Origin of the sequence: Rhodococcus sp. 05-2254-2, assembly GCF_002259095.1 — a bacterium.
Taxonomy (GTDB): Bacteria; Actinomycetota; Actinomycetes; order Mycobacteriales; family Mycobacteriaceae; genus Rhodococcoides.
This window is the reverse complement of record NZ_NOZJ01000008.1, coordinates 565231-680573: the sequence shown is the minus strand read 5'-3', so window position 1 is coordinate 680573 and position 115343 is coordinate 565231. Positions and strand designations below refer to the sequence as shown.

The 115343-nt window shown below is 65.0% G+C and carries 95 protein-coding genes, 3 tRNA genes and 2 pseudogenes (2 of these 100 only partly in view); 55 read left to right on the top strand and 45 right to left on the bottom strand.

All coding sequences use genetic code 11. The annotated features are described in order from the left end of the window. From CH283_RS13355 to CH283_RS13345, 3 genes are all read left to right on the top strand, one after another. Positions 1–398 carry the 3' end of a LysR family transcriptional regulator gene (locus CH283_RS13355; protein ID WP_094638367.1) on the top strand. Its footprint begins 490 nt before the window's first position, so the window shows 398 of its 888 coding nt (coding positions 491–888); the start codon falls outside the window, past its left edge; the stop codon is at positions 396–398. An 88-nt stretch (positions 399–486) separates the two neighbouring features. Then, complete coding sequence (locus tag CH283_RS13350; RefSeq protein ID WP_094638368.1) at positions 487–855, top strand: DUF5313 family protein; 369 nt, start codon at positions 487–489, stop codon at positions 853–855. A gap of 47 nt (positions 856–902) precedes the next feature. Beyond that, entirely contained in the window at positions 903–1628 is a 726-nt protein-coding gene (locus CH283_RS13345; RefSeq protein ID WP_094638542.1) for a peroxiredoxin, read from the top strand. Positions 1629–1631: 3 nt separating this feature from the next. On the opposite strand, the gene CH283_RS28280 is transcribed toward CH283_RS13345, so the two are convergent. From CH283_RS28280 to CH283_RS13330, 4 genes are read right to left on the bottom strand one after another with little or no spacing between them, the layout of a single operon-like run. Then, a complete protein-coding gene (locus CH283_RS28280; protein ID WP_176460445.1) occupies positions 1632–1805 on the bottom strand; it encodes a hypothetical protein in 174 nt (57 codons plus the stop codon). Further along, positions 1802–2623, bottom strand: coding sequence for a carbohydrate ABC transporter permease (locus CH283_RS13340; RefSeq protein ID WP_068047507.1), 822 nt, complete (start codon positions 2621–2623; stop codon positions 1802–1804). Before CH283_RS13340 ends, CH283_RS28280 begins: the two co-directional genes overlap by 4 nt. Beyond that, complete coding sequence (locus CH283_RS13335) at positions 2620–3666, bottom strand: carbohydrate ABC transporter permease (protein WP_176460444.1); 1047 nt, start codon at positions 3664–3666, stop codon at positions 2620–2622. The genes CH283_RS13340 and CH283_RS13335 overlap by 4 nt, the downstream gene beginning before the upstream one ends. Before the next feature lie 14 nt (positions 3667–3680). Next, positions 3681–4961: an ABC transporter substrate-binding protein gene (locus CH283_RS13330; protein ID WP_094638369.1), complete on the bottom strand. Its 1281-nt coding sequence runs from the start codon at positions 4959–4961 to the stop codon at positions 3681–3683. 189 nt (positions 4962–5150) lie between these two features. On the opposite strand from CH283_RS13330, the gene CH283_RS13325 reads away from it, so the two are divergent. Beyond that, on the top strand, positions 5151–5969 hold the full coding sequence (locus tag CH283_RS13325) for a DUF2786 domain-containing protein (protein ID WP_094638370.1): 819 nt from the start codon (positions 5151–5153) through the stop codon (positions 5967–5969). Here the strand turns inward: CH283_RS13325 and CH283_RS13320 are convergent, their stop codons facing one another. From CH283_RS13320 to CH283_RS13295, 6 genes are all read right to left on the bottom strand, one after another. Next, the gene (locus tag CH283_RS13320) at positions 5970–6782 is read right to left on the bottom strand and encodes a MerR family transcriptional regulator (protein ID WP_094638371.1); all 813 of its coding nucleotides are present in this window, start codon (positions 6780–6782) and stop codon (positions 5970–5972) included. A 273-nt stretch (positions 6783–7055) separates the two neighbouring features. Continuing rightward, positions 7056–8321, bottom strand: a complete 1266-nt coding sequence (locus CH283_RS13315; RefSeq protein ID WP_094638372.1) for an MDR family MFS transporter — start codon at positions 8319–8321, stop codon at positions 7056–7058. After that, positions 8318–10069, bottom strand: a complete 1752-nt coding sequence (locus CH283_RS13310) for an ABC transporter permease subunit (protein WP_217901106.1) — start codon at positions 10067–10069, stop codon at positions 8318–8320. The genes CH283_RS13315 and CH283_RS13310 overlap by 4 nt, the downstream gene beginning before the upstream one ends. A 3-nt stretch (positions 10070–10072) precedes the next feature. Then, positions 10073–11587, bottom strand: a complete 1515-nt coding sequence (locus CH283_RS13305; RefSeq protein WP_094638373.1) for an ABC transporter substrate-binding protein — start codon at positions 11585–11587, stop codon at positions 10073–10075. Further along, a complete protein-coding gene (locus CH283_RS13300) occupies positions 11584–12330 on the bottom strand; it encodes an ABC transporter ATP-binding protein (RefSeq protein WP_094638374.1) in 747 nt (248 codons plus the stop codon). Before CH283_RS13300 ends, CH283_RS13305 begins: the two co-directional genes overlap by 4 nt. Next, complete coding sequence (locus tag CH283_RS13295; protein ID WP_176460244.1) at positions 12327–13052, bottom strand: ATP-binding cassette domain-containing protein; 726 nt, start codon at positions 13050–13052, stop codon at positions 12327–12329. The genes CH283_RS13300 and CH283_RS13295 overlap by 4 nt, the downstream gene beginning before the upstream one ends. Before the next feature lie 98 nt (positions 13053–13150). Here CH283_RS13295 and CH283_RS13290 point away from each other — a divergent pair, with 98 nt between their 5' ends. The 4 genes from CH283_RS13290 (at position 13151) to CH283_RS13275 (ending at position 17102) form a co-directional block, all read left to right on the top strand. Continuing rightward, entirely contained in the window at positions 13151–13660 is a 510-nt protein-coding gene (locus CH283_RS13290) for a TIGR04338 family metallohydrolase (protein WP_094638376.1), read from the top strand. A gap of 46 nt (positions 13661–13706) precedes the next feature. Beyond that, the gene (locus tag CH283_RS13285) at positions 13707–14477 is read left to right on the top strand and encodes an LLM class F420-dependent oxidoreductase (protein ID WP_176460243.1); all 771 of its coding nucleotides are present in this window, start codon (positions 13707–13709) and stop codon (positions 14475–14477) included. An 86-nt stretch (positions 14478–14563) separates the two neighbouring features. Then, the gene (locus CH283_RS13280; protein ID WP_094638377.1) at positions 14564–16372 is read left to right on the top strand and encodes an ABC transporter substrate-binding protein/permease; all 1809 of its coding nucleotides are present in this window, start codon (positions 14564–14566) and stop codon (positions 16370–16372) included. 1 nt (position 16373) lies between these two features. Then, positions 16374–17102 carry an amino acid ABC transporter ATP-binding protein gene (locus CH283_RS13275; RefSeq protein WP_094638378.1) on the top strand — a complete coding sequence of 243 codons (729 nt, stop codon included), beginning with the start codon at positions 16374–16376 and terminating at the stop codon, positions 17100–17102. 10 nt (positions 17103–17112) lie between these two features. Here CH283_RS13275 and CH283_RS13270 read toward each other — a convergent pair whose 3' ends face one another. Genes CH283_RS13270 through CH283_RS13255 form a run of 4 tightly spaced genes read right to left on the bottom strand, consistent with a single transcriptional unit; the run spans position 17113 to position 23774 of the window. Then, positions 17113–18759 carry a glycosyltransferase family 39 protein gene (locus CH283_RS13270; RefSeq protein WP_176460242.1) on the bottom strand — a complete coding sequence of 549 codons (1647 nt, stop codon included), beginning with the start codon at positions 18757–18759 and terminating at the stop codon, positions 17113–17115. Next, positions 18756–20264, bottom strand: a complete 1509-nt coding sequence (locus CH283_RS13265) for a glycosyltransferase (RefSeq protein WP_094638546.1) — start codon at positions 20262–20264, stop codon at positions 18756–18758. The genes CH283_RS13270 and CH283_RS13265 overlap by 4 nt, the downstream gene beginning before the upstream one ends. After that, positions 20261–21781, bottom strand: coding sequence for a hypothetical protein (locus CH283_RS13260; RefSeq protein ID WP_094638379.1), 1521 nt, complete (start codon positions 21779–21781; stop codon positions 20261–20263). Before CH283_RS13260 ends, CH283_RS13265 begins: the two co-directional genes overlap by 4 nt. Before the next feature lie 10 nt (positions 21782–21791). Then, on the bottom strand, positions 21792–23774 hold the full coding sequence (locus CH283_RS13255; RefSeq protein ID WP_094638380.1) for a hypothetical protein: 1983 nt from the start codon (positions 23772–23774) through the stop codon (positions 21792–21794). A 331-nt stretch (positions 23775–24105) separates the two neighbouring features. Here CH283_RS13255 and CH283_RS13250 point away from each other — a divergent pair, with 331 nt between their 5' ends. Further along, positions 24106–25173 (top strand): beta-mannosidase, encoded by a 1068-nt coding sequence (locus CH283_RS13250; protein WP_176460258.1) that lies wholly within the window; start codon positions 24106–24108, stop codon positions 25171–25173. Between the two features lie 72 nt (positions 25174–25245). After that, entirely contained in the window at positions 25246–27303 is a 2058-nt protein-coding gene (locus CH283_RS13245) for a PhoX family protein (RefSeq protein WP_094638382.1), read from the top strand. Positions 27304–27376: 73 nt separating this feature from the next. Here the strand turns inward: CH283_RS13245 and CH283_RS13240 are convergent, their stop codons facing one another. Next, positions 27377–28087, bottom strand: a complete 711-nt coding sequence (locus tag CH283_RS13240; protein ID WP_094638383.1) for a glycoside hydrolase family 25 protein — start codon at positions 28085–28087, stop codon at positions 27377–27379. A 199-nt stretch (positions 28088–28286) separates the two neighbouring features. Between CH283_RS13240 and CH283_RS13235 the strand changes: the two genes are divergently transcribed. Continuing rightward, the gene (locus CH283_RS13235) at positions 28287–28973 is read left to right on the top strand and encodes a thioesterase domain-containing protein (protein WP_094638384.1); all 687 of its coding nucleotides are present in this window, start codon (positions 28287–28289) and stop codon (positions 28971–28973) included. A gap of 7 nt (positions 28974–28980) precedes the next feature. Here CH283_RS13235 and ggh read toward each other — a convergent pair whose 3' ends face one another. Then, positions 28981–30318: a glucosylglycerate hydrolase gene (gene ggh / locus CH283_RS13230; RefSeq protein ID WP_094638385.1), complete on the bottom strand. Its 1338-nt coding sequence runs from the start codon at positions 30316–30318 to the stop codon at positions 28981–28983. Positions 30319–30424: 106 nt separating this feature from the next. Between ggh and CH283_RS13225 the strand changes: the two genes are divergently transcribed. Together CH283_RS13225 and CH283_RS13220 are read left to right on the top strand one after the other, a co-directional pair. Next, positions 30425–30940 carry a DinB family protein gene (locus CH283_RS13225; RefSeq protein ID WP_094638386.1) on the top strand — a complete coding sequence of 172 codons (516 nt, stop codon included), beginning with the start codon at positions 30425–30427 and terminating at the stop codon, positions 30938–30940. Positions 30941–30953: 13 nt separating this feature from the next. Beyond that, the gene (locus tag CH283_RS13220) at positions 30954–31625 is read left to right on the top strand and encodes an SDR family oxidoreductase (RefSeq protein WP_094638387.1); all 672 of its coding nucleotides are present in this window, start codon (positions 30954–30956) and stop codon (positions 31623–31625) included. A 173-nt stretch (positions 31626–31798) separates the two neighbouring features. On the opposite strand, the gene CH283_RS13215 is transcribed toward CH283_RS13220, so the two are convergent. After that, complete coding sequence (locus CH283_RS13215; protein WP_094638547.1) at positions 31799–32173, bottom strand: LuxR C-terminal-related transcriptional regulator; 375 nt, start codon at positions 32171–32173, stop codon at positions 31799–31801. Between the two features lie 284 nt (positions 32174–32457). Here CH283_RS13215 and CH283_RS13210 point away from each other — a divergent pair, with 284 nt between their 5' ends. Further along, positions 32458–33645 carry a TetR/AcrR family transcriptional regulator gene (locus CH283_RS13210; protein WP_141215238.1) on the top strand — a complete coding sequence of 396 codons (1188 nt, stop codon included), beginning with the start codon at positions 32458–32460 and terminating at the stop codon, positions 33643–33645. A gap of 66 nt (positions 33646–33711) precedes the next feature. Then, on the top strand, positions 33712–34137 hold the full coding sequence (locus tag CH283_RS13205) for a pyridoxamine 5'-phosphate oxidase family protein (RefSeq protein ID WP_094638389.1): 426 nt from the start codon (positions 33712–33714) through the stop codon (positions 34135–34137). A 16-nt stretch (positions 34138–34153) separates the two neighbouring features. On the opposite strand, the gene CH283_RS13200 is transcribed toward CH283_RS13205, so the two are convergent. Together CH283_RS13200 and leuS are read right to left on the bottom strand one after the other, a co-directional pair. Next, the gene (locus tag CH283_RS13200; RefSeq protein WP_094638390.1) at positions 34154–35428 is read right to left on the bottom strand and encodes a lipase family protein; all 1275 of its coding nucleotides are present in this window, start codon (positions 35426–35428) and stop codon (positions 34154–34156) included. An 80-nt stretch (positions 35429–35508) separates the two neighbouring features. After that, the gene (gene leuS / locus CH283_RS13195; RefSeq protein ID WP_094638391.1) at positions 35509–38331 is read right to left on the bottom strand and encodes a leucine--tRNA ligase; all 2823 of its coding nucleotides are present in this window, start codon (positions 38329–38331) and stop codon (positions 35509–35511) included. A gap of 68 nt (positions 38332–38399) precedes the next feature. On the opposite strand from leuS, the gene CH283_RS13190 reads away from it, so the two are divergent. The 4 genes and pseudogenes from CH283_RS13190 to CH283_RS13175 all read left to right on the top strand — a co-directional run. Next, positions 38400–38804: an SdpI family protein gene (locus CH283_RS13190; RefSeq protein WP_068047655.1), complete on the top strand. Its 405-nt coding sequence runs from the start codon at positions 38400–38402 to the stop codon at positions 38802–38804. 4 nt (positions 38805–38808) lie between these two features. Continuing rightward, positions 38809–39789, top strand: coding sequence for a DUF1648 domain-containing protein (locus CH283_RS13185; protein ID WP_094638392.1), 981 nt, complete (start codon positions 38809–38811; stop codon positions 39787–39789). A 9-nt stretch (positions 39790–39798) separates the two neighbouring features. Then, positions 39799–40137, top strand: a pseudogene (locus CH283_RS13180) (bile acid:sodium symporter); the annotation flags it as partial. A gap of 1 nt (position 40138) precedes the next feature. Continuing rightward, a pseudogene (locus CH283_RS13175) lies at positions 40139–41365 on the top strand (glutamate decarboxylase); the annotation flags it as partial. A 69-nt stretch (positions 41366–41434) separates the two neighbouring features. Here CH283_RS13175 and CH283_RS13170 read toward each other — a convergent pair. Both CH283_RS13170 and CH283_RS13165 read right to left on the bottom strand, forming a co-directional pair. Then, the gene (locus CH283_RS13170) at positions 41435–42052 is read right to left on the bottom strand and encodes a YqgE/AlgH family protein (RefSeq protein ID WP_068047637.1); all 618 of its coding nucleotides are present in this window, start codon (positions 42050–42052) and stop codon (positions 41435–41437) included. A gap of 88 nt (positions 42053–42140) precedes the next feature. Continuing rightward, positions 42141–42830: a TetR/AcrR family transcriptional regulator gene (locus CH283_RS13165; protein WP_094638394.1), complete on the bottom strand. Its 690-nt coding sequence runs from the start codon at positions 42828–42830 to the stop codon at positions 42141–42143. A gap of 118 nt (positions 42831–42948) precedes the next feature. Between CH283_RS13165 and CH283_RS13160 the strand changes: the two genes are divergently transcribed. Genes CH283_RS13160 through CH283_RS13150 form a run of 3 tightly spaced genes read left to right on the top strand, consistent with a single transcriptional unit; the run spans position 42949 to position 46751 of the window. Further along, positions 42949–43881, top strand: a complete 933-nt coding sequence (locus CH283_RS13160; protein ID WP_094638395.1) for an NAD-dependent epimerase/dehydratase family protein — start codon at positions 42949–42951, stop codon at positions 43879–43881. 24 nt (positions 43882–43905) lie between these two features. Beyond that, positions 43906–45192: an MFS transporter gene (locus CH283_RS13155; RefSeq protein ID WP_094638396.1), complete on the top strand. Its 1287-nt coding sequence runs from the start codon at positions 43906–43908 to the stop codon at positions 45190–45192. Between the two features lie 59 nt (positions 45193–45251). Continuing rightward, complete coding sequence (locus CH283_RS13150; RefSeq protein ID WP_094638397.1) at positions 45252–46751, top strand: DUF4185 domain-containing protein; 1500 nt, start codon at positions 45252–45254, stop codon at positions 46749–46751. Positions 46752–46804: 53 nt separating this feature from the next. On the opposite strand, the gene CH283_RS13145 is transcribed toward CH283_RS13150, so the two are convergent. Continuing rightward, a complete protein-coding gene (locus CH283_RS13145; protein WP_094638398.1) occupies positions 46805–48271 on the bottom strand; it encodes a CCA tRNA nucleotidyltransferase in 1467 nt (488 codons plus the stop codon). 101 nt (positions 48272–48372) lie between these two features. Here CH283_RS13145 and CH283_RS13140 point away from each other — a divergent pair, with 101 nt between their 5' ends. The 8 genes from CH283_RS13140 to CH283_RS13105 all read left to right on the top strand — a co-directional run bounded on the left by CH283_RS13140 (position 48373) and on the right by CH283_RS13105 (position 59798). Beyond that, a complete protein-coding gene (locus CH283_RS13140; protein WP_068047657.1) occupies positions 48373–48933 on the top strand; it encodes an NUDIX hydrolase in 561 nt (186 codons plus the stop codon). Next, complete coding sequence (locus CH283_RS13135) at positions 48930–51341, top strand: glycoprotein (protein WP_176460241.1); 2412 nt, start codon at positions 48930–48932, stop codon at positions 51339–51341. The genes CH283_RS13140 and CH283_RS13135 overlap by 4 nt, the downstream gene beginning before the upstream one ends. Further along, on the top strand, positions 51338–55516 hold the full coding sequence (locus tag CH283_RS13130) for a lipid II flippase MurJ (protein ID WP_176460240.1): 4179 nt from the start codon (positions 51338–51340) through the stop codon (positions 55514–55516). Before CH283_RS13135 ends, CH283_RS13130 begins: the two co-directional genes overlap by 4 nt. Positions 55517–55615: 99 nt before the next feature. Further along, positions 55616–56197: an RNA polymerase sigma factor SigM gene (sigM, locus tag CH283_RS13125; RefSeq protein WP_068047663.1), complete on the top strand. Its 582-nt coding sequence runs from the start codon at positions 55616–55618 to the stop codon at positions 56195–56197. Between the two features lie 59 nt (positions 56198–56256). Then, positions 56257–56985 (top strand): hypothetical protein, encoded by a 729-nt coding sequence (locus tag CH283_RS13120; RefSeq protein ID WP_141215237.1) that lies wholly within the window; start codon positions 56257–56259, stop codon positions 56983–56985. Positions 56986–57111: 126 nt separating this feature from the next. Next, positions 57112–58101, top strand: coding sequence for a thioredoxin-disulfide reductase (gene trxB, locus CH283_RS13115; RefSeq protein ID WP_094638551.1), 990 nt, complete (start codon positions 57112–57114; stop codon positions 58099–58101). 34 nt (positions 58102–58135) lie between these two features. Further along, entirely contained in the window at positions 58136–58468 is a 333-nt protein-coding gene (trxA, locus tag CH283_RS13110; protein WP_068047667.1) for a thioredoxin, read from the top strand. Between the two features lie 136 nt (positions 58469–58604). After that, the gene (locus CH283_RS13105) at positions 58605–59798 is read left to right on the top strand and encodes an N-acetylmuramoyl-L-alanine amidase (protein WP_068047669.1); all 1194 of its coding nucleotides are present in this window, start codon (positions 58605–58607) and stop codon (positions 59796–59798) included. Between the two features lie 34 nt (positions 59799–59832). Here the strand turns inward: CH283_RS13105 and CH283_RS13100 are convergent, their stop codons facing one another. The 9 genes from CH283_RS13100 to rpmH all read right to left on the bottom strand — a co-directional run bounded on the left by CH283_RS13100 (position 59833) and on the right by rpmH (position 68000). Beyond that, positions 59833–60513 carry a hypothetical protein gene (locus CH283_RS13100; protein WP_037195290.1) on the bottom strand — a complete coding sequence of 227 codons (681 nt, stop codon included), beginning with the start codon at positions 60511–60513 and terminating at the stop codon, positions 59833–59835. A 233-nt stretch (positions 60514–60746) separates the two neighbouring features. Beyond that, a complete protein-coding gene (locus tag CH283_RS13095) occupies positions 60747–61823 on the bottom strand; it encodes a ParB/RepB/Spo0J family partition protein (RefSeq protein ID WP_094638399.1) in 1077 nt (358 codons plus the stop codon). Positions 61824–61827: 4 nt separating this feature from the next. Next, positions 61828–62838 carry a ParA family protein gene (locus tag CH283_RS13090; protein WP_094638400.1) on the bottom strand — a complete coding sequence of 337 codons (1011 nt, stop codon included), beginning with the start codon at positions 62836–62838 and terminating at the stop codon, positions 61828–61830. Positions 62839–62919: 81 nt separating this feature from the next. Further along, positions 62920–63597, bottom strand: a complete 678-nt coding sequence (rsmG, locus tag CH283_RS13085) for a 16S rRNA (guanine(527)-N(7))-methyltransferase RsmG (protein ID WP_068047690.1) — start codon at positions 63595–63597, stop codon at positions 62920–62922. Between the two features lie 1726 nt (positions 63598–65323). Continuing rightward, complete coding sequence (locus CH283_RS13075; protein ID WP_094638402.1) at positions 65324–65998, bottom strand: Jag family protein; 675 nt, start codon at positions 65996–65998, stop codon at positions 65324–65326. Between the two features lie 25 nt (positions 65999–66023). Next, entirely contained in the window at positions 66024–67115 is a 1092-nt protein-coding gene (yidC, locus tag CH283_RS13070) for a membrane protein insertase YidC (RefSeq protein ID WP_094638403.1), read from the bottom strand. A gap of 4 nt (positions 67116–67119) precedes the next feature. Then, positions 67120–67449: a membrane protein insertion efficiency factor YidD gene (gene yidD, locus CH283_RS13065; protein WP_094638404.1), complete on the bottom strand. Its 330-nt coding sequence runs from the start codon at positions 67447–67449 to the stop codon at positions 67120–67122. Continuing rightward, entirely contained in the window at positions 67446–67826 is a 381-nt protein-coding gene (rnpA, locus tag CH283_RS13060; RefSeq protein ID WP_068047699.1) for a ribonuclease P protein component, read from the bottom strand. Before rnpA ends, yidD begins: the two co-directional genes overlap by 4 nt. A 30-nt stretch (positions 67827–67856) precedes the next feature. Further along, positions 67857–68000: a 50S ribosomal protein L34 gene (gene rpmH, locus CH283_RS13055; RefSeq protein ID WP_026347786.1), complete on the bottom strand. Its 144-nt coding sequence runs from the start codon at positions 67998–68000 to the stop codon at positions 67857–67859. A 621-nt stretch (positions 68001–68621) separates the two neighbouring features. Between rpmH and dnaA the strand changes: the two genes are divergently transcribed. The 15 genes from dnaA (at position 68622) to CH283_RS12975 (ending at position 88006) form a co-directional block, all read left to right on the top strand. Continuing rightward, positions 68622–70154, top strand: a complete 1533-nt coding sequence (dnaA, locus tag CH283_RS13045; RefSeq protein WP_068047705.1) for a chromosomal replication initiator protein DnaA — start codon at positions 68622–68624, stop codon at positions 70152–70154. A 584-nt stretch (positions 70155–70738) separates the two neighbouring features. After that, a complete protein-coding gene (dnaN, locus tag CH283_RS13040) occupies positions 70739–71923 on the top strand; it encodes a DNA polymerase III subunit beta (RefSeq protein WP_068047709.1) in 1185 nt (394 codons plus the stop codon). A 65-nt stretch (positions 71924–71988) separates the two neighbouring features. Continuing rightward, positions 71989–72915 carry a phosphogluconate dehydrogenase (NAD(+)-dependent, decarboxylating) gene (gnd, locus tag CH283_RS13035; protein WP_094638406.1) on the top strand — a complete coding sequence of 309 codons (927 nt, stop codon included), beginning with the start codon at positions 71989–71991 and terminating at the stop codon, positions 72913–72915. Next, complete coding sequence (recF, locus tag CH283_RS13030; protein WP_094638407.1) at positions 72916–74166, top strand: DNA replication/repair protein RecF; 1251 nt, start codon at positions 72916–72918, stop codon at positions 74164–74166. Further along, positions 74163–74726, top strand: coding sequence for a DUF721 family protein (locus CH283_RS13025; protein ID WP_068047719.1), 564 nt, complete (start codon positions 74163–74165; stop codon positions 74724–74726). Before recF ends, CH283_RS13025 begins: the two co-directional genes overlap by 4 nt. 169 nt (positions 74727–74895) lie before the next feature. After that, positions 74896–75813, top strand: coding sequence for a metal-dependent hydrolase (locus CH283_RS13020; RefSeq protein WP_068047722.1), 918 nt, complete (start codon positions 74896–74898; stop codon positions 75811–75813). Positions 75814–75845: 32 nt separating this feature from the next. Next, complete coding sequence (locus CH283_RS13015) at positions 75846–76943, top strand: PDR/VanB family oxidoreductase (RefSeq protein WP_094638408.1); 1098 nt, start codon at positions 75846–75848, stop codon at positions 76941–76943. Positions 76944–77200: 257 nt separating this feature from the next. Continuing rightward, the gene (gene gyrB / locus CH283_RS13010) at positions 77201–79243 is read left to right on the top strand and encodes a DNA topoisomerase (ATP-hydrolyzing) subunit B (protein ID WP_094638409.1); all 2043 of its coding nucleotides are present in this window, start codon (positions 77201–77203) and stop codon (positions 79241–79243) included. Between the two features lie 68 nt (positions 79244–79311). Continuing rightward, positions 79312–81855, top strand: a complete 2544-nt coding sequence (gene gyrA, locus CH283_RS13005; protein ID WP_068047539.1) for a DNA gyrase subunit A — start codon at positions 79312–79314, stop codon at positions 81853–81855. Next, entirely contained in the window at positions 81856–83241 is a 1386-nt protein-coding gene (locus CH283_RS28765; protein ID WP_255183199.1) for a DUF3566 domain-containing protein, read from the top strand. Positions 83242–83350: 109 nt separating this feature from the next. After that, a tRNA-Ile gene (locus CH283_RS12995) sits at positions 83351–83424 on the top strand. Between the two features lie 190 nt (positions 83425–83614). Beyond that, positions 83615–83687 (top strand) — tRNA-Ala (locus tag CH283_RS12990). 413 nt (positions 83688–84100) lie between these two features. Beyond that, positions 84101–85051 (top strand): acyl-ACP desaturase, encoded by a 951-nt coding sequence (locus CH283_RS12985; RefSeq protein ID WP_068047542.1) that lies wholly within the window; start codon positions 84101–84103, stop codon positions 85049–85051. 205 nt (positions 85052–85256) lie between these two features. Continuing rightward, entirely contained in the window at positions 85257–86255 is a 999-nt protein-coding gene (locus tag CH283_RS12980) for a GGDEF domain-containing protein (RefSeq protein WP_231893643.1), read from the top strand. Positions 86256–86374: 119 nt separating this feature from the next. After that, on the top strand, positions 86375–88006 hold the full coding sequence (locus CH283_RS12975; protein ID WP_094638411.1) for an alpha/beta hydrolase: 1632 nt from the start codon (positions 86375–86377) through the stop codon (positions 88004–88006). Here the strand turns inward: CH283_RS12975 and CH283_RS12970 are convergent. After that, positions 88001–88381, bottom strand: a complete 381-nt coding sequence (locus tag CH283_RS12970; protein WP_141215236.1) for a hypothetical protein — start codon at positions 88379–88381, stop codon at positions 88001–88003. The two genes, CH283_RS12975 and CH283_RS12970, sit on opposite strands and share 6 nt — an antisense overlap. 94 nt (positions 88382–88475) lie before the next feature. On the opposite strand from CH283_RS12970, the gene CH283_RS12965 reads away from it, so the two are divergent. Further along, a complete protein-coding gene (locus tag CH283_RS12965; protein ID WP_094638413.1) occupies positions 88476–89012 on the top strand; it encodes a peptidylprolyl isomerase in 537 nt (178 codons plus the stop codon). 24 nt (positions 89013–89036) lie between these two features. Then, positions 89037–89966, top strand: coding sequence for a rhomboid family intramembrane serine protease (locus tag CH283_RS12960; protein WP_094638414.1), 930 nt, complete (start codon positions 89037–89039; stop codon positions 89964–89966). A gap of 78 nt (positions 89967–90044) precedes the next feature. Here CH283_RS12960 and CH283_RS12955 read toward each other — a convergent pair whose 3' ends face one another. Continuing rightward, positions 90045–90530 carry a PH domain-containing protein gene (locus CH283_RS12955; protein ID WP_094638415.1) on the bottom strand — a complete coding sequence of 162 codons (486 nt, stop codon included), beginning with the start codon at positions 90528–90530 and terminating at the stop codon, positions 90045–90047. Between the two features lie 36 nt (positions 90531–90566). Further along, a complete protein-coding gene (crgA, locus tag CH283_RS12950) occupies positions 90567–90830 on the bottom strand; it encodes a cell division protein CrgA (protein ID WP_032396997.1) in 264 nt (87 codons plus the stop codon). A gap of 203 nt (positions 90831–91033) precedes the next feature. Between crgA and CH283_RS12945 the strand changes: the two genes are divergently transcribed. Beyond that, positions 91034–91780 carry a DUF881 domain-containing protein gene (locus CH283_RS12945; protein WP_094638416.1) on the top strand — a complete coding sequence of 249 codons (747 nt, stop codon included), beginning with the start codon at positions 91034–91036 and terminating at the stop codon, positions 91778–91780. 13 nt (positions 91781–91793) lie between these two features. Next, a complete protein-coding gene (locus CH283_RS12940; RefSeq protein ID WP_068045567.1) occupies positions 91794–92435 on the top strand; it encodes an aminodeoxychorismate/anthranilate synthase component II in 642 nt (213 codons plus the stop codon). 16 nt (positions 92436–92451) lie between these two features. Here the strand turns inward: CH283_RS12940 and pknB are convergent, their stop codons facing one another. The 7 genes from pknB to CH283_RS12905 all read right to left on the bottom strand — a co-directional run bounded on the left by pknB (position 92452) and on the right by CH283_RS12905 (position 102195). After that, entirely contained in the window at positions 92452–94392 is a 1941-nt protein-coding gene (pknB, locus tag CH283_RS12935) for a Stk1 family PASTA domain-containing Ser/Thr kinase (RefSeq protein ID WP_094638417.1), read from the bottom strand. Next, positions 94389–95756, bottom strand: a complete 1368-nt coding sequence (locus tag CH283_RS12930; protein ID WP_094638418.1) for a serine/threonine-protein kinase — start codon at positions 95754–95756, stop codon at positions 94389–94391. Before CH283_RS12930 ends, pknB begins: the two co-directional genes overlap by 4 nt. Before the next feature lie 6 nt (positions 95757–95762). After that, positions 95763–97247: a peptidoglycan D,D-transpeptidase FtsI family protein gene (locus tag CH283_RS12925; protein ID WP_068045550.1), complete on the bottom strand. Its 1485-nt coding sequence runs from the start codon at positions 97245–97247 to the stop codon at positions 95763–95765. Further along, the gene (locus tag CH283_RS12920; protein WP_094638419.1) at positions 97244–98701 is read right to left on the bottom strand and encodes an FtsW/RodA/SpoVE family cell cycle protein; all 1458 of its coding nucleotides are present in this window, start codon (positions 98699–98701) and stop codon (positions 97244–97246) included. Before CH283_RS12920 ends, CH283_RS12925 begins: the two co-directional genes overlap by 4 nt. Then, positions 98698–100137, bottom strand: coding sequence for a PP2C family protein-serine/threonine phosphatase (locus tag CH283_RS12915; protein ID WP_094638420.1), 1440 nt, complete (start codon positions 100135–100137; stop codon positions 98698–98700). The genes CH283_RS12920 and CH283_RS12915 overlap by 4 nt, the downstream gene beginning before the upstream one ends. After that, positions 100134–100598: an FHA domain-containing protein FhaB/FipA gene (locus CH283_RS12910; RefSeq protein WP_037195344.1), complete on the bottom strand. Its 465-nt coding sequence runs from the start codon at positions 100596–100598 to the stop codon at positions 100134–100136. Before CH283_RS12910 ends, CH283_RS12915 begins: the two co-directional genes overlap by 4 nt. A gap of 169 nt (positions 100599–100767) precedes the next feature. Then, positions 100768–102195, bottom strand: coding sequence for a DUF3662 and FHA domain-containing protein (locus CH283_RS12905; protein ID WP_094638421.1), 1428 nt, complete (start codon positions 102193–102195; stop codon positions 100768–100770). Positions 102196–102402: 207 nt separating this feature from the next. On the opposite strand from CH283_RS12905, the gene CH283_RS12900 reads away from it, so the two are divergent. The 4 genes from CH283_RS12900 to CH283_RS12885 all read left to right on the top strand — a co-directional run bounded on the left by CH283_RS12900 (position 102403) and on the right by CH283_RS12885 (position 110053). After that, positions 102403–102488: transfer RNA gene (locus CH283_RS12900), tRNA-Leu, on the top strand. Positions 102489–102898: 410 nt separating this feature from the next. Beyond that, positions 102899–107488, top strand: a complete 4590-nt coding sequence (gltB, locus tag CH283_RS12895) for a glutamate synthase large subunit (protein WP_094638422.1) — start codon at positions 102899–102901, stop codon at positions 107486–107488. Beyond that, positions 107481–108932: a glutamate synthase subunit beta gene (locus CH283_RS12890; protein WP_094616198.1), complete on the top strand. Its 1452-nt coding sequence runs from the start codon at positions 107481–107483 to the stop codon at positions 108930–108932. The genes gltB and CH283_RS12890 overlap by 8 nt, the downstream gene beginning before the upstream one ends. A 215-nt stretch (positions 108933–109147) precedes the next feature. Continuing rightward, positions 109148–110053, top strand: a complete 906-nt coding sequence (locus CH283_RS12885; RefSeq protein ID WP_094638423.1) for a cutinase family protein — start codon at positions 109148–109150, stop codon at positions 110051–110053. Here CH283_RS12885 and CH283_RS12880 read toward each other — a convergent pair. After that, on the bottom strand, positions 110032–111558 hold the full coding sequence (locus CH283_RS12880; protein ID WP_094638424.1) for an MFS transporter: 1527 nt from the start codon (positions 111556–111558) through the stop codon (positions 110032–110034). The two genes, CH283_RS12885 and CH283_RS12880, sit on opposite strands and share 22 nt — an antisense overlap. A 98-nt stretch (positions 111559–111656) precedes the next feature. Between CH283_RS12880 and CH283_RS12875 the strand changes: the two genes are divergently transcribed. Beyond that, positions 111657–111953, top strand: a complete 297-nt coding sequence (locus CH283_RS12875) for a putative quinol monooxygenase (RefSeq protein WP_068045525.1) — start codon at positions 111657–111659, stop codon at positions 111951–111953. Here CH283_RS12875 and CH283_RS12870 read toward each other — a convergent pair. The 3 genes from CH283_RS12870 to CH283_RS12860 form a co-directional block, all read right to left on the bottom strand. Then, positions 111888–113396 carry a phage infection protein gene (locus CH283_RS12870; protein ID WP_094638425.1) on the bottom strand — a complete coding sequence of 503 codons (1509 nt, stop codon included), beginning with the start codon at positions 113394–113396 and terminating at the stop codon, positions 111888–111890. The genes CH283_RS12875 and CH283_RS12870 overlap by 66 nt on opposite strands. 87 nt (positions 113397–113483) lie before the next feature. After that, complete coding sequence (locus CH283_RS12865; protein ID WP_094638426.1) at positions 113484–114098, bottom strand: histidine phosphatase family protein; 615 nt, start codon at positions 114096–114098, stop codon at positions 113484–113486. A 4-nt stretch (positions 114099–114102) separates the two neighbouring features. Next, a complete protein-coding gene (locus CH283_RS12860) occupies positions 114103–115014 on the bottom strand; it encodes a LysR family transcriptional regulator (RefSeq protein ID WP_231893654.1) in 912 nt (303 codons plus the stop codon). 82 nt (positions 115015–115096) lie between these two features. Here CH283_RS12860 and CH283_RS12855 point away from each other — a divergent pair, with 82 nt between their 5' ends. Then, on the top strand, positions 115097–115343 hold the 5' portion of the coding sequence (locus CH283_RS12855; protein WP_094638427.1) for an MFS transporter. It continues 980 nt past the right edge of the window; the window shows 247 of its 1227 coding nt (coding positions 1–247); it begins with the start codon at positions 115097–115099; the stop codon falls past the right edge of the window.

Here is a 115343-nt window from a genome sequence, read left to right as displayed (position 1 = left end):
AACGAATCTGCGCGGCCGTGGCACCGAACCATCCGTTGGCATCGCTCGAGCGGGCGACGTTGGCTCAGGTGAATCACTACCCGGTCGTCTCGCTTCCCGTGGGTACCGGAGTGCGGGCGGTGTTCGACCGTGACTGCGCCGGAGCGGGGCTGCCGCCGTCGATCCCGTTGCAGGCCAGCGCTCCCGACACAGTCGCCGACCTCGCTGCACGCGGCCTAGGGGTGGCAATTCTGAGCGCATCGATGCTCGATACCTACGGCGATCGACTGACTGTGGTGGAGCTGGCGGACTCGACCACAGCAGCGCTGTTGGCTCTCGTCTGGACCCCGAAACCGAACGCCGCGTCGGCGAGGTTGGTCTCGATGACGCTGGATGCCTTCGGTTCCACCGCGATCTGAACCGGATCGATAACCGGAGTCGTTCGGCGCACAGGTCGGGACTTCCTACCCCAGTGCCGGGCGCACCTGCGAACCTACGGTCGAAGACATGAAAACTCCCACCTTCGGTCAGCGTCTTCGCTTCGACGTCGGCGGCGTCCTCCCGGACGACCTACGGGATTGGGTCCTCCACGACCTGACCGGACGTGGATCCATTCCGCGCTATCTGGCCCGATTCCTCGTTCCACTGGCCGCCGTGCTCTTGCTGTTCCTCCTGTTTCCAGGGCCGAACTGGATTGCGGGTCTGATGATGATGCTGATCTTCGTCCCGGTCGTCTACTTCGCCTCCGCACTGCATCTGATCTATCGCGCGTTCCGGCTCGGGCAACACGGGATCGACGCAGCCTCGATTCCACGCGCTACGCCCAGTGCGGAACGCGACCGCAGAACCTACGAGGCCAACTACAGGCACCCGTGACCACCACACCCGATATTCGAACGAAAACAGCACAGGACGAGGCAACCATGACCAGCACCCCGACAGAGCCCGCGACCGATGTCGGAAAGCCACGAATCGGAGACCGCGCGCCGTCGTTCACTGCACTCACCACGCAAGGGCCCATCGATTTTCCCGCCGACTACCGCGGAAAATGGGTAATTTTCTTCTCGCACCCCGCAGATTTCACACCCGTCTGCACCAGTGAGTTCATCACCTTTGCCTCGATGGCAAACGAATTGCGTGACTACAACACCGAATTGGTCGGCCTGTCGATCGATGGTCTGTACAGCCATATAGCGTGGTTGCGCACGATCAAGGACAAGATCAGTTTCAACGGGATGTCCGGTGTTGAGGTCGAATTCCCTCTGGTCGAGGACATCTCGATGGACATCGCCCGGGCGTACGGCATGATCATGCCCGGCGAGAGCTCGTCGAAGGCAGTGCGGGCGGTGTTCGTCGTGGACCCGAAGAGTGTGGTGCGCGCAGTCATCTACTACCCGCTGAGCACCGGTCGGAACTTCGACGAGATCCTGCGTCTGATCAAGGCACTGCAGACCGCAGACGCATTCGACGTTGCGACGCCGGCAGATTGGCGCCCGGGCGACCCGGTCATCGTGCCACCGGCCGGTTCGTGCGGTACTGCCGCGGACCGAATGGACGGTGCCGATTCCGACGTGGAATGCCAGGATTGGTTCTTCTGCACACGGTCGATCAGTGCAGAAGACATCGAAGGTGCCATCCGCGCACGCTGAGAGTCAGCGAATCTTCTTGACGGTGAACCACAGTGCGACAAGCAGACCCAGCAGCGCCAGCGACGGCAGTACGCCGGGATCACCTCCGATGATCCCGGCGACAGCGAACCCGAGCGCCACCAGCGCGAAGAATCCCAGAATGCCCGCCAGCAGCTGCAGATGATCCTGTGCCGTCACGACTTGACGCCGCCTGCGGTCAAGCCCGAGATGATGCGGCGTTGGAACAGCAGCACCATGATCACCAGCGGGATGGCCACGATGGTCCCGGCGGCCATGATTGCCGCATACGGCACCACGAGCGGATCGTTGCCGGTGAACCGCGCGATGGCCACGGTCACCGGCTCGGTGCTGTCACTCGAGAGCTGACTCGCCAGCAGGTACTCGTTCACCGCTGCGATGAACGCGAGGATGGCGGTGGTGAACAGGGCAGGTGCGGCAAGTGGAAGCATCACCAATCGGAAGGCCTGGAAGCGTCCGGCGCCGTCGATCCGGGCGGCTTCTTCTAGCTCCCAGGGCAATTCGGCGAAGAACGCCGCCAGCGTGTAGATCGTCAATGGCAGTACGAACGAGATGTTCGGGATGATCATGGCCTGATAGCTGCCGATCCATCCGATGTTGGTGAAGAACTGGAACAGCGGGGTGACCAGCGCGACGACCGGGAACATCGAGGCTCCCAGAATGATGCCCGTCACCACGTACTTGAAGCGAAAGTCGATGCGCGAGAGTGCATACGCAGTGAAGATACCGATGGTCAGCGCGATCAGCGTGGTCGCTCCGCCGACGATGAGGCTGTTGCCCACCGCCCGCAGAAAGTTGTTGCCGTTCGCGGTCGACAGGGCATTTTCGAAATTTTCCCACGTGACATGCGTCGGCCACGGCGTCGTGTCGAAGGTGTAGCGCGGGTCGCGGAACGCGGTGACGACCATCCAGTAGAACGGTGCCAGCCCCCAGACGAGAATGACGACGACGCCGAGATAGATGCGGGCCTGCTTCATCGGCCGGCCCCCTTACGCTGAGTGTCCTGCGTGGCAACGGCATTGGCACCGAGGAACTTGACCAAAATGAACGCCACTACGAAGATCATGACGAACGAGATGGTCGACAGTGCCGCAGCGCTGTTGAATCCCTGCCGGATCTGCTCCACCACCAGGATCGAGATGGTTCGCGTGGCGGGATTGCCTTCGGTGAGGATGGCGGGAAGGTCGTACATCCGCAGCGCGTCCATGGTGCGGAACAGAATTGCGACCATCAGCGCGGGCTTGACCAGTGGCAGCGTGATCTTGGTGAAACGCTGCCACGCCGACGCGCCGTCGACGCGAGCTGCCTCGTAGACGTCCGCCGGGATCATCTGTAGCCCGGCCAGGATCAGCAGAGCCATGAACGGCGTCGTCTTCCAGACATCGGCGATGATGACCGCGAAACGCGCCGGCCACGCGTCACCGGTCCACAGAATGTTCGTTCCCAGAATGCGATTGGCGATACCGTCGTACGCGAAGATGAAGTACCAGAGCTTGGCCGTCACCGCCGTCGGGATGGCCCACGGGATCAGGATCGCGGCGCGCAGCAGGGCCCGTCCGGCGAAGGTCTTGCCCATGATCACGGCCATGGCGAAGCCGATGACAACCTCGATGGACACCGTCACGACGGTGAAGAACGCGGTGTTGCCGACCGCGCCCCAGAACTGAGAACCGAGAGTTCCCGGCGGGCAGGGCACCAGCGTGCCCGACGCCGACGTGCATTGCTGCAGTATCCAATGCGTGTAATTGGCGAAACCCGCAGAGCCACCGGAGACGAACATGCCGGTGGCCGGATCGAGACCGGGATCCTTCGAGAACGACATCACCAGAGCTCGAACGACCGGGTAGACGATGACGATCGCGAGGATCACCAGCGTCGGTGCGATCAGCAGCCACGCCCGACCAGGCGTCAGGCCGAAACGCTTGTTCTTGGACCGCACATGCCGACCGCGGCCGGGGGACGAGCCCCCGGCCGCGGTGGTTGCGCCGGCCCCACTGGTCACACCAGCAGGTACAGCCATTGGTTCTCCCGAAATCAGTTGGCGCCGGCGGTTTCGATGCCGGCCTGCATGTCCGTGATCGCCTGGTCGACGTTCTTCTCACCCTTGATCGCGGCAGACACGTTGTCCTGCACGGCCTTCGACACGGCCGGGTAGAACGGGGTCACGGGACGCGGAACTGCATTCTCGATGGATTCCTTCAGTGCGGGAAGGTACGGCATCGCGGCGATCAGGGCGGGGTCGTCGTACAGCGATGCGAGCACGGGCGGCAGTGCACCCTCGGCGATGATGCGCTGAGCCTGCTCGCCCTGCAGGAATCGCAGGAAGTCGGCAGCGGTGGCCTTGTTCTCGGAGTACGCGCTGATCGCGGCGTTGTATCCGCCGAGCGTCGAGGTGCCGACTCCGGTGACTCCGGGAAGCGGTGCGACCGAGTACTTTCCGGCCACAGTCGATCCTTCCTCGGCCGCGGTGCCGTAGACGTACGGCCAGTTACGCAGGAACAAGGTCTGACCGTCCTGGAATGCCTGCTGGCTCTCGGACTCCTTGAACGTGGTGTCCTGAGCCGGGATGACGCCGGTCTCGAACGCGGTGACGAGGGTCTGCAGTCCTGCCCTCGCCTCCGGGCTGTCGACGGTGGGGGTCTTGCCGTCCTCGGCCACGATGGATCCGCCGTGCGCGTTGATGATCTCCGACGCGTTGGCCGTCAGACCTTCGTACGGGGCGAATTGCCCCGCGTAGCAGTCGATGTTGTTGTCCCGGGCGACCTGGCAGTCCTCGGTGAGCTCGGCCCAGGTCGTGGGCGCCTCGGGGAGCAGATCACTGCGGTAGTAGAGCAGTCCACCGTTGGTGTTCTTCGGTGCGGCGTACTGCGTGCCGTTGTAGGTCGCGCTGGCGACGGTCGCGGGCAGAACGCCTGCGTTGTCGAGCGCGAATTCGCCCTCGAGCGGCACGAGCCAGCCCTTGGCCGCGAACTCGGCGGTCCAGACGACGTCGAGTGCCATCACGTCGTAATCGCTCTGCTGAGCCTGCAGCTGCTGGACGAAGTCGTCGTGGGCCTGATCGGCGTCGGCGGACTGTTCCTTGAAGGTGACCTGCTCGTCGGGGTGGCTGGCGTTCCACTCCGAGATGATCTGCTGGACGACACCGGTCTCGGTGGTGTCCTGGCCCTCTACATAGGTGATAGGTCCACGGCCGTCGGCATTTTCGGATGCAGCACCCGAATCACCGCCCGAACCGCTGTCGCTCGAACATCCGGTGAGCGTCAGCAGCGTGGCTGCCGTTGCAACCACCGCCACCTTCGTGATCAAAGACGCCATTGTTCTCTCCACTTACTTCTACGCGGTGGTATGTGCCCGGAGATGGGCACGCAGAATCTCGCTGTGATGCTCCCCCCGACACATATGTCGATGGGTACTGTGGCACACATCGCACCGCGCAGTGGTCGTTATCGCGTTCCTGAATCGGTCAACCAGGACGTGTCGTAGGGGGCCGGTAGCCTTTCGCTCATGAGTTCGGACAAGATGCTGACGCGGATCGGCGGGCTGCTGCGCCAGGCCGAGTCCACCGACAATCCACACGAGGCCGAGGCCTTCATGGAGGCAGCTCAGCGTCTGGCCACGTCGGCGTCGGTCGATCTGGCAGTGGCTCGTTCGCACAGCGCGTCACGGGAACGGCGGGCGACACCCAGCCAGAAGGTGATCCCCATCGGAGAACCGGGCAAGCGTGGACTCAAGACCTACGTGCACCTGTTCGTGTCCATCGCACACGCCAACGACGTCCAATGCGATGTGTCCCGATCGTCGACGCAGGTGTTCGCCTACGGTTTCGACTCCGACATCGAGACCACCGAAGCCCTCTACTCCTCGCTGCTGATCCAGATGGTGCGAGCCTCCGACGCGTACATCAAGTCCGGTGCCTACAAATCCGAGACGGCCATCCGTACCGTCACCGAGATCAAGAATCGCCGACGCTACACCCGACGGGAGGAAGTGCCGGTCGCTGCGGTGACGGCGCGGCTCAACTTCCAGACCGCATTCGCGTCGCGCATCGGTCAACGACTCGGTGACGTGAAGAAGGACACCGAGGCGAAGGCCATCGCACAGGAGCAGCAGGGCGCTGGTACGGCGCTTGTGTTGCGCAACAAGGAGATCGAACTGCGCGACTACTATCGACAGACCTCGACCGCGCGCGGACACTGGCGCGGCCAGAGCGCGAACGCCGGCTACTCCGAGGGTGCCCGAAAGGCCGGAGATCGAGCGGGGCGAAACGCGAAGATCGGCGGTCATGCCGAAATCGACGCCGCGAGCCGGCAGTTGGGTCGCTGACTACCGAGTTCGCGGCGATGCCGCGAACACCGGCCATCCGATTTCCGTGCGCCACTGCGTCGAATCGTCCGTATCGCGCGGCCCGACGGCGTAGACCTCACGAACCGGCCCCGCGATGGCCAGGCCGTTGGTCTCCACGTAAATCCCCAGAGCGCCGTAGGTGACGTCGATATCGTCGTGGGGCCCATGATGGACCGTCACCGCGAGTTCGGTCGGCTGCAGCGTCGTCGGCCGAATTCTGTTCAGAGAGAGCGTATGTGCGGTGGGGACATAGACGGTCATGGCCCCGCGCCCCTCGGTGAACAACTCGTTGTCGTACAACCCACCCGGTGGTCCGGTGTTGTCGGAAACGGCTGCGTCGATCTCGGCCATCGCGTCGGAGTACCAGTCCAGCACCTCGGACGCGTCGACCATCTCGGAAATTGCTGCGACAGAGCACTCTTCGGTGAGGATGCGTCGAACCTCGATGGTCGGTGGCGTCGGGTCGAGGAGTCGCCGCAGGGCCGTGACCGCTGATCGGGTGTCGTCCAACTGCCGCTCGAGCCGAGTGAGGTGTTCGGTGATCAGTCGGGCTCGGGCGTCGGGGTCCGGGGTGTGCATGATCGCCCGCACCTCACGCTCGGGCATCTGCATGGTGCGGAACCGGCTGATGACCTGCGCCGTGGCAACCTGATCGGTGTCGTAGTACCGATAGCCGGAGTAGTCGTCGACGGTCGCAGGCTCGAGCAGACCCGACTCGTGATAGCGCCGCAGCGTCTTGACCGACAGGTGCGTGATCCGAGAGAACTCACCGATCGTCAACAAACCGTTCATATCGACATTCTGACCCCTCCCCCTGCGGGAGAGTTAACACTCGCCTTGGGACAGGGGTGACACTCGGTTCACGGCCGAACTTCGATGCTGGGGATTCGGGTGTAGCCGGGGCTGGTAGCAAATGCGCGCGCATTCGCCAAGTGCGCGGGGAATCGCGTCGAATCGGAGACGAATCTGCTCGCGTATGACAAACGCGCGCGCATTTGCGGGGACTCGCGGTGCGGGGACTCGGGGGCGACGGGCTCAGGGGCGGGGCTCAAAGGGCGGGGGCGGTCAGTCGAGGCGAGCGAGCACCACGCGCAGTCCGATGACACTGGCGATGGGGAACAGGGCCGCCACCAGCCATGGGACGGCTGCGCCCCAGCCGGTGTCGGGGGAGGCGTCGATCACCACACCGAGTGCGGTCGATCCGATGAGCACTCCGATGCCCCCGAGCGAGGCCATGAAGCCGTAATACGAGCCCAGGCGACGTTCGGCGGCCATGCGCGGCACCAGGTCTCGGGCCTGTGGCATGGCGATCATCTGCCCCAGCGCCAGCAGCAGCACGAACAGAGCGGCCGGGACGAGACCGACCGGACCTTCCAACTCGAAGGGACTGAATACCGCGACCAGGGCGAAAGAAACTGCCATGACGGCGAATCCGATCGGCAGCGTGATCCGCGGTGATACCCCGGCGACACGTCGGGTGATGGGCAGTTGCGCAGATACCACCAGTACTGCCGAGATCGCGAAGAACCACCCCAGCACCGTCTGCGAACCCCAGGCGCGTTCGACCTCGAGGGGCAGCAGCAGGTACAGCTGGTTGTAGGCCACCAACTGCGCGCTCATCGCCACCGCGAACAGCACGAAGGTTCGGTTGCGCACCACGTCGGTCCAGCCCGAGAGCCATGGGTCGTCGCGATGCTCGCCGCGCTCACGCGGCAGCCACCGCATGTGAGCGGCGACGACCAGAACGAAGATCGCCGCGGCCACGAGGCACGCGATCCTGAAATCGACGAGCAGCAACACCGATCCGACGAGCGGGCCGGTGAACGAGCCGATCTGGCTGCACACCGACATCAGCGCGAAGCTCTCCACGCGCGTGGGTCCGCCGTCGCGTTCGCTTTTGCCCGCCTCGATCGCCACTGCGGATTCGACTGCAGGGGAGAACAATGCGGCTGCGAATCCCACCATCACCGTCGCGATCAACACGGCAGATAGCGAATCGGCGAAGGCGAGACCGACAAATCCCAGCACCCGCAGAACACAGCCGACGAGAACGACCGGCTTGATACCCCACCGATCGGCGAGGGTGCCACCGACGAAGAACAGTCCCTGCTGCGAGAACGTTCTGATTCCGAGAACCACTCCGACGACCGCGGCACCGAGCCCGAGGTCGCTCGTCAGATGCACCGACAGATACGGCAACACCATGAAAAAGCCGATGTTGAAGGTCATCTGAGTGAGGACGAGCAAGCGGACGGTGGGGGTGGCCCGCCGCAGATCGACCAGAAACGACCACCGCCACCGCGTCGGCGATCCGTCGGTCCTCGTGCTCACGTACTGCGCCCTCCTGCGTCGACTTTCTCGATGACGCTACCGGTCTTGCGCACGCGTCCCGAGGTGGCACCGGCGAGCGAGACTGCGAGAACGGCAAGTGCGATCAACGACGCGAGCGGAGCGGCGGTGACCCACGGTGCCCGCTCGACGGCGGCGACCCCGTCGGACAGTATCAATCCCCAATCCGCAGTGGGGGGTTGCGGACCGAGGCCGAGGAATCCGAGGGCCGCGAGAGCAAGAGCGACACCGGGAAGCCGAATCATGGCGTGCCGCAGAACTACCGGAACGACGCTGGGCACGATGGATCCGAACAGGATTCGCGCATTGCCTGCCCCGAGTGTCGGCAGAATGGAGATGTACGGCCGAGCACGAGTCTCCTCGACCAGAGCGGCAGTGTGCGCGGCGAGCGGAGCCCACGTGACGATGAGAACGGCAACGGCCGCCCCGCCTGCACTCGGACCCCAGATCGCCGCGATGAGAATGCCGGTGACGACGGGCGGTGCCGCATTGGTGACCTCGACCAGACCACGCGAGGCCCGCGGAATCAGTCCCAGCAGCACGCCGACCACCAGGGCCGCGAACGTCACCGCCAGCGAGAGTCCGATGGAGCGCAGTGCGCCGTCGGCGACGCGGGCCAACAGATCTCGGCCCGACGCGTCCGTACCGAAGGGGTGGGCCGATGATGGCGCCGCGAACTTCTCCCGCGTCGTCGCCTGGCCGTCGCGTGGGAGTCCGGCCACGACCATGATCAGCAGGACCGACGCCGCCGCGATCGGCACCACCCAACGCCGGGGTGACGGGTGGAAGACGCCGGACGGGATGGGCATCGCCTTCTCGTGCAGGGCGCTGCCGAGCAGTAGCCGTCGCACGAGTTCGGCGGAAATCCCCAGAACGGCACTGACGGCCAGCAGAAGGATGATGTCGATCTGCAGGGCGGGAAGATCCTGTGATTGCGCATCACCGAGAGTGGTGCGGCCCAATCCCGGTATGGCGAAAACCTTTTCGACGGCCACTGCGCCACCGGTCATGGCGACCATGATCAGCCCGATCTGCGATGCGAGCCCGGGGAGGGCGCGTCGCAGAACCGCACCGGCGATCTGCCGCCGCGAGAATCCTGCGACCGTCCACGTGATGACCCAGCCCTCGGTGAAGGTGACGGCGATCGCATCGGCGAGAAGGCGTCCGATCAGCCCGCCGGCAGGCAACCCGAGCGCGAGTGCAGGCAACACCGCGTACTCCGGGCCGTTCCAGCCGTACGCCGGGAACGACAGCCACACGGCTCCGACGAGGACCAGCACCGAGGCGAGCAGAAACTCCGGCATCGACGTGAGCGCCGCGGCGACGCCACCCCCGGTTCGCTTCGGGGTGCCGCGCAAACCCGCCCGCACGCTGGGGAGCACGACCAGTGCGGCCGTGACGACCGCAACCAGCATCGCGAAGCCCATGAGGGTGAGCGAGACCGTCAATGCATCCAGGGCACCGGGCAGTACGGGCTTGCCGGTGTTCCACGATGTTCCGGGATTGCCCGACGCGATGCCGGTGAGCCAGTCCCAGAACATCCGCAGCGGCCCGGCATCGAGGCCGAGGTCGCGGCGAATGGCCGCCAGGGCCTCGGGGGTTGCTTCCTGTTCGGCCGAACGGGCCCGCAGAATGCTCAGTGCCGGATCGCGATTCGACAGCCACGGCAGCATGCCGACGATCAGGACGACACCGGCGACGGCAACCAGCCGCGAGGCGGTTGTTCTCACTGCTTACTCGAAGGCGGTCTGGTTGGTGATGAGCGTGCGTTCCCGCGGATCGCGGGCGACACCGGTGAGGCCTTCGGATTCACCCTGGATGACGCGTTCGTGCAGCATCGGCACGGCCGCATCCTTCTCCAGGATGAGCTTCTCGGCGGCCAGGATCGCGGCGCGGCGGTCGTCTCCGGGCTCGGTGGCCGAGGCGTCTGCCAGCGCCGCGTCGACCTGCGGGTCGCAGAACTGGGAGATGTTGAACGATCCCTCGCAGGCGAAGTCGGAGTACATGTATGCCACCGGGTCACCGGAATCGAGGACGGTGGCGCGGGAGAGGATGAAGGCATCGAATGCACCACTGAGAGCATCGGTTTCGATGAACTGGTATTCGCGCACCACCTGCTCGACCTCGAAGCCCTTCGCCTCGAGTTCCTGCTGCAACAGCACGGCGACCTCGGGAAGTTCGGCGCGGTCGGTGAACGTGGCGAGGGTGATCTTCTTGCCGGTGGCATCGCCCGCCGGGGTCTCGGTGCGCGCCGGACGGTCCGCCGCCCACGGCAGCGCGGGGCCGAGCAGTCCGTTCGCGGCGTCGGCGCGACCCTCGTAGACCTGCTCGACCAGACGATCCTTGTCCACCGACTCCCGTGCGGCGGCGCGCATGGCGGGGTCCGCGAACACGCCGGACGACGTGTTCAAGTACAGGGTGTTGGTGCGCGGCATCGGAACCTCGTGCACCAGCGACTGGTCGATGTTGGCGGCCTGCGACACCGGAATCGCCTCCACCACATCGGCGGTGCCGTTACGTAGCGCTGCTGCGCGGGCCGTACCGTCGGGCACGAAGTCGACGTCGATGCCGGCGAGCTTCGCGGGCTCACCCCAGTAGTCCTCGTTGCGGTCCAGCGTGGCACTGGACGTGCCGTTCACTGCGGTGAGCACGAAAGGTCCGGTGCCGGTTCCGACGGGGTCGCTGCCGCCTGCAGAGTAGGCCGCGGGTGCCAGGATGGCGAGCTGCGGGCTCGAGAGTCGTTGCGGCACCAGTGGATCGATGTCCGCGGTGGACACCTCCACCGTGTCGTCGTCGGTAGCGGTCACCGTCAGCTCGACCCCGTCGAGGATGCGCGGCTTCGGCGCGGCGGTAGTGGCAGCAGTCAGTGCGGTGACGACGGCAGCGGAGTCGAGTGGCGCACCGTTGTGGAATTTCACGTCGGGTCGGAGGTCGAAGCTCCAGGTCCGGTCGTCGACGCGATTCCAGGCGGTGGCCAGCTCGGGCTCGGCGTCGCCGAGATCATCGAGAGTGACGAGGGTTTCGGCGGTGGACCAGCGCGACAGCTTGAAGGCATCATCGCTGAATTGCGACAGCCCTGAGCGTGGTGGTTGCAGCATCGCCACGCGGGCTCGATCTGCGGTGTCGTCGGCGGCACCCGAAGAGAAGCAGCCGGTGAGCGTGAGGGTGCCTACCGCTGCCAGGGCACCGATACGGAACACGTTGGTAGACAACAGAGTGGTGGTCAATGGATCTCCTGTGATGGTCATGCAAGCCGGGGTACGGCGTCGATCAGGTCTCGGGTGTAGGAGTGCTGTGGTTCGGTGAGAATGTCTCGTACGCTGCCGGTTTCGACGATTCTGCCGTCGTGCATCACCGATACGTCGCTGCAGAGTCGAGCGACTGAAGACAGGTCGTGGCTCACGATCAGCAACGCGCTGGACAGTCCGGCCAGAACCGCGAGGACCTGCTCACGCAGATCCGGGTCCAGTCCGCTGACCGGCTCGTCCGCCAGCAGGTACTGCGGTTCGCATGCCACCGCGCGCGCGATGGCGACGCGTTGGTTCTGACCACCGGACAGTTCCGTCGGTCGGCGTTGCAGATAACGCTCGTCCAGCCCGACAGCGGCGAGTGCGGCACCTGCTTTGGCTCGATGATCGCCGTCGACGCCCAGAAGTCGAAGCGGCGTCGCCACCAGATCCAGCACACTGCGGCGTGGATCGAGGCTGGTGGCCGGATCCTGGGGTACGTACTGCACGAGTCTGCGAAACCACCGCAGCGAGCGCGCGGAACCCGGACGTACTGTGCGGGCGTCCAATTCGATGACCCCTTCGGAGGGCACATCCAGCGCCAACAGCATGCGCAGCAACGTCGTCTTCCCCGAACCGGATTCGCCGACCACGGCAACGCGACCGGCCGGTGGCAGCGTGAACGAGACGGCGTCCAGCGCGGTACGAGAAGAGCCGTGCCGTACGTAGGTGCGCGTGATGTCCGTGGCCACCAAGCCCGTCATCGCGCGACCAACTGACGAAACGGATCGGCGGCGCGAGCCCGCTCGAGCATGCGCACCACGAGATCGGATTCCGGGCTGTCGAGAATCGCTGCCGTGGAACCGGATTCGACGACCTTGCCCGAGTCGAGAACCATCAGGTGATCGCACAGCTGCGCGGCGACGGCGATGTCGTGCGTGATCAGCAGCAGAGACGCCACCTCACGGAGAGCGTCGAGCACCCGCGCCTGACTGATCACGTCGAGGGCCGTCGTCGGCTCGTCCGCGATCACCAGCGGACTCTCACGCGCCAATGCGGCTGCGATACAGACGCGTTGACGCTGGCCACCGGACAGCTCGAGCGGGTGCGAGGCCAGGATGCGTTCGGTGTCGCGCAGACCCACGCGCTCGAGCAGCGCGGAGGCGTCGGGCGTGCGGAGTTGCTTGCCGACGGTGACCATCGGGTTCAGTGCGGTGGCCGAATCCTGGAAGACCATCGCCGGACGGGCGGGGCGTGGCCGGCGGGGCGTCGGAACTCCGGCGACGTCGTGGCCGTCGACGACGATGCGGCCGGTGCAGGTGATGCCCGGCGGGAGCGCTCCGACCAACGCCGAGGCGATCAGCGACTTTCCCGATCCCGACGCACCCAGCAGGCCGAGGCGTCGACCCGCTGGGATCTCGAAGGAGACGTGCCGGACGATGCGCGACCGTCCGGCGTCGATGCAGAGGTCATCGACGGCGAGCACGGTTTCTCCTGAGGATAGACATGGGAACGACTTCGACAATCGTTGTCGATAGACGACTGTAGGCGAATTCGAACGACGACACAAATTAGGCTGACCGGATGAGCAGGGCGAGGGACTCGCAACGAGCGGCCGTCTACGACGCAGAACAACTGGTTCGCACCATGTTCGATCGCGCCGAGGAGCGGGACCTTCGCATGGTGCAGGTGATGGGTTCGCAGATCACGCTGCCGATCGAGCGCAAGTTCGCCTCCATCGACTCGGTGCAGGCATACGTCGATGCGGTGCTCGCTCTGGAGTGGGTTGCCGCAACGTGGCCCGACGCCGGTCGGGTGGTCACCGTCCGAGCCCGATCGGGTTCGGCTGCGGCGCACTACGAATCGGACACCGCCACCATCGCGGTGCCCCTGCACAGGGGCAACAGGGCGTGGGCGTTGCGGGAACTGGTGGTGTTGCACGAGCTCGCGCACCACTTCGCCGACGAGAACGAGGAGCAGCACGGCGGCGCATTCGTCGACCGCTACATCACTCTCGTCGGCGAGATTGTCGGCTCCGAGGCCGGGTTCGTCCTGCGCGCGATGATGGCCGAGAGCGGCGTCCGCATCGGCTAGTGGTTTTCGGGTGCATCATGGGAGACGCAGCCCACACGACGAGGAGATGTCCATGACCGTCAAGATCGGTGTTCAGCTTCAGCCCCAGCACGCTCCCGACTATCAGTTGATCCGCGACGCGGTGTTGCGCTCGGAGGATGCGGGCGTCGACATCGTCTTCAACTGGGACCACTTCTATCCGCTGTACGGCGACCTCGACGGTGCGCACTTCGAGTGCTGGACGATGCTCGGGGCCTGGGCCGAGCAGACATCGAACGTCGAGATCGGCGCACTCGTCACCGGCGGCGGCTACCGCAATCCGGACCTGTTGGCCGACATGGCGCGCACCGTCGACCACATCAGCGGCGGACGGTTGATCCTCGGCATCGGCGCCGGATGGAACGAGAAGGACTACGACAACTTCGGGTACGAGTTCGGCACGGCCGGTTCGCGACTGGCCTTGCTGAAAGAGAGCCTCGCCAGAATCCGCCGCCGCCTCGACGTCGGAAACCCGGCCCCGACCCGCGACATCCCGATCCTGATCGGCGGCGGCGGCGAGAAGAAGACGCTGAAGATGGCGGCCGAGTACGCGCACATCTGGCACAGCTTCGCCGACCTCGAGGCGCTGAAGCGCAAGTCCGAGATCCTCGCCGAGCACGGCACCACCGTCGGACGCGACGTCTCGGTCATCACCCGCTCGGTCGCGTGGCCGGGAGCGGACACCGCCCAGGACTTCGTCGACGCCGGAGCCACCCTGTTCACCGTCGGCGTCAACGGACCCGAGTACGACCTGGCCGAGCTGGGCCAGGCCATCGAGTGGCGGGACGCGCTCGAGTAGTCACACGTCACTCCAGTTCGCTGAGCGAAACCCTTGCGCGTGGCGCGTTTGGGTGAGTGGGCCCTGGTCCGCTTAGGGTTTTGTACATGGTTGCCGTACGCGCCTCACGCGCGCTCGTGGTTCTCGTTCTCGGACTGTTGATGGCCCTCACGCTCGCCGCGTGTGGCACGTCGAATTCCGATGATCAGGCGGCGGCAGGTCCGACCGACCTGTGCGCCCCTCCCGGAGTCGACAGTGCGTCGTCCACCCCGACGAACTTCGACGCTGCCGCAGCGGCCGCGACGGAGGACAGATACACGACGGACAATGTCACGCCCCTGGACCGGATCGACACCGCATCCCTCGGATTGGCGACGCCGGGAGTGCTCACCGTCGGAACCCTGTCCGACGCCCCGCCGAGCATCTGCCTGGACTCGGCCGGCCAGTACACCGGCTACGACAACGAACTGCTGAAGGCCGTCGCCGAGAAGCTCGGTCTGCAGATCAACTTCTCGGGCACCGAGTTCTCGGGTCTGCTCGCGCAGGTTGCGGGCCGCCGCTTCGACGTCGGGTCGTCCTCGATCACGACGACGGACGAGCGACGCAACACCGTCGGGTTCACCAACGGATACGACTTCGGCTACTTCTCCCTCGTTGCTCAGACCGGCGGCCCGATCACCAGGTTCGAGGACCTGAACGCGGGCAGCAGGATCGGCGTCGTGCAGGGCACCGTGCAGGACGACTACGTGGTGAACACGCTCGGCCTCGATCCGGTGAAGTTCCCGGACTACAACACCGCGTACGCGAACCTGCGCACCGGGCAGATCGACGCCTGGGTGGCCCCGTCCCAGCAGGCGGAAGGCTTGGTCAAGCCGGAAGACGGCACCGCGATCACGCAGAACACGTTCTCGCTGAACAACTTCGTCGGCTGGGCCGTCGCTCGCGACAATCAGCCGCTGATCGACGCGTTGAACTCCGGGCTCGACGCGGTGATCGCCGACGGCACCTGGGCCACCCTGTACTCAGACTGGGTTCCACGCGAGCTGCCCGACGGCTTCAAGCCCGGCAGCAAGGCCGCCCCCGAACCCGAGCTACCCGACTTCGCTGCCATCGCAGCACAGAACGATGCGGACGCTCCCGAAGCCGTTGCCGTCCAACCCAAATCGACTCTGGCGCAGCTGGGGGATACGTTCTTCGACTGGTCGCTGTACAAGTCCGCCATCCCCGACCTGTTCAAGGTGGGCCTGCCGAACACGCTCATTCTGGCGTTGGCGTCGGGCATCATCGGTACGGTCCTGGGCATGTTGCTGGCCCTGGCCGGGCTGTCTCGCACCCGATGGCTGCGCTGGCCGGCGCGTGTCTACACCGACATCTTCCGCGGATTGCCCGCCGTGGTGATCATTCTGATCATCGGACTCGGAATCGGACCGGTGGTGCAGGGGGTGACCGGCGGCAATCCGTACTGGCTCGGCGCCGCGGCACTGTCACTACTGGCCGCCGCGTACATCGGTGAAATTTTCCGGTCCGGCATACAGAGCGTCGAGGCCGGTCAGATGGAAGCTGCGCGGGCACTGGGCTTCAGCCGTCGCCGGTCGATGAACTTGGTCGTCGTCCCACAGGGTGTCCGACGCGTCCTGCCGGCGCTGATGAACCAGTTCATCTCACTGATCAAGGACTCGTCGCTGATCTACTTCCTCGGACTGCTCGCCACTCAACGCGAGCTGTTCGCCGTCGGTCGAGATCTCAACGCACAGACCGGAAATCTGTCCCCGCTCGTCGCCGCCGGATTGTTCTACCTGGTGCTGACCGTGCCGCTCACCCATCTCGTGAACTACATCGACAAGCGATTGCGCACCGGCAAGGCCGAGCAGACGCTGGACCCGGTCGAGCAGGCCGTCGTCGTGGAAAGAGGCTGACATGACTTCTGTTTCGCTCGTAGGCAAGGACATTCACCTGTCCTTCGGTACCAACAAGGTGCTGCGCGGGGTGAGCATCGACGTTCCGGCGGGCACGACGACCACGGTCATCGGACCGTCGGGCTCGGGTAAGTCGACGCTGCTGCGTGCTCTCAATCGACTGCACGAGCCCGAGCAGGGAGACATCCTGCTCGACGGCAAGTCGGTGCTGAAGGACAACCCCGACGAGCTGCGTCAGCGCATCGGCATGGTGTTCCAGCAGTTCAACCTGTTTCCGCACAAGACCGTTGCGGACAACATCGCTCTGGGCCCGCGCAAGCTGCTCGGCCTGTCCAAGGAGGCGGCTCGTGCGGCGGCGATCGATCAGCTCGAGCTGGTGGGACTGACCGACAAGGCGGATTCGCGTCCGGGCAACCTCTCCGGTGGCCAGCAGCAGCGCGTCGCCATCGCCCGGGCCCTCGCCATGAAGCCCGAGGTGATGTTCTTCGACGAGGCCACCTCCGCTCTGGACCCCGAGTTGGTGAAAGGTGTGCTGGCGCTGATGGCCGACCTCGCGAAGGGCGGAATGACGATGGTGGTGGTGACCCACGAAATGGGCTTCGCGCGATCGGTGTCCAACAGGGTGCTGTTCATGGACCACGGCAGCGCCGTCGAAACCGGAACGCCGGAGCAGTTGTTCGACGATCCGCACACCGATCGACTGAAAACGTTTCTGTCGCAGGTGCTGTAGCGAGCATCGGTCAACCCGGTACCCGGTACAGACGCCAATCCGGTTGATCTGCACCGTCGTTCGGAACTTCGAGGACGAGTGGATACAGGTCGGCTCCGTTGTCGTAGATCGTCGGATATCGCCGGTTGACCGCATCGGACACTCCGCGGCCCTCGTTGGGCACCGTCAGCAGATACTGCACGCCCGCCGATGCCGGGTCGTTGAGGATCTCGGTGAAGTCCAGGTCGGACGGAACCACGAACCGCTTCGGGTGTTCCGACGCTGCCACGACGGCGAACCCGTAGACGGTGTCGAGGAGGATCGACCCCTCCGGGAGGTTCTGGCCGTCGAGGTACGACGCCAGTCGGCGTTCGGTGGAGAAGGAATCGATGACTCGACGGGCCGCCATCGCCTGGGGATCGTCGGCCCGGGGATTTTCGTCGAGGAGACTACCGAGGGCGTACTGCTGACTCGACAACCCCGGCTGCACCATCGCCCACCCAGTTACCGGAAGAGCCAGCGCACAGACCGTCATTGCCACCGCCGCGGCGGCAGGACGCAGCGGCGCGAGCACGGGGCGGTGCCGTCGATAGGCCCCTGCGCGCCGGGTCGGCCGATCTCCGGTGGCCGGAAACAGTTGTACCACAACGACTGCCGCCAACGGAACGGCACAGATGAAGAACCGCAGGAAGCCGAATGTCGAACCCGTGATGTAGCTCGCGGCCTGAAATCCGAGCACCCCACCGAAAAGCAATGGTGCCACGACGAATTCGAGGTCTCGGCGACGCAGCGCCAGCACCACGGCCAGCGGTAGCGTCACCAGCAACGCCGGTCCCAGCACGACGACGGCACCGAGCGAGAACAGGCCGGTGCCGATCAGGTCACCGCTGGGCCCGCCGGACTGCGTCAGAATCGCGGCGTTTCCATAGCTCGAGGACAGCTGGGCGAGCGCCTCACCGGTGATCAGCCAGCTCGTGCTGATCCACACCAGAAACACTGCCGTGCCGGGCCCTGCCACGAGTACTGCGTCCAGAATTGCTCTGCGGCGCAAGCTTTTCCAATACAGCCGGCCCTGACGAAGAGCCGTCACGACCGCCACCAGTACCGCGGCCAGAGCTATCGGGACGACGCCCTCGTAGCGAGCGAGGAAGGCGAGAGCCAATGCGACGCCGGCCAACAGGAGATCGTGAACGTCGTCGGTGTTCATCCATCGAATCAACCGTCGTACAGCCCAGCAGAGGAAGAACAGGAAGCCTGCCTCGCTCATGCCGTTGGCTCCGTAGAAGACGATCATCGGGTTGATCGCGAAGACGACGGTGACCAGGAGGCTGTATCGGCCGGGGAGTCCGCGGTCTCGGCAGATCCCGTGGATCATCACCACTGCACCGGCCATGAACACCGCCGACACCGCGATGCCCGAGATGTTCCACCGGGTGATCGCCGGCCACCACGATGCGAAGGCGACCATGGGCAACTGTGCGAGGGCCGTCAACGGCGTGAAGATGAAGCCGATGGCCGACACGTGCGGATCGCGGCTGAGCAGCACCGCCTGCGCGGCCGAGGTCCGCGACAATGCGTCGCCGAGGAGATAGCCGAAACGCATGCTCAGAGTCAGCCCCACCGCCAGGTAGCCCGCCAGCGCGCTGCCGAACACGATCCAGGGGGTGCGCCGATTCACGTGTTCTGCTCTTCGCCGACCGGCGGCGGCGCGGCGGGGCCGGACAGGCCGTGGAACGTCTTCTCCCAGTACGACGGATTGCGAACCAGCTGCCAACACCCCTTGATGGCGGCCACGCTCATCATCACCCAGTACAGGGGCATCGTGAGGCTGGGAACGAGCAGGTACGCGTTGTCGCTCTCTCGGCTCGCGATGAGGTACATGTACACCGTGGCGATGTTGCCCACCACCAGAGACAGCAACGAGAAGTAGTAGATGTACGGCGGAAAGAGCTCGGCCACCAATGCCGGCTGGCCGAGAATCCATGCCGCCGTGGTGAACCAGAAGACCATGTTGATGCATGCGGTGATCGGTGTTCCCGCGAGCAACAAGGTGAAGCGGTAGGTGCCGACCGGGCCGAGGGCACGAACCGTGGCGACCGGTCTGCGCATGTGCACCAGCCACGTCTGCAGATAGCCCTTGTACCAACGAGAGCGCTGGCGAACCCAGTTGATCGGATCGCTGTTGGCCTCTTCGAGAGTGGTGGAGTCCAGCACCGCCGTCGAGTAGCCCGAGGCCGCGATGCGCACACCGAGATCCGCGTCCTCGGTGACGTTGAAGCCGTCCCAAGCCCCCACCTCGTCGATGACGTCGCGGCGCAGATGATTGGAGGTTCCGCCGAGGGGAATCGGCGAGGTGCTGGCCATCAGACCCGGCAGCAGATACCCGAACCACAGTGCGTAGTCCGCGGTGAACCACCCGGTCAGCAGATTCTGAGAACCGTTGTGGAACGCCAACTTCGCCTGCACGCACGCCACGGTGTCGGGCAGCCGCTCGAAAGCAGCGACGACGCGACGCAGTTGCAGTCTCTCGGGCAGATCCTCGGCATCGAAGATCGTCACGATCGTCCCGGTGGCGAAATGCAATCCGTAGTTGCATGCTTTCGGCTTGGTGCGAGGGTCGCCTGCGGGCACCAGGACCACGTCCACCGAATCGCTGACGCCGCTGCGCGCGGCCGCCTCGATGGTGACCTCGTCGTCCTCCTCGAGCAGCAACAGAACCTGCAGCTTGTCGGCGGGATAGTCGAGTCCGGTCATCGCCGCGATGAGGTCACCCACCACCTCCGGCTCGTCGTACGCCGGAACCAGAATGGTGTAGTAAGGCAGCCGATCATCGGGAACGGCTCTGGCTTCCTCGTCGGTCACCGTGACGATCGCCGACGCGTCCAGACCACGGGAGAACAGCAACAGGCGGTCGATCATCGCCAGCAGATACCCGATGGTGCAGACGACCGTGACCACGAGCAGCGTCCCGACCGGGGCGATCACTCCACAGGCGAGGAGCAGCAGCGCAGCCCCGATCGCCGTGTACTTCTGCCAGGGAACGAAGGCAATGGCTGCCGACGCCAACGGATTTCGATCGGCCAACCCGTTGATCGCGTCGTAAAGCGCAGCTGCTCGGAACTCTTCGGTCTCCGTTCCGACGCGCGGGGGAGTCGGCCGTTTCCCCGGGCGAGTCGTGGTCATCGCGGCGCACCGTTCGCCAGGGCCCACTGCTGGCGAACCAGCCCGGTACCGAAGGTCGTCAACAGCTCACGGTCCTTGTACTCCGGATCGTCGTCGATGGAGATGGCGTTGCCCCGCAGAAAGGTGCCGAACGCCGTCCCGAGGTTCGATGCCATCGACGGCATCGGTTGCGGGAACGCGGCATCGAGGTCGTGGTTGTCGACGCTGATGACGGTCACACGTTGGAACACGTCGCCTCGCTGCCAATGAAACACGAGCTTGGTCCAGGTGAGCAGCAACGCGTCGCTGACCGAGGTGTACAGCGCACCCGTCACCCCGCGTCCGAGATCGATGGTCAGGGGTTGGCTCGTGCGCGTGTTGGTCAAGCGATACAGGGTGCTCTCCGGATAGACGGCCAGACTGGCCCGATTGGTCGTCGACAGAACGTCGACCACCACGGTCCGTGGTCTCGACCGCAGGTCCCAGGCGGAATTGCCTTCGTCGGCGCGCATCGTCTGTCGAGTCAGAGTGGCTCGAGTTCCGAAGAACGCACGGACCCAATCGAATTGCTCGATGTCGAGCTCGCTGAAACCGACCGGCGGAATCAATGGAACCGATGCCGCACCAGGTGGTCCCGCCGGTGCCGCCACGGGGGTGCGGTCGGGTAGGGGAACGAGAGCCAGAACCACGGCCGCCACGATCGCGACGACGATCGAGCTCGGCGACCACTTCGCCGTCGGGACAGCGAGGCGCCGCGGCCGACGCTCGTCGAATCGGCCGCGACGGGCAGCGAGATAGAAGGCGATTCCGGTGACTGCTGCCGCGCCGACGGTCGGGACGAGCTGCAGCCAGACGATGTCGATCTGGGGCCACACCGTCAACATCGCTGCTGCAACTGCCAATCCGGACGCGACGGTGCAGACGAACCCGAGCCACCCGCGCCGTGTGGTTCGGCCGACGGCGATGGCACCGGCGATTCCCGCCAAGAGCACCATCACCGTCGCGTAGGCGAAACGGCCTCCGCCCAAACCGATGGCGACCAACCGGTAGCCCAGCGGACTCAACGCGAGCAGCAACAGCCAGACGGACCAGAACCGACCCACCGGACGCAGTCCGAACATCAGGATCGCGCCACCGAAGAAGAATGCAAGCGCCGCAAGGACATCCAGGTGCGCAAGCTCGTACTGATCGGCGTAGCGCGGCAGCCACAGCGCCTTGATCGCGATGGACACCAACAAGCCGATACCGCCGACGATGTTGTCGGTCTGCCGGTCGTGAATGGGCAACTCGTCTGCCCTACGCCGCGCTACCCCCTGCGCCGCAACGACAGCGAGCAGGGGCAATACGAAGATGTACGCGGTGATGGCACCGTCGGACGCCTCCTGCGCCAGCCGCACCCAGGTGGGAAGGAACGCGAGAACGACACAGGCGAGAAGAACCACCCAGCGCACGACCAGGATGCCGAGCGGACGCCGTGCTCGCCACCGAGGCGGCGCGGTCGGCTCCGCGCCCGTGTTCGGGGCGATGTCCACTGTCATGTCGAGTCGCTCATGTCGAGTCGCTGTGCCGGCTCGGCGCGGTCGTCGACCGGCGCGCTCGGAGCGCGAGCACGAGTGCGCCCACGCCTGCGACTGCAAGGACCGCAAGACCGACTCCCACGACCAGCACCGTCGTTCGGTCGGTTGTGTTCTCGGGCGCCGCTACGGTGTCGTCCGCACCGGACAGTGCCGCGCTCGACAGTGAGATCGGTTCGGTGTTCTGCGCGGCGAACACGATGTCGCCGTCGAGCGCGAACCACCGAGCCGGGTCGTCGTCGAGCCAGGACAGCATCGCGTCGAATCGGTCCGGGGCCGAGTTCCAGGATCCGACGAGGACTGCGTTGTCCTGCACCGACGTCACCTGCACCGTCGCGAAGGGCTCGTCGGTGTCGACCGTCAATTCGACGGCACCGCCGGCGGAGTCCGGATCTGCGACCCGAAATGTCGTCTCGTCGATCGACGACAGCGGCAGCGTCACCGTGTCCGGCAATTCCGAGACCGGCGCGATCACGAGCGCGGGGGCGCTACCGTCGAGCGCCTGCTCCATCGACACGACCTCCGGGAGGAGGGGCAGACTCGACAGACGCTGCAGTCCGGTTGCCATCGTGACCGCTCGGACCACTCCCGCGTAGGACTCGTCGGCCAGCGCGATCTCGAACTGCGGCATCAGCGCCTGCGGCATAGAGCGAAGTCCCAGCGGGGCCGGTGTCGTGGAATCCGACGACCGCACCAGAGTCGAACCGTCCACGGTCACACTCGTATCGGCGGCCGCGGAACAACCACCGCCACCCGTGGTCGACGGATGGTCGACGGAAATGTCGAGTGTCTCGACGCGGGACAGTGCCGAATTCGGAACGTCGATCCAACGATCGAGCCGACCGGTGTCGTCGGCCTCCCACACTGCGAGCGGTGACCCGTTCACCGTGGCCCGCACCGATCCTGCGCCCGGTGTGTAGCTGCCGATCAGGTGCACGGACAGGTTCGATGCAGATCGGCCGAGCCGGGTCTGATCGATTGTGATCGACGCGGTCGCCGTGGCACCGCCCGAACCGGTCACCGTGCCGATGCCGAGGTCGTCGAACGTGATCGATTCGGGCGGAAGTTGCGCTGTTGCCGACGATGGTCCTGCCGAAGCAGCCGTGGAGACTGCGATGTCGGCGAGATCACTGGTGATGAGGAGGGCCTGATCGGTCAGATCCGATCCGGTACCGGTGATGTACATCCGTGGTGGAGCCTGCTCGACGGGGTAGATCAATTCCACACCGGCGTCGGAGTTCTTCGCCAGGACGACCGACCTCTCGAGCGGACCGTCAGGAGCAGCGCCCTGAAGCTCGCTGTCCGGCCGCACCACCACCCGCACCGGCTGCGCCCCATAGTGGTGAACCACCGATGTTGCCACAATCGTTGCGGCTGAGATGGTTTCGCGGTCCGCGTTCGATGGGACGAACAGCGTGAGCGTTCTCAGCACTACCGGCAAAAAGTCCGCAATGGTCTCCGGCACCGCCGGTTGCCCCTGATAGTCCACGGCCGCGTCGATCAATCGGACGGCATCGGAGTCAGGATCGGGACAGTAGCGATCGTCGGGAATCAGGGACGGGATCAGATCGAGGGCGATTGCTCCGTCGACCGTCGGTGCCGCAGCCAGGGGAATGGACACCGCGGTGGTCGGTGCGGTGGTGTCGAGCGTGATGCGGGTGATCGGCCGACCGTCCGATTCGACGTCGACCCAACCCCGGTCGAGCCAGGCAGGCACCGTCAACACTGCGCTCAGCGTCGTAGGCACCGAGCCTGCAGGGGACGGCACGGTCAGCCTGGTGGGCTGTCCGGTCGAGTCGACGGTGGTGGACCGACCCAGTCCCAATTCGGCAAAGGTGAAGCGGTCCGAATAATCCTGTGGCTCTCCATCGATCGGTTGCGCCGATACGAACGGGGCCGTAAGCAGAAACGTAGTTGCGACGAGAGCTGCCGTCGATGCAACGTATGCGATTCGCATTGGGGGATTTCCAGCTTTCGATAATGAAACGGAAACCCGAACTGTACTGCGTACTCCCGATCCCCGGTACATCGGAAAGTCGTTCATTTATTCATCTGGATCGAAATTCAGCCAGAAACATACTGGGAGACATGAAAATTCGAGACAATGAGCGGATCGGATCTGTGGATTCGAACTCCGACGCGACGGTACCCGTGGAGTTGTACGAATACGGTGATATTCCCGCCGACGGCCCGTCGAATTCACACGTTTCTATTTTTGCCGACAGACATCTAGCATTACGCCGATGCGGATCGCTTCTATGTTTTCACGGTGCGCACTCGGCACAGCGATGGTGCTGTCCCTCGCGCTGAGCACCGGCGTGCCCGACGCGGCAGCAGCCCCCGAGTCCGGTGCCCGCGTCACGGCAAGCGCCGACGGTCTCGCACTCGACGGAAATCCTTGGTGGCCGACCGGATTCAATGCCTATCAGCTTGCGACCGATTGGTCGGTCAACGCAGGCTGTGGAGCGATGGTGGACCTGAACGGCTACTTCGGTGCCCTGCCTTCACATTCCCTCACGCGGTTCAACGCGTTCCAAGCGCTGGCGATCAACCGATTCACCGGCGCACTCGACTTTCGCCCGATGGACGCGGTCTTCGCGGCGGCCGAGGCGCACGGGCAACTGGTCGTCCCGGTTCTCTCGCCACAGGACGGGGCCTGTGAAGGAAACGCCTTCAAGGGCAGACAGTGGTACGTCGACGGATGGACGACGCCCCCTGCCGTCCCCGACGCGAATGCGGTGACGAGTTTCGAGCAGTGGATGCTCACTGCTGTGAACCGGTGGAAGGATTCGCCCGCACTGGCAGCCTGGGAATTGGTCGGTGAGCCGGAAACCAGCTCGTGCACCGACGCGGCGTGCTCGTGGACCACCCGAACCTGCACCGCAGACGCCGCCCAGGTTCTGCGCTCCTTCTTCGACACCGCGGGGCAACAGCTCCGCACTGTCGATCCCCGCACCCTGATCACCGCCGGTCTCACCGGCGGCGGACAGTGCGGTAGCCAGGGTGACGAGTACGAGTACCTCGCCCAGTCGCCCTTCGTCGATGTGCTGCAGTACCACGACTACGGATACGACGGTGTGCCGTTGCCCGGAGATCAGTGGAACGGGCTGCAGCGGCGGATCACCCAGAGCGCTGCGGTGGGCAAACCCCTCCTGGTCGGGGAGATCGGCCAACTCGCCGGTTCCTGTGGCGATATCGGCTCTCGCGCAACGAGTATCGCCACCAAGATCGACGGCCAACGCGCCGCAGGCACAGCCGGAGCCCTGCTGTGGGCCTTCGTACCCGACCCGCGGCCGGACGAGTGCACCTACGACATCGGACCCGGCGATCCGTTGTGGCAGACGATCGGACGTTAGGGCATCCTCGTTGTCCGCGACTTCACCTGAACGTTCCTTTACTTTCGCTTTTGGGTGACAGCGTGCCGTGACATGAAGCCACTACCCTTGTTCGCGGTTCACGACGGAAGCTCCAAGCGGTCAGCATTGACGTGCAAGTACAAGTGCGGGGATGCGTGTTTCCACGAGGTTCCCAACACGTCGAAGGGTCAGTACTTCGGCGACATCGTCAAGACCGCCATGTCGCGGCGCGGTGTGATCAAGGGCGGTGCCATGGCGGTACTCGCCGTGGGTGCCGGTAGCGCTCTCGCGGCGTGCTCGACCGACGAGCCCGCCACCACCGGAGGCGCAACCTCGAGCACGTCGGGTACCGATACCCCGCCCGTCGACGGCGTGGATTTCGTTGCGGTGGAACCGAACACCGAGGACGCAGTCGTGATACCCGAGGGCCACGAGCAGGCCGTCGTCATTCGCTGGGGCGATCCGGTGCTCGACGGCGCTCCGGCGTTCGACTTCGACAACCAGACCGGTGCGGCGCAGGCCATGCAGTTCGGCTTCAACAACGACTTCGCCGGCCTACTGCCGGTGGAGGGCACGCCCAACGCATTCCTGCTGGTGGTCAATCACGAGTACACCACCGAGCCGGCGATGTTCAAGGGCTACGACGAGGAGAACCCGACGCGTGAGCAGTTCGACGTAGCGCTCGCCGCGCACGGTCTGACGGTGGTTCAGGTTCAGGGCGAGGGCAACTCGGGCAAGCTCACCCCTGCGATGGGCCGGTACAACCGCCGTATCACCGGCACCACGGAGTTCGTCGTCACCGGCCCCGCCGCGGGCAGCGACTTCCTCAAGACGAGCGTCGACCCGACGGGCACCCGCGTGCTCGGTACGTTCAACAACTGTGCAGGCGGCCTGACGCCGTGGGGCACGGTGCTCTCCGGCGAGGAGAACTTCAACCAGTACTTCGGCAACGCGGAGTCGGTCACCGAGACCGTCGCCGCCGAGCGGCTCGCCCGCTACGGCATCGAGGGTGCCGCCAGCGATCGCAAGTGGGAGACCTTCGACAAGCGCTTCGATCTTGCCCAGGAGCCCAACGAGGCCAACCGATTCGGGTACATCGTCGAGGTGAACCCGTGGGATCCGCAGTCGGCTCCGATCAAGCACACCGCGCTGGGACGCTTCAAGCACGAGGCCGCCACCATCTACGTCACCGACGACGGCACCGTCGTCGCCTACAGCGGTGACGACGAGCGCTTCGATTACATGTACAAGTTCGTCTCGAGCCGCAAGATGATGCCCGGCACCGGCGCGGCCGCTATGCGCAACAACCTGACGCTGCTGGACGCGGGCACGCTGTACGTCGCCACGCTCACCGGCGACTCCCCGGACGAGATCGACGGCTCCGGCACCCTTCCCGCCAGCGGTGAATTCAAGGGCACCGGAACGTGGGTGCCGCTGCTGCGCACGAACGAGGACGGCCGCGGCGAATCCCTCGTCGACGGCATGACCGCCGAGGAGGTGGCGGTGTTCACCCGCCTGGCCGGCGACAAGGTGGGCGCGACCAAGATGGACCGCCCGGAGGACTTCGAGCCCAACCCGGTGACCGGCAAGGTCTACGTCGCGTTGACGAACAACGCCAACCGAGGCACCGAGGGCAAAGCCGGGGCAGACGAGGCCAACCCCCGCAACACCAACAAGAACGGCCAGGTGCTCGAGCTCGAGGACGACCACGCGGGCACGTCGTTCACCTGGAACCTGCTGCTGGTGTGCGGTGACCCGAACGAGGCCGACACGTACTTCGGCGGCTTCGACAAGAGTCAGGTAAGCCCCATCTCGTGCCCCGACAACCTCGCGTTCGACTCGAAGGGCAACCTGTGGGTCTCCACCGACGGAAACGCTCTCGACTCCAACGACGGCCTGTTCGCCGTGGTGCTCGACGGCCCACGCCGTGGTGAGACCCGCCAGTTCCTGACGGTTCCCGCGGGCGGCGAGACCTGCGGTCCCATCGTCTCCGACGAGCGGGTCGTGGTGTGCGTGCAGCACCCGGGCGAAAGCGACGATGCCACCGCCGACGCACCGATCTCGCATTGGCCCGACGGCGGCGACACTCAGCCGCGGCCGTCCGTCGTCGCAGTCTGGAAGTCGGCGTAGCAGGTATTCGTCAGCGCCGTGATCGCCGCGAGGTCGTGGACCTTCGCGGCGATCACGGCGTTGTGGGGGTCGATCACCAGCGAGCCAATGCCTTCAACGATTCCGGTGTGCCCGAGTAGTGATTGATGTCGGTTCGCCCGTCGATTCCGGGAATCGTGCCACGGTCGGTGAACTGCCAGAAAAGCCAGTCGGTCCAGCCGCCGGGCAGCGGCCCCAGCTCGTCGTCGTAGTCGGCGATCCACAGCGGATAGTTGTTGAACTCGTGGGTGTCGGCCATCGCCGTCCGCCAGAAGTTGGGATAGGTGTAGATGATCGGCTGACGTCCGGTCAGCGTCTGGACGGTATCGAGGTACCGGTGCGTCCAGTCGATCACCTCGGCCGGCGACCTGCCCTTGGCATCTTCGAGGTCGAGCACCGGCGGCAGATCGCCCGGTCCGTTGATGCCCAACACCAGTGCCGAGTAGTACGCGGCCTGCAGCTCGGGTGACAACGTCACATCGGCGTAGTGGTACGCCCCGCGCGCCACGTTCGCCGTGCGCATGACGATGGAATCCTCGACGAAGTACGGGTTGACGTAATCCAGCCCCTCGGTGGCCTTGACCATCGCGAAGCCGTGGCCCGCAGCCTTGACGGCATGCCAGTCGATCGCGGTGCCGTCGATGTGTTGCCACGACGAGACGTCCGGACCCTGCCGAACAGCGGACGCGATGCCGGGCGCAGCGCAGGCGATGACGCCGACGGAGAACAATCCGAACAGGGCACGCAGCGTGCGGGAGAAGACCACCCGGGTGAGGTTAGGGGCCCGGACCTGGGCACTCAATGGTGAACAGTCACTAATGCGTTCTGTCCACAGACGTGATTGAGTCGTCGGTGATGAGACGTGGGTAACACTCACGCTGCCGATGGCGACATACCCAGAGTCGGCACGAACAAACAAGTCCAATGGAAACACGAACTACATCTCTTGGCTCGGAGGCGCACCCATGACTGTCGTGAACGATCTCTCGCATCTGGCTCTCACGGAGCTCGACCCGTCCGACTACGCGGTGCCGACAATCGCACCGATCCGAACCACCGGACACCTCGACCCCGTGTTCTGCATCCACCCCTTGGTGGGTCTGGTCGATTGCTACGCGGGCCTGACCGCTCACGTGGACGACGACCGCCCCATCTACGGCGTCCAGGTACCCGCGTCCGGTGAGCGCGCGGAATCCCTCGCGGCACTGGCGGCGCAGTACGCCGACGACATCGTTCGCATCCAGACCGACGGCGCCATCCACCTCCTCGGCATGTCGTTCGGTGGAGTTCTCGCTCACGCCATCGCCGTCGAACTGCAGAATCGGGGCGTCACGGTCGGCGCACTGACGCTGCTCGACAGCGACCCTGTCCGGGCCCGCGCCGAGGGTGCCGATCTCCTCGCCGCCATGGGTGACGAGATCGATCGCAGCCATGTCGAAGAATTGCTCGCCGTCGCCTCGCACAACGACGAACTCGTTCAGCGCCACCTACCCGGCATATACTTCGGCGACATCCTGGCCGTCTCGTCCCTGGGGACCGACTCCGGTTCCGCATGGCATCCCTTCGTCTGCGGCACCGTCGCCAAGTACCTCGTGCCCGACGCCACCTCGTTCGACGTCGTCGGCCCGTTGGTCGACAGCTACCTCAGCTGATCTCGCGCTACCCCAGCCAGTCCAGTACGGCCGCGGCCGTCCACGATTGCTGCATGCTGCCGAGCGGCTTGCCGGTGAACGGTTCGTAGTACTCGGCGAAGCTGCCGTCGCTGGCCTGGCGCAAGCCTTCGTCGCGCAACGACAGTGACCGCTCGGACCACCCACGACGCGCGAATGCCCACGAGAACAGCCACGTCATCACCGGCCACACCGGCCCGCGCCAGTACTCACGGGCACGGAAATCCTTCGAGACGGGCGACGTGGACGGCGGAACCGCGTACCGCAGATCCGGGTGACCGCAGAATCTCGTGCCCTCGAAGATCCGAAGCAGATTGCGTTCCTGCTCGCGGGGCAGGCCGCCACACAGCAACGGCGCGAACATCGCGATGGTCTCGGTGCCGATCCACTGGCCCGTCCGCAGATCGAAGTCGCGGGCCCCGCCGGAGCGCGCGTCGGTCGTCGCAATCACTCCCTTGCGGAACTTCTCCGCCCACGACCGCAGCTCCCGAACATCGGAGTGGGGACGCGAATGATCCTCGCCGATGGTCGCGAGCACATCGCAGGCCACCGCGAAGATGGCGCTGACGAACACATCCTCGACGGCGAAGCTCATCTTCGTCTTCAATGCGTCGTCGTCGTACCCGACCTGCTTCATCTCCTCCACGAGCCAGATGTAGCGGTCGTACTCGAGATTGCTGGGCCGCTGGGAAGCGTCGCTGATGACCGCCTTGTCCTCCCGGAAGTACGGATCCATCTCTCCCGGAACCACATTCGCGTAGGCCGAATCCCACCGCGGCGAGTTGTCCATCCCCGACTCCCAGCCGTGGAAAACCGCGATTCTTCCGTTGTCGTCGACATCGCGGGCCTGGGCGAGCCACCTGTGCCACCGCACCAGATCACCCCAGCGGCGATCGAGAAACTCCTCGGCGACGGCACGCGTCGTGCGTCCGTGGCGCTTGGAGTGATCCAAGATGCGCTGCACCGCGATCGCGTGGACCGGCGGTTGGGTGATGCCCGAGGTCTGCGGGCTCATCGGTGCGTGCGACGCGAGCGTGCCGGTGGCCCACCGCGCCGGGCCGGGGAAGTAGCCGTCGACACCGTTGGCGAACACGATGTGCGGGATCATCCCGTTCTTCCACTGTGCGGAGAGCAAGGTGTCCATCTCCACCACGGCCCGCTCCACGCTCAGCGGGGCCAGTCCGACGGAGACGAACGCCGCATCCCAGCTCCACATGTGCGGATACAGCCGCGGAGCCGCACTGGTCATGGTGCCCAGGTCGTTGCCCCTGAGCAGATATGCCGCGCGCGCTGCCAGCTGCGTGGAAGTGAAACCTCGATCGCCCATGCAGACAGTTTGCGTGCACAGGCGACATTCCGCTCGTTTGAAATTGCGGACCGAACCTGTCCTCGATCGCTCCTACTGTGAACATCACCAACCACCAGGAGGAACAATGACCACCGAGAACACCGACATCGTGAAGATGCTCGACGAACAACGCGCCAATTTTCACATCACCGTCCGCGGAATCACCGAGGAGCAGGCGCGCACCCGCACCACCACGAGCGAGTTGACCCTCGGCGGGCTGCTGCATCACGTGATCAGCAACGAACGGCACTGGATGAAGGTGATCGCCGACCTGGACGAGAACGCGGAATTCGACATGGCCAGCGCCGGCGGCGAATACGTCATGGCCGAGAACGAAACCGTCGCGGGGTTGATCGCCGAATGGGACGAGGTGGCGGCCTCCACCTCGGCTGCGCTCGAGACGTTGGACCTCGACCTGTCGGTCCCGGTGCCGACGGCACCCTGGGCACCCGAACGCATTTGGCAGAGCGCACGATTCACGGTGCTGCACATTCTGCGCGAGATCTCCCAGCACGCGGGACACGCGGACATCATTCGTGAAGAACTCGACGGAGCGAACACCACCCGGACCTGGGCAGCCGAAGCCGGTATGAGCTTTTGAGTAACCTGCTTTCATGACTCGTACTGCGTTGGTGACCGGAGCAAGCCGTGGCCTCGGGGCCCACATCGCCCGACTGCTCGCCCCGGATCACCACGTCCTGCTCGGCGGACGATCGGCCGAGTCTCTCGAGCCGATCGCGTCGGAACTGGCAGGAGCTACCCCGTGGCCGGTGGAACTGACCGATCCCGACGCGGTTGCGGCGGCCGCGTCGGGCATCGATTCTCTGGATGTGTTGGTGCACAACGCCGGAGTCGCGGCGCTGGGGACGGTCGAGGAGTCGACGGCCGATGATTGGCGTCGGCAGTACGAGGTGAACGTCATCGCCGTCGTCGAGCTGACTCGATTGCTCCTTCCGGCGCTGCGAAAGGCGAACGGCCATGTGGTGCTGATCAATTCGGGTGCGGGTATTCGCGCGAACCCCGGGTGGGGCGGCTACGCGGCGAGCAAGTTCGCGCTCCGGGCCTTCGGAGATGCACTACGGCAGGAAGAACCGTCGCTACGCGTGACCTCGCTGCATCCCGGACGCATCGACACCGAAATGCAGCAGGAGATCGTCGCGCACGAGGGTGGGGAGTACGACGGCTCGAAGTTCCTGCAGCCCAGTACCGTTGCCCGTGCGGTACGCAATGCCATCGATACGCCTGCCGACGCACATCCCACAGAAGTGGTGCTGCGCACCAGGTGAGCGAAAGTCCCCTCGGTCGTTGCGCAGGCTCCACTCCGGCCTCGTAGTGGGGGTCGAGTTTCCGCTCACAACAGAGGGTTCGGCGTGAGTCTGGTAGTTCGTTGGCCAGACGACTTGCGTGGGCCCCTCGGCTACGCACGTTGCCTGCAATCAACCCCGCCGACCTTCGTCGCTCAGAGGTCGTCGAGTTTCACTATGCCGTCTTGCAGGGCCCTGGCGACGAGTGCCGCCTTGGTAGGTGCTGCCCGACCGACGCGGGAGTATTTGTCTCGAATTCGTGTCAGGTGGGTGTTGACGGTTCCCAAGGCGATGTGGAGGCGCGCACCGACTTCGACTTTGGAGTCGCAGTCCAACCAGACTTTCAGGACTGCAACTTCACGCTCGGTCAGTCCGGGTGACGCGTACGTCGGCGCTGGTCGTCGGCCCTGGACTCGCCCCGATGCAAGAGTGGAACGGGTGACGGGCGGCCTCGGGCCGAGGGGGTTGCGCACTGTCCCGGGCACTGCGACGCGCGTCTGGACTTGGGGTCGACGATCGATCAACACCATCGGGTCCTCCTCGAGATACCGGCCTTGAGGCCGATGAGTATCGGACCACGGACCGCGAACCCCCTGCAACACAAACCAATTCGAGAACAACATCGATTCGAGTGTTACGACTACACAGACATGTAGTTAGAACTAAACACTGCGAGCTCGGTCACTGGATTGCTATGGTTCGTGATCCATTCAGGTGCTGTGAAGTCCAGTGAAGGCGGTTGACGTTGAACCCTAGGCCCGTCCCGCGTGAACAATTTCTCCACGCCGGATACCGGCTCCTGAACGACGTGGACATGACCCACCTCGCCCGCTCGCTGTCCATCTCGGCGGTGGTCGACGGTGCTGGGCTGTCGCATCAAACGTTCCACAACACCTACCCAGGCAACTCTCGCAGTGGAGGTTCCGGCGGCAAAGAAGCGTTCGTGGCGGATCTTCTCGACAACCTCACCGTGAATTACATCGGCACGACGCCCATCGACCCGCCTGCCGGGCTGCGAGACGCGACCGCGCCGGTGTCCGCCCTGTTCGAGGACCTGACCTCCGGCCTGATGCGTCGGCGCCTGGTCGCCACCCTGCTCGCCAGCGACCACGACGGGGCGCGCAAAGCCGTCACCCCCGAATTCGAGCGACTCGATGCCGACCTGCGCACCATGGTGGGTCGGGCCATCCAAGCTCAGGGCGGGTCCGTGCGTCGGCCACTGACGTTGACGTCCCTGTCCACTGCCCTGGGCGCACTTCTCGACGGCTACGCTCTTCGCGAGATGCTCACGCCGGGTTCCGTTGCCACGAGCGAGGTAGCCGAGGCAGTCACCTCGATCCTGCGTTGGGCCGTCGACCCAGTGCATTCCGATCGGAACTCGACCGAACCCGACCCCGTCGACGTGCTCGACGATGCCGCGTCCCTCCGCCCCGATCTGGAGGCCGACGTCATCGCGGCCACGGAAGCGCTCTTCCTCGACAACGGATACTTCCTGGTGACGCTCGCCGACATCGCCGCAGCAGCAAAGATTCGAGTCGAGGATCTCCGACGCCTGTTTCCCAGCAAGGTAGACATCATCGTCGCCGCACTGAAACCCGAGTTCGATCGCGTCCTACGACTGCGCCGAGCCGACGAACGCCTCGGCATCGAGCCCGCAATCGCTCTGCAGCGCACGTTGATTGCGGTGGGCGAGTTCGTGATCGACAACCGCGCGATGAGCACAGGGATGCTCCTCGCGCTCAGCTTCGAGCAGTTCCAACAGCCGAGCACGATCACGACCGTGATGGAGAACCTGTACCTACCTGCCGCCGTCGTCCCCATCCTCGAACGCGGTCGCGAAACCGGCGTGTTCAGCGACGAGGCACCGACGATCGAGGCGGCAGTCATGCTGACCAACAACGTGCTGTTCCGATGCTTGACGCGGCCGACCGAATCGGCAATCGACGTTGCCGACGGCGTTCTCCGACTACTCATGCCCGGCATCTCGACCAGGACGCCCTGACGTCACCCGGCCCGAGGGTTCGTCTCAGGTCTAGAACTTGGTCTGCGAAAGTCCTACGGTTGTTTCATGGCACTGTCGAAGGCAGAACGCGAAGAATTTCTGGCCGAACCTCACATCGCCGCGCTGTCCGTCGCTGCAGGCCCTGATCGTGGTCCGTTGACTGTCCCCATCTGGTACGACTACACCCCCGGTGCCCAGGCGTGGGTCCTCACCGGGAAGACGTCCAGGAAGGCCGAATTAATCAGAGCTGCAGGTCGATTCACGCTGATGGTCGAGCAGTCGGACCCGAGGATCAGGTACGTCTCGGTCGACGGATCCGTTGCGCGGGAACAGCCGAGTACACCGGAGTTACTGCGCACCATGGCAGCGCGCTATCTGCCGCCGGAGAAGGTCGACGGCTACCTCGAGATGGCCGACAGTGAGCACGAAGCGAACGTGGTGTTCTACCTGCAGCCGGAGCATTGGCTGTCGGCCGATCTGGGCGCGATCTGACAGAACCACCCGGGTTCTACGGAGTCGGTGCCAGGCTGTTTCCGGGCGGGATGGTTCCGCAGTTGCTCCGCTTCGGCCCACCGGAGAACCGCTCGGTCAGGAATTGCAGACTCTGGGCCTCGAAAGCCGGGAAGGCTTCGCTGTGCGACAAGCCGTCGTACTGCGCGTACTGCACATCGACGCCCCGGCCGCAGTATTCGTACGCCAGTCCCTGTACGTCCGCGGTGATCATGACGGAATCGCCGATCGGATCGGCTTGCCCCACAGCCAGGAACATCGGCGTCCGCGGAGTGCCTTGGCTACCCATGATGTTGTCGTCGATCGCCGCCACCACCTCGGGTACGTCGAGCATGGAGGTGTACGGAGCCTTGACCATCGACGCGTCGGTGAGCGTCGGGTAGTCGTCGGCGAACTGGGCGATGCACTCCTGATCGACCTGATCGATCACCTGGCGACCGTAGTCGGAGATGAAATCGTCCAGGTCGAGACCGTAGGCGCGTTGGTAGGCGACGATCAGAGCCGGAATGACGCCCGCCCACTCCTTGCTTCCGCTGACGTACGGCAGGTTGTGAGCCAGGTCGACGGGCAGCCCGCCGGCCGCCGCTCCGACGAGGTTCAGCTCGGGTGCGTACTCGGGGGCAATCTCGGCACCCCACTGCGTCGGGACGGAGCCTCCGGAGTATCCGACCATGCCGACGGGGGTGTTCGACGGAAGCTGCAGAAAGGACTGTGCCGCGCGAACGCCGTCCAGAGCTGCGTACCCCGACTGCCGTCCGATCGTCCACTCGAGTTCCTCGCCCTCGTAATCCGGCACGACGACGGTGTAACCGGCAGCGAGATAACCGGCAATGACCACCTGTTCCGCACCGGCAATAGGACTCGTGGACCCGCCGCTGAGGGTGTACGAGGGATTGCACTGGGACCCGAGGGCGTCGTATGCCATGTGGTACGACACGATTCGCGTCGGTCCGGGGATCAGCGGCCGCAGCACTGTGGCGACCGTGACGACGGCGTCGCCCTGCTGGTCGGTAGTTCTGTACAGAACCTGGCTACCGGTGACCGGCGTCGGCTGGTTCGGCGTTCGGAACGTCATGGGCCTCGACCGAAGCACCGTTCCCGGGGAGACGTCCAGGCCACCGTCCCAATCGTAGAACGGATCGTCGGCCGGAATCGGTGAGCCGGGCCCCGGATCTGCTTGTGCAACAGGGACACTCACGAGCGTGACGGATCCAAGAACCAGGACGACGGAGGCCACCAGCCTCACCACGAATCCTTTACCGACCTGTGACATGGAACAAATTAAAGCCCCGAGCTCGAAGTTATGGACGGAAATCGCCAGATTTTCATCCACAACTTCGAGTTCGGCGGGGGCTACTTCAGGACGATGTTCACCATTCGACCCGGGATCACGATGACCTTGGTCGGGGCCTTGCCGTCGAGCAGGGCGACGATCTTCTCGTCGGCCAGTGCAGTCTTCTCGACGTCGTCCTTGGTCGCATCGGCGGGGACGGTGATGCGGCTGCGTACCTTGCCGTTGACCTGAATGGGGTAGTCGACGGTATCGGCGACGAGCCACTTCTTCTCCACGCGCGGGAAGGGACCGTGTGCCAGCGACTTCTCGTGGCCGAGCTTGCTCCACAGTTCCTCGGACAGGTGCGGAGCCAGCGGAGCGAGCATCAGGATCAGCGGCTCGACGACCCCACGCGGAGCACCGTCGGGGTACGCCTTGGTGATGTGGTTGGTCAGCTCGATGAGCTTGGCACCGGCCGTATTGTCGCGCAGCGCAGCGTAATCCGCGTGCACACCATCGATCACACGGTTGAGCACGCGCAGTGTGTCCTCGGTGGGCTTGTCGTCGGTGACGCGGACCTCGCCGGTCACCTCGTCGAGTACCAGTCGCCACACCCGCTGCAGGAACCGCTGCGCGCCGACGACGTCCTTGGTCGCCCACGGCCGCGACGTGTCCAGCGGGCCCATCGACATCTCGTAGAAGCGCAGGGTGTCGGCACCGTACTCGGCGAAGATCTCGTCGGGGGAGACCGAGTTCTTCAGAGACTTACCCATTTTGCCGTACTCACGGTTGACGGGCTGGTCCTGATGGAAGTAGCCGCCGTCGCGCTCGATCACCTCGGCCGCGGGTACGTAGACGCCTCGGGCATCGGTGTAGGCGAAGGCCTGGATGTAGCCCTGGTTGTACAGGCGACGGTACGGCTCGCTCGAGCTGACATGGCCGAGATCGAACAACACCTTGTGCCAGAAGCGCGAGTACAGCAGGTGCAGCACCGCATGCTCGACGCCACCGACGTAGAGATCGACCCCGCCGGGATCGTTGGGTCCGTGGATCTCCGGACGCGGCCCGACCCAGTACTTCTCGTTCTCCGGGTCCGCGAAGGCCTCGGAGTTGGTGGGGTCGATGTAGCGCAGCTGGTACCAGGAACTACCGGCCCACTGCGGCATGACGTTGGTGTCGCGGGTGTAGGTCTGCAGCCCGTCGCCCAGATCGAGCTCGACGTTGACCCACTCGCTGGCCTTCGCCAGTGGCGGGGACGGCTCGGAGCCGGCGTCGTCCGGATCGAACGAGACCGGCGCGTAGTTCTCGACCTCCGGAAGTTCCACCGGCAGAGCAGAATCCGGCAGGCCGTGCGGGTTGCCCTCGGAGTCCCAGACGATCGGGAACGGCTCGCCCCAGTAGCGCTGGCGAGCGAACAGCCAGTCGCGCAGCTTGTACTGAATGGTGCCGCGGCCGGTGCCGTCGGCTTCCAACCGCGCGATGACGGCGGCCTTGGCCTCGTCCACCGGCAGGCCGTCGAGGAAGTCGGAGTTCACCACGGCACCGTCGCCGACGTACGCGGCCTCGGTGACGTCTCCGCCCGAAATGACCTCGCGCACCGGTAGACCGAATGCCGTGGCGAACTCCCAGTCGCGGGCATCGTGTCCGGGTACGGCCATGATCGCGCCGGTGCCGTAGCCCGTCAGCACGTAGTCCGCGATGAACACCGGCACCTGCTCACCGTTGACCGGGTTGCTCACGTAGGCGCCGATGAAGACGCCGGTCTTCTCCTTGTTCTCCTGCCGCTCCAGATCTGACTTGGCGGCAATCGAAGCGCGATATGCCGCAACGGCTTCCGCGGGAGTAGCGGCTCCGCCGGTCCACTTCTCGGACACGTCGGAAGGCCACTCGGGAGCAACCAACCCGTCGACCAGTTCGTGCTCGGGGGCGAGCACCACGTAGGTGGCACCGAACAGCGTGTCCGGGCGGGTGGTGAACACCTCGATGTTCGAGAACGAGACCTGCGCACCGCGGGATCGCCCGATCCAATTGCGCTGCATGGTCTTGACCTTCTCGGGCCAATCCAGGTACTCGAGGTCGTCGACCAGGCGGTCGGAGTACGCGGTGATTCGCATCATCCACTGCCGCAGGTTCTTTCGGAACACCGGGAAGTTGCCGCGATCGCTGCGTCCGTCGGCGGTGACCTCCTCGTTGGCGAGCACCGTACCCAGACCGGGGCACCAGTTGACCATCGAGTTGGACTCGTACACCAGACGGAACCCGTCGATCACCTCACGGCGCTCACCGACGGTCAGCGATTCCCAGGAGCGGCCGTCGTCCAAAGACCGCTCACCCGAGGCGAACGCCGCCTCCAGTTCCGAGATGGGCCTGGCCTTACCGAGGTCCGCGTCGAACCACGAGTTGAAGATCTGCAGGAAGATCCACTGTGTCCAGTGGTAGAAGTCGACGTCCGTCGTCGCCAAGGACCGTCGGCGATCGTGCCCGAGACCCAGCCGACGCAACTGGCGTCGCATGTTGGTGATGTTGTTCTCGGTGGTGCTGCGCGGGTGCGTGCCCGTCTGCACGGCGTACTGCTCGGCCGGCAGACCGAACGCGTCGTAGCCCAGCGCATGCAGCACGTTGCGACCCTGCATGCGGTGATACCGCGCGAACACGTCGGTGGCGATGTAGCCGAGGGGGTGGCCGACATGCAGGCCACTGCCCGACGGATACGGGAACATGTCCTGAACGAACAGCTTGTCCTTCGGGACGTCTCCGGCGAGGGTTCCGACCGGGTTGGGAGCGTCGAAAGTGCCCTGTGTCTCCCACAGGTCCTGCCACTGCTCCTCGATGTGCCCGGCGAGATCGGCTGTGTAGCGGTACTCGGGGGCGGACTCGGTGGGTGCTTCAACGGAATCGGTCACACCTACCAGCCTAAAGTGTGATGCGGCCCGCCTGGTACCAGGACCTCGCTGCGCCGTATCCTGGCCAGGTGGTCATCGTCTCGGTTGTGTTGTTCGTGCTCGCGCTCGTCGTCGGCGCTGTCGCTGCCATGTCGCTGCTGGGTCGGCTCCCACGCAACCGCTTCGCCGGTGTCCGCACCGCCGAGGCCATGCGTGACGACGAGACGTTCACCCTCGCCAATCGCGTCGCCGGTCCCACGACAGCCGCATCGGCGCTGGTACTGGCCATCGGCGCAGTGGCCGCCCTCGCACTGAACGGCATCGCCGCCGTCGTCGGCGTCGTCGTTGCCCTCGTGGCCGCGCTGTTCATCGCCGCAGCCGGCGGATCCATCGGGGCCCGCGCAGCAGCGGCCGTTCCGCCACCCGCCGAGGCGGACGGATGCGGAAGCTCGTGCATCTCGTGCAGCCTCAAGGACGCCTGCCAGCCGAGCTGAGCGGATGAAGGCGAAGGCACTACGCACGTTCGACCCGGCCGGGGTCATGTTCGGCGTTGCCGTCCCCCTTGTCGTCGCCGCACTCGGACTCGTCCTGGCCTACCTGTGGCAAGGCCGTCTGCCCGAGCAGGTCGCCACTCACTTCAGCGGCACCGAACCGGACGACTTCTCCAATCCACTCTCCAACGCCTGGACCCTCGCGATCGTGATCGTGCTGGTCGGCGGTGGGTGCAGTGCCGTCGCGTCGTTGACTCGGGTGCTGCTGATCATGCGTCGAACCATGCTGGTCATCGGGCTGACCGTCGTCGGAACGATCGGTGTTCTGCAGATCGCGACCCTCGTCCGAGAACTGGACATGGCGTCCGAACGGAGCGTGACCATCCCCGGCTGGGCTATCGCGGTGGGAACCGTCGTCGGATTCGCGGCCGGGTTGTTCGGTGCGTCCAGGCTGCGTGACTACCGCGAACGCGTCGACGCCACATCACCGCCGCACGCAGATCTTCCGCGCTGCAGCCCGGAGTTGCCCCTGGTGGTCCACGTCGGAGCCAGCCGGGTCGCCGGCATCACCGTCGTGGCAGTCTCCCTGGCCGGAGCCGCTCTGACGTGCTGGCTGTCCGGCTCACTGTGGCCGATCTTCCTGTTCGCCCGACTGACGATTCTGATTCTGTCCCTGCTGCGCTTCACCGTGCACATCGACAGCGACGGCCTCTTCGTCTCGAGCCTGGGCATGGCGGCATTCGACTACGACATCGACGAGATCACCGGTGCCTCGGTTCGGGCGGTCGATCCCTCGAAGGAGTTCGGGGGCTGGGGACTTCGGGCCAAGGGACGCGGGAACTACGCCGTCGCCACCGACGCCGGTCCCGCGGCCTTCGTCACCTTCGCCAACGGGGATCGGCTCACCATCGGATCCGTGCACGCCGAGAAGATCGCGGGAACGCTCAACACCCTGACCGCCCGCACTCGCAACGCTACGGTGGATTAAGTTAGCCAAGTGAAGTTGTTGCGGGATACCGTGCTGGATCCCTTCCTGTTGGGCATCTTCGCGGTCGCAGCGCTGGCAAGCCTGTTCCCGGCCACCGGCACAGCGGAGGACGTCCTGGGCTGGGTGACGCGCATCGCCATTGCCCTGCTGTTCCTCATCTACGGCGCTCGACTCTCGCCGCGCGACGCCTGGAACGGCGTCAAGCACTGGCGGCTGCACTCGGTGATCCTGGCGTGCACGTATCTGCTGTTCCCGGCACTCGGGCTGGCCCTGCGGATTCTCGTCCCCGGCGTGATCAGCGACGACCTCTACACCGGAATGCTGTTCCTCTGCCTGGTCCCGTCGACCGGAACTGATGCTCGACGGCAGCTCGCGCCTGAATCTGGCGACGTTCGTCACCACGTGGATGGATCCGCAGGCCGAGAAACTCATGGCCGAGACGTTCGACAAGAACATGATCGACAAGGACGAGTACCCGTCCACCGCCGCCATCGAGGAACGCTGCGTCAACATCGTCGCCGACCTGTTCCACGCGCCCGGACTCGGCCGGGAGGACCCGTCGTCGGCCACCGGGGTCTCGACCATCGGCTCCAGCGAGGCAGTCATGCTGGCCGGCTTGGCACTCAAGTGGCGCTGGCGAGCGAGGGGAGCAGGTACCGACACTCCGAACCTGGTGCTCGGCAGCAATGTTCAGGTGGTGTGGGAGAAGTTCTGCCGCTACTTCGACGTGGAGCCCAAGTACCTGCCCGTCGAGCGCGGACGCTACGTCATCACCCCGGAACAGGTTCGAGATGCAGTGGACGAGAACACCATCGGTGTCGTCGCCATCCTCGGCACCACGTTCACCGGAGAACTCGAACCGGTACAAGAGATCTGCGCTGCACTGGACGAGATCGCGGGTAGCGGCGGGCCCGACGTACCGGTCCATGTCGACGCGGCCAGTGGCGGATTCGTCGTACCGTTCCTGTACCCGGAGCTTGTGTGGGACTTCCGGTTGCCTCGGGTCAAGTCCATCAACGCCAGCGGCCACAAGTACGGACTGACCTATCCAGGAATTGGATTCGCCGTCTGGCGAACCAAGGAAGACCTGCCCGAGGACCTCGTGTTCCGCGTCAATTACCTCGGCGGCGACATGCCCACCTTCACGCTGAACTTCTCCCGGCCGGGCAATCAGGTGATCGGGCAGTACTACAACTTCCTACGCCTCGGCAGATCCGGCTACACCGACATCATGAAAGCACTGCGCGACACCGCCGTTCGCGTCAGCCGACACCTCGCGAAACACCCCGACATCGAAGTGATCACCGACGGCTCGGCCATCCCGGTCCTGTCGTTCATGCTGAAGGATCACTGCGAGTTCACCGTCTTCGACGTCTCCCACGAACTACGCGCCCGCGGCTGGCAGGTGCCGGCATACACGATGCCCGACAACGCAACCGACGTCGCCGTGCTCAGAGTCGTAGTGCGAGAGGGTTTCAGCGCGGACCTGGGCCGAATGCTGTGCATCGCCATCGACGAGGTGCTCGCCGGCTTGAAGTCAGGTGGACACTCGAGCGCGCAGGCCTTCGCTCACTGAGCGCTGCGCGCATGTGAGCGAAAACTCGACCCCTGCTACGAGGTTTCGCTCACGTGCGGCGCAGCCGCTCTAGTTGCGGTCGACGTCGATCGGATGAGATGCCAGCAGCGCCAACGGCATCGGCTGCCTGCGCAGTACATGCGCCCACAGGTCGATCCGCGGCGGACCGATCACGTCGGATGCCAAGGCCGACAACACGATCCAGTCGTCACGGTCGAGTTCACCTTCGAGTTGCCCGAACGTCCAGCCCGAGTATCCGGCGAAGATGCGCACGCCCTCGACGAGTGGGGCGATGTCGGCAGGATCGGAATCGAGATCGACCATCACCACTCGGCCGTCAACACGGCGCAGACCGGGAACACCGTCGATCGACACACCGGTCCGCAGCGTCGCCAGGCACAGAGCCGAATCGCGCTTGACCGGGCCACCGACGTACAGCGCCTGCGGTTTGGCTGCCAGCTCGGACCAGTTGGGCAGTACGTTCTGCACCGCCGTCTCGCTGGGACGGTTGATCACGACACCGAGGCTGCCCGCATCGTTGTGTTCGATGATGTAGATGACGGTGCGCCGAAACGTGGGCTCGACGAGTTCGATGGACGACACCAACAGACTGCCGGGACGGACATCGCGCAAGGCCGATGCCGTCTGGTCCTCGGGTTCCTCCGCATGCGCTGCCACGCTAGTCATTGTGGCACCGCCCACCGCCGGATGTGGCGCAAGCGATACGGCCAGTCCTCATGGGTCGTTCCGCAGGCTCCACTCCCGCCCTTGTTACCTACTCGAGCCCGGCGACCTTCGTCAACAATCCCAACTGGTACTCGAACAACGCGTCCCTGCTGGAGAACGTCGTGGCACCGTACTGATCGAACACATCGAAGCTGATGGCCCCGAACAGCGACGCCCACACCATGACGCCCAGTGCGATCAGCCCGTCGGGCAGATCCATCTCCATCTGCGCACGGATGTCCTCGAAGCTGCCGTGCAGTGACGCCAGCTCGGGCGGGTCGGTCTCGACGTCCGGTCGACGTGTCTGCCACGCCGAATTCAGGACGGCCACCAGGGTGGTGATCACCCGGGTGCCCGGCCCGGTGGTCTGCTCCGCAGGGGCGTGATACCCGGGCACCGGGCTGCCGAACAGCAACGCGTAGCGCGCCGGCTCCCGCAGACCCCACTGCCGGACCGTCCGGCCGAGAGCCAAGAACTTCTCCTTGGGTCCGTCGGCCGCGTCCACCGCTGCGTCGACGGTGTCTCCGAGCTCGGTGTATCCGTCGACGACGAGCAGCGTCAGCAGCTCGTCGCGGCTGGCGACGTATCGGTAGACGGCCGAGGAGACCACACCGAGGTCCCGCGCGACAGCGCGCAACGACAGGGCCGCGGCGCCGTCGGCGGCCAGGTGTTCGCGTCCGATCCGCGTGATATCGGCCAGGGTCTGGGCGCGGGCTCGGGTGCGGGGAGTGCTCGCCATGGCTGCCACTGTAACTGCTGCTCTTTTCAGAGAGCAGTGCTCTTGCTTTATCGTTGCCGCGGGTGCACACTCTTCATAACAGAGAGCACCGCTCTCGTTTTCCTCGAATGGAGCGATCATGACCGAACTTCACGTCGTCACCGGAGCCGGGCCCGTCGGCTGGACAGTTGCCGAACAGCTTGCTGCACAGGGTCATTCGGTGCGAATCCTGACCCGATCAGGCAACGGGCCCGAGCACCCGATGATCGAACGCCGCGCAGTCGACATCGAATCCGACGATCTCCGTCGACACCTCGACGGCGCCACCGCCGTGTACCACTGCACCCACGTCGCCTACGAGAACACGGTGTGGCGGAACAAGCTCGTCGCCATGCAGAACCGCGTGCTCGACGCGGCCGCGCGCACCGTCGTCGCGTTTCCCGAAAGTCTGTACGCCTACGGCCGGGTCGACGGACCGATCCGCGAGGACTCACCCCGCGAGGCGACGTTCCGCAAGCTGGGTGTGCGCACCCAGCTTCTCGCCGCGCGCGACGCTCACGCGACCCCCACCGTCAGCGTCGCCGCCTCGGATTTCTACGGGCCTCGGGTGATCACCTCGCACATGGGTGAGCGGGTGATCTCGCCGATTCTCGCCGGAAAGCCGGTCCGCGTCCTCGCCTCCGCCGACCTTCCTCACTCGTTCACCTACGTCCCGGATCTGGCAGCCGCCATGCTCACGGCCGCGGCGTCCCCGTCGATGTGGAACACCGTCCTGCATGCGCCCACCGCGCCCGCGGTCTCGCAGCGCACGATGATCGAGATGTTCTCGGCTGCTGCAGATCTGCCGACTCCGAAGATCGGTGCCATTCCGACCTGGGCACTGCGACTGCTGAGCGCGGTGCCCGGTCCGATGAAAGAGCTCGGCGACACCCTCTACCAGTTCCGCTACCCCTACCTTCTCGACTCGAGCCGCAGCGAGGCGATCCTCGGGCTACAGCCCACTCCACTCGCCGACGGCACAGCCGCAACGATGGCATGGTGGACAGCCTCGACGCCCGCCGTCTCCGTATGACGGGCGGGGGCTAAAGTCCCGTCGGTGAGCGACGCTTCCTTCCGTGCCCGACTGCGTGAGTCTCCGGGGGTCGGCAAGCTGACGACCATTCGGTTCGCCGGTCAGTTCGGCGACGGGTTGTTCCAGGCCGCGCTCAGTGGTGCCATTCTCTTCAACCCCGAGCGCGCGACCAATCCGGCCGAGATCGCGGCCGGATTCGCGGTGCTGCTGGTCCCGTATTCCTTGGTGGGACCGTTCGCCGGAGCGCTTCTCGACCGCTGGGACCGCCGGTCGGTCCTGCTGTGGGCCAACATCGTTCGTATAATACTGATCGTCGCCACCGCAATCCTGCTGTGCGCCGGGGAGGACGCCACACCGTTGTTGCTGTTGGCTTTGGCCACCGTAGGGCTCAGTCGGTTCGTGCTCGCGGGAGCGTCGGCATCACTGCCGCACGTGGTTCGGCAATCGTGGCTGGTACCGATGAACTCGGTGCTGGCCACCGTCGGATCCGGTTTCGCAGCGGCAGGTGCGGGCCTCGCCGTAGCGGTGATCGGCGTGATCGGTGCCGGGGATTTCGGCTCGGGTGTCGCCGTGGGTCTCTCGGCCACCGGGTCGGTCGTCGGGGCGCTCGCCGCCGCGCGGTTCCGACCACGATCCCTCGGCCCGGGCATCGAGAGTCGCACCGACAGTCCACTGAAAGACGTTGCTGAAGGGCTGAAATCGGGTGCGCAGGCCGTCTGGCGGTCCGCCGGTGTCACGACCGCGATGCTCGGCATCGGCGCGCACCGCATCGTGTTCGGCATCAACACTCTGATCATGGTGTTGGTTCTCCGCGAAACGACGAGCAGCACCCTGCCCGGCGGCCTTGCCGGCTTCGGCATCGCCGTCGGTGCCTCGGCGGTCGGCATGTTCCTCGCCGCCCTGATCACCCCCTTCGCCGTTCCCCGGTTCGGACGCACCCGCACGATCGCTGCCGCACTTGTGCTCGCCATCGTGGCGCAGCTCGGTGCCGTCTCGGGCCTGACGCAAACCAGCTTGCTGATCGGAGCCTTCCTCCTGGGCATCGCCGGGCAGACCGTCAAACTCAGTGGCGACGCTGCCATGCAGATCGAGATCGACGACGCCCATCGCGGACGCGTCTTCACGTTGCAGGACACCGTGTTCAACGTCGCCTTCGTCGCCGCACTCGCTGCGGCGGCCTTCGCCGTCGGCCCCGACACGACCGATCTGAGCCAGGACCCCACCGCGCACATCCTGGTGTTCGTCGGGGCAGGTATCTACGCCCTCGGCCTGGCCGCAGCGGTGGTGAACACCGGGCGCACACGCCGCTGACGTGGTGTATCTTTCCGTATCGGACCGATGGGTTTCGTCGGTGAACACGGGGGCACCGCATGCACGGCCGCTCGGCGTCACTCGGCTGCATACTCGCGGTCGCCGCAGGTACGGCCGTTCTCGCTGCACCACCGGCGTTCGCGGCGCCGCCTCCGCCGGTGAACTCCTGTGGCGAAACAGGATTCGACCCCAAGGACTACCCACCCGAGCCCATCGGGCCGGGCAATCCGCCCCAGCTGCCGCCGTTGCCGGATCGTGTGGTGATTCCCGTGCCCTATCCGTCGGTGGAACTCGTACCGGTTCCCGATCCGGCCCCGAACAACACCCGCGTACAGGCCGAACCGCTGACCGACCCGTGTGCGGACCCGTGCCCCGATCTCACCGACGACACCGATGCACCGACGCCGGCAACGGGCTCTGCAGACCATCTGCCGTTCCCGCGCATCGAGATCGACCCGCAACCCGAGACCATTCCGATCCCGATTCCCGGCCCCGCTGCCCCGGGAACGCCGCCGCCCGCGTCCGCCGTCAACCCAGCGGAGCCAGGACCCACGACGGTGCCGCCCGGAGCACCTGCCGTCGGAAACGTCGAGGTCGTCTCCCAGCTGACCGGACCGGGATCGGACAACCGAACTGACAAGCGCTGGCAGGTGAACGGAACCGACCTCGGCATCATGTGGGAGAGCAAGCCCGGTGAGGTCGCCGTGGCCTTCGGCGATTCCTTCGGCAAAGGGTGGGAATTCGGCGTCGTGGGCGGCGACGACTGGCGTTCCAACGCACTCGGCCACAGCACCGACACCGACCTGTCCGACGGCATGACCCTGGACTCCATGGTGCAGGATTCCCGTTGTCATGCAGCCGAACTGCTGCCGTCGCGCAAGGTAGAGAACTGGGAGACGACGGTCATCCCCACGTCCGGTTTCGCCATCGACGACCGGCAGTACATGTCGTACATGTCCATCAGACGCTGGAGCACGATTCCCGGCGTGTGGTGGACCAACTACGGCGGCATCGCCTACTCGGACGACAACGGTTCCAACTGGGTCAAGGACGAGCATGCCAAGTGGGACAACGTCTTCGGCTTCTCCAAGTTCCAGGTGTCGACGATGGTCCCGGCGGGGGAGTACGTCTACATGTTCGGCACCGTCAACGGACGCGCCGGACAGGTCGGGCTCGCCCGCGTCTCGAAAGCAGACGTGCTGAACAAGACCGCATACCAATACTGGGTGAACGGCACCTGGGCTCCCGTCGGATCCAACGAGGCCACCCCCATCGCCGACGGTATGGCCGGGGAACTGTCGGTCCATCACGACGAGGTCCGTGGCCTCTGGCGGATGACGTATCTCGATCCGCTGCGCGGCGATATCGTTCTGCGCGAATCGAATTCACCGCAAGGTCAGTGGACCGCGCCGACCACCCTGATCGACACCGCCGAGTACCCCAAGACCTACGGCGGCTTCGTTCACCCGTGGTCGACGGCGAACGAGCTGTACTTCACGATCTCGGAGTGGGACAGCTACAACGTCTATCTGGTCAAGGCCGAGCTTCGCTCGTCGTGAGCGGAAACTCGTAGCAGGCTACGAGGTTTCGTGCACGTGCGGCGCAGCCGCTCCTACTGCGTGGGCCACCATTCGAGCAGCGCGGCCTCCGCGTCCTCGCGGGAGAGCGGTCCCCGGTCGAGACGCACTTCTTTCAGGAACTTCCATGCCTTGCCCACGTCGGGTCCGGCCGGGATGTTCAGCAACTCCATGATCGCGTTGCCGTCGAGGTCGGGCCGCACCCGCGCCAGATCCTCCTGCTCGGCGATGCGGGCGATGCGTTCTTCCAGGTCGTCGTAGGTGGCCTGCAACGCGGCGGCTCGACGCTTGTTCCTCGTGGTCGAGTCGGCCCGAACCAGCTTGTGCAGCTTGGGCAGTAGCTCGCCGGCGTCCGTGGCGTAGCGCCGCACGGCCGAATCGGTCCACTGACCCTTGCCGTAGCCGTGGAAACGCAGATGCAGGAACACCAGATGCGAGACATCCTCGATCATCTTCTTGGAATACTTCAAGGCGCGCATGCGCTTTCGCACCAACTTGGCACCGACGACCTCGTGGTGATGGAAGCTGACTCCACCACCCGGCTCGTTTCGCTTGGTATCGGGCTTACCGATGTCGTGCAGCAGTGCGGCCCAACGCAATACGAGGTCCGGATCGCCGTCCTCGAGATCGATGGCCTGCTTCAGCACGGTCAGCGAGTGGGTGTACACGTCCTTGTGCTGGTGATGCTCGTCGATCTCGAGCTTCATGTTGGGCACCTCGGGGATGATCCGCTGCGCCAGGCCCGTCTCGCACATCACGTCGATGCCGTCGATCGGGTGCTCACCGAGGATCAGCTTGTCCAGCTCCACCTGGATTCGCTCGGCGGTGATCCGGTCGATCTGCTCCGCCATGTCCTCGATGGCCCGGTGCACCCGTGGCATCAGAGTGAACCCCAGCTGGGAGACGAACCGCGCGGCCCGCAGCATGCGCAGGGGATCGTCTCCGAACGAGACCTCCGGTGCCGAGGGAGTATCGAGAACGCCCTCGAGTAACGCGTCCATACCGCCGAGCGGATCGACGAATTCCTGGGCGCCGTCCGCTCCGAGACGTACTGCCATGGCGTTGACGGTGAAATCGCGTCGAACGAGATCTTCATCGAGGCTGTTGCCGTACTGCACCTCGGGATTGCGGGAGACCTGGTCGTAAGAGTCGGTGCGATAGGTGGTGATCTCGATCGTCTGGCCGTCCTTGGCCGCGCTGATGGTCCCGAACGCGATGCCGGTGTCCCACTGATGGTCCGCCCAGCCCGACAGCAACGCCTGAACGTCCTCGGGCCTGGCGTCGGTGGTGAAATCCAGATCGGTTCCGAGTCGACCGAGAACTGCATCGCGCACCGAGCCACCGACGAGGAAGAGCTCGTGCCCCGCCGCGGCGAACAGTGCGCCCAGCGGAGTCAACACCGGAGCGAGTTCGCGCAGCGTCACAGCAGCTCCCGCCAGCAACCTCTCCCGGCGGGCATCGGTCTGCTCGGCGGAAACGGAGGACAGGGACTGATCGGCCACGGTGGGAGAGCCTACTTGCGCCGAGCCGATCGATTGTCCCGGCCTTCACCCCGCGGTGCGGCACGGTAGAAGAGTGCGCACAGGCAACTAGTATGGATCGGGTGTCTGCTGCCGAACGTGCGAACAGGAGCCGCCGCAACCCGCGGCGGCGTCAGGCACGCGCCGACACCGAAGCACCCAAGCTGCGGACCGTCCGCGAGACCTCGGCAGGCGGCCTGGTGGTCGACGGCCTCGACGGGCCGCCTGCCAAGCGCTGCGCCGCCCTCATCGGCCGCACCGACCGCCGCGGACGCCTCCTCTGGTCCCTGCCCAAGGGGCACATCGAGCAGGGCGAAACCGCCGAGCAGACGGCCATGCGCGAGGTCGCCGAGGAGACCGGCATCCGCGGTACCGTCCTGGCCTCGCTGGGCAGCATCGACTACTGGTTCGTCACCGAGGGCCGACGCGTCCACAAGACCGTCCACCACTACCTGCTCCGATTCCTGGGCGGCGAACTGTCGGACGAGGACCTCGAGGTGACCGAGGTCGCGTGGGTCCCGCTGACCGAACTGCCCTCTCGACTCGCCTACGCCGACGAACGCAAGCTCGCCGCCATCGCCACCCGTCTGATCGAGGACATGAGCAGCGGCAACTCGGGCGCACCCATCCCCGGCGGGAAGTGATCGTGCGGGCCCGGAAGGTCGCTGCCGCCGCATTGACCACGTTCGTTCTTGCGGTGGCACCGTCGGTCGGCTCCGCAGCACTGGTCCCCACGCAGCTTCCGAACGCCGCGGCCCAACCCGACTCCTCCGTCGGCGATGCGTCCGGCACCACCAGCGCCGTTCCGGACACTCCGATGACGCAGGACGGCAACCCCTTCCTGACGCTGAGCATCGAGACCGTCGCCCCCTCCACCGTCACCACCAGCAGCGACCCGTTCGTCACCGTGCGCGCCACGGTGACGAACACCGGGGACCGCCGCGTCGACGACGTCAGTGTCCGGATGCAGGCCGCTGCCGCCGTCGACACCACCGCCGGCCTGCGGACCTCCCTGACTCTCGACCAGGACCGATTCGAGCGAGTGGGCGATTTCGTCACGGTCGCCGACTCACTGGAGAAGGACGAGAGCCGCCAGTTCGACATGTCGATGCAGCTGCGCAGCACCACCGAACCTTCACTGGGAATCGAGGTGCCAGGCGTCTACCCGCTGCTGCTCAACGTCAACGGCACCCCCGAGTACGGCGGAACCGCACGACTCGACGACGCTCGCTTCCTGCTCCCGGTCGTCGGGTTGCCCCGCAACCCCGGTGAGATGGACCCCACCGCTCCCGGCGCGATGCCGCTGCCCCCCAACACCCGCAACCCCGTGGCGATGACGGTCCTGTGGCCGCTGGCCGACATCCCTCGCCTCGCTGCCGGAATCCCCGGATCCGTCGACGAGCGCGTGCGACTGATCGACGACGAACTCGCCGGCGAACTCGCCACCGGCGGGCGACTCGACACCCTGCTCAAGGCCGTCGAGTTCGCGACGCAACCCGGCCTCGATCCCGACGGCAGACTGGCGTCGAGCCTGTGTATCGGCCTGGACCCCGACCTGCTCGTCACCGTCTCGAACATGACCCGCGGCTACCTCGTCGTCGACAACCCGGCCGATCCCGCCAGCACGACGCGTGAAGGCACCGGAAGTGCAGCCGCAGCCGAGTGGCTGTCCCGACTCGAGACGATCGCGTCGAGCACCTGCGTGACGGCGATGCCGTTCGCCCAGACGGATCTGGGGGCGGTGGCCGACATCGGCGATGCCACTCTGCTGAGCAGTGCTGTCAGTGCCCCGGCCGACATCGTCGACGGCATACTCGGCATCACCTCGACGCGCGGTTTCACCTGGAGCACCACCGGTGGCGTGGACGAGGACACCGCCGATGCCCTGCGCACGGCCGGCACCGACACCGTACTGGTCGCCGATAACAGCATCAGCCCGCCGACCTCGGCCCCGACCTCGCTGCTGGTCTCGTCCGCGACCCAGCCATCGGACACCCAGCAGACCGAGACGCTGGCCGCCACCAAGTACGACGCCGCCACCGCGGCGGCGCTGGCCGGCGTCGGAGACACGCCGTCCACCCCCGCCCTGACCCCCACCGAGCAGCGTTTCGACCTCGCCACCGACTCGCGTACCGCGCGCCTGCAGGACGCGCTCGGAGCTGTGAACTTCCATGCGCTCGTCGGCACCGATCGGCCCGGGCGCACCGTCACCGTCGCGCCCCCGCAGTATTGGACCGTGGGGGGCGACGAACCGTCTGCCATTCTGTCGACGGTGTCCTCGCTGCTGCGTTCGGGGTTGGCGACGCCGCGCCCACTGGCCGAGTTGCTCGCCGAGCCCACGTCCGGACCTCCGGTGACCGGCATCGATGCAGCCACCGAACTCGATACCGGCACCATCGGCCTGGTGCAATCGCAGAGCGCCCGGGTCGACACTCTGATGCAATCACTCGTCGAGGACCCGCAGTCGGCGCTGACCCCGCGCCTGTACACCGCCCCGCTGCGCGAGGACATGCTCCGAGCGCTGTCGACGGCCGGTCGCGCCAGTGCCGCCAGTGACGACACCGGCGTGATGGCGCGCGACCGACTCGCAGCCATTCGCATCGGATTGGACACCATCTACGGGTCGGTGACCGTGCTGGCCCCTGGCGGGGTCTACACCCTCGCCTCGGAGCAGAGTCCGCTGCTCCTCGTCGCCCGCAACGACCTTCCGGTCCCGGTCAACGTGCTGCTCAGGGTCGATGCGCCGCCGGAGATGACGATCAGCGACGTCGGCGTCACCCAACTTCCGGCCCGTGGATCACGGACCATCACCGTTCCGGCCGAAGTGGACGACACGCGCAATCTGTCGGTCGACTTCTCCGTCACGACGCTCGACGGGTCCCGGCTCGGTGAGGTCTCGACGGTGTCCGTGCGATCGAACGCATACGGCCAGGCACTGGCGATAATTACCGCCTGCGCCGGTGCTCTCCTACTGTTACTTGCAGGTCGACGCCTCTGGCACCGATTCAGAGGTCAACCCGACCCGGCCGACGAAGGGTACGAGAGACCATGACAGGCAACGTCCCGTACGACGGCGACCTGCCGCGGTCACGCATGCCTGCATCGCAGGTGTTCCGACGCACGACGCCACCGCGGTCCGCCCCCTGGGAGCGGCAGTCGCGGCCGGAGCTGCGCTCCTACCCGGCACCGCCGTCGCTCGACGGTCAGCCGGCCGCCGACGACACCGTCACGCAGATGATCCCGCGATTCCGGGACGAGGACTACCCCTATCCTTCGTCGAGCACAGCACCGTCCGGAACGGTTCCGCCGACGACAACTCCACCGGGCGGGCCCGCCCCGGCACCGCAGCCCGAGCCGCGGCCGCAGAAGTCACTGCTGGCCGCGTCGGGTTCGATCGCGGTGGCGACACTGGTCAGCCGCATCACCGGATTCGCCAAGCAGGTCGCCATGACGGCCACCCTCGGCGCGGCTCTGGCCAGTGCGTTCACCGTCTCGACGATCCTGCCGAACATGATCTCCGAGCTGGTCCTCGGCGCCGTGCTCGGAGCCATCGTCGTGCCGGTGTTGGTCCGAGCCGAGCAGGAGGACGCCGACGGCGGGCGGGCATTCGTGCGACGCCTCTTCACCATCGCAGTGGCGCTCCTCGGAACCGTGGCGCTCGCGGCGACGATCGCAGCCCCGCTGCTGGCGCGGCTGATGCTCGACGGCGATCCGAAGGTCAACGAGGACCTCACCATCGCGTTCACCTACCTGGTGCTGCCCGCGCTGATGTTCTACGGACTGTCCGGCCTGCTCACGGCCGTGCTCAACACCCGGCAGAACTTCAAGCCCGGCGCCTGGGCCCCGGTGTACAACAACCTCATCGTGCTCGCGGTGTTCGCCCTGTACCCCTTCGTCCCGGGCGAGATCACCGCGAACACCATCGAGATGAGCAATCCCAAAATTCTCGTTCTCGGCCTCGGTGTGACCGCGGGTGTCGTCACCCAAGTTCTCGCTCTGATCCCGGCCCTGCGCCGCGAACGCATCGACCTGCGCCCGCTCTGGGGATTCGACGAGCGACTCAAGAAGTTCGGCGCGATGGCCGCCGCGATCGTGCTCTACGTCGTCATCAGCCAGATCGGGCTGATCGTCGCCACCAGGATCGCGTCGGGCACCGACGATGCCAGCAACGTGATCTACTCGCAGGCCTGGATCGTGCTGCAGCTGCCCTACGGCATCCTCGGCGTGACGGTGCTGACGGCGATCATGCCCAGACTCAGCCGCAACGCCGCCAATGGTGACACCCCGTCCGTCGTCGACGATCTGTCGATAGCCACCCGCCTGACGATGGTCGCGCTGGTGCCGATCGTGGTGTTCCTGACCTTCGCGGGGCCTTCGGTGGGCGAGGCGCTGTACGGCTTCGGCCGGTTCGCCGAGGTCGCACCCAGACTCGGCGAGGCCGTCAGCTGGTCCGCGTTCTCCCTCATCCCGTACGCCCTGGTGCTGATCCACCTGCGTGTCTTCTACGCCCGTGAGAAGGCCTGGACACCGACGTGGATCATCCTCGGCATCACCGCCGTCAAGATCGGCCTGTCGTTGCTCGCGCCGATCGTCGCGTCCTCTCCGGAGCAAGTGGTGCTGCTCCTCGGCGCCGCGACCGGCCTTGGGTACACCGTCGGCGCGATCATCGGCGGATACCTGCTGCACAAGAGCCTGGGCAGCCTGCGGATGGCCAACGTCGGCAAGACGGTCTGGCTGGTGCTCATCGCCTCACTGGCCGGCGGCGCGGCCATGCTCGCGATCGACCGGATCCTCGGGCTCGACGCCATGATGAACGGCTGGGTCGGCAACTTCGCCCGCGTGGCGATCGACGCCGTCATCATGCTCGGCATCACGTTCTCGATCCTCTGGTTCGGCAAGATTCCCGAAGTTCTTGCGGTCACCGTGGCCCTGAGCCGCCTCGTCCGCAGGTTCCGCGGAGGATCCGACACGCGGGACGCAGATCTGGCCGCTGCAGAAACCGGCGTTATTCCGGTTATTCGAAGCGAGCCCACATGGGACACTGCGCGGGATCGGCTCCCGTACCCTGGTCATCGGCACCCGGGGGCACAAGCTCATGAGGGTCGACCGTTCGTAGATCAACACGGGGCATATTCGCCTGAAGGAGTGACAGTGACCGACGACGAAGTTGCTGGGGGGCCGGCACAATCTCCAGCAAGCGAAGCCGACCGAACGAGCGGCGGCGTCGAGGTCGACACCCAGGACCGCACCGAGCCCGTGAAGGCCGAGGCTTCTTCCTCCAAGACTCCGAAGCCCGCCGAGACGCCGGCGAAGACCGCGCCCGAATCGAAGACTGCAGTCGAGTCGAAGGCACCTGCTCCCGAGAAGGACGTCGAAAAGTCCGCCGACGAGCCCGCTGTCGACAAGCCTGCTGCCGCCAAGTCTGCTCCGAAGCCGGCCGACAAGACCGTCTCCATCTCCAAGGCTGCCCTCGCGGCGCGTCCGACCGACAAGACGATCTCCATCTCCAAGGCCGATCTGCCGGTCGAGACCGACGACGAGAAGTCCACACAGGAGTCGAAGCCCGCGGCGGATGCGGATCCCGAGAAGACCGCAGCCGTACCGGCCACACCCGGTAACGACGACTCGTCTTCCACCGACGACGTCGACACTGCTGCGGCTCCGGCGAGCGCTCCCGGGCGCACGCTCCGCGGCCCGACGCTCATTCCCGGTGCCTCCGTTGCCGGTGGACGGTACCGACTGCTGGCACCGCACGGCGGCGCGCGCGGCCTCAAGTTCTGGCAGGCCCACGACGTCAAGCTCGATCGCGAGGTCGCGTTGACGTTCGTCGACGCCGACCAGCAATCCACCGCCTCGACCGACGACCGCACTCAGGGACCGCAGGCGATCCTCTCGCGCACGCTGCGTCTGGGTCGGATCAATTCGCCCGGCCTCGCACGCGTGCTCGACGTGGTGCGTGGCAGCTCCGGCGGCATCGTCGTCGCGGAATGGACTCCCGGCCGGTCGCTGCGCGAGATGGCCGATACCGTGCCTGCACCCACCGGCGCGGCACGCGCGATCAAGGTGCTGGCCGCAGCGGCCGAGGCCGCGCACCGCAGCGGAGGTGCGCTGTCGATCGATCATCCCGATCGCGTGCGCATCAGCTCCAGCGGCAATGCCGTCCTCGCCTTCCCTGCAACACTGGCCGACGCCGACCCCAGTTCGGACGTCCGCGGACTCGGCGCGATGCTCTACGCCCTGATCACCGCAAAGTGGCCCCTGTCCGACACCACCGGCGGTGCCGTCGTATCCGGCGACGCAGCTCCGGCCCGCAGCGTCGGCGGTATGCGTCCGGCCGACCGCGACGACAAGGGTGCCCCGCTCGAGCCGAGGCAGGTTCGTCCCGACGTTCCGTTCGAGATCTCCGCCGTCGCAGTGCGGGCGCTGGAACAGAACAGCGGAATCCGTACCGCTGCCACCGTGCAGCACGTCCTCGACCAAGCAGCTGTGGTCAACGACAAGACGGATCTGATGCCGGCTCTGCGATTGGGCCAACGCGCGCCGGGCGCCAGTGGCCATTCGCTCGCCGACCCCGAGGAGATCGCCGCCGAGAAGGCGAAGTCGATGCGCACCAACATCGCCATCGCGGTACTCGGTGCCTTGACGGTCGTCGTGCTCGCGTTCGCGGGCTTCTGGCTGTTCACCTCGATCGCAGGCGACAACACCGAAACTCCGCTCGACACCCAGGACTTCGGACTCACGACTCCGGCCGAGGCACCGCCCGCAGCCGATTCCGCGGCCCCCCCGGCTCCAGCCGGTGGCCCGGTGGCGTTGGACGACGTCAGCGTCTTCTCACCCCAGGGTTCCGCCGACAACCCGAGCACCGCGTCCAACGTGATCGACAACGACCCCAGCACCGCGTGGACGACCGACTCGTACTTCCAGCAGTTCCCGGCTCTCAAGAACGGCGTCGGCCTGCTCGTGTCCATCCCGTCCTCGACGCTGCAGAACGCATGGATCGAATCGACGTCTCCGGGAACCGTCGTCGAGATCCGGTCGGCCCCGAACGACTCACCCAGCCTGAGCGACACCACGCTGCTCGGTGAGGCCACGTTGCAGAACGGCCGAACCGACATCGCCCTCAACGACGCGGAGCCGACCGGGAACGTCCTCGTCTGGATCACCAGTCTCAGCGAACAGGGTGGCCGCATCGCCACCTCGATCTCCGGGATCGGTTTCGACACCTAATTCGGGCACTCGGTAATCAATACCGGCTCGTTTCGTACTTCACGGTATTCATGGCCTAGGCTCCCCCCAATGCGTTAACACGGGGGGAGCCGTTTTCGTATGACCGAACGTTTCGATTCGGCGCCAGGGGAGCGCACGGATGCGGAGCTTCTGGCTGCTCATGCGGCCGGAGAGCCGAACGCCTTCGCCACGCTGATCTACCGACACCACGAACACCTGTGGCTGACGGCTCGGCGCACCAGCTACACGCCCGAGGACGCCTCCGATGCGCTGCAGGAGGCGTTGCTCTCCGCTCATCGCACGGCCGGGTCGTTCCGCGCCGACGCCGCGGTCCGAAGCTGGTTGCACAAGATAGTCGTCAATGCCTGCCTCGACCGCATCCGCAGAAACAAGGCACGCCCGTCGGTTCCGTTGAGCGAGAACGAAAGTCACGAGCCCGTATCTCCCAGGGATCGAATTTCCGAGACGGAGACGAGCATTCTCGTTCGGCAGGCTCTGATGATGTTGCCACCCGATCAACGTGCAGCCGTCGTCATCGTGGACATGGAGGGCTATTCGGTGGCCGACGCTGCGGACCTGCTCGGCGTTCCCACCGGTACCGTGAAGAGTCGATGCGCCCGCGGTCGACTCAAGCTCTCGACGCAACTCGCGTACTTGAAAGATGCAGGGAACCGAATCTGACCCCCTCGCGTCTATACCGTGTGAGAGAGAAAGCAGACTCGGCGAAGGGAGGCAGGATCGTGCCGTCGAGCACAGACGCTCTACAAGCCCCGTTCTCGCCGGAGCTACTCGCCGATCTGCATGCCGATGCACTTCCCGAGGACGTCAGTAGGCGACTGTGGCCACTGGTTCGCCTCGACGAGGATTCGATGCGCATCCTCGCCGGTCTCGACGCCGTCTCGGCTCGACTGCACGAGTTGGGCGAGGACCCCACCGGGACGTTGTCGATTCCGCCCGACGTCGCCCAACAGATCGATCGCACCCTGCACACGGTCGAGCAATCGACGTCCCCGGTGGACGTCGTCGTTCCGCTCCGTCCGCGCAGACGCCGTATGGTTCTCGGAACCGCCGCTGCCGCAGCACTTCTGACGGCCGGATCGGTTGCTGTCGCGGCGTCCGTGTTCACTCCGGACGAGCCCGAGTCGATCGTTGCCGACCCCACGCAGGCTCCGGATTCGTCTCTGGTGCTCGATTCCGCCGACCTCGACTCCGGTTTCGCGTTCGGCATCATCGGCAAGCGGGATCCCGGAGCATTGGCCGATCCGGCCGACCTCGCTGCCTGTCTGCAGTCCAACGACGTGGATCCGGCCACCACCGTTCTCGGATCGAGTCGAGTGCGCGTCGACGGCCGAGACGGAACGCTGCTCGTCCTCGCCGGAGAACAGCCCTCACAGTTCATCGCCCTTGCGGTGGGCAACGACTGCAGCACTGCAAACCCGGACGTGCTGACGCGTCGCGATATCGGCTGACAGATCTCTCACCGGGGAACAACTGCCTCTAGGGTGGTGTTGACCAGATGTACGTCGACCGGCGTGTGCGCTGAACACTCGGTTGTCGACTGCACGTATACGCCGCACATGATCGGAAGGTCTGCATTGAGTACCCCCAAGGTTCACGATCTCATCATCGTCGGCTCGGGACCGGCCGGTTACACCGCCGGCGTCTACGCCGCACGGGCGGAGCTGGAGCCGATCCTGTTCGAGGGAACACAGTTCGGCGGTGCGCTGATGACCACCACCGAGGTCGAGAATTTCCCCGGGTTCCGCGAGGGCATCATGGGCCCCGATCTGATGGAACAGATGCGCGAACAAGCGGCGCGATTCGGTGCCGACATCCGGACCGAGGACGTCGAGGAGCTCGATCTGACGGGCCCGATCAAGACGGTGTCCGCCGGCGGCGAGACCTACCGGGCTCGGGCGATCATCCTCGCCATGGGCGCAGCAGCTCGCTATCTGTCCATCCCGGGTGAGGAGAAGTTGCTCGGACGCGGCGTCAGCGCCTGCGCCACCTGTGACGGCTTCTTCTTCCGTGATCAGGACATCGCCGTCATCGGTGGTGGCGACTCGGCCATGGAGGAAGCGACCTTCCTCACTCGCTTCGCACGCAGCGTCACGATCGTGCACCGCCGCAGCGAGTTCCGCGCGTCGCGCATCATGCTCGAGCGCGCCAAGAACAACGACAAGATTCGTTTCCTCACCGACACCAAGGTGCTCGAGGTCCTCGGTGACACCAGCGTCACCGGGCTTTCGCTCGAGCACGCCGAAACCGGCGAGAAGACCACTCTGGACGTGACCGGAATGTTCGTCGCGATCGGCCACGATCCGCGCAACGAGCTGGTCAAGGGCCAGGTCGAGCTCGACGACGCCGGCTACGTCAAGGTCGCGTCGCCCACGTCGGCCACGTCCGTCGAGGGCGTCTTCGCTGCCGGAGACCTCGTCGACCACGTGTACCAGCAGGCCATCACCGCTGCGGGTACGGGCTGCACCGCGTCGATCGACGCCGAGCGGTGGTTGGCCGAGCAGGGCGACATCACCAGCAACACGCTCGAACACGCCGACCAGCCGGTCGACGCCGTCAACGCCTGACAGGCACCGAACTTCCACATCGAGGAGATAGAAAATGTCTGACGACAAAAGCACTGTCACCATCACCGACGCGTCGTTCGCCGACGACGTCCTGACCAGTGAGAAGCCCGTCCTGGTCGACTTCTGGGCCACCTGGTGCGGCCCGTGCAAGATGGTCGCCCCGGTTCTCGAGGAGATCGCGGCCGAGCACAAGGACAAGCTCACCATCGCCAAGCTCGACATCGACGCCAACCCGCAGGCCGCTCGCGACTTCAAGGTCATGTCGATTCCGACGATGATCCTGTTCCAGGGTGGAAAGCCGGTCAAGCAAATTGTCGGCGCAAAGGGCAAGGCCGCCCTGCTCAAGGACCTCGAAGGCGTTATCTGACTCACCTGCACACAGTGTGGATTGCAGCGGAAGCCAGTCTTTCTGCGACAATCATCTGATGTGCCGATGCTTCGGCATCGGCACATCAGCCGCAAGGTGTGAGTGCCGTCGGAACGATCGAGAGGCTTTGTCGAGGATGCAGGAACTCAGTCACGGCGATTCCGGACCCGCCGTCGCCGAGGTCCGCGGCACTCTGTCGGCTCTCGGCTTTCTCCACGAAGCGGTAGTTCCCCCCGGTCCCATGGACGACGGCCACTGGACGGCTCCCGGTTCCGTCTTCGACGGTGCCCTCGGAGGTGCCGTCCGCGCGTTCCAACAGCACCGCGGTCTGTTGGTCGACGGCGTCGTAGGCCCGGCCACATATCGCGCACTCAAAGAAGCGTCGTACCGCCTCGGCGCTCGAACCCTCATCTACCAGCTGTCCGCTCCGCTGTACGGCGACGACGTCGCCTCGTTGCAGACGAGACTCCAGGACCTCGGTTTCTACAGCGAGCGCGTCGACGGCTTCTTCGGTCCCCGCACGCACGAGGGACTGTCCTCGTTCCAGCGCGAGATCGGCCTCTCCCCGGACGGCATCTGTGGACCGGCGACTCTGCGCTCTCTCGACCTTCTCGGAACTCGCGTCACCGGTGGATCCCCGCACGCCATGAGCGAGGAAGAACTCGTTCGCAAATCCGGACCGCAGTTGACCGGCAAGCGCATCGTCATCGATCCAGATCTCGGCGGAGCAGACACAGGACGCATCGTCGAGGGAACGTTCGGCCGCGTCTCCGAGTCCGAGATCCTGTGGGATATGGCGAGCCGACTCGAGGGCCGCATGGCCGCGACCGGAATGGAAACCTTCCTCTCCCGTGCGCGCGGGACCAATCCTTCGGTCGCCGACCGCGCCGAGACGGCCAACGCTTGGGGTGCCGACCTGATGATCTCGTTGCGCTGCGCATCGAGCACCAGCCCCGTGGCCAACGGCGTCGCGAGCTTCCACTTCGGTAACTCGCACGGATCCACCTCGATGATCGGTCAAGTACTGACCAGCTACGTGCAGCGTGAAATCGTCGCCCGCACACCGCTTCTCGACTGCCGCAGCCATGGCCGCACGTGGGATCTGTTGCGCCTGACCAACATGCCGACCATCCAGATCGACCTCGGCTACCTCACCAACGAATCCGACGTCGAAGTTCTCAGCGACCCGCGGTTCCGCGACATCATCGCCGAAGCTATTTTGATCGCCGTGAAGCGCCTGTACCTACTCGGTCAGGACGATCAGCCGACCGGAACGTTCACCTTCGCCGAGTTGCTCGCCGAGGAACTCGCTGCTTCCGATCGCCCCTGAACCACCGCGCGCGAGCGCGTCGGTGGGTGAGGTGTCACCGCGCCCCTACCGTCGACTTCTGCTCGATATCGACGACGGAGATGCTGGCCGCGATCAGTAGCTGCTCGAGTGCAGACTCGACATCCTGCTTCCACCCGTGATCGCGATCGAGCTCGAGCCTCAGTCTCGGGAATCTGTGGTGGGGAGCAATCACTTCGAACCCGACCTTCTCGAGGAAGTCCGCTTCGATCATGCACGTCGACGCCGAACACGTCAGCTGTGCCGTGGCGTTCGGAACCGCCGGCGCAGCATCGTCGGCGTTGCGCCGAATACCGAACGCCTCCAGAGCGCGAACTCCACGATTGACGAGATCGCCCACGACCGCCTGAATCAGCGTGGCCGAATGCAGGTCCGCGTCGTCCGGCGAATCGATCCGGAGTTGGGTCAATAGAACTGCATCGTGACTGACCGGCGACGTCGGGAACGTCGTCGCCCGCGGAACTGCGCGGGGTGGACAGTAGAGGGCGCATCCGATCGTCCTGCCGTCGACGGACAGCAACTGCCCGCAGGATCCCCATTCGAGCATGATGGTCGACAGCCATACTTCGTTCTCGAACTCGAGGTCGACCGAGGAACTCTCCGACGCGGGGTCGAGGACCCAGAAGCTGCATCGCCGCGAATGCGTCGGCAAGTGCTCGAACGAACCGAGCGTCACTCCGGTCACCATCGCCGACACCGCTTACCTCAGCCTTCGTGTTCTCGTTCACCGCGAGAATTCTCGATCGGAGCCGATCTGCCCCTCGAACAGGATAGGCGATTCGTCGTCTGACCCGTCGGGTGGAGCCGATCATTCAAATATGTTGTATCGCAGTACTTTTCGAGTAGATTTCGAGATTTCAGGACCTCCTCCGACCGAGCTACGTCACAGTGACGTTTCGACCGCGTATGACTGGTCCTGAAAAATCGCCGCTACTTTTTCTTCTGTGCTTCCATCATCTCGACGATCCTCTGAAGGTCATCGACCGATCCGAATTCGACCACGATCTTGCCTTTCCGCTTGCCGAGGCTGACCGTTACCCGCGTATCGAACGAATCCGAGAGGCGATCGGCGACGTCCTGGAGGCCCGGCATCTGAATGGGCTTGCGCCGGGGCGCCGGTTCCGGGCTCTTCCCGTCCTCTCGATTGGCGAGGGTGACGGCTTCTTCGGTCGCGCGGACGGAGAGACCTTCGGCAACGATTCGCGCCGCCAATGACTCCTGCGCATCCGACCCAGCGTCCAGAGACAACAGAGCGCGGGCGTGGCCGGCCGACAGAACCCCGGCCGCCACTCGTCGCTGCACGGGAATCGGCAGCTTCAACAGACGAATCATGTTTGTCACGACCGGACGTGACCGACCGATTTTCGCGGCCAGTTCCTCGTGCGTGACGTCGAATTCCTCGAGCAGCTGTTGATACGCCGCTGCTTCTTCGAGCGGATTGAGCTGGACGCGGTGGATGTTCTCGAGCAAGGCATCGCGCAACATCGCGTCGTCCGCGGTCTCCCGAACAATCGCCGGGATCGACTCGAGGCCGGCTGCCTGGCTTGCACGCCACCGACGCTCGCCCATGACGAGCTGATATTTTGCATCTCCGGCCCCAGCGGAACCCGACACGAGACGGACCACGATGGGCTGCATGAGCCCGAATTCGCGGATCGAGTGGACCAGTTCGGCCAACGAGTCGTCGTCGAAGACGTGCCTCGGCTGCTTGGGATTGGCTTCGATTCGATCAGGTGCGATCTCTCGGTAGACGGCACCGACGGGGGAGAGGTCGTCTCCGTTCAGCACCGGCGGGGTCGGTGTGGGTGCTGTCGCGGTCTCCGTGAGTTCGTCCGCCGGTGCGGAGCGTTTCGGCTTGGTGGACGTATCCGGGCGGTCCTTGGCGTTGCGATCCGCGCCGATGATCACGTCTGCCGCCGCGTTGCCGAGACGTGGTCCGGCATCGGGTCCGGTGGGAATGAGTGAGGCCAGGCCGCGGCCCAGACCACCCTTACGTGTGGAACTCATCTGTTCACTTCTTCCGTGCTTCGTCGATGCCGGCCGATCGGGCAGCGAGCTCTCGTCCGGCGTCCAGGTAACTCATCGCTCCGCGTGAACCGGGGTCGTAATCCAGCACCGTCATGCCGTACCCGGGAGCCTCGGACACCTTCACGCTGCGAGGGATCACGGCCCGTAGGACGGCGTCGCCGAAGTGCTTGCGTACCTCTTCCGCGACCTGGTCTGCCAACTTGGTGCGCCCGTCGTACATCGTCAGGATCACGGTGGAGACGTGCAGTTCTGGATTCAGATGCGACTGCACCAGCTCGATATTGCGGAGGAGCTGACCCACACCTTCGAGCGCGTAGTACTCGCACTGAATGGGGATCAGTACCTCGGTCGCTGCGACGAGTGCGTTGACCGTCAACAGACCGAGCGACGGGGGGCAGTCGATGAGGATGAAGTCGGCGTCGATACCGGAGAGTTCCTCCACCGACAGCGCCGTCTTGAGGCGACCTTCGCGGGCCACCATCGACACCAACTCGATCTCGGCGCCGGCGAGGTCGATGGTCGCCGGAATGCAGAACAACCTGTCGCTGTGCGGACTCTTCTGCACTGCGTCCTTGGCGCTCACTTCACCGATGAGGACCTCGTAGCTCGACGGCACACCCGAGTGATGCTCGACGCCCAACGCCGTGCTGGCGTTGCCCTGAGGGTCCAGATCGACCACCAGAACCGTCAGTCCTTGGAGGGCCAGCGCGGCGGCCAGGTTCACGGCAGTCGTCGTCTTCCCGACGCCACCCTTCTGATTGGCGATCGTCAGCATGCGTCGCTTCGCCGGTTTCGGCAGCGACACCGATCCGGGATGCAGAACCTGGCTGGCTCGATGCGCCGCAGCGCCGATGGGGGTGTCGTTCGGAGAGATCGCGTTGGTGTACTCGAACCCGGAGCTGGCCGCCACCCCCGACTGTTTCCCCGAGTTGCTCGACGCGTTCTTCTTGGACGCTGTTTCACGTGAAACAGCGGAATCGGACCCACCCGACATATGTGCTCCTTAGTGCGGAACTGACTGTGTTCAATACGATCGATCGGGTCGAGCGCGGGACGTGTGAGCCCACGATCGAAATCAGTGACGACTCAGTCTCCGCGGCTCACGCACCGCTCTGACGACGATGGTGGGAGTGGGCAACAGACCCACTCCGCACTCCACTACCTCCAGCTTGCCAGCACCCATCCGGGTGAGGGAAGTCCGGTCGCGTTCGATCTCTTCGCCGGCGCTCGATCCCTTCAGAGCCAGCATCCGCCCGTGCTCGTGGACCAGAGGGAGCGACCACTTTGCGAGTTTCTCCAATGGCGCCACCGCCCTCGACGTGACCACATCGGCACCGCCGGCTTCTTTCTTGACGCCGGGCTGTTCCGCGCGACCGCGCACGACCAAGATGTTCAGATCGTGTTCCTCGATGAACTCTGCGAGATAGACGGTTCGGCGGAGGAGGGGCTCGACGAGGGTCACCCGCAAATCGGGCCGCGCGATTGCCAACGGGATACCGGGCAAGCCAGCACCGCTGCCGATATCGACGACGGTCTCGCCCTCGTCGATGAGCTCACCGATCGCCGCGCAGTTGAGGATGTGCCGCTCCCAGAGCCGTGGAACTTCACGCGGTCCGATGAGTCCTCGTTCGACGCCGGCCGTAGCCAACGAGTCGTGGTACCTCCGTGCCAACTCGAGCCGATCACCGAAGATCTGCTCCGCCACGGCCGTCAACTGATTGCTATCCGAGCCTTCTTGTTCCACGTGAAACATCTTCCCGTGCCCGGGCATGGAACGCCAAACGACATCGCTGTAACTCGATCGAATCAACGTCGAACCGCCGAGATCCGGTACCAACGCGACCGACAGTGGGCGGTGGCGTAGCGATCCACGACGAGTGGAGCCGTCCCTATTCTCGGCGTGGGCGGACCATCCGGATCGATCTCCCGTTTGTTCGGGCCCGAAGATCTCCCGACCCCGCACGGTTCGACAGACCACCACTCCCGCGGCCCCGCCAGTTGGTCCGGTCGCGACTGGGGGTGTCTCGATGCCCGCGCTGTTTCACGTGAAACTGCTTTGCCATTGCCTCGCTATCGTCAGTGCCGCGTGACGACTCGGTGACGTATTCAGCGTCGACTCTCAGAGATCTCGACATTAGGCATCGGTGTCGGGAGATCGGTTCGTACATGCTCGGACGACAGGTAACCGAACCTCACAAATCAGGTACTCGGTCCAACGCGCGTGGTACCGACCGACCCTGTACCCCAACCGGCTGACGCCATTCGCAATCGAACACAGTCATGCCTCCGTCCGGCTGGCGAGGTACGGCTGATCGGCTCGTGGATGTTTCACGTGAAACTAGGTAGCTGTACGAGTCCACGTTTCTGGAAGGAGTTGATCGACAACCGTCAGCCGGTGGAGATCGGAACGAATATCTGTCGATCACGTAGACCGGGCCGGGCACTTAGATGCCATGACCCACCTAGTCGGGGGAGAGCCCGAGACGCGACTCCATTCTCGGTCGCGTCCCGATCGAACGGGAAGTCGTTGCGGTGCATCCGAACTTACACGTCGTCCGGGTTCACGGAGGTCTCGATTTCCCACGAGCTCAGCGGTCCCACACATTCGTACTCTCGAAAGTTCGTCGTCCGGACATTCGTCATGTCGATCCCAGCCTGCGAATTGAGATACCCAAGATTCTCGATCAGCAACCGTCGTCGGGACGTCAGGTCGCCCGCCGCGTTGCCCGGATGAAGACGAACACATCCGGGTTTTCGGTAGCGCAGTCCCTGAGGCTCGATCGCCGCGGATACATCCACCATCGAGATGACGTCGGTCGGGCGTCGTCGATTCTTCGTAGACCGGTAATACCGACCCACGCAACTTCCATCGATTGTGGGATGAAGAGTCCTGGACTCGTCGACTGCGTGAACCGTCGAGAGCCGCTCGGTAGCGTCGCCCAATCCGACAAGACCCACTGGACCCAGATTCGATCCTTCCCTGAAGTCGGATCAGGTTCGACTCGATCGCACGTGCTCGTCGATGGTTTGAGGCATCCATGATCGCCCGCAATGTTTCACGTGAAACTGCACCGACTCCAGACCGTGTCGATCCGGCACTCAGATCTCGGAACCTAGTGAGGGCTCTGGAGATCGTTCTAGCCCGACCCTACGGATAGAACGACAGTCCTCGAATCCAGAACTCAGACGGGCGTATCGGCAACAGTTCGTTCACCTCGCATCCCGCCTGTTTCACGTGAAACAAACGCGACCGACGCGAGCAACAGGCAAGAAAGACACCATCGACTTTGCCGTCACAGTGACGAAAGCGCAGTGCATGACTGATCTCGAGAATCCGGCGAGAAAATCGATCGCAACCCGCGCCGACACCGGTCGTCGTCGAGCAAATTACATCGATGACATTCGACCGATGGATCTACTACGTCCGGATACGACGATGGCCCCCACCGAAGTGAGGGCCATCGACTGGGGACGCTCTGTTACGCCTTGACGACAACTACTCGTCGAGCCGGCTCGACGCCGGTACTTTCGCTCGCGACGCCGTCGATCTTGGCGACCGCGTCGTGCACGATCTTTCGCTCGAACGGAGTCATCGGGGTCAGCTCTTCGCGCTCACCGGATTCGAGTACACGACGCGCAGCTTCGGCACCGAGGTTGCCGAGTTCGGTGCGCCGGTTGGCACGCCAGCCGGCGACGTCGAGCATCAGCTTGCTGCGCTCGCCCGTCGACTGCTGGACCGCGAGCCGAGTCAGCTCCTGCAGTGCATCGAGAACCTCACCCTTGCGCCCAACGAGCTTGGCGAGATCGTCGCCGCCGTCGATGCTGACGATGGCGCGGTCACCCTCCACGTCCAGATCGATGTCGCCGTCGAAGTCCAGGACGTCGAGGAGTTGCTCGAGGTAATCGCCGGCGATCTCGCCTTCCTCGACGAGGTAGTCCTCGTCGTCCTCGTCGTCGTCATCCGACTCGTCGTCGGTCTTGTCCTCGACGACGCCCGAGTCCTCGGACTTCTCGACCACGGGAGTCTCGTCTGCCTCCACGTCGACTGCACTCACCTGATCGGCCTCGACCACCACGTCACTTGCTCCATCCCCGGATACCGCATCGGCTGTCTGCACTTCGTCGTTCTGAGCTTCTTCTACGTCCGCTGCCATGTTCGTCCTTCTCTCGACGCGTCGGTCAGCGCCGCTTGCGCTTGGTCGACTTGTTCCGGTTCGCCTGCGGTCTCGGTTTGGCCGGCGATGCGGCACCGGTCGTCGAACCGGCGATACTCTCACCGGTCTCGGCCGTCGTCGAATCACTCGTCGGCGTCATCTTCGAGAGCTTCGGGCGAGCGCCGGGCTTCGGCTTGGTGGTCGACACAGGCTTCACACCGGGCTTCGGCGCATTCTCGGAACGCTTCTCCACTGCGGCAGCGGCCTTGGCAGCTTCTTCCTTGTCGATCTTTCCGAACACCAGGTGCTGCTGCGCGTAGGTCCAGGTGTTGTTGCTGACCCAGTACAGCAGGATGGCGATGGGAAGCAGGGCACCGAACACCAGCACGCCGAGCGGGAACACGTACAGGGCGAGCTTGTTCATGATGGCGGACTGCGGGTTCGCTGCCGCAGCGGCGCTCTGACGGGCCACGGACGCACGCGAGTTCATGTGCGTCATGATCGCCGCGATGATCATCAGAGGAACGGACACCGCGACAATGACCCAGGTGGACGGAATGGTCGCGCCCGGTCCCACGGCGAATGCGTTGAGCTGGTCCTGCGGCATCGTGATCCACGCCGAAATCGGCGCACCGAACAGACGAGCGTCCAAGAAGGACTGCACGTCCGACACATTGAACGCGTAGTTGGACAGCTCGCGGTTCTCCTCGGGAGTCAATCCGAGCTGACCGAAGCCGGTACCGGTGCGGTTGAACGAGCGCAGCACGTGGAACAGGCCGATGAACACCGGCGCCTGCGCCAGCACCGGCAGGCAGCCCATCAGCGGATTGAAGCCGTGCTCCTTCTGGAGCTTCTGCATTTCGACGGCCATCTTCTGCTTGTCTTTGCCGTACTTCTTCTGCAGAGCCTTGATCTGCGGCTGTAGCTCCTGCATCTGTCGAGTGGTGCGGACCTGCTTGACGAAGGGCTTGTACAGAATCAGGCGGAGGGTGAAGACCAGGAAGACGACGGACAGTGCCCAGGCGAACCCATTGCTGGGATCCTGGAACACAAAGCCGAACACCTTGTGCCACACCCAGAGAATCCAGGCAACCGGGTAGTAAATGAAGTCGAGCACGGCTCTATGTACTCCTCTGTTCTTCCACTCGCGCGAGATCGTGGTGTTCTTCGGTTTCGGTCAGCTCGGTGACGGTCGCGCGCCACCTACCGGGTTCGGGCACCGGGTCCCAGCCTCCAGAGTGCCAGGGAGCACATTTGAGGAGGCGGACGACTGCCAGCAACGAGCCCTTCATCATCCCGTGCACCTGGAGCGCCTCGATGGCGTACTCACTACAGGTGGGGGAGAAGCGACAGGTGGGAGGCCTCATCGGGGACACGTACGTCCGGTACAACCCGATGAAGTAGACGAGTGTTCGAGCAGGAATGGAACGAAGGTTGCCCATGAATGTCATGACGGCGGACCCTTCGGAGCTTCGAGAAGACCGAGCTTCTTCAATCCTGAACGCAGTTGAATCAGTAGATCTGTCGAGGACGCTCTCGCGGCTCCGGGCAGTGCGCGGATCACCACGTCGGTGGTCTCGGGGAGTTCACCGATGACGTCGGTACAGATATGCCGAAGCCGGCGCGCAACTCGATGACGAGTTACGGCCGGCCCGACTGCCTTGCTGACGATCAATCCGAATCGTGGACCACGAACAGTAGATGCGATGTCCTGTTCGTCACGCACGACGGCGTGAACCACAAGATCCGATCTACCCATTCGGCGTCCTCGACGCACCGCTACGGAGAAATCACGTGCTCGGTGTAGTCGATTCGGCTCAGGAAGCATCCCGAGCTCCAAGCTTCGGACGAACAGATATCAGGCTGTGAGTTCTTTACGGCCCTTGCCGCGACGTGCGGAAACGATTGCACGACCCGCACGGGTACGCATACGAAGACGGAAGCCATGAACGCGCGCGCGGCGGCGATTGTTCGGCTGGAACGTCCGCTTGCCCTTGGCCACGGTCAACACTCCTCGAGATTGAAAAGACGCCGTTCGTCGGCGCCTGCTGGAAAGGTACTCAGCGAGTCCGGATGGACTTGCTTGCCTCCCGAGCGAGAAATCCGAGTGAAGACAGACTGTAAGCAGCCAGCAAGCATCGGCCACCTCGCTATTGGGTGACTGTTCGAGAGTACTGATCGAGTCACCGCCGGTCAAACTCGCTCTCGAGCGAACAGTGCCGTCGTTCATACACAGGCAGCGTCCGTTTCCGGCCGCGGACGGTGTGATGTACGTCGAAATCGCCAACGGACGGCCGCTCGCTCCGACGCACGTCCTCCGATTGCACTACAGACAGTTGGCATCGGTGCAGGTCAGACTGGCGTAATTGCCATAGCACGAGCCGGAACGCGTTCTGGGGTCACATCGGTGTCGTTTATCCACACCTGTGGATAATTGTGTGGAAACACAGTTCAGGTGGCATATTCGTACCTTGCGGGGTCCATCCACGGACCCTGGTCTCGGCCGCAGCGACGCACGAACGACGACGCTATCCGACGACGTTGCCGCGCGGGTACGAAACGGCGCGCGGATTCCTGCGTCGAACACCGCCCGAGACCAATGCTCGACGACGGAGGGCCCAACGTGAACGACGATCCGGATGCGCTCGCGCGCATCTGGCCCGAGGTGGTCGCGGAGCTCACATCCGACCGACACAGTGGGTCTCCGCTGACCAAAGGCCAGAAGGCCTGGCTCGCTCTGGTCAAACCGCTGACCTTGACGCAGGGGTTCGCGCTGCTCGCAGTGCCGTCGACTTTCGCGCAGGAAGCGATCGAACGAGATCTTCGCGAACCCATCCTCGGCGCCCTCGGGCGTCATCTGGGACAGGGTGTCGAGGGACTCGGCGTGCGTATCTCCGCTCCCGAGGACGAGAAGATCGACTCCGAGCGATCGACGTATCCCGATGCCGCCAGCTCTCCGACGTACCGGCGCCGCGTCCTGACCAGCAGAGACGACGAGCCGTCGGACTCCGAGACTGCCGACTACGAAGAGGTCGACGACGAACGCGAGGCTCTCGCCAGCGTCCAGAACTCGTGGCCGACGTACTTCACGAAGCCTCCCGACTCGACGCCCCCGTCCTCAGGTGCCAACAGCCTCAACTCCAAGTACACCTTCGACACCTTCGTCATCGGTGCCTCCAATCGGTTCGCCCACGCAGCTGCGGTGGCGATCGCCGAAGCACCTGCTCGCGCGTACAACCCGCTGTTCGTGTGGGGGGCGTCGGGTCTGGGCAAGACTCACCTCCTGCACGCGGCCGGGCATTACGCGCAGCGCCTGTTCCCGGGCATGCGCGTCAAGTACGTCTCCACCGAGGAATTCACCAACGACTTCATCAACAGTCTTCGTGACGACCGCAAAGTGGCGTTCAAGCGCCGCTACCGGGAGACCGACGTGCTGCTGGTCGACGACATCCAGTTCATCGAGGGCAAGGAAGGCATCCAGGAGGAGTTCTTCCACACCTTCAACACCTTGCACAACGCGAACAAGCAGATCGTCGTGTCCTCCGACCGCCCACCCAAGCAGTTGGCCACCCTCGAGGAACGGCTTCGTACTCGCTTCGAGTGGGGCCTGATCACCGATGTGCAGCCACCCGAGCTCGAGACGCGGATCGCCATTCTGAGCAAGAAGGCTCGGATGGACCGGCTCGATGTGCCACACGACGTGCTCGAGCTCATCGCCAGCCGAATCGAACGCAACATTCGTGAGCTCGAAGGCGCCCTCATTCGAGTGACGGCGTTCGCATCGCTGAACGGACAAGCCCTCGACCTCACTCTGGCCGAGGTGGTTCTCCGCGATCTCATCCCCGATTCGTCGAGTCTCGAGATCAATGCGGCGACGATCATGGCTGTCACAGCGGAGTACTTCAACACCTCCATCGAGGACCTGTGCGGGCCGGGCAAGGCCCGAGCACTGGCCATGGCCAGGCAGATCGCGATGTATCTCTGCCGCGAGCTCACCGATCTGTCGTTGCCCAAGATCGGGCAGACGTTCGGTCGGGATCACACGACGGTGATGTACGCGGACAAGAAGATTCGGAAGGAGATGACCGAGCGCCGCAAGGTGTACGACCAGGTGCAGGAGCTCACTGCGCGGATCAAGCAGCGCTCCAAGCGGTAGCCACCGAAGACCGACGGACTCCGAGAAGACGGCACCGAATCCCATCGAGGGTTCGGTGCCGTTGCTGTTTCCGGTCGTTCGTCGGACCGATTCTCGACGCGTATTCGGTGAGTTTTCGAGCCGTCGACCATTGATTCACACCTGTGGATAACCATGTGGACAACATCGAAGTTCTGGGGATGGAATGTGGGCGCCTGTGCACCGATGTGATTCGTGCACAGGCAGCCGCGCGTCAATCACGTATTGGTCCCGAGTTCATCCCCACGACACCACGCTCGGCCACCAGCGGATCGAACGGTCCGTGCACAGATTCCACAGGACCTATTAATACTTCTGTTTTCTCCTTGAAAGAACTTCTTTGAAAACAGGTGTTGGGGAACGATCCGTTCACAGGCCCTCCGAGAACCCCCGAATCCCACCTTCGACGCGAGCTTCGCGCTTTCGTCTTCGCTTCGGAGGGCATACGGTGTGCTTGCGCTGGATGTGCCACACTCGTCGTTGCAGCGGTTCGAGCCGCAACCTTCGTGGTTGCACCGCTCCGGCCGTAACGCCGAACACCACCGAACGAGAGGAAATGCCGAGCGATGGAGCTTGGAAGTTTGAAGTTTCGCGTTGCTCGTGAAGATTTTTCCGATTCCGTCGCGTGGGTAGCCCGCAGCCTGCCGTCTCGGCCGCCCGTTCCCGTTCTCGGTGGAGTTCTTCTCGCTGCCGACGAGCAGGGTCTGACGGTTTCCGGATTCGACTACGAGGTCTCCGCTCAGGTCAAGGTGTCGGCGGAGGTTGCCACTGCAGGCCGAGTTCTGGTGTCGGGCAAGCTACTTGCCGATATCACGAAGTCGTTGCCCAACAAGCCGGTCGACGTCACGGTCGACGGGACCCGCGTTCTGGTCAACTGCGGAAGTGCCAAGTTCTCGCTGCCCACGATGCCGGTGGAGGACTACCCGCAGCTCCCCGAGTTGCCCAGCAACACCGGCTCGCTGGCCGGTGATGTCTTCTCCGAGGCAATCGCCCAGGTCGCCATCGCTGCGGGCAAGGACGACACGCTTCCGATGCTCACCGGTATCCGCGTGGAGATCGACGGCACCAACGTCGTTCTCGCGGCCACCGACCGTTTCCGGTTGGCGGTTCGTGAGGTGGAGTGGGCTCCCGCCGGTGCAGACACCACCACCGCGGTGCTCATCCCGGCCAAGACTTTGTCCGAATCGGCAAAGACTCTGGGCGGCAACTCCGGCTCACCGGTGGAACTGGCCCTCGGTTCCGGCTCGTCCATCGGTAGCGACGGTTTGCTGGGCATCGTCAGTGACGGGCGCCGCACCACGACCAGGTTGCTCGACGCAGAGTTCCCGAAGTTCCGTCAGTTGCTGCCCGCCGAACACACTGCGGTGGCGACCCTCGACATCGCCTCGCTGGTCGAGGCCATCAAGCGTGTCGCTCTCGTTGCCGAGCGTGGTGCGCAGGTGCGCCTGGAATTCAACTCCGACGGCGTGTTGCTGTCCGCAGGTGGCGACGACGCCGGCCGCGCCGAGGAAGCTCTGCCTGCCGACTTCCAGGGCGAGGCACTGACCATCGCCTTCAATCCGGGATACCTCATCGACGGGTTGTCCTCGCTGCACAGCGAGAAGGTCACCTTCGGATTCACGACGCCGAGCCGGCCTGCAGTGCTGCGGCCGACCTCCGACGAGGAACTGGTGCCCGACGACGCAGGCAAGTTCGCGGCGCCGAAGTCCGAATACACGTATCTGCTGATGCCCGTCAGGCTGCCGGGCTGATCCTGCCTGGTTACTGTTGAATCCGCGGGAATTTTCGCACCTGACACAGACAAGGACGCGTCATCATGCAGCTCGGCTTGGTCGGTCTCGGAAAAATGGGTTTCAACATGCGCGAGAGATTGCGCGAGCACGGTCACGAGGTGATCGGCTACGACCCCCGACCCGAGGTGACCGATACCCCGTCACTGGCCGGGCTGGCGCAATCGTTGACGGCGCCCCGGGTGGTGTGGGTGATGGTCCCGTCCGGTCAGGTCACCCGCGACACCGTCAACGGCCTTGCGGATGTGCTCGAGCCCGGCGATCTGGTGATCGACGGTGGTAATTCACGCTTCACCGATGACAAGCCCAACGCAGAGTTGTTGGACGCCAAGGGAATCGGTTACATCGACGCCGGAGTATCCGGCGGGGTCTGGGGCCTGAAGAACGGCTACGGCTTGATGGTCGGCGGCCAGGACGAGCACGTCGCCAGAGCGATGCCGATCTTCGACGCGTTGCGTCCCGAGGGCGAGCGCGCGGACGGTTTCGTGCATGCCGGCCCGGTCGGTGCCGGTCACTACTCGAAAATGGTGCACAACGGTATCGAATACGGGTTGATGCAGGCCTATGCCGAGGGGTACGAGATCCTCGAAGCCGAAGAGCTCGTGCAGGATGTGCAAGGCGTGCTGCGGGCCTGGAGCAAGGGCACGGTCGTGCGGTCGTGGCTGCTCGACCTGCTGGTCGAAGCTCTCGGTCAGGATCCGGAGTTCAGTGAGATCTCCGGGTACACGGAGGACTCCGGTGAGGGTCGCTGGACCGTCGAGGAAGCCATCCGTCATGCCGTCCCTGCGCCGGTGATCTCCGCGGCATTGTTCGCCAGATTTGCTTCGCGGCAAGAGGATTCGCCTGCCATGAAGGCTGTCTCTGCCCTTCGGAACCAGTTCGGCGGGCATGCGGTCAAGAAGGCCGACGCCGACGAGACCCTGCGCGCCCCGGCGCCGAAGAACACCGAGTAAGTGTTCGTCCGGTCTCTGCAGCTACACGACTTCCGATCCTGGGACGACCTCACCGTCGACCTCGGACCGGGCTCGACCGTGTTCGTAGGGCCCAACGGACACGGCAAGACCAATCTGCTCGAGTCGCTCAACTATCTGTCGACGTTGTCCTCCCATCGTGTGTCCTCGGACGCACCCATGATCCGGGCAGGCGCCGCCAAAGCGTTCGTGGGCAGTGCCGTGGTCAATCACGGTCGCGAATTGATCATCGACGTCGAGCTGCTCGAAGGCCGGGCCAACAAGGCTCGGATGAACAGGTCGCCGCTGCGTCGCCCACGCGAAATCCTGGGCGTGTTGCAGAGTGTGTTGTTCGCTCCCGAGGATCTCTCGCTCGTCCGCGGTGATCCCGGTGAGCGCCGACGCTATCTCGACGAGCTGCTCACCACTCGAATTCCTCGAATGGCCACTGTCCGTGCCGATTACGACAAGGTACTGCGGCAGCGATCGGCTCTGCTCAAGACCGCGAGTGGATCGTTGCGCCGCGGTTCGTCGTCGGGTGACGGCGCCAGTGCACTTGCCACCCTCGACGTCTGGGACGGGCACCTCGCGGCGCACGGTGCTCGATTGCTCGCTGCCAGAATATCTTTGGTGCACGAGCTGATGCCTTTCGTACAACAGGCCTACAGCTCGATCGCACCGGAATCGCGGTTGGCCGCAGTCGCCTATCGCTGCAGTCTGGCCGATGCGCTCCCGCCGGAATTCTCCGATGCCGATCGTGCACCGGAACCCGACGACACCGAGGTGCTGGAAGCTGCGTTCCTGCATCAGCTTTCGGTGATGAGACAGCGCGAGATCGAACGCGGGGTGTGTCTGGTGGGACCGCACCGCGACGACTTGGAATTGATGCTCGGTGATCAACCGACGAAAGGGTTTGCGAGCCATGGTGAGTCGTGGTCGTACGCACTGTCGTTGCGGCTCGGGTCGTTCGCGTTGCTGCGGGAAGACGGTACCGACCCGGTCCTGATGCTCGACGACGTGTTCGCCGAGCTCGACCGCAAGAGGCGCGCGGCGTTGGCGACCGTGGCCGCCGGCGCAGAGCAGGTGCTCATCACGGCGGCGGTACCGGAGGACGTACCTCCCGAACTCGATGCTCGGCGGTACGGGGTCGAAGCGACGCAGAGTTCGGATTCCGGTGCAGCAGGACGTATCTCGCGCATCTCGGACCTGTCGGCCGATACCGGTACCGCAGCTTCTGAAGGTGAGGTTCGATGACCGACGACGAGGCAACGCCCACAGGTAACGGTGAGGTACCGGAACTGAAAGGTGTCGATCTGGCGCGTCGAGCACTCGAGGACGCCCGGGCCGCAGCCAAGGCCAGTGGCAAATCGGTGGGGCAGGGACGGTCGTCGCCCACCGGCGGGGTACGAGCACTGCGGGGGCGTCGTCGACGCGGTTGGTCGGGAGCCGGGCCGGACGACCGTGATCCGCAGGCGTTCGGGGCTTTGGCGAACTCGATCGCGTCCAAGCGTGGGTGGTCGGCCAAGGTGTCCGAGGGTGCTGTGTTGGGCCGGTGGCCCAGCGTGGTCGGCGAGGACATCTCGGCTCATGCGGAGCCCACCGGTCTCAAGGACGGCGTGTTGAGTATTTCGGCGGAGTCCACGGCGTGGGCGACGCAGTTGAGGCTGATGCAGTCGCAGATTCTGGCCAAGATCGCCGCCGCCGTCGGTCACGGTGTGGTGACGTCTCTGCGCATCACCGGTCCGACGACGCAGAGCTGGAGAAAAGGTGAGCGTCACGTGCGCGGGCGGGGCCCGCGCGACACGTACGGATAGTGAGACGTCCCAACGTATGCTTTTCGAAGTGCCTGGTCCAGGTGATCCTCAACAGATGTTGGGGCCAGTGTTGCTGTGACATGGTCGATGTGCGTAGCGTGATTCGCGACACTCAGCGGTCGGGGGATCGATGAAGATGTTCTAAGCGGCCATCGGACGAGGAGAAGTTGTGTCTGCACCAACGAAGAAGGCATCGACAGCGGCCGTCGATGTCGACGGAACCCCCGAAGACCGAGTCGTTCTCCATGCCCGGAATGTCGAGTTCGACTGGAAGTCCCTGCCGTTGCACTACATGGACGGCAATCCGCTCGCGACGCACCTGATCAACGTGATGCACCTGCTCCTGCCCGAGGGCGAGGAATGGTTCGTGCGCACCTTCAAGGAAGCGTTGCCGCTGATCCACGACGATCAGCTGCGCGACGACGTCATCGGGTTCATCGGCCAGGAAGCCATGCACGCCCAGGCACACACCGATGTCCACGATCAGCTTCGGGCACACGGCATCGATGTCGACCCGTACGTCGATCAGATGAAGTTCCTGTTCGGCCGCGCGCTCGGCAACAGGTCCGGTCACGGTCAGAACAGTCTGGTCGAACGTCTCGCCCTCATCGCTGCCGCAGAACACCTGACCGCCTTCCTGGGCGATTGGGTACTCAATGCCTCGGAGTTGGACGAGGCCGACGTCGACCCGATCATGCTGGATCTGCTGCGGTGGCACGGAGCCGAGGAGGTCGAGCATCGATCGGTGGCCTACGAGGTGATGCGGTACTTCGACGTCCGCCCGGCCCGCCGTATTCGTACCTACGTCGTCATCGCGCCCACGTTGGTGTGGTTCTGGACCCGCGGTGTTCGTTTTCTGATGAGCCAGGATCCGACGCTGGCGCACCTGCCACCCAAGCAGCGCACACCGTCGTTCCGAGAATTTCGTCGAGTTGCCCATGCCGGCCTGTTCCCGACCCCGATGTCGATGGTGAAGGCGTCGTTGCGTTACTTCAAGCGCACCTATCACCCTTCCCAGGAAGGTTCGACGGCGCAGGCAGTGCAGTATCTGGCCACCTCACCGGCAGCTCGGTCCGCCGATCGATGACCAAACGCACGTTGCGGAGCAAGCTCGGCGCAATGGCACAGATGGTGGACTCGTTCCGGGCGGGACGCACCATTCCGAAGAATCTGTACGGCCGCGACGAGCCCGATCAGACCGTGTCACTGGTGACCGATGCGCTCGACAAATGGTTCGCTCTGCTCGACGGTGACGACTACGACGCGTCGTTCGCTGCGCCGCCCGTGGCTCGGACCCGGTTGCTGACGTTGGTCGCGCGCGAGGTGTTATGCGTCGACGAGCAGGTGGTCCAACTGACCTTCTCGGCCGCCGACGGTGAGGTGCTGCCCGCGTGGGCACCGGGAATGCATCTGGACTTCTATCTCCCGTCCGGACGCCGTCGGCAGTACTCGTTGTGTGGGCAGCCGAATGCCGACTCGTACTCCATCGCGGTGCGCTTGGTTCCCGACGGCGGGGGTGGGTCGTGTGAGATGCACGATCTGCAGGTCGGTACCGAGGTCGCAATTCGCGGGCCGCGCAACGGTTTTCCGTTCGTGCAGTCCGAGCACGCCGTGTTCGTGGCCGGCGGAATCGGTATCACAGCCATCATCTCGATGGTGCGTCGTGCTCGGGAGACGGGGATGGACTGGCATCTCGTCTACTGCGGCCGCTCACGTGAATCGATGCCGTTCCTCGACGAGATCGCCGGCTGGGACGCCGACCGCGTGACGGTGCGGACCGACGATGTGGACGGCATGCCGTCGAGCATGGATCTGCTCGGTGCCGCGGCGCCCGGGGGTTCGGTCTACGTGTGCGGACCTCCGCCGATGATCGATCTGGTTCGGGCGTCGTTCGACTCGTTGCCGGCAACGCATCTGCACTTCGAGCGTTTCTCACCGCCGCCGGTGAAGAACGGTGCCGAGTTCGAGGTGCAGCTCGTCGATTCCGGACAGATCATCGCAGTGGCTCCGGACGAGACTGCGTTGCATGCCATTCGGCGTCTGAGGCCCGATGTGGCGTACTCCTGCCAGCAGGGGTTCTGCGGGACGTGTCGCGTTCGAGTACTCAGCGGAACACCGCAGCATCGGGAGAACCGGCTCACCGCCGAGGAGCAGGAACACGAGATGTTGATCTGTGTGTCCCGTTCCGAGGGTGAACGGATCGTGCTCGATCTCTAGCCGAGCCGCCGCATTTACCCTTCATCTTTGTCGCCCGGCACCCTGAAAATGCGCCTGTGAAGCAATCAGAGGCCTTTTAGGGGTGTCATCGTGCCCATGCTGACGCAGGCAACCAGTACTATGGACCGGTACGACATCAAGCCCGGAACAACGCATGGACCCGGGCGCGGCCGGAATCGACTGCGCTCGCCCCTGCGGTAGCACCCTGTCGGGGTGTGAGCGGGGTAGTGGACGCGTAGAAGGAGAACCAGCTAACCGTGGCTGCCCAGAAGTCAGGTAACAACGAGAACAGCAAGGATTACGGCGCTTCGTCCATCACGGTCCTCGAGGGCCTGGAGGCGGTTCGTAAAAGGCCCGGTATGTACATCGGTTCCACCGGTGAACGAGGCCTGCATCACCTGATCTGGGAGGTCGTCGACAACTCCGTCGACGAGGCCATGGCCGGTTATGCCTCCACCGTCGGCGTCACCATTCACGTGGACGGCAGTGTCGAGGTCACCGACGACGGTCGAGGAATTCCCGTCGCCATGCACTCGTCCGGCGTCCCCACCGTCGAGGTCGTCATGACCCAGCTGCATGCCGGCGGCAAGTTCGACTCCGATTCGTACGCGGTGTCCGGCGGACTGCACGGTGTCGGTATCTCGGTGGTCAATGCCCTCTCGACCAAGGTCGAACTGCAGATCGCGCGTGACGGTCACCGCTACACCCAGACCTACGACTACGCCAAGCCCGGACCGCTCGAAACCGTCGGGAACACCGACGAGACCGGCACCACCGTCCGCTTCTGGGCCGACGGCAAGATCTTCGAGACTCTCGACTACAGCTTCGAGACCGTGCACCGCCGCCTGCAGGAGATGGCGTTCCTGAACAAGGGGCTGACCATCAACTTCACCGACGAGCGAGTGGCCGCGACCGACGCCACCGAGGAGGAATTGGGCGAGACCGCCGAGGCTCCCAAGACCGCCGAGGAAGAGCAGGCCGATGCGGCCAACGCGAAGCCGGCCAAGGTCCGCAAGCGGACGTACCATTACCCCGACGGCTTGGTCGACTTCGTCAAGCACATCAACCGCACCAAGACCGCGATCCACAACTCGGTCGTGGGCTTCACCGGCAAGGGTGAAGGCCACGAGGTCGAGATCGCGATGCAGTGGAACGCCGGTTACTCCGAGTCGGTGCACACCTTCGCCAACACCATCAACACGCACGAGGGTGGTACCCACGAAGAGGGCTTCCGCACCGCGTTGACCTCGACGGTGAACAAGTACGCCCTCGAGAAGAAGCTGGTCAAGGAAAAAGACATCAAGCTGACCGGTGACGACATTCGTGAGGGCCTTGCCGCGGTCATTTCGGTCCGAGTCGGTGAGCCGCAGTTCGAGGGTCAGACCAAGACCAAGCTCGGCAACACCGAGATCCGATCGTTCGTTCTCAAGGCCTGCAACGAGCACCTCTCGCACTGGTTCGAGTCGAACCCGGCGGACGCCAAGACGATCATCAACAAGGCGGTCTCCTCCGCGCAGGCCCGGATGGCTGCGCGTAAGGCGCGAGAGATGGTGCGCCGCAAGAGCGCAACCGATATCGGTGGTCTCCCCGGCAAGCTCGCCGACTGCCGATCCAACGACCCGAGCAAGTCCGAGATCTACATCGTGGAGGGCGACTCCGCAGGCGGCTCGGCCAAATCCGGACGCGACTCGATGTTCCAGGCGATCCTGCCGCTGCGGGGAAAGATCATCAACGTCGAGAAGGCTCGTATCGACCGCGTCCTCAAGAACAACGAGGTTCAGGCGATCATCACCGCCTTCGGAACCGGCATCCACGACGAGTTCGACATCACCAAGCTGCGTTATCACAAGATCGTGCTGATGGCCGACGCCGACGTCGACGGTCAGCACATCTCGACGCTTCTGATGACTCTGCTGTTCCGGTTCATGCGTCCGTTGATCGAGAACGGTCACGTCTACCTCGCCATGCCGCCGCTGTACAAGCTCAAGTGGAGCCGCGGTGAACCCGACTTCGCCTACTCCGATCGTGAACGCGACGGACTGCTCGAGGCCGGCATCGCCAACAAGCGCAAGATCAACGTCGAGGACGGCGTCCAGCGCTACAAGGGCCTCGGCGAGATGAACGCCAAGGAGCTGTGGGAAACCACGATGGACCCGGCTGTGCGAGTCCTGCGTCTGGTCACCCTCGACGACGCGGCCGCGGCCGACGAACTGTTCAGCGTCCTGATGGGCGAGGACGTCTCCGCACGCCGAAGCTTCATTGCCCGCAACGCGAAAGATGTTCGCTTTCTTGACGTTTAGTCACTTCCCTTCACGCACCGATGAGGTTTCTCGGTGCGTGGAGGTGACCGTTTCTCGAGGAGATTTGCATGTCTGACATCACCGAACCGCCGGTAGGACCCCCGCCGGGTTCGACCACCAACGCCGAGGGCGGAGACCGGATCGATCCGGTCGACATCCAGCAGGAAATGCAGCGCAGTTACATCGATTACGCCATGAGCGTCATCGTCGGTCGTGCCCTGCCCGAGGTGCGTGACGGCCTCAAGCCGGTGCACCGTCGTGTCCTGTACGCGATGTACGACTCGGGCTTCCGCCCCGACCGCAGCTACGTCAAATCCGCACGCCCCGTTGCCGAAACGATGGGTAACTACCATCCCCACGGCGACACCTCGATCTACGACGCACTGGTGCGTCTGGCTCAGCCGTGGTCGATGCGGTACCCACTCGTCGACGGCCAGGGCAACTTCGGTTCACGTGGCAACGACGGTGCCGCAGCCATGCGATACACCGAAGCCCGGTTGACCCCGCTGGCGATGGAGATGCTGCGCGACATCGACGAGGAAACCGTCGACTTCATCCCCAACTACGACGGCAAAACCCAGGAGCCGACGGTACTTCCGTCGCGCGTGCCGAACCTGTTGATGAACGGCTCCAACGGTATTGCCGTCGGTATGGCCACCAACATCCCGCCGCACAATCTGCGTGAACTGGGCGACGCGGTGTTCTGGGCCCTGGACAACTTCGAGGCCGACGAGGAAGCAACCCTCGCTGCCTGCATGGAACGCGTCAAGGGCCCTGATTTCCCCACCCACGGACTCATCGTCGGCGGCCAGGGTATCCAGGACGCGTACTCGACCGGTCGCGGCTCCATCCGGATGCGCGGCGTCGTCGAGATCGAGGAAGATTCCAACGGTCGCACCACGATCGTCATCACCGAGCTGCCGTACCAGGTCAACCCGGACAACCTGATCACCTCGATCGCCGAGCAGGTACGGGACGGCAAGATGTCCGGTATCTCCAAGATCGACGACGAGTCGTCCGACCGAGTCGGTATGCGCATCGTCGTCACGATCAAGCGCGACGCGGTCGCGAAGGTCGTGCTCAACAACCTCTACAAGCACTCGCAGCTGCAGACGAGCTTCGGCGCGAACATGCTCTCCATCGTCGACGGCGTACCGCGCACCCTTCGCCTCGATCAGATGATTCGCTTCTACGTCACCCACCAACTCGACGTGATCGTTCGGCGTACTCGGTACCGGCTGCGCAGAGCGGAGGAGCGGGCTCACATTCTGCGTGGCCTGGTCAAGGCTCTCGACGCACTCGACGAGGTCATCGCGCTCATTCGTGCGTCGCAGACGGTGGATCTGGCCAAGCAGGGCTTGATCGACCTGCTCGACATCGACGAGATCCAAGCTCAGGCGATCCTCGACATGCAGCTGCGGCGGCTCGCTGCTCTCGAGCGTCAGAAGATCATCGACGAGTTGGCAGAACTCGAACGCACCATCGCAGACCTGCAGGACATTCTGGCCAAGCCGGAGCGGCAGCGACAGATCGTGCGGGACGAGCTCGCCGAGATCGTCGAGAAGTTCGGTGACGACCGTCGCACGCGCATCATCGCCGCCGACGGGGACGTCAACGACGAGGATCTGATCGCGCGGGAGAACGTGGTCGTCACGATCACCGAGACCGGATACGCCAAGCGCACAAGAACCGACCTCTACCGCTCGCAGAAGCGCGGCGGCAAGGGAGTGATGGGTGCGGGCCTCAAGCAGGACGACATCGTCAGCAAGTTCTTCGTCTGCTCGACGCACGACTGGATCCTGTTCTTCACCACCAAAGGTCGCGTCTACCGGGCCAAGGCCTACGAGCTGCCCGAGGCGAACCGAACCGCTCGCGGTCAGCACGTTGCGAACTTGCTCGCCTTCCAGCCGGACGAACGCATCGCCCAGGTCATCCAGATCAAGACCTACGAGGATGCCCCCTACCTGGTGCTCGCCACCAAGGGTGGTCTCGTCAAGAAGTCGCGTCTGACGGATTTCGATTCCAACCGCAGCGGCGGCATCGTCGCGGTCAATCTGCGCGGCGACGACGAGTTGGTCGGCGCGGTTCTCGCATCCTCGGACGACGATCTGCTGCTGGTCTCGGCGCAGGGTCAGTCCATCCGGTTCTCGGCCACCGACGAGGTACTGCGCCCGATGGGTCGCGCCACCTCGGGTGTGCAGGGCATGAGATTCAACGGCGAGGACGCGTTGCTCTCGCTCAACGTAGTCAGCGAGAACAAGTTCTTGCTGGTCGCGACGTCGGGTGGCTATTCCAAGCGCACCGCGATGGAGGATTACCCGCAGCAGGGCCGCGGCGGAAAGGGAGTGCTGACAATCCAGTACGACCCGAAGCGTGGCACGCTGGTGGGAGCTCTCATCGTCGACGACGAGGACGAGCTGTACGCCATCACCTCCAGTGGTGGTGTGATCCGGACCGCTGCCAAGCAGGTTCGAAAGGCCGGCCGACAGACCAAGGGCGTGCGGTTGATGAATCTCGGTGAAGGCGACACCCTGCTCGCGATCGCGCGCAACGCCGACGAGATCGAACCGGATTCTCTGGGCACCGAAGACGATGCAGCGAAGGAGTCGTAAGTGAGCACTCCCAACCGGCCTGGTAGCAGGCCCGGCCCCAGCGGTGGACCGGACAGCCGGGAAGCCGAGCAGCCCGCGCGTCCCGCGCCGCCCGAGGGAGCTCGTCCGGGCAGCCGCCCGCAGCCGGCCAATCGTCCCGCGCCCGCCGCGGGCCGTGGCCCGGCACCGCAAGGTGGTGCTCGCCCTCCGATCCGACCGGCGCCGGGAAATCCGAACGGTCCGGCACGCCCGGCTCAGGGACCCCCGCCCCCGCAGCGACCGCCTGCACCTCAGGGACCGCCGGGGGCTTCCCCGCAGCGTCCGCCTGCACCCCAGCAGGGACAGGCTCCTGCCGGTCAGTCCCAGCCGCCGCAGGCTCCCGGCCGTCAGCCAGGTCCGGGTCAGCAGGCTCCCGGACGGACCGTCGGTCCGCCGCCGAACGGCCAACCGCCGCAGCGGCAGGCACCGGCCGGTCAAGCTCCTCGGCAGGCAGCCCCGCAGCCCTCGGGACAGCAGCCCTCGCCCAACGAGACCGTCCGCACACCGCAGGTATCCGCCGACTCGGCTGCCACCGGTGACGGACCTCGTGCATCCGAGCCCGCTCGGGGTCAGGATCAGGCAGGTCCCGCAGCAACTCAGGCGATGCCGGCTCAACAGAACGACGATCCGCAGGCCGGCGCCGGAACGCCGCCCTGGCAGCGCGGAGCCGCCCAGCGGCCCGCATCGCAGGGGACGGACCGGCAGCAGCCGCAGAATCAGCCGCAGACCAACCTGTCCGGACGCGGAGCGGCACTGCCACCGAACGGTGAGTTCGATCGGACCGCTCGTACGGCCGCCGAGCCCACTCAGCGTGAGTCGACGGAGGACAAGACCGAACGGCGAGAAGCTGCCCGGTCGAAGGCTGCGGTCATCGACGGACCGACACGGCACATCGAACGCAAGGATCTGGCGAAGGACATGCCGGACCTGTCTGCCGTCCGGCACCCGGAGCCGTCCCAGTCCGAGCGCGCAGCACCGGCAGCCATCACGGCCGTGGCCAGTGCGGACGGCGACCCCCTGCGGGCGACCATTCAGATCCGCAAGATCGATCCCTGGTCGACGCTCAAGATCGCCCTCGTGATCGCTGTGTCACTGTTCTTCGTATGGATGGTGTCCGTCGGTTTGCTGTACGCCGTGCTCGACGGCATGGGCGTCTGGGAACGTCTCAACAGTGCGTTCACCGAGATCGTCAACGAATCCGGCGGCGGAGGACTCGTCAGCGCCGGGCAGGTGTTCGGCTACGCAGCGGTGATCGGTGTGATCAATGTCGTACTCTTCACCGCTCTCACCACCATCGGCGCCTTCATCTACAACCTGTCGTCGGACCTGGTCGGTGGCGTCGAAGTGACACTGGCAGACCGCGACTGACCTGCACCATCGAGAGCCGTATCGGGCCGTTTTGGAAGACAGCGGCCCGATACGGTAATCTCATCCCTCGGTTCGAGGAGAGCTTTTCTTCGGCCCGAAGTAGTGATGAGGGCCTATAGCTCAGGCGGTTAGAGCGCTTCCCTGATAAGGAAGAGGTCGGAGGTTCAAGTCCTCCTAGGCCCACACCGAACGAACGAAAAGAGGCAGGACATGAAAATCCTTCTTCTTGTCGCATCGGCGGTGATCGCAGTGCTGACAGTATCGAAGGTGCGCTCGCAGCGCAGCTCGGACGGCGTCTGGCACAGCATCCCCACCGCGTGACAATCGCTCGGAGTGGACGTGTAGAGTTCGTCCACGATTACCGGTAACACCCGGGGCCTTAGCTCAGTTGGTAGAGCGCTGCCTTTGCAAGGCAGATGTCAGGAGTTCGAATCTCCTAGGCTCCACAAAGAAAAGGACGTCCACTTCGGTGGGCGTCCTTTTTCGTCTGTCCAGCCGACCCCCCATGTCCACTCGATGTGACATTGACCCCCGAAAAGTCCACTGAATGTGACATTGAGTGCCATCGGGTGCGCCGCGAGATCCCCCGGCCACTCAGCTTGACCGGTTGTGATTGGACCCAAGGCGATCTGTGTTTCGGCGCCCACATGTCCAGACAGTCGTCGGTTCGGTGTCGTATCGATGGTTCGGTCCTTAGCGTGGTCGCTGTGCAAGGACGTCGGTTCTCGGATCGACGTGAATGGTCGCGACGGCGCACCGCAGGGGGGTGTGCCGTCGTTCGATCTCGGCGGGCGGTGTTCGCCACTGTCTCGAATCGATCGGCGATTCGGGCATCTCGAATCTCGAAGGAGTCCCGCAGATGACGCGCGTTCTCGATCATGAAGAGCTGTTGAGGGAACTCGACGGCACGTTGGAAGCCAATTTGAATCGTCATCTGTCGATGGCGAAGGAATGGCATCCGCATGATTACGTTCCGTGGGATCTGGGTCGCAATTTCGCGGCGATGGGTGGGCAGGACTGGTCCCTCGAGCAGTCGTCGTTGTCGGAACTGGCGCGCACGGCGATGATCACCAATTTGCTCACCGAGGACAATCTGCCGTCGTATCACCGGGGGCTGGCAGACAATTTTTCGTTGGACGGTGCCTGGGGGACATGGGTGGGGCGCTGGACTGCGGAGGAGAACCGTCACGGCATCGTCATGCGCGATTATCTGGTGGTGACGCGTGCGGTGGATCCCGTCGAGTTGGAGCGCGCTCGAATGCACCACATGACGGTTGGTGTCGATGCGCCGATGGACGGTGCCAATTTCCTGCATTCGGTGGCGTATGTGACGTTCCAGGAGTTGGCGACACGGGTGTCGCATCGAAACACGGGACTGGCGTGCGGGGATCCGGTGGCGGATCGAATGTTGGCTCGTGTCGCTGCCGACGAGAACCTGCACATGATCTTCTATCGGAACCTCGGTGAGGCGTCGCTGGATCTGGTGCCCGATCAGATGGTTCGCGCCATCACCGATGTCGCGACCGACTTTCAGATGCCCGGCCTGAACATGCCCAATTTCCGCAAGAACGCGATGACCTTGGCCAAGCACGGGATCTACGATCTACGGCAGCATCTGGACGAGGTGTTGATGCCGGTCCTGCGCAAGTGGAAGATATTCGAGCGCAACGATTTCACGGGTGAGGGCGAGCGGGATCGCGATCGACTGGCAGCGTTCGTCGAGGACTTGGCCGAGAAGGCAACCAAGTTCGAGGAGTCCCGTGATCGACTACTTGCCAGGGAGGCAGCGCGCGCCGAGAAGGCGTCCTGACCTGCTGCGCTTTCGCTGGCCAGAGTCGTGATCGGGTCTCGGAGGTGTTAGAGTCCGGGCATCGTTGGGTCATGTGAGGCGATGGCCGTAGTGCGTGGGGAGGGCCGATGATGCCTGGGGGGTATCGGGTGAGTGGTGGTGTTCTCTTCGGTGAACGCTGCCTCCGATCGGCCGAATCATGGTCCTGCTCGGTGGGAATCGACCGGTGAGCAGGCCTAGGTTCGACGAGTCCGGCCGCATGCTTGCCGTGTTCGCGGCGGTCACCACGGTTCTCTACGCAGCCAGCGCGATTGCGTCGTGGTCGAATCTGACCGGTGCGCAGCAGGTTCTGGCCGCGCTGGCTCTGCTCTTGGGTCCGATGGCGATCGTGGTGTTGGCAAGGGCGGGTGTGCCGAGCCCCAAACAGGCGGTGGGGTTCGCGACCGCGTTGTCGGTGATAGCACTCGCCTGTGCGTTGGGCAGTAGCGACACCATGCCCGCGTTCTTGATCTGCGTCCAAGCGGCCATGTTCCTCGGTATGCACATAGGCGCGTTCTGGTCCGAACGCAGCGCAGGTATTTGGGTTGCCGTGCTTGCTGTTTCGGCGGTCATCGGAGCGGCGATCGCGCCGTACGGAACTCCGTTCATCAGTTACATCCTCGTCGCGCTCGGCATCGTCGGTGCGACGGAGGTCTTCGGTGTCTTCGCGCGCCGAATGCGCTATTCCGCGACGCACGATGCTTTGACCGGTCTGCTCAACAGGTTCGGGTTCGAATCCAAGATCGAGAAGATGTTGCCGGCGTGCGCGACTCGCGGATTGTCGGTCAGCCTCGCAGTGCTCGATCTCGACAATTTCAAGGAGATCAACGACGAGTACGGCCACATTGCCGGTGACGTCCTGCTCACTCGCGTCTCGAAGGCCTGGAAGGGTCAGCTGACCAAACGGGATGTTCTGGGTCGGCTCGGTGGAGACGAGTTCGTGCTGTTCATGCCCGGGGTTCTCGAGAAGGAGGCCTGGCAGATCATCGAGCGTCTGCGTCGGGCTCACCGCGCGGAGTGGAGCGTGGGATTGGCCTGCATGCCCGCGGGTCGCCGCTGGGGTGAGATATATCGGGCAGCCGACGCCGATCTGTACCGGGCAAAGCGAAGCAGGCCGCCGAGGACCAGTCGGCCGTCCGATCCCGACGCCGGTTACAGCGGCCCCATTCGCAGAATTGCGCAGTGATCGTCACTCGACGCATCGTTGATCCCCAGATTTGATCCACAGGCTGGGGATAGATTTCCCGACGCGGTGCTTTTCTCGCGTTGACTCGTCGGAAACGACGATGCTGCGGGGGATACGCGATGGTCACTCTGGACGAATTCAGATCTTGGGACAGCCGCGTGCTGGTAGCGGCGTCCGACAGCCTGATGCACCGGTGGCGGGAGGTGGCCACCGTGCACGACTCGGTCACCGACGACATCGTGGGAGACGGCTGGGCCGGTCCCGCGGCCGAGGCTGCGCGGGCGGCGATGAGACGTATCCGGTCGGATCTGGCAGACGCCGCAGCCGAGTTGCTTCGGATCGCGACATGCACCGCGGATGCCTCGATCGACATGGCCGGCTTGGTCGCTGCGCTTCGCTCGGTGGAGCGGACGGCGGCGGAGGAGCGATTCGCGGTCGCATCCGACGGCTCGGTGTTCGACCTTGCAGCGTCGTATTCGGTTGCGCTGGTGGACTTGTGGTCGACGATGCGCGAGCGACGGCGGTGCCGTGAGGAGCTCGCCGAACGAATCGCACAGCTGATTCGTACGGCCACGGATTTCGACGACATCCTTGCCCGACGCCTCGTCGGGGGAACCTCCGCAGCCTCCGTTGCGACGGCAGTTGCGGCTTGGGTGCCGCGCGACGGCACACCGGCGGCCAACGCTGCTTTCTGGAGCGCACTCTCGACTGCAGCCCGTACCAGGTTGCTGGTCGAACAGCCGGCGCTGATCGGCAATCTCGACGGCCTGCCGGGTCGGGTGCGTGACAGCGCCAACCGCCGGGTGTTGGCCGCAGAGCGTGTCCGCCTTCGCGCCGTCGAAGTCGAACTACAGAAAGAGTTGTCCGACAAAGTGTTCGGCGGAATTTTCAGCGACGCCGACGCCGGGCTCGAACAAACGCGCACTCGGTTGGCAGCACTCGATGCGATCGACGCGACGCTGGCGCTGGGGGCTCGGCAGCTCCTGGTCCTCGACAATTCCTCGTACGAGGAGACGATGGCGGCCGTCGCGGTGGGAGATGTCGACACGGCGACCCATGTCGCCGTCTTCGTGCCCGGTCTCGGCTCTACCGTGCACGGAAACCTTCCCCGCTACGACGGCGACATGGAGAACATCAAAAACACTGTGCAGCAGCTTGTTTCGCAAGATCCGGCGCAGTCTGCGGCTGCGGTGACATGGCTGGACTACCAGGCACCTCAGCTCGGTTGGAGCTTGCTCGATCCGGACCGGACCGTGGCCTCGAGTGCGGCTGCGCAGGCAGGAGCGGATCGGTTGATCCCGTTCCTGAACGGTCTCGACGCTGCACGGGCGAGCGATCCGCATCTGTCGGTGTTGGCCCACTCGTACGGATCGCTCACCGCGGCAACTGCTCTTCGAGACGACACCGGGGTCGACGATTTCGTGGCTCTCGGTTCACCGGGACTCGGCACACACAGCCTCGCAGATCTCCAGATTCCCGTCGGACACGTCTTCGCGGCGGAGGCCACGGGCGACATCGTCGCCGACCTGGGTGCATTAGGCCGCGATCCAGGGGCGCTGGACGGAGTCACTCTGCTGTCCACGGAGCAATCCGACAGTGCCGGCCGCTCGATCGGGCACAGCGACTATCTCACCGAGGGCTCCGCCAGCGGCGACAACACGGCACTGGTCGTCGCCGACCGCAGCGCGGAGGCCGTGATCAGAACCAGGCCGGGTCTGTTCGACCTACTGCAGAAGGTGCTGTACCTATGACGACGTGTCGTCGTAGTCGGTCAGGCTCGGCGGGACATCGGCGGGCGGCGGCACCTCGTTGCGACGACGGCCGAGGAAGAACACGACACCTCCCACAACGGCAGCAACGGCACCGAACACCAGAACTCGCCGGGTCCTACGTGATCCCGAGTCGACCGTGACGAGCTCTCGGGTGCGATTCGCTTCGGCGATACGCTCCGCGGTCACTGCCCGCCGCTGCGCAGCCTGCTTGCGGGCCAGTCCGTAACCCTGTTTGGCCAGCAGCAGGCCGACTCCGGCCGGGCCCTTGCTCGCGGCGGAGGCGGCGCCGAGCAGGGCGGACGCTGCGGTACCTGTGGTCGACCGACCCTGGTCGGGCTTCGTTGTGCTCGTCATACCCTCACTGTTCCACAACACGGCCCCGCTGAACCCTCCCGATACACCCGACTCGACGCCCGTTGTGAACTGCCCGATCACCCGAGATGGCACGATGGAGGGCGTGACTTCACCAAACAAGACCCAAACGGCCACGCTGCACACCAACCGCGGCGATATCGTCATCGAACTGTTCGGCAATCACGCCCCCAAGACCGTCGCGAACTTCGTCGGTCTCGCGGACGGATCCAAGGAGTACACGACTCAGAACGCGTCGGGTGCCAAGACCGGACCGTTCTACGACGGCGCGGTCTTCCACCGCGTCATCGACGGCTTCATGATCCAGGGCGGCGACCCCACCGGCACCGGTGCAGGCGGACCGGGCTACAAGTTCGAGGACGAGTTCCACCCGGAGCTCTCCTTCGATCGCCCGTACCTGCTGGCCATGGCAAATGCCGGCCCCGGCACCAACGGCTCGCAGTTCTTCATCACCACCGGCAAGACCCCGCACCTCAACCGCAAGCACTCCATCTTCGGTGAGGTCACCGACGAGGCGTCGAAGAAGGTCGTCGACGCGATCTCGAGCACGCCGGTCGGCCGCGGAGATCGTCCGGTGGACGAGGTCGTCATCAACAACGTCACCATCGCTTGATCTGACCGAAGGACTTTCGACAAGATGACGAACCCCGGCTGGGGTGGCGCGTACGGCGACCAGCCCAACCCACCCCAGTCGGTGTGCGTCCGACATCCCGATCGCCCCACCGGCCTGGCCTGCTCGCGCTGCGGCAGGCCCGCGTGCCCGCAATGTCTGCAGGCCGCCGCGGTCGGACAGCACTGTGTCGACTGCGTGCGAGAAGGCAACAAGAACGTCCGCACTGCGCAGACCGTCGCCGGTGCGCCGATGGCACGATCCGCCAAGACTCCGCTGACCTACGCCCTGATCGCCGTCAACGTGATCGTCTATGCCATCACGGTGGCGCAGTCCGGCGATCCGATGAACAACACTTCCGGATCCGAGCTCGCCCGCGGTTGGGCTCTCAACAGCCTGCTCGTCGCCGACGGCGACGTGTTCCGGCTGATCGGTAGCGGTTTCGTTCACTACGGGCCGATCCACCTGCTCGTGAACATGTTCGCGCTGTACATCATCGGCCGTGACGTCGAACTCGTGCTCGGTCGAACCCGCTACCTGGTCGTCTACTTCCTCTCCTTGCTCGGAGGAAGCGCGTCGGTGATGCTGCTGGAGAACCCACTGACGCTCACCGTCGGCGCGTCCGGTGCAGTCTTCGGTCTACTGGGCGCACAGGCCGTCATCCTGCTGCGGCTCAAGCGAAGCCCGGCACCCATCCTCGTCATCATCGCGGTGAACATCTTCATCAGCATCTCGATCCCCAGCATCTCGCTGTGGGGACATATGGGCGGACTCGTCGCCGGAGCCGCCGCCACCGCCGGTCTGGTGTTCTTGTCCAACCGAACCCGAGACACGGGACTACAACGAACCAGGGCCGGCCTGTCCATGGCATGGCTCTCGGTCATCGCCGTCGCTCTGGTGTCCCTGGGCATCATCGCCATCCGTGTACTCGACCTGCGCGCCCAGATGGGCCTCTAGCTAGTCCACTCGATGTGACATTGACCCCCGAAAAGTCCACTGAATGTCACATTGAGTAACCACGGGGGGGCCGCACGGTCAGGTGTTTCGAGGCACCAAGCCGTGGGTTTCGAGTGCGTCGTATACGTCTCGGGGATCGGTTCCGAGGTCCCATCTGCCGAAGATGATCAGTCGATCGTCGTCTTCGCCGGGTGGGCGGATGTCGAGTTCGAGCATCGGTACGCGTCGGCCGAGGCGTGGGTATTTCACAATTTTGACGCGCACGATGTCGTTGCGGGTGTACGTGCGTAGGCCGCCGAGGCGTTTCATCACCAGAGTTCCGTCGTGGGTGATGGCCAGTCGTGGGCGTTGTGCGGCGGCGAGTGCGGCGATGATCCACATTCCGACGGCGGCGAGTCCGACGAGGAATGTTCCGGCTGCGTCGGTGGAGGAGAGTGCGGCACCGATTCCGAGGGCGATTCCGCCTGCGACCAGGGCTGCGACGGCGATGAGGGGCGTCGCCCATCGCTGTTCGTACACACCCTGTGGATCGTTTTCAGAGTTATCCACAGGGTTTATCCACATTGGGGATGAATGACATCGATGTAACTCGGCAGGTTCTCAGCGCCACCGCATGGTCATGACGAGTCCGACGACCATGAAGCCGAAGCCGATCAGGAAGTTGTAGGCGCCGAGATTTCCGATGAAGGCGATGTCCTCGGAAGCCAGGTAGTAGACGATCAGCCACAGCAGCCCGACCAGCATGAATCCCAGCATCAGCACCACGTACCAGACCGGTGACGGTCCGGCGTTGACCTTGACCGGCGTACGGTTCGCCGGGTTGATCGTGTAGTCGTTCTTCTTCCGTACCTTCGACTTCGGCATTGCTTCCTCTTCGCGTTCGTGACGGCCCGCGGCACTGCGGCCGTACCTGTGGACAACTGACGATCGGAACCTGTGGATCGACGGGTGCCGCGCGTCCCCAGGCTATTGTCGCCTGAAGGACCGTGACGGTCACCGACCCGGTTGCTGTACACGCTAACGCAGGTGAGCCCAGCACCGACCCACCGGACAAATTGCGAGCACCCGTGACACGACGATCGACTGCCCCCGCCGACACTCGTTGGTGGGTGCTCGCCGTCGCGGTGTGCGCTGTCGTCGGTCTGCTGCTCGGTACCACCAGACACGTGTCCGACGGTGCCGAACTCCGTGGAGGGGACACCACCAGACTGGCCGACCTCGTCGATGCAGCTCAGAGCAGCAGTGTGGAGGCCGAGCGCAGCAGGGACACGCTCGAGCAGCAAGTGGACACCATTCAGCAGCGAACCGCGTCCGTCGACACCGACGTCGCCGACGCACTGGCCCGGATCGATTCCCTGGCCGACGCGGCGGGCCGCGAGGCCGCGTCCGGCGGGGGTGTGACCGTCACGATGGCGGACGCTCCCCGTAAACCGGACGGCTCGTACGCGTCCGATGCATCCGTCGACGATCTGGTGGTTCATCAGGTCGATGTTCAGAGCGTGCTCAACGCGTTGTGGGCCGGTGGAGCGTCGGCGATCGCGATGCAAGATCAACGGTTGGTGGCCTCGTCGGCTCCGCGCTGCATCGGGAACACCCTTCTGCTCGGCGGGCGTACGTACAGTCCGCCGTACGTGATGACGGCGATCGGGGATTCGGATCGGCTGCGCGCGGCGTTGAAGAACGAGCCGGGTGTGCGGTTGTACGAGCAGTACGCGCTGAGATACGGCCTCCGCTACGACGTCGCGGTGTCCGAGGACGTCTCGGTGCCCGCGTACTCCGAATCGGTGCGCATGCGGTATGCACAGCCTCGCTGAGTACGCTGTCCACATGCGTATTCTCGTCGTCGACAACTACGACAGCTTCGTCTTCAACCTCGTCCAGTACCTGGGTCAGTTGAATGCCGACGTCGAGGTCTGGCGCAACGACGACGAGCGCCTCACCGATCGCGATGCCGTCGCGGCCCGGTTCGACGGCATTCTGCTCAGTCCGGGACCGGGCACGCCGCAGCGCGCAGGTGCCACGATGGATCTGGTCTCGGCCAGCGCCCGCACGAAGACGCCCCTGCTCGGGGTCTGTCTGGGCCACCAGGCGATCGGCGCGGCCTTCGGTGCCACCGTCGAGAAGGCCCCGGAACTGCTACACGGCAAGACGAGTCTGGTGCACCATTCGGGCGTCGGAGTTCTCGAGGGCATGAACGAGCCCTTCACCGCCACTCGCTACCACTCGCTGACCGTCCGGGAGGACACCATCCCGGCCGAACTCGAGATCATCGGACGCACCGAATCCGGTCTGGTCATGGCGATGAGGCACACCGAGCTACCGATTCACGGCGTCCAGTTCCACCCGGAGTCCATCCTCACCGAGGGCGGACACCGCATGTTGGCGAACTGGCTGACCGTCTGCGGAATGCCCACCGACCCCGGTCTCGTCGCCAAGCTCGAAGCTCAGGTCGCCGAGGCGTTCGCCTGAGCTCGACCCGAGGCGTCTAGCCGGTCGGAATACCCAGCGCCCCGATACTCACGGTGATGGTGTCGGACTTGCTGATCTCCGAGCCTGCCGGCTGAGTCTGGTTCACGATGCGGCCGACCATCAGTGGGTCGAGCGTCGATTGCCTCGACGTCGACAGGTCCGACGCGGTTCCGGTCCATCCTGCCGATTCCAGTGCTGTCAGAGCCTGAGCTTCGGTGAGTCCGGCCAGGTCCGGCATCGGGATCTTGTCTCCGTTCGACACGCGCAATGTCACGACCGTGTTCTCGGCGACGTTGGCACCACCGGCGGGGTCCGTCGAGACGACCTGTCCCACCGGCTGACTGGAGTCGATGTTCTCGATCTGGACGCGGAGACCGGCACCCGCCACGTTCGGCTGCGCAACGTCGACGAGCTGGCCGACGACGTTGGGCATCCGTACCTGCGCCGGGCCGGAACCGAGCGTGATGCGAACCTGCGAGTCGGCGTTCATGCTCACGCCCGAGGACGGGTTCTGTTCGACGACCCTGTCGAGGTTCTCCGGCGTGGACGGTGCCCGGGCGACGGTGGGATCGAGTTGAAGGCCCACCTCGTTCAAGGCGTCCGACGCCTCCTGTTGCGTTCGTCCGGTCAGTCGCGGCACCTGCACCTGCTGGGGGCCCGAGGAGACGTCGAGTTGGATGTCCCCGGGTGATTCGGTCTGCGACCCCGCGGCGGGGTTGGTGCCGATCGCGGAACCCTCGGGAACCGACGCATCCGGCCTCTCCTGCACGGTGACGCGCAGGCCGACATTCTCGAGTTCCCGCTGGGCCTCGTCAGCGACGAGGCCTGCGACGGACGGCACGGTGACGGACGTGGGCTCCGCTCCGGGACCGAGGGACCACAGGAATGCTCCGACGATCGCGACGACGATGATCGACGCCGCGGAGATCAGCGCGATCTTCAGGCCCCGACGGCTCCTGGGTTCGTTGTCGGGTTCGGTGTGCCTCGACGGGCGGGGTGCGCCGGTGGCTGCAGCGGCCGGCTTGTCCGTGCCGGAGAAGTCTGCCTGCCGCGAATCGACCGATCCGAGAATCGTGGTGCGGTCCTCGTCGTTCATGACCATCGGGGCGCTCGGACGTTGACCACCGAGCACCCGGACCAAGTCGGTGCGCATCTCGGCGGCGCTCTGGTAGCGGTTGGCGGGATTCTTGGCCATCGCCTTGAGGATGATCGAGTCGAGTTCACGCGGCACCGTGTCGTTGACCAGCGACGGCAGCTGAGGATCCTCGCGCACGTGCTGATAGGCGACCGCGACCGGGGAATCACCCTTGAACGGGGGCTCACCGGTGAGGATCTCGAACAGCACACAGCCGAGCGAGTAGACGTCCGATCGAGCGTCGACCTGCTCGCCGCGAGCCTGCTCGGGCGAGAGGTACTGCGCGGTTCCGATGACGGCGGCCGTCTGAGTCATCGGCGACGAGGAATCGGCGATGGCGCGCGCGATGCCGAAGTCCATCACCTTCACTGCGCCCGCGTTGTTGATCATGATGTTCGCGGGTTTGACGTCGCGGTGCACGATGCCGTTGCGGTGGCTGAAATCGAGTGCAGCACAGACGTCGGCGATGACCTCCATGGCTCGACGCGGTGCCATGGGCCCTTCGGCGCGCACGATGTCGCGGAGGGTGTCGCCGTCGACGTACTCCATGACGATGAACGGGAGCGGACCGGCTTCGGTCTCGGCTTCACCGGTGTCGTACACGGCGACGATGGCCGGGTGGTTCAGTGCGGCCGCGTTCTGGGCTTCGCGGCGGAACCGCAGGTAGAACGTGGGGTCGCGAGCAAGATCGGCGCGCAGAACCTTGATGGCGACGTCGCGGTCCAGCCGAGTGTCACGTGCCAGATGAACCTCGGACATGCCGCCGAATCCGAGTATCTCGCCCAGCTCGTAGCGAGAGGAGAGCGTACGGGGAGTCGTCATCGTTGTCCTTGTGGATCTTGCTGGAATGGAATCTCGATCAGCGGACGTCTGGTCGTCGTCTCGGTGGGCTCCGCCGAGGTGGTCGTGGTTTCCTCGGTGGTCGTCGGCTCCTCCGTGGTGGTCGTCGTCGTGGTCGTCGTGGGTTCTTCGGTGGTGGTGGTTTCTTCGGTGGTCGTCGTGGGTTCGGTCGTCGTGGTCGTGGTGGTGGTCGGCTGCGTGGTGGTCGTGGTCGGCGGCACGAACGGCGTCGGCGTGTCGTCCCTGCCCCCGGTCAACAGCACGTAACCGCCGATGAGGATGGCCAGCAGCAGCAGTCCGGCGCCGCCCCAGGCGAGGGCCTTCTGCGCCGACGACATTCCGGTGGTCTCGGGTACGGCGGCCGCAGCCGTTCCGGTGGCCGGTCCGCGGTACTCGCGCTGCGACGTCGGCATCATCTGGGTGCTCGACGGCGGCTGCGGGCTGGGCACGACGCCCGGCATCATGACCCTGCCGGTGCCCGAACCGCGGGAGTTTCCGGGCGCAGGCGGGCGACGGCCGGCTCGGACCGCGGCGACGGCGTCGGCGAATTCGCCACCGTTGGCGTAGCGCGCGGCCGGGTCCTTCACCATCGTGATCTCGATGAGTTCGCGTACGGCGGGAGGCAGGTCGAGTGGCATGGGGGCCGGCGTTTCGCGAACGTGCTTCATGGCCACGGTCAGCGCACCGTCGCCCACGAAGGGCCGCGTGCCCGCGAGTACTTCGTATCCGACGACTCCGAGCGAGTAGACGTCGGAAGCCGAAGTGGCCTCCTCGCCGAGTGCCTGCTCGGGGGCGATGTACTGCGCTGTGCCCATGACCATTCCGGTCTTGGTCACCGGGGATGCGTCGACGGCTTTGGCGATGCCGAAGTCGGTGATCTTGACCTGGCCGGTGGGGGTGATCAGGATGTTGCCCGGTTTGACGTCGCGGTGGACGACGCCTGCGGTGTGCGCGATCTGCAGCGAACGGCCGGTCTGCTCGAGCATGTCGAGGGCATGGCCGAGCGGCAACCGGGACATGCGACCGAGAACGGCGTTGAGCGGCTCACCGTTGACCAGTTCCATCACCAGGTAGGCCAGTGATTCGCCCGCGCCGTCGCGGGTCTCGCCGTAGTCGTAGACGCCGGCGATTCCTGGATAGTTCAGCTGCGCGGTGGTGCGTGCCTCGAACCTGAAGCGCTGCAGGAATTCCGGGTCCTCGGAGAACTCGGCCTTGAGTACCTTGACCGCGACACGGCGATCGAGGCGGTTGTCCATCGCTTCCCACACCTGGCCCATGCCGCCGGTGGCGATGAGACGCAGAAGTCGATAGCGCTGCGCGATGACAGCTCCGTTGCTCAGTGGCACTTCAGGTCACCTCCCCTGCAATGCGGCTGCGATGACGGCGCGCCCGATGGGTGCGGCCACGGATCCACCGGTCGCGGCGAGGGCTCGATCGCCGCCGTCCTCGACGATGACGGCAATGGCGACCTTGGGATCCTCGGCGGGTGCGAATCCGATGTACCAGGCATGCGGCGGGGTGTTGCGCGGGTCGGAACCATGTTCTGCGGTACCGGTTTTCGATGCGATCTGGACCCCGGGGATCTTGCCCTCGCCGCTGGTGTTGTTCTCGGAGCCGATCATCAGGTCGGTCAGTGTCGCCGCGGTGGCCGAGCTGATCGCCTCGCCCATGGCCTTCGGCTGGTAGCTCGACAGGTCGGACAGGTCGGGAGATTGCAGCTGCTGCACCAGGTTCGGGGCCATCCGCACGCCGCCGTTGGCGACCGTGGCGGCGATGACGGCGTCCTGCAGCGGGGTCAACGCCACGTCGCGCTGGCCGATGCTGGATTGGCCGAGGGCGGCGTCGTCGTCGATGGGTCCGATGGTGCTGTCGGCGACGGTGAGCGGAATGGTCGTGTCCTCACCGATGCCGAAGGCCGCGGAGGTCTCGCGCATCCTGTCCACCCCGGTGTCGACGCCGAGCTCGACGAAGGCGGTGTTGCACGAGCGTGCGAACGCTTCACGCAGCGTTGCCGTCTGGCCACCGCCGCACGTCGAACCGTTGTAGTTCTCCAGCGTCGTCGAGGTTCCCGGCAACGTGATGTTCGACGCGGCCGTGAGTTGATCGTCCGGTGTGGCGCCCGCTTCGAGTGCGGCTGCGGTGGTGATCACCTTGAACGTCGATCCGGGTGGGTAGGTCTGCGAGATCGCCCGGTTGACCATCGGCTTCTCGGGATCGTTGCTCAGGTTCTCCCATGCCGCGGTGGTGGTGCTGCCGTCGTGGCTGGCCAGCAGGTTCGGGTCGTAGCTGGGGGTGCTGGCCATGGCGAGGATGTTGCCGGTGGCCGGGTCGAGGGCCACTACCGAGCCGGTGTATCCCTTGGCGGTCAGCTGGTCGTACGCGACCTGCTGAACGACGGGGTCGATGGTGGTGACGACGTTGCCGCCGCGGGGGTCTCGGCCGGAGATGAGGTCGAACAGTCGTCCACCGAAGAGCCGGTCGTCGGATCCGTTGAGTACGGGGTCCTCGGCGCGTTCGAGGCCGCTGCTCGAGTACAGCATCGAGTAGTAGCCGGTGATCGGCGCGTTGGCCTGCGGGCTGGCCGGGGAGATCGAATTCTGGGGGTAGGTGCGCAGGTACTTGTAGCGGTCGTCGGTGGGGACCGAGGATGCGAGCACCTGGCCGCCTGCCGAGATCTGACCGCGCTGGCGGGAGTACTCGTCGAGCAGTACCCGTGAGTTCCTCGGGTCGGTGCGCAGATCGTCGGCCTTGATGACCTGGAGGTAAGTGGCATTGGCGAGCAGTGCCACGACCATGACCATCACGGCGATGGACACGCGGCGCAGGGGAGTGTTCATGCGCGCTTCACCATCTCGGTGGGTGCCTCCGCGATGGGCGCTGCGGGGGCGGGCTTCTTCTTGGGCTTTGCCGGCTCACGGGCTGCGTCGGAGATCTTGATCAGCAGCGCGAGGAGCAGGTAGTTGGCGAGAAGCGACGATCCTCCGTAGGACAGATAGGGCGTGGTGAGGCCGGTGAGTGGGATGAGTTTGGTGACGCCGCCGACGACGACGAACAGCTGGATGGCAATGGTGAACGACAATCCCGCAGCGAGCAGTTTGCCGAAGCTGTCGCGAACGGCCAGCGCGGTACGCATACCGCGAATGATGAACAGCAAGTACAGGATCAGGACCGCGGTCAGGCCGATGAGGCCGAGCTCTTCGCCGACCGTCGCAATGATGAAGTCCGTCTTGGCGAACGGCACCTGGGAGGGCCGACCACTACCGAGCCCGGTACCCGCCAACCCGCCCGTGGCGAAGCTGAACATCGACTGGACGATCTGGTAGCCGGTGTCGTTGTAGTCGTCGAACGGTCGCAGCCAGGTGTCGGTGCGGATCTTGACGTGGCCGAACACCTGATATGCGAAGAGGAATCCGACGAGCAGCAGTCCGAAACCGATGATCAACCAGCCGACGCGTTCGGTGGCGATGTAGATCATCACCAGGACGGTTCCGAAGATCAGCAGCGACGTACCGAGGTCCTTCTCGAACACCAGCACGCCGACGGAGACGATCCACACCACCAGGATCGGCCCCAGATCGCGTGCCCGCGGGAAGTCCATTCCGAGGAAGTGCTTGCCGGCGACGGTGAACAGTTCCCGCTTGGCGACCAGCAACGATGCGAAGAAGATGAGCAGCAGAATCTTCGCGAACTCCCCGGGCTGAATACTGAAGCCGGGCAGCCGAATCCAGATCTTCGATCCGTTGACCTCGGAGAAGGCCGACGGCAGCATTGCCGGGATGGCCAGGAGCACCAGTCCGGCGAGACCGACGGTGTAGCCGTAGCGAGCCAGGGTGCGGTAATCACGCAGCAGCACGAGCAGAGCGACGAAACCGGCGATGGCCAGCGTCGTCCAGAGCACCTGCTGGTTGGCGTCGGGCGACGGAATGGGGTTTCCGAGATACTGAGCCTGCTGCTCGTCGGCCAGGTCGAGACGGTGAATGAGCACCAGACCGAGCCCGTTGAGCAGCGCCACGATCGGCAGCAGCAGCGGATCCGCGTAGGGCGCAAAGCGTCGCACGGCCAGGTGCGCCACCGTCATCAACGCGAGATAGGCCACCGCGTACTTCGCCAGATCCCAGGTGATGGTCTGTTCCTGACTGGCTTCGACCAGTACCAACGAGATCGTGGTGATCAGGACCGCGGCACCGAGAAGAAGCAGCTCGACGCCGCGCCGGTTCGATTGAATCGGTGCAGGCGCGAATCCTTCGGGTGGACTCGGAAAGGACCCTCCGGCGGACGGATTCGAACTCATCGAGTACCGGTCCTGCAGTTCTGACCGGGAATCTGCGGGACCGTCGGTGTCGGTACCGCAGTGGTGGTCGGTGCCGCCTCGGGAACGGGCTCCGCAGCCGGGGGCAACGGAACTCCGGGCGGCGGGATGATCGTCGTCGGAGTCGGTTCGACAGTCGTGGTGACGACCGGCTCGGTCTCGCACACCTGGAGCAGGTCACCGGAGGCCAACCGCTCGACCTGACCGCGCGCGTCGTCGAGAGATCCGGACGGCAAGCCGGCCGTGACCTGCTCGCGCGCGGCAGGCAGAAGGTCGTCGATCTCGAACGGAACGCAATCGGCCGGAGCGGCATCCGGAGCGGTCAGCGTGACGGCTCCGTCGTCGTCGAGGCAGCCGATCAGTTCCACGCTCTGCAGCGAGTAGCCCAGTACCGAGCCGGGAAGGCCCCTCAGCACGGTCACCTTGCTGTTGTCGGCACCGACGTAGTAGTTGCCTCTGATGATCGAATTGGCAACGAGCGCACCGATTGCCGCGAGTACCACCAGGGTCAGGGCGATCAACGTCCAGCGCAGTTTGTGCGACTTCTTCTCGGGCGTGACGACCGGGCTGGTGACGCGCTTGGGCGTCGTACGCGGTGGCCGCATCGCGGCGGCGCGTCCGGCTGCGGTGTTGGGCGGAGGGGCGTCTTCCTCGTCCTCGGTGCTGGCGGCACCGCCGAGGATGGGGTGGCTCTGTCCGTAGTCGAGGTCGATCACGTCGGCGACGACGACCGTCACGTTGTCGGGTCCGCCGCTGCGCAGCGCGAGTTCGATCAGGCGATCGGCGCACGGGCCCGTCTCGCCCTCGTTCATGGTGTTCTCGATGGTTTCGTCGCTGACGACGTCCGAGAGGCCGTCGGAGCACAGCAGGTAGCGGTCGCCTGCACGTACTTCCCGAACGGTGAGCGTCGGCTCGATCTCGTTGCCGGTGAGGGCACGCATGATCAAGGAACGTTGCGGGTGCGTGTGCGCCTGTTCGGCGGTGATGCGGCCCTCGTCGACGAGTGACTGGACGAAGGTGTCGTCGCGAGTGATCTGGGTGAGCGAGCCGTCGCGCAGCATGTACGCACGTGAGTCGCCGATGTGTACCAGTCCGATTCGCTTGCCCGCGAACAGGATTGCGGTCAGCGTGGTTCCCATGCCGTCGAGCTCGGGTTCGTCCTCGACCTGATCTGCGATGGACGCGTTGCCTTCGCGGGTTGCTGCCTCCAGTTTGCCCAGCAGATCTTCGCCGGGCTCGTCGTCGTCGAGATGAGCCAATGCGGCGATCATCAACTGCGAGGCCACTTCACCGGCCGCGTGACCGCCCATACCGTCGGCCAGCGCCAGTAGGCGAGCCCCGGCGTACACGGAGTCCTCGTTGTTGGATCGAACCAGACCGCGATCACTGCGGGCGGCGTAGCGAAGGACGAGGGTCACGGGCGCAACTCGATCACGGTCTTGCCGACGCGGACAGGGGTTCCCAGGGGCACGCGAACGGCGGTGGTCACCTTCGCGCGGTCGAGGTAGGTGCCGTTGGTCGAACCGAGGTCCTCGACGTACCAGTCACCGCCGCGGGGCGAGATGCGCGCATGCCGCGTCGACGAGTAGTCGTCTGTCAGAACGAGAGTGGAGTCGTCCGCGCGTCCGATGAGGACGGGCTGCGTTCCGAGCGAGATACGCGTTCCGGCGAGACCGCCCTGGGTCACCACGAGGTACTTGGCCACCTTCTGCTTGTTGAACGACGGAAGAACTTTCGAGCCGCCGGAGTAGCGAGCAGGCACTCGCATGCCTGCGGCCGCGTAGATGTCGCTGCGCAAGGTGCGAAGGACGGCCCAGACGAAGAACCACAACAACAGCAGGAAGCCCGCCCTTGTCAGTTGCAGAATCAATCCCTGCACGACGATTCACCTCCTCCTTCGCAATCGACCTGCATCCCGCCCACGCGAAAAGCCGCGGCGCGGCAGACATGGTTGCCTCGCAGCATCATAGGGTCAAGCAGCTCGTGTGGACGACATACGGGTCGGCGAGAGTACGAGTCGAACCGCCACCCGAGCCCACGAAAGATCGTCAGACGATCCGGACCAGAATTTCGGAGTGGCCGGCCCGAATGACGTCGCCGTCGGCCAGTTGCCAGTCCTGCACCGGAGCGCCGTTGACGGTGGTGCCGTTGGTGGAACCCAGATCGGAGAGCATGGCCACGCGGCCGTCCCACCGGATCTCGATGTGTCGACGCGAAACGCCGGTGTCGGGGAGTCGGAACTGTGCGTCCTGACCACGGCCGATGATGTTCTGACCGTCACGAAGCTGGAAGTAGCGGCCGCTGCCGTCTTCGAGCTGCAGCGTCGCGGCCAGCGCCTGACTGCGAGCTGCGTACGAGGCGGGCTGGTCGTAGCCGTACCCGTCACCGCGATCGCCCGCGCCCTGCTGCGGGTAGCCGCGACCGTAGGCGGCCGGGGAAGGCGGGTAGTCGTAGCCGGGCTGCTGGTAGCCGGGCTGCTGATATCCGGCGGCCTGGGGCTCGGCGTAGCGACCGGACGGGTCGTTGTACGCCTGCTCCTGATAGGGGGCCTCGGAGTACGCAGCACTGTCGGCACCGCTGTACTGGTAGCCCTGAGCGTCGTAACCCTGCGCGTTGTAGCCGTGGGCGTCGTAACCCTGCGCGTTGTAACCCTGGGCGTCGTACCCCTGATCCTGGCCGCTGGGGTTGCCGTAGGCGTGCGGGTCGTAGCCCTGTTCCTGGCCGGCTGCGCTGTAGGCCTGACCCTGCTCGGGGTACGGCTGCTCGTCGTAGCCCTGGCCGTTGTACGGCTGCTGGTCGTAGCGCGGATCGTGCTCGGCAGGCGCGTAGGCCTGGGCGTCGTAGCCGTTCTGCTCACGTGCTGGGTAGCGCGGATCCTGGCCACCGGCGTAACCGTTGCGCGCGCGCGGATCGGGACGATGACCGTCCGCGGGGTCGCGCTGCGGGTCGTAGCCTGGGTTCTGCGTCATGTGGCCGGCTCCTGGTGTCGACATCGGTGGGGCAGACGGTCGCTGCGTAGCTGAAGGGACGGGACTCGGTGCTGCTTGTGCCGACGCGCCCTGCTGCGGGGACTCGTTCCGTGCAGCAGTCGCCGATCGTCCCACATCGGGATCGACCGAGCCACTGGCACGGAACTGTCCGGTGTGAAGGGTGGGCGACGGCTCGAAGCGAACCACCACGTCGCCGTAGGTCTGCCAGCCTTGATCGCGGATGTAATCGTCGAGGTGACGCGAGAACGCCTTGACCGTCAGTTCGCGGTCACCGGCGAGTTCGGCGTGGTCCGAGCTGTTGATGGTGATCACGTAGCTGTTGGGTGCCAGGAGGTGCCCGCCGTCCAGGGGCCGAACCAGGTCCGACGCTTCCTGCCGGAGCGCTGCCTCCACCTCCGCCGGTACGACGCCCCCGCCGAACACGCGGGCGAAGACGTCGCCGACAGCGCCCTGGAGCTTGCGTTCGAAACGCTGAACGATGCCCATCGTGACCCCTCCTCTCACTGTGTTCTTCCACCGTGTGGTGCCTGCTGGTGTGCAGGTCGCGACAGCCGCGTGTCATCACGAGGTCGCGCTCCAAGCATGATATACGGTGCCGCCGACGGGGACTGCCCGCCGCCGTCGGCTCACGGCACCTCGACGCGGCGATTTTCGAGCGCGGCATGGTGCGTGTTAGTGTTCTCGCCGTCACCCGGGCGGGTGGCGGAATGGCAGACGCGCTGGCTTCAGGTGCCAGTGTCCTTCGGGACGTGGGGGTTCAAGTCCCCCTCCGCCCACCACACTGGCCGCAGCTGATTCGATCGCTGCGGCCAGTAGTTTTTCCGGCCCTTTTCCTCGAATCGTCTTACAGGCGTGTGATTCTCGGCCGATGTCGGCGCGGGTGTCCGAGACCCGGTCCCGAGGACGTCTCGTATCCGGAAATTCGCAGGTGAAAGCCCGTAATAGGTTTACCTTATTTGCGGTGGCACCCAGGTACTGACTTATCGTTCGTAGTTGGATCGGCCTCACCACGGCCGGATCCGCCACGACCCATTTTCTACCACGCGCCCACCTGCTCGTGCAGAGGAAAGCGTCGACGATCGACAGGTGCAGCTTCAACGGCGAGGACGCACCGCAGGCCGTTCGTGCAGCCGGTTACACCACACCGTCGCCGACGAGTATCAAGGCTGGACTTATCCGAAGGCTAGGTATGAAGCACACTCCGGGCCCGCAAGGCCTCTACGATCCCGCCAACGAACACGACTCCTGTGGTGTCGCGTTCGTGGTGGACATGCACGGTCGACGCAGTCGCGACATCGTCGAGAAGGCGATCACCGCGCTGGTCAACCTCGAGCACCGCGGTGCTGCCGGCTCCGAACCGAACACCGGTGACGGTGCAGGCATTCTGATCCAGGTTCCGGACGCGTTCTTCCGCGCCGTCGTAGATTTCGAGCTTCCCGCGCCCGGCGCGTACGCAACCGGTGTCGCGTTTCTTCCGCAGGGCCGCAGCGACGCAGCACGCGCCTGCGAGGGTGTCGAGCGCATCGTCGTCAGCGAGGGCCTGACGATTCTCGGTTGGCGTGAGGTTCCCACCGACGATTCCTCCCTCGGCGCTCTGGCGCGCGACGCGATGCCGACCTTCCGGCAGTTGTTCCTCGCGGCTCCGGACGCGTCGATCACCGACCTCGAACTCGAGCGTCGCGCGTTCGTCATCCGCAAGCGGGTCGAGCACGAACTGGGCGAAGAGGGCGCGGGCAAGGACGGTCCCGGCCGCGAGACCGTGTACTTCCCGTCACTGTCCTCGCAGACCTTCGTCTACAAGGGCATGCTGACCACGCCTCAGCTCAAGGGCTTCTACCTCGACCTGCAGGACGAGCGTGTCGAAAGTGCACTGGGACTTGTGCATTCGCGCTTCTCGACCAACACGTTCCCGTCGTGGCCGCTGGCGCATCCGTTCCGACGCGTCGCCCACAACGGCGAGATCAACACCGCCACCGGCAACGAGAACTGGATGCGTGCTCGCGAGGCGCTCATCACCTCCGATGTGTTCGGCGGTTCCGAGGCGCTCGAGAAGATCTTCCCCGTGGTCACCCACGGAGCAAGTGACACAGCACGTTTCGACGAGGTGCTCGAGCTGCTGCACCTCGGTGGACGCAGCTTGCCGCACGCCGTGCTCATGATGATTCCCGAGGCGTGGGAGCGGCACGAGTCGATGGACCCCGCACGTCGGGCGTTCTACAAGTACCACTCCTCGCTGATGGAGCCGTGGGACGGACCTGCGTCGGTGTGCTTCACCGACGGCACCGTCATCGGCGCGGTCCTGGACCGCAACGGCCTGCGTCCGAGCCGGCTGTGGGTCACCGACGACGGTCTGGTCGTCATGGCCTCCGAGGTCGGCGTTCTCGACATCGATCCGTCGAAGGTCGTCCGCAAGGTTCGCCTGCAGCCCGGCCGCATGTTCCTGGTGGACACCGCGCAGGGCCGCATCGTCTCCGACGACGAGATCAAGGACGAGCTCGCGGCCGAGCATCCGTACCAGCAGTGGCTCGACGAGGGCTTGACCTCGATCGACGATCTGCCCGAGCGTCCGCACGTGCACATGCCGCACGACCGCGTGCTCATCCGTCAGCAGATCTTCGGATACACCACCGAGGAACTGAACGTGCTGGTCTCGCCCATGGCGAAGTCCGGTGCCGAGGCCATCGGTTCCATGGGTACCGATACCCCGATCGCCGTGCTGTCGGCTCGCCCGCGGATGCTGTTCGACTACTTCTCGCAGCTGTTCGCGCAGGTCACCAACCCGCCGCTCGATGCCATCCGCGAGGAGATCGTCACCAGCCTCGGCGGCACCATCGGACCCGAGGGCGATCTGCTCAACCCGGGTGCCGACGGCTGCAAGCAGATCGTGCTTCCGCAGCCGATCCTGCACAACGACGACCTCGCCAAGCTCGTCCACATCAACGACGAAGGCACGCAGGAAGAGCTGCGCTCGGTGGTCGTGCGCGGCCTGTACCCGGTGTCCGAGGGTGGCGAGGGTCTCCGAAAGTCGTTGGAGGCCATTCGCGCTCAGGTGTCCGCTGCCATCTCCGGTGGCGCGCGGATCATCGTGCTCTCGGACCGTGAGTCCAGCGAGAAGCTCGCTCCGATTCCGTCGCTGCTGCTCACCTCCGCGGTGCACCATCACCTCGTCCGGGAGAAGACCCGCACCAAGGTCGGTCTGATCATCGAGGCCGGTGATGCCCGCGAGGTGCACCACATGGCTCTGCTCATCGGTTTCGGTGCCGCAGCGGTCAACCCGTACATGGCGTTCGAGTCGATCGAGGACATGATCGAGCGCGGCTCCCTCACCGACATCTCCTTCGACAAAGCGGTGTCCAACTACATCAAGGCCGCGGGCAAGGGTGTGCTGAAGGTGATGTCCAAGATGGGCATCTCGACCCTCGCGTCGTACACCGGAGCTCAGCTGTTCCAGGTCATCGGCCTCTCGCAGGAACTGGTCGACGAGTACTTCACCGGCCTCAACAGCCACCTGGGCGGAATCGATCTCGACCAGGTCGCCGACGACGTCGCAGCGCGGCACGCGGTCGCGTACCTCGACAACCGTCAGGAGCGCGCGCACCGCGAGCTCGAAACCGGTGGCGAATACCAGTGGCGTCGGGAAGGGGAGTACCACCTCTTCAACCCGGACACGGTGTTCAAGCTGCAGCACTCCACCCGCACCGGTCAGTACGACATCTTCAAGGAATACACGAAGATGGTCGACGACCAGTCCGAGCGCCTCGCGTCGCTACGCGGTCTGTTCCGCTTCAAGACCGAAGAGCGGCAAGCCATTTCGATCGACGAGGTCGAGCCGGCCAGTGAGATCGTCAAGCGTTTCTCCACCGGTGCCATGAGCTACGGCTCCATCTCGGCCGAGGCGCACGAGACCCTCGCCATCGCCATGAACCGTCTCGGCGGGCGCTCGAACTCCGGTGAGGGCGGCGAGGACGTCTCGCGGTTCGAGCCGGACGAGAACGGCGACTGGCGACGCAGTGCCATCAAGCAGGTCGCGTCGGGACGCTTCGGCGTCACCTCGCACTACCTGACCAACTGCACCGACATCCAGATCAAGATGGCGCAGGGAGCCAAGCCCGGTGAGGGCGGCCAGCTTCCGGCGCACAAGGTGTACCCGTGGGTCGCCGAGGTTCGGCATTCGACGCCCGGCGTCGGTCTGATCTCGCCGCCGCCGCACCACGACATCTACTCGATCGAGGATCTCGCTCAGCTGATCCACGACCTGAAGAACGCCAACCCGCAGGCCCGCATCCACGTGAAGCTGGTCTCCGAGGTCGGCGTCGGAACGGTCGCCGCGGGTGTGTCCAAGGCGCACGCCGACGTGGTGCTCATCTCGGGCCACGACGGCGGCACCGGCGCGACGCCGCTGACGTCGGTCAAGCACGCGGGTGGACCGTGGGAGCTCGGGTTGGCCGAAACGCAGCAGACGTTGCTGCTCAACGGTCTTCGTGATCGCATCGTCGTGCAGGTGGACGGCCAGCTCAAGACCGGACGTGACGTGATGGTCGCGGCTCTGCTCGGCGGCGAGGAGTTCGGTTTCGCCACCGCTCCGCTCGTCGTCTCGGGCTGCATCATGATGCGCGTCTGCCACCTCGACACCTGCCCCGTCGGTGTCGCTACGCAGAACCCGTTGCTGCGCAAGCGTTTCGCGGGCAAGCCGGAGTTCGTCGAGAACTTCTTCATGTTCATCGCCGAAGAGGTTCGCGAGCTCATGGCCGAGCTCGGCTTCCGCACACTCGACGAGGCCGTCGGTCAGGTGGGTCTGCTGGACACCACTGCGGCCAAGGAGCACTGGAAGGCGTCGAAGCTGGATCTGTCGCCGATCCTCGAAGAGGTCGAGTCGGCGTTCATGAACCAGAACCTGTACAACACAGGCGTTCAGGATCACGGTCTGGACAAGGCGCTCGACCAGCAGCTCATCGCGGCCAGCCGCAATGCGTTGGACAAGGGCGAGAAGGTCGCGTTCGAGTCCAAGATCACCAACGTCAACCGCACCGTCGGCACGATGCTCGGGCACGAGGTCACCAAGGCGTACGGCGGCGTCGGACTGCCGGACGACACCATCGAGATCACGTTCACCGGCTCGGCCGGAAACAGCTTCGGCGCGTTCGTCCCGTCCGGCATGACGCTCCGGCTCAACGGAGACGCCAACGACTTCGTCGGCAAGGGACTGTCCGGTGGACACCTCGTGCTGCGGCCGTCGTTGAACGCGCCGAAGGGATTCGTCGCCGAGGACAACATCATCGGCGGCAACGTGTTCCTGTTCGGCGCCACCAGCGGCGAGGCTCTCATCCGCGGTGTCGTCGGCGAGCGTTTCGCCGTTCGTAACTCCGGTGCCGTTGCCGTCGTCGAAGGCGTCGGCGATCACGGCTGCGAGTACATGACCGGCGGCAAGGTCGTCATTCTGGGTACGACGGGCCGGAACTTCGGTGCCGGTATGTCCGGCGGCGTCGCGTTCGTCTTCGATCCGAACAAGACGTTCGAGGCCAACCTCAACACCGAGCTGGTCGACATCGAGGAGCTCGAGGGTGACGAGTTCACCTGGCTCCGCGACATCGTCACTCGCCATCAGGAGCAGACCGGCTCCGAGGTGGCCGAGCGGATCCTCGCGGATTGGTCACAGCAGGTGAACCATTTCGTGAAGGTCATGCCTCGCGACTACAAGAAGGTACTGCTGGCCATCTCCGAAGCCGAGAAGAACGGCGCGGACGTGGACGAAGCGATCATGGAGGCAGCTCGTGGGTGACCCACAGGGATTTCTGAAGAACACGGTTCGCGAAGTACCGAAGCGGCGGCCCGTCGACCTGCGCCTGATGGACTGGAAAGAGGTCTACGAAGACTTCTCGAAGGACACTCTGCGCACCCAGGCGAGTCGATGCATGGACTGCGGTATTCCGTTCTGCCACAACGGCTGCCCACTGGGGAATCTGATTCCCGAGTGGAACGACCTGGTGTTCAAGGACCGCTGGCGCGACAGCATCGATCGGTTGCACGCCACCAACAACTTCCCGGAATTCACCGGACGGTTGTGCCCCGCCCCGTGCGAGGCGTCGTGCGTGCTGGGTATCAACCAGGATCCGGTCACCATCAAGCAGGTCGAGGTCGAGATCATCGACAAGGCCTTCGAGGAGGGCTGGGTCACGCCGGTCTACCCGACGCATCTGACCGGCAAGACCGTCGCCGTCGTCGGCTCCGGCCCCGCGGGACTCGCTGCAGCGCAGCAGCTCACCCGCGCGGGCCACACCGTCACGGTGTTCGAGCGTGCCGATCGCATCGGCGGACTGCTGCGGTACGGCATCCCCGAGTTCAAGATGGAGAAGCGCCACATCGATCGTCGGCTCGCGCAGATGGAGGCCGAGGGCACCGTCTTCCGCACCGGTGTCGATGTGGGCGTGGACATCTCGGCCGACGAACTGCGCGAGCAGTTCGACGCCGTGGTCCTGTCCGGCGGCGCCACCGCGTGGCGCGACCTGCCCATCGAGGGCCGCGAGCTCGACGGCATCTACCAGGCCATGGAGTTCCTGCCGCACGCCAACCGCGTCCAGCAGGGTGATTTCGCCGCGCCGCCCGTCAGTGCCGAGGGCAAGAAGGTCGTCATCATCGGCGGCGGAGACACCGGTGCCGACTGCCTCGGGACCTCGCACCGTCAGGGTGCCGAGAGCGTGCACCAGTTCGAGATCATGGCCCGGCCGCCCGAGGAGCGTGCGACGTCCACGCCGTGGCCGACGTACCCGCTGATGTACCGGGTTGCCTCGGCACACGAGGAGGGTGGCGAACGCGTCTTCTCCGTCAACACCGAGCGTTTCGTCGGCGAAGACGGCAAGGTCACCGCACTCGAAGCCTGCGAGGTCGAGTTCAAGGCCGGCAAGTTCGAGAAGGTCGAGGGCAGCGAATTCACCCTCGAAGCCGACCTGGTGCTGCTCGCGATGGGATTCGTCGGACCCGACAAGGGCGGTCTACTGACCGACCTGGGCGTCGACTTCAACCAGCGCGGCAACGTCGAGCGCACCAACGAGTGGGTCACCAACGTCCCCGGCGTGTTCGTTGCCGGTGACATGGGTCGCGGCCAGTCACTCATCGTGTGGGCCATCGCCGAGGGCCGCTCCTGCGCGGCCGCCGTCGACACGTTCCTGCAGGGTGCGACCGCACTGCCGTCGCCGATCGTGCCCACCCAGGCACCGCAGCGGTAGGTCGCGGTAGCTTTCACGTCGCCCCCCGTCGGGATCAATGTGGCTTTGTTGCAGTCGGACCGACTGAAACTCACATTGATCCCGGGGGGTGGGCGGCCGAACCGTGTGACGGACGGTTACGTCCGTTAACCATGTAGGCATCTGATGGTCACAGGCCCCTGGCATTGTCGGGATCGAACAACGAAGCGTTCGATGACCAGTGAGGCCCCCTCCCCATGAGTGTCAAGAAGATCTGCGCCGGTATCGGCGTCGCTGCAGCTGTTGCGTCCGGTCTGGTTGTCGGAGCGGCATCGCCTGCCGCCGCAGACCCTGGCGATTGCCCGACGATGTACGTCGTGGCCATTCCGGGCACGTGGGAGACCAGTTCGGGTGCCGCGCCGAAGCCGGGGATGCTCACCGACGTCACCGATCGTCTCGGTAGCGGCATCCGTACCGACTACGTCTCGTATCCCGCCACCGCGTTCCCGTGGGAGGGCGAGGTGTACGGGCAGTCCCGTGCCGAGGCCGTCGCCAATGCTGGCGGGATGCTGAAGGCCATGGCCGATCGTTGTGGCGCAACGAAACTCGGCATCATCGGCTACAGCCAGGGAGCCGACGCGGCAGGTGATCTCGCCGCAGCCATCGGTACCGGAGTGGGCGTGGTGCCCGCGGACAAAGTGGTGGCGGTGGGCTTGATCTCCGACCCGAAGCGCTCCGATACCGATGCTCTGGTGGGGCCGGCCGTGGTCGGAACCGGTGTCGGCGGACCTCGGGTGGGCGGATTCGGCTACGTCAGCCCCGTGGTGCGCACCTTCTGTGCCGTCGGCGATCTGTACTGCTCGACGCCCAAGGACGATTACGTCGCGCGGTTGGCCGGCTTCTTGGCCGTCTCGTCCAATCCTGCGCCGAACGTCGCCGATCAGTACTCGCAGGAAGCGCAGTCGCTGATCGCCGATCTCGCAGCAGCCGGTGGTCTGCCGGTGTTACAGGGCCAGCTGTCCGATCAGGCGAACGCTCAGCGCCAGCGTGAGATCGAGGCGTTCTACCGCTCCGGCATCCACCAGGAGTACCAGAGCTACGACGTCGGAAACGGCCAGTCCGCGACGCGGTGGCTGGCACGCTATCTCGCCGACGCGGTCTGACGGCGTAGCAGCACGAAGACGGTGACGGCACTGACGGCCATCAGGCCGGCGCTCGCGCCCGACGCAAGGTTGAAACCGTCGATGAAGGACGAGTTCGCGACAGCAGTCAGTTGCGAGGAGAACGGCTCCGGCAGGTAATCCGCCACGGCGATGGCACCGCCGATGGTTTCCCGTGCGGGATCGGCGATCTCGGCAGGGGTCCCAGCGGGGATGGCGTCGTCCATGCGGTGTCGGTAGACGGTGCTGCCGATCGTGCCGAGGATCGCGATGCCGACGGCGCCGCCCAGTTCGGCTCCGGTTTCGGACAATGCCGATGCGGCACCGGCCTTTTCGGGAGCCGCTGCGGTGAGCACGATGTCGGAGTTGAGCGTCGAGGCCGCGCCGATTCCGAAGGTCAGCACGGCCATGCCGGTGAGCAGTAGCGGCAGTCCTGAGTCGGCGCTGACGAATGCCATTGCCGTGCAACCGATGGCGATGAACAGCAGGCCGCCCGCAATGATGGTGCCGGTCCGGATCACCTTGCTCAGCGTCGGTGCGAGCACGGCACCGGCCGCGGCGGCGACAGCCGGAACGAGGAGCCACAGACCTGCTTCGAGCGGCCCCAGCCCGACGACCAGCTGAAGGTACTGCGAGGCGAAGAGACTGAATCCGGTCATGGCGAAGATGACCAGGAATTGCACCACGACCGCTGCGCTGAAGGCACGTTCGGCGAACAGCGTGACGTCGATCAGTGGATTGGCGGCCTTGCGTTGCCGGATGACGAACATCGCACCGAGCGTGAGTCCGGCGAGGGCTGTGGTGACCGTTGCTACGTCGATCCCTTCCTGCGCGCCGTGCTTGATGGTGAAGACGATCGAGAGCATCGAGGAGATCGCGAGGACCACGCTGATCGGGTCGAATTTGCCGGGGTCGGTGTCCTTGAACTCGGGGACCAGGAGTGGGGCAGCAACGAAGAGCACCACCATGATGGGGATGTTGATCAGGAACACCGAACCCCACCAGAAGTGCTCGAGCAGAACACCCCCGATGACAGGCCCCACCGCGGCACCGCCCGCGAAACCGGCGGTCCACAGTCCGATGGCTTCCTTGCGTTGAGTGGGATCGTGAAACATGTTGCGTATCAACGACAATGTGCTCGGAGCAATGGTGGCACCGCCGATTCCCAGCAGAGCGCGCGCAGCAAGAAGCATTTCGGGGGAGGTGGAGAACGTCGCGGCCAACGAGGCGATGCCGAAGACGACGGCACCGATCATCAACAGGGTGCGTCGGCCGATCCGATCGCCCAGAGAGCCCATGGTGATGAGCAGCCCGGCGAGCAGAAAGCCGTAGATGTCGAGAATCCACAGCGTCTGGTTGCCGGTGGGTTCTAGATCGGCCGTCATGAACGGCAGGGCCAGATACAGCACCGACATGTCCATCGACACGACGAGAATCGGCACCACCAGCACCGCGAGGCCGAGCCAATCCTTCCCGGTGGCGCGCTGGTCGGTTGCCGTCTGGCTCACTGTGACTTCCCTTCCCGAATGGACACCTCAGCTTAGGTGGGTCGGGAGTACGTTCGGTGACGAAGAGCTGTCTCGCCGAACGAAGGAAACATCACCTCATGACCAACGATCTGAAGGTCGTCGCCACGATCATCGCCAAGCCGGATGCCATCGACGCCGTGCGCGACGGCCTCGCGGCCCTCGTCGCCGAATCACGGAAGGAAGACGGGAACGTCTCCTACGAACTGTTCGAGTCGGCGATCGAGCCGGGTACGTTCATCACCATCGAGGTGTGGAAGTCGCAGGAAGACCTCGACGGTCACATGCAGACCCCGCATCTGCAGCAGGCGTTAAGCGAGTTCGGTGCCCATCTCGCGGCTCCGCCCGCCATCCATCCGCTCCGACCCGTCGGCTGAGTCTCCCCGCGCGCTCGCGTACACCAGCGCCGAGACGGCCAGCAGGGCCGCCGTGGCACCGATCGCGAGCCAGCCGGTCCCGCTCATCTCGCCCGACGCGATGATGCGGGCACCGGCCGCGGTGTAACTCATCGGCATGAACGCGGCGAGGTCGCCCCAGATGGGCGCAGTCGACGCGTAAGCGAAGCCGCAGACGACGACCTGCACCACCAGGGCGACGACGTTGACGATCTGGCCGACCACGGCACCGAGCACCCGTTGAATCGCTCCCGCTGCGGCGAGGTAGGCCGCGGCGGAGACGATCAGGAACGCGCCTGCACCCAGCACCGGTCCGAGGGCTGCATCGGTGGCGAACGCGAAGGCGACGGCCGCGCTGATGCCGACGGCAGCCACGGCTGCGACCACCGAGAGCACTCGCGGGTTGCTGTCCCTGCCGAGTACTCGAACGAGACTGACGCATCCCAGTGCTCCGAGAGCAACCAGCGCGGCGATCAGATACGGGGTGGCACCGGCACCGCCGGACGTTGTCGTGGCCACGAGATTCTGCTCCGTGGCCGCTTCGTCGGTGCTGGCAGCGGTTCCCGGCGGGAGCGCCGCGGAGGCGTCTCGCACGTTGGTGGCAATACCGTTGACGATGCCCTCGACCGGCTCGACCGACGTCACGAGCTGATCGGTACCTGCCTTGAGCTGCTGGCCACCGTCGTCGAGCTGGCCGAGTCCGTCCCGCAACTGCACCGTGGCGTCGCCGAGCTGTGCGGTGGCCCCGAGGAACTGACTGTTCGGGTCGTTGAGCTCGGAGGACAGCTGCTGTGCACCACCCTTGAGGGTCTGCAGCTGGGCGAGAGTGTCGGGGCCGAAGGCCTGCGTGTTCAAGGTGTCGATGACGCCCCGGATCTCGCCGGAGATGGCGTCGGATCCCGGGTGCGGGAAGCGATCGACCTGGTCCGCGGTGGCGGCGAGTTTGGCGGTGAAATCGGCCTGCAGCGCCCCGAATCCGGCGAGTTGGTCGACGACCTGGTCGACGCCACCGCTGATCTGAGACGCGCCGTCACCGAGCTGACCGATGCCGTCGCGATACTGCCCGAACCCGTCGGCGAGCTGAATCGTTCCGTCGTGAGCCTGGGTGATGCCGTCGGCGAGCTGCCCGACGCCGTCGTTGAGCTGCGTTCCGCCCTCGGTCAGCTGACCGATACCGCTGGAGAGAAAAGTGATGGGCAGAGATGCGCTGTTGAGGCTGGTCCGGGCCGCGGCCAGAGGATCCGCCGTCTGCTGGTCCGGTGCCGGTGCCTGCTCCGTGTCGGCGACGGCGGTGGTGGTGGTCGCCGTGGATTCGCCACCGAGGTCGTAGCCGGTGCCGAGTGCAAAAGCACCTACCGCCACCAGAGGAAACGCCAGCGCAGTGAGAGCAACGGCAGGACGTCGGAAGATACGCAATTCACCCATGATGAGTTCGAGGCTAACTGCCAGGTTCGGCCTCGCCGACCACTCGATGGCCGTCGACGCTGCATTTCATGCCCTCTACCTGCGAGTTTAAGAGCTCTCTGTGGATTGTCGGTTCCGGGGCAACAGGTCCCACACATGCTCGGTCTCGTTCACCGAGGAGACCGACCTGGCGGCACTGCGGGAGAACAGCACACGTGTCACCGAGCAGTAGTCGATCGGGAAGCCGAGCACCTTCGGGGTCTGCAGAATGTCCTGCAGCAGGATGTTGATCACGCCGCCGTGGGCGAAGAGCGCAACGGTGTCGGTGTGTGCGCTGGCCGAGACGATGTCGGCGACGCCGGCCAGAACTCGCTGCCGAAACGCCTGCTCGTCGACCTGCTCGGGAAGGTGCCCGGCCTTGATGCGATCGAATGCCTCACGGAACTCGGTTTTGGCGGACTCGATCGGAACGTAGCCGCCGAAGTCGCGATCGTATTCGGCCACACGCTCGTCGGACTCGACGGTCAGACCGAGCCGATCGGCAAGAGGCTGCGCCGTCTGAACAGCGCGGAGTTGCGAACTCGACACGACTCGGGAGACCGGGAACCTGGCCACGGCACCCGGAACCCGCAGAGATTGTTCGACGCCGAGCTCGGCGAGAGCGGGATCGGCCGAGGTCTCCGACCGTTGCGGGAGAGCGTGCCGCACCAGAACCAGTTGCATCGACTCACCTAATCACGAGTGTTCGACCACTGCGCAGCACCATCGATCGAAATGCCGCCACCTGACGCGGCGAATCGGCCTGCGGATCCCACACCATGCCGATCCGTCTACGGGCCGCGGGTTGGGTGAGCCCGATGTCGACGGTTCCTCCTTCACCGCTGTGCGAGCGGATTCGCGGCAGTATGGCGATGCCGAGACCGGCCCCGACGAGGCCGCGCACCGTGTGGGTGTCCTGCCCCTCGAATGCGATGCGCGGGCTGAAACCGGCGTCCGCCCACAGCTCGTCGCAGATCGATCGCATGCCGAAACCGTGGCCCATCGCGATGTAGTTCTCGTCGGCGGTGTCGGCGAGATCGACCGATCTGCGTGAGGCGAGGCGGTGATCGGCCGGAACCACCAGCATCAGCCTCTCGTCGTAGAGCTGGAACGAATTGTTCTCGGTGTGCTCGGCGCTGAGGGAGACGAATGCCAGGTCCGAGACCCCGTCTTCGAGACGGTCGAGGCAGCGTGCGCGCGCACCCTGGTCCAGATCGAACGTGACGGCCGGGTGGTCGACGCGGAACTGCCGGATGAGCGCCGGTACGACGTCCTCGCCCAGGGTGTTCTGAAACGCCACTGCGATGCGGCCGCGGGCCCTGGCGTCGTGCTCGGTCATGGCGTCGATACCGGCGTCGATGTCACTCAGCGCGCGCTGAAGATAGGGAATCAACACTCGGCCGGTGCTGGTGAGCACGATGCCGCGGCCGCGTCGTTCCACGATGTCGACGCCGAGGATCGCCGAAGCACGGGCCACCTGACGGCTGACAGTGGGTTGTGGGACGCCCAGGACGTGGGCGGCGTCGGTGATGTGCTCGGTATCGGCCACTGCGACGAGTGTCGGCAGCAGCGGCAGCAGTTCGATCGCTTCGCGACGCATCGCCGAATCATATCGCCGATGAATCGGTTTGCCGCCTCTCATGCATTGGACGAATACCGTGAGCACTTCTAACGTGATCTTCATGACTACGACGCAACCCGAGGTCCTCGAATGGGAGGGACACCCCAGGGGATCGCGCGAATACCGCCGGCTCGTGCTGGCGCTGCTGTTCGCCGGAGTCGCGACGTTCGCTCAGCTGTATTCGGTGCAGGGGATCCTGCCGCTCATCGCCGCCAATCTCGACATCACGCCGTCGCTGTCCTCGCTCGCCGTCGGACTTGCGACCGTGGGCGTTGCGGTGTCGGTCATTCCCTGGTCGGTGGCGGCCG

Coding starts and splice junctions, on each gene's coding strand:
- CH283_RS13350 (WP_094638368.1), top strand. CDS start 487: ATGAAAACTCCCACCTTCGGTCAGCGTCTTCGCTTCGACGTCGGCGGC.
- CH283_RS13345 (WP_094638542.1), top strand. CDS start 903: ATGACCAGCACCCCGACAGAGCCCGCGACCGATGTCGGAAAGCCACGA.
- CH283_RS13340 (WP_068047507.1), bottom strand. CDS start 2,623: ATGAAGCAGGCCCGCATCTATCTCGGCGTCGTCGTCATTCTCGTCTGG.
- CH283_RS13335 (WP_176460444.1), bottom strand. CDS start 3,666: ATGGCTGTACCTGCTGGTGTGACCAGTGGGGCCGGCGCAACCACCGCG.
- CH283_RS13330 (WP_094638369.1), bottom strand. CDS start 4,961: ATGGCGTCTTTGATCACGAAGGTGGCGGTGGTTGCAACGGCAGCCACG.
- CH283_RS13325 (WP_094638370.1), top strand. CDS start 5,151: ATGAGTTCGGACAAGATGCTGACGCGGATCGGCGGGCTGCTGCGCCAG.
- CH283_RS13320 (WP_094638371.1), bottom strand. CDS start 6,782: ATGAACGGTTTGTTGACGATCGGTGAGTTCTCTCGGATCACGCACCTG.
- CH283_RS13305 (WP_094638373.1), bottom strand. CDS start 11,587: ATGACCATCACAGGAGATCCATTGACCACCACTCTGTTGTCTACCAAC.
- CH283_RS13300 (WP_094638374.1), bottom strand. CDS start 12,330: ATGACGGGCTTGGTGGCCACGGACATCACGCGCACCTACGTACGGCAC.
- CH283_RS13290 (WP_094638376.1), top strand. CDS start 13,151: ATGAGCAGGGCGAGGGACTCGCAACGAGCGGCCGTCTACGACGCAGAA.
- CH283_RS13285 (WP_176460243.1), top strand. CDS start 13,707: ATGTCCATGACCGTCAAGATCGGTGTTCAGCTTCAGCCCCAGCACGCT.
- CH283_RS13280 (WP_094638377.1), top strand. CDS start 14,564: ATGGTTGCCGTACGCGCCTCACGCGCGCTCGTGGTTCTCGTTCTCGGA.
- CH283_RS13275 (WP_094638378.1), top strand. CDS start 16,374: ATGACTTCTGTTTCGCTCGTAGGCAAGGACATTCACCTGTCCTTCGGT.
- CH283_RS13265 (WP_094638546.1), bottom strand. CDS start 20,264: ATGACCACGACTCGCCCGGGGAAACGGCCGACTCCCCCGCGCGTCGGA.
- CH283_RS13260 (WP_094638379.1), bottom strand. CDS start 21,781: ATGACAGTGGACATCGCCCCGAACACGGGCGCGGAGCCGACCGCGCCG.
- CH283_RS13255 (WP_094638380.1), bottom strand. CDS start 23,774: ATGCGAATCGCATACGTTGCATCGACGGCAGCTCTCGTCGCAACTACG.
- CH283_RS13250 (WP_176460258.1), top strand. CDS start 24,106: ATGGTGCTGTCCCTCGCGCTGAGCACCGGCGTGCCCGACGCGGCAGCA.
- CH283_RS13245 (WP_094638382.1), top strand. CDS start 25,246: ATGAAGCCACTACCCTTGTTCGCGGTTCACGACGGAAGCTCCAAGCGG.
- CH283_RS13235 (WP_094638384.1), top strand. CDS start 28,287: ATGACTGTCGTGAACGATCTCTCGCATCTGGCTCTCACGGAGCTCGAC.
- ggh (WP_094638385.1), bottom strand. CDS start 30,318: ATGGGCGATCGAGGTTTCACTTCCACGCAGCTGGCAGCGCGCGCGGCA.
- CH283_RS13225 (WP_094638386.1), top strand. CDS start 30,425: ATGACCACCGAGAACACCGACATCGTGAAGATGCTCGACGAACAACGC.
- CH283_RS13220 (WP_094638387.1), top strand. CDS start 30,954: ATGACTCGTACTGCGTTGGTGACCGGAGCAAGCCGTGGCCTCGGGGCC.
- CH283_RS13215 (WP_094638547.1), bottom strand. CDS start 32,173: ATGGTGTTGATCGATCGTCGACCCCAAGTCCAGACGCGCGTCGCAGTG.
- CH283_RS13210 (WP_141215238.1), top strand. CDS start 32,458: ATGACCCACCTCGCCCGCTCGCTGTCCATCTCGGCGGTGGTCGACGGT.
- CH283_RS13205 (WP_094638389.1), top strand. CDS start 33,712: ATGGCACTGTCGAAGGCAGAACGCGAAGAATTTCTGGCCGAACCTCAC.
- CH283_RS13200 (WP_094638390.1), bottom strand. CDS start 35,428: ATGTCACAGGTCGGTAAAGGATTCGTGGTGAGGCTGGTGGCCTCCGTC.
- CH283_RS13185 (WP_094638392.1), top strand. CDS start 38,809: ATGAAGGCGAAGGCACTACGCACGTTCGACCCGGCCGGGGTCATGTTC.
- CH283_RS13170 (WP_068047637.1), bottom strand. CDS start 42,052: ATGACTAGCGTGGCAGCGCATGCGGAGGAACCCGAGGACCAGACGGCA.
- CH283_RS13165 (WP_094638394.1), bottom strand. CDS start 42,830: ATGGCGAGCACTCCCCGCACCCGAGCCCGCGCCCAGACCCTGGCCGAT.
- CH283_RS13160 (WP_094638395.1), top strand. CDS start 42,949: ATGACCGAACTTCACGTCGTCACCGGAGCCGGGCCCGTCGGCTGGACA.
- CH283_RS13150 (WP_094638397.1), top strand. CDS start 45,252: ATGCACGGCCGCTCGGCGTCACTCGGCTGCATACTCGCGGTCGCCGCA.
- CH283_RS13130 (WP_176460240.1), top strand. CDS start 51,338: ATGACAGGCAACGTCCCGTACGACGGCGACCTGCCGCGGTCACGCATG.
- sigM (WP_068047663.1), top strand. CDS start 55,616: ATGACCGAACGTTTCGATTCGGCGCCAGGGGAGCGCACGGATGCGGAG.
- trxA (WP_068047667.1), top strand. CDS start 58,136: ATGTCTGACGACAAAAGCACTGTCACCATCACCGACGCGTCGTTCGCC.
- CH283_RS13105 (WP_068047669.1), top strand. CDS start 58,605: ATGCAGGAACTCAGTCACGGCGATTCCGGACCCGCCGTCGCCGAGGTC.
- CH283_RS13095 (WP_094638399.1), bottom strand. CDS start 61,823: ATGAGTTCCACACGTAAGGGTGGTCTGGGCCGCGGCCTGGCCTCACTC.
- CH283_RS13090 (WP_094638400.1), bottom strand. CDS start 62,838: ATGTCGGGTGGGTCCGATTCCGCTGTTTCACGTGAAACAGCGTCCAAG.
- rsmG (WP_068047690.1), bottom strand. CDS start 63,597: ATGTTTCACGTGGAACAAGAAGGCTCGGATAGCAATCAGTTGACGGCC.
- CH283_RS13075 (WP_094638402.1), bottom strand. CDS start 65,998: ATGGCAGCGGACGTAGAAGAAGCTCAGAACGACGAAGTGCAGACAGCC.
- yidD (WP_094638404.1), bottom strand. CDS start 67,449: ATGACATTCATGGGCAACCTTCGTTCCATTCCTGCTCGAACACTCGTC.
- rnpA (WP_068047699.1), bottom strand. CDS start 67,826: ATGCTTCCTGAGCCGAATCGACTACACCGAGCACGTGATTTCTCCGTA.
- dnaN (WP_068047709.1), top strand. CDS start 70,739: ATGGAGCTTGGAAGTTTGAAGTTTCGCGTTGCTCGTGAAGATTTTTCC.
- gnd (WP_094638406.1), top strand. CDS start 71,989: ATGCAGCTCGGCTTGGTCGGTCTCGGAAAAATGGGTTTCAACATGCGC.
- CH283_RS13025 (WP_068047719.1), top strand. CDS start 74,163: ATGACCGACGACGAGGCAACGCCCACAGGTAACGGTGAGGTACCGGAA.
- CH283_RS13015 (WP_094638408.1), top strand. CDS start 75,846: ATGGCACAGATGGTGGACTCGTTCCGGGCGGGACGCACCATTCCGAAG.
- gyrA (WP_068047539.1), top strand. CDS start 79,312: ATGTCTGACATCACCGAACCGCCGGTAGGACCCCCGCCGGGTTCGACC.
- CH283_RS12985 (WP_068047542.1), top strand. CDS start 84,101: ATGACGCGCGTTCTCGATCATGAAGAGCTGTTGAGGGAACTCGACGGC.
- CH283_RS12975 (WP_094638411.1), top strand. CDS start 86,375: ATGGTCACTCTGGACGAATTCAGATCTTGGGACAGCCGCGTGCTGGTA.
- CH283_RS12970 (WP_141215236.1), bottom strand. CDS start 88,381: ATGACGAGCACAACGAAGCCCGACCAGGGTCGGTCGACCACAGGTACC.
- CH283_RS12965 (WP_094638413.1), top strand. CDS start 88,476: ATGGAGGGCGTGACTTCACCAAACAAGACCCAAACGGCCACGCTGCAC.
- CH283_RS12960 (WP_094638414.1), top strand. CDS start 89,037: ATGACGAACCCCGGCTGGGGTGGCGCGTACGGCGACCAGCCCAACCCA.
- CH283_RS12955 (WP_094638415.1), bottom strand. CDS start 90,530: ATGTGGATAAACCCTGTGGATAACTCTGAAAACGATCCACAGGGTGTG.
- crgA (WP_032396997.1), bottom strand. CDS start 90,830: ATGCCGAAGTCGAAGGTACGGAAGAAGAACGACTACACGATCAACCCG.
- CH283_RS12940 (WP_068045567.1), top strand. CDS start 91,794: ATGCGTATTCTCGTCGTCGACAACTACGACAGCTTCGTCTTCAACCTC.
- pknB (WP_094638417.1), bottom strand. CDS start 94,392: ATGACGACTCCCCGTACGCTCTCCTCTCGCTACGAGCTGGGCGAGATA.
- CH283_RS12925 (WP_068045550.1), bottom strand. CDS start 97,247: ATGAACACTCCCCTGCGCCGCGTGTCCATCGCCGTGATGGTCATGGTC.
- CH283_RS12920 (WP_094638419.1), bottom strand. CDS start 98,701: ATGAGTTCGAATCCGTCCGCCGGAGGGTCCTTTCCGAGTCCACCCGAA.
- CH283_RS12905 (WP_094638421.1), bottom strand. CDS start 102,195: ATGGGCATCGTTCAGCGTTTCGAACGCAAGCTCCAGGGCGCTGTCGGC.
- gltB (WP_094638422.1), top strand. CDS start 102,899: ATGAAGCACACTCCGGGCCCGCAAGGCCTCTACGATCCCGCCAACGAA.
- CH283_RS12885 (WP_094638423.1), top strand. CDS start 109,148: ATGAGTGTCAAGAAGATCTGCGCCGGTATCGGCGTCGCTGCAGCTGTT.
- CH283_RS12875 (WP_068045525.1), top strand. CDS start 111,657: ATGACCAACGATCTGAAGGTCGTCGCCACGATCATCGCCAAGCCGGAT.
- CH283_RS12870 (WP_094638425.1), bottom strand. CDS start 113,396: ATGGGTGAATTGCGTATCTTCCGACGTCCTGCCGTTGCTCTCACTGCG.
- CH283_RS12865 (WP_094638426.1), bottom strand. CDS start 114,098: ATGCAACTGGTTCTGGTGCGGCACGCTCTCCCGCAACGGTCGGAGACC.
- CH283_RS12860 (WP_231893654.1), bottom strand. CDS start 115,014: ATGCGTCGCGAAGCGATCGAACTGCTGCCGCTGCTGCCGACACTCGTC.